Annotated in this window: 102 protein-coding genes, 2 tRNA genes and 1 riboswitch (2 of these 105 running past the window's edge); of the genes, 41 read left to right on the plus strand and 63 right to left on the minus strand. The window is 72.4% G+C overall.

Annotated features, from left to right (window positions below):
- Window positions 1–765 carry the 5' portion of an FAD-dependent oxidoreductase gene (locus LIV37_RS17955; RefSeq protein ID WP_121825395.1) on the minus strand. 738 nt of this gene lie to the left of the window's left edge, so the window shows 765 of its 1,503 coding nt (coding positions 1–765); it begins with the start codon at window positions 763–765; the stop codon falls past the left edge of the window.
- A 164-nt stretch (window positions 766–929) separates the two neighbouring features.
- Here LIV37_RS17955 and LIV37_RS17960 point away from each other — a divergent pair, with 164 nt between their 5' ends.
- Window positions 930–1,442 (plus strand): DUF6333 family protein, encoded by a 513-nt coding sequence (locus tag LIV37_RS17960; protein WP_148717835.1) that lies wholly within the window; start codon window positions 930–932, stop codon window positions 1,440–1,442.
- Window positions 1,443–2,867: 1,425 nt separating this feature from the next.
- Here the strand turns inward: LIV37_RS17960 and LIV37_RS17965 are convergent.
- Complete coding sequence (locus tag LIV37_RS17965) at window positions 2,868–3,560, minus strand: nitroreductase (protein WP_020868538.1); 693 nt, start codon at window positions 3,558–3,560, stop codon at window positions 2,868–2,870.
- A gap of 134 nt (window positions 3,561–3,694) precedes the next feature.
- Window positions 3,695–4,633, minus strand: coding sequence for an IPT/TIG domain-containing protein (locus tag LIV37_RS17980; protein ID WP_020868539.1), 939 nt, complete (start codon window positions 4,631–4,633; stop codon window positions 3,695–3,697).
- A gap of 521 nt (window positions 4,634–5,154) precedes the next feature.
- On the opposite strand from LIV37_RS17980, the gene LIV37_RS17985 reads away from it, so the two are divergent.
- The 5 genes from LIV37_RS17985 to LIV37_RS18005 all read left to right on the plus strand — a co-directional run bounded on the left by LIV37_RS17985 (window position 5,155) and on the right by LIV37_RS18005 (window position 10,091).
- Window positions 5,155–5,442, plus strand: a complete 288-nt coding sequence (locus LIV37_RS17985) for a hypothetical protein (RefSeq protein ID WP_020868540.1) — start codon at window positions 5,155–5,157, stop codon at window positions 5,440–5,442.
- A 42-nt stretch (window positions 5,443–5,484) separates the two neighbouring features.
- Entirely contained in the window at window positions 5,485–5,655 is a 171-nt protein-coding gene (locus LIV37_RS17990; RefSeq protein ID WP_020868541.1) for a DUF7196 family protein, read from the plus strand.
- A gap of 75 nt (window positions 5,656–5,730) precedes the next feature.
- Complete coding sequence (locus LIV37_RS17995; RefSeq protein WP_020868542.1) at window positions 5,731–6,237, plus strand: GNAT family N-acetyltransferase; 507 nt, start codon at window positions 5,731–5,733, stop codon at window positions 6,235–6,237.
- A 120-nt stretch (window positions 6,238–6,357) separates the two neighbouring features.
- Window positions 6,358–6,484: riboswitch (cobalamin riboswitch) on the plus strand.
- Window positions 6,485–6,618: 134 nt separating this feature from the next.
- A complete protein-coding gene (locus LIV37_RS18000) occupies window positions 6,619–9,042 on the plus strand; it encodes a ribonucleoside-diphosphate reductase subunit alpha (RefSeq protein ID WP_020868543.1) in 2,424 nt (807 codons plus the stop codon).
- A gap of 17 nt (window positions 9,043–9,059) precedes the next feature.
- On the plus strand, window positions 9,060–10,091 hold the full coding sequence (locus tag LIV37_RS18005) for a ribonucleotide-diphosphate reductase subunit beta (RefSeq protein WP_243146214.1): 1,032 nt from the start codon (window positions 9,060–9,062) through the stop codon (window positions 10,089–10,091).
- 50 nt (window positions 10,092–10,141) lie between these two features.
- On the opposite strand, the gene def is transcribed toward LIV37_RS18005, so the two are convergent.
- The 8 genes from def to LIV37_RS18045 form a co-directional block, all read right to left on the minus strand.
- Complete coding sequence (def, locus tag LIV37_RS18010; protein WP_121824808.1) at window positions 10,142–10,771, minus strand: peptide deformylase; 630 nt, start codon at window positions 10,769–10,771, stop codon at window positions 10,142–10,144.
- 802 nt (window positions 10,772–11,573) lie between these two features.
- On the minus strand, window positions 11,574–12,560 hold the full coding sequence (locus tag LIV37_RS18015; RefSeq protein ID WP_020868546.1) for a tetratricopeptide repeat protein: 987 nt from the start codon (window positions 12,558–12,560) through the stop codon (window positions 11,574–11,576).
- 240 nt (window positions 12,561–12,800) lie between these two features.
- Window positions 12,801–14,066: an HD-GYP domain-containing protein gene (locus LIV37_RS18020; RefSeq protein WP_020868547.1), complete on the minus strand. Its 1,266-nt coding sequence runs from the start codon at window positions 14,064–14,066 to the stop codon at window positions 12,801–12,803.
- A gap of 473 nt (window positions 14,067–14,539) precedes the next feature.
- Window positions 14,540–15,988 carry an HD-GYP domain-containing protein gene (locus LIV37_RS18025; protein ID WP_121825393.1) on the minus strand — a complete coding sequence of 483 codons (1,449 nt, stop codon included), beginning with the start codon at window positions 15,986–15,988 and terminating at the stop codon, window positions 14,540–14,542.
- A 216-nt stretch (window positions 15,989–16,204) separates the two neighbouring features.
- Window positions 16,205–16,534 (minus strand): mycothiol system anti-sigma-R factor, encoded by a 330-nt coding sequence (gene rsrA, locus LIV37_RS18030; protein WP_020868549.1) that lies wholly within the window; start codon window positions 16,532–16,534, stop codon window positions 16,205–16,207.
- Window positions 16,531–17,220, minus strand: coding sequence for a sigma-70 family RNA polymerase sigma factor (locus LIV37_RS18035; RefSeq protein ID WP_020868550.1), 690 nt, complete (start codon window positions 17,218–17,220; stop codon window positions 16,531–16,533). The genes rsrA and LIV37_RS18035 overlap by 4 nt, the downstream gene beginning before the upstream one ends.
- Window positions 17,221–17,541: 321 nt before the next feature.
- Window positions 17,542–18,231 (minus strand): alpha/beta hydrolase family protein, encoded by a 690-nt coding sequence (locus LIV37_RS18040; protein ID WP_020868551.1) that lies wholly within the window; start codon window positions 18,229–18,231, stop codon window positions 17,542–17,544.
- Complete coding sequence (locus LIV37_RS18045) at window positions 18,231–19,049, minus strand: SOS response-associated peptidase (protein WP_121824806.1); 819 nt, start codon at window positions 19,047–19,049, stop codon at window positions 18,231–18,233. The genes LIV37_RS18040 and LIV37_RS18045 overlap by 1 nt, the downstream gene beginning before the upstream one ends.
- A 48-nt stretch (window positions 19,050–19,097) precedes the next feature.
- On the opposite strand from LIV37_RS18045, the gene LIV37_RS18050 reads away from it, so the two are divergent.
- The 4 genes from LIV37_RS18050 (at window position 19,098) to LIV37_RS18065 (ending at window position 23,153) form a co-directional block, all read left to right on the plus strand.
- Window positions 19,098–19,811, plus strand: coding sequence for a M50 family metallopeptidase (locus LIV37_RS18050; RefSeq protein WP_020868553.1), 714 nt, complete (start codon window positions 19,098–19,100; stop codon window positions 19,809–19,811).
- A gap of 160 nt (window positions 19,812–19,971) precedes the next feature.
- Window positions 19,972–21,348: a 3-phosphoshikimate 1-carboxyvinyltransferase gene (gene aroA, locus LIV37_RS18055; RefSeq protein ID WP_020868554.1), complete on the plus strand. Its 1,377-nt coding sequence runs from the start codon at window positions 19,972–19,974 to the stop codon at window positions 21,346–21,348.
- Window positions 21,349–21,360: 12 nt separating this feature from the next.
- The gene (rsgA, locus tag LIV37_RS18060) at window positions 21,361–22,368 is read left to right on the plus strand and encodes a ribosome small subunit-dependent GTPase A (RefSeq protein ID WP_020868555.1); all 1,008 of its coding nucleotides are present in this window, start codon (window positions 21,361–21,363) and stop codon (window positions 22,366–22,368) included.
- Window positions 22,369–22,829: 461 nt separating this feature from the next.
- Window positions 22,830–23,153 carry a DMT family transporter gene (locus LIV37_RS18065; protein WP_020868556.1) on the plus strand — a complete coding sequence of 108 codons (324 nt, stop codon included), beginning with the start codon at window positions 22,830–22,832 and terminating at the stop codon, window positions 23,151–23,153.
- 20 nt (window positions 23,154–23,173) lie between these two features.
- On the opposite strand, the gene LIV37_RS18070 is transcribed toward LIV37_RS18065, so the two are convergent.
- Window positions 23,174–23,743 (minus strand): TetR/AcrR family transcriptional regulator, encoded by a 570-nt coding sequence (locus LIV37_RS18070; RefSeq protein ID WP_020868557.1) that lies wholly within the window; start codon window positions 23,741–23,743, stop codon window positions 23,174–23,176.
- A gap of 173 nt (window positions 23,744–23,916) precedes the next feature.
- On the opposite strand from LIV37_RS18070, the gene hisN reads away from it, so the two are divergent.
- Together hisN and LIV37_RS18080 are read left to right on the plus strand one after the other, a co-directional pair.
- Window positions 23,917–24,711, plus strand: a complete 795-nt coding sequence (gene hisN / locus LIV37_RS18075) for a histidinol-phosphatase (RefSeq protein ID WP_020868558.1) — start codon at window positions 23,917–23,919, stop codon at window positions 24,709–24,711.
- 188 nt (window positions 24,712–24,899) lie between these two features.
- Window positions 24,900–25,292: a CBS domain-containing protein gene (locus LIV37_RS18080; protein WP_020868559.1), complete on the plus strand. Its 393-nt coding sequence runs from the start codon at window positions 24,900–24,902 to the stop codon at window positions 25,290–25,292.
- Window positions 25,293–25,387: 95 nt separating this feature from the next.
- On the opposite strand, the gene LIV37_RS18085 is transcribed toward LIV37_RS18080, so the two are convergent.
- Window positions 25,388–26,920, minus strand: a complete 1,533-nt coding sequence (locus tag LIV37_RS18085) for a catalase (protein WP_252505476.1) — start codon at window positions 26,918–26,920, stop codon at window positions 25,388–25,390.
- Between the two features lie 95 nt (window positions 26,921–27,015).
- Between LIV37_RS18085 and LIV37_RS18090 the strand changes: the two genes are divergently transcribed.
- Window positions 27,016–27,429 (plus strand): Fur family transcriptional regulator, encoded by a 414-nt coding sequence (locus LIV37_RS18090; protein WP_020868561.1) that lies wholly within the window; start codon window positions 27,016–27,018, stop codon window positions 27,427–27,429.
- Window positions 27,430–27,581: 152 nt separating this feature from the next.
- Here the strand turns inward: LIV37_RS18090 and LIV37_RS18095 are convergent.
- From LIV37_RS18095 to LIV37_RS18110, 4 genes are all read right to left on the minus strand, one after another.
- Window positions 27,582–27,658: transfer RNA gene (locus LIV37_RS18095), tRNA-Met, on the minus strand.
- 81 nt (window positions 27,659–27,739) lie between these two features.
- Window positions 27,740–29,590, minus strand: a complete 1,851-nt coding sequence (locus LIV37_RS18100) for a tetratricopeptide repeat protein (RefSeq protein WP_121824805.1) — start codon at window positions 29,588–29,590, stop codon at window positions 27,740–27,742.
- A gap of 181 nt (window positions 29,591–29,771) precedes the next feature.
- Window positions 29,772–29,845, minus strand: a tRNA-Met gene (locus LIV37_RS18105).
- 69 nt (window positions 29,846–29,914) lie between these two features.
- Complete coding sequence (locus LIV37_RS18110; protein ID WP_121825392.1) at window positions 29,915–32,863, minus strand: UPF0182 family membrane protein; 2,949 nt, start codon at window positions 32,861–32,863, stop codon at window positions 29,915–29,917.
- A gap of 134 nt (window positions 32,864–32,997) precedes the next feature.
- Here LIV37_RS18110 and LIV37_RS18115 point away from each other — a divergent pair, with 134 nt between their 5' ends.
- Entirely contained in the window at window positions 32,998–33,561 is a 564-nt protein-coding gene (locus tag LIV37_RS18115; RefSeq protein ID WP_020868564.1) for a PPA1309 family protein, read from the plus strand.
- Window positions 33,562–33,611: 50 nt separating this feature from the next.
- On the opposite strand, the gene LIV37_RS18120 is transcribed toward LIV37_RS18115, so the two are convergent.
- From LIV37_RS18120 to LIV37_RS18135, 4 genes are all read right to left on the minus strand, one after another.
- Window positions 33,612–34,706: a YlbL family protein gene (locus tag LIV37_RS18120; protein WP_121824804.1), complete on the minus strand. Its 1,095-nt coding sequence runs from the start codon at window positions 34,704–34,706 to the stop codon at window positions 33,612–33,614.
- Window positions 34,707–34,786: 80 nt separating this feature from the next.
- A complete protein-coding gene (locus LIV37_RS18125) occupies window positions 34,787–34,969 on the minus strand; it encodes a hypothetical protein (protein ID WP_020868566.1) in 183 nt (60 codons plus the stop codon).
- A 214-nt stretch (window positions 34,970–35,183) separates the two neighbouring features.
- Window positions 35,184–35,651, minus strand: a complete 468-nt coding sequence (locus LIV37_RS18130) for a molybdenum cofactor biosynthesis protein MoaE (RefSeq protein ID WP_020868567.1) — start codon at window positions 35,649–35,651, stop codon at window positions 35,184–35,186.
- 84 nt (window positions 35,652–35,735) lie between these two features.
- A complete protein-coding gene (locus LIV37_RS18135; RefSeq protein ID WP_121824803.1) occupies window positions 35,736–36,845 on the minus strand; it encodes an NAD-dependent epimerase/dehydratase family protein in 1,110 nt (369 codons plus the stop codon).
- Window positions 36,846–37,036: 191 nt separating this feature from the next.
- On the opposite strand from LIV37_RS18135, the gene LIV37_RS18140 reads away from it, so the two are divergent.
- A complete protein-coding gene (locus LIV37_RS18140; RefSeq protein ID WP_020868569.1) occupies window positions 37,037–38,506 on the plus strand; it encodes a zinc-dependent metalloprotease in 1,470 nt (489 codons plus the stop codon).
- Entirely contained in the window at window positions 38,503–39,030 is a 528-nt protein-coding gene (locus LIV37_RS18145) for an NUDIX hydrolase (RefSeq protein WP_020868570.1), read from the plus strand. The genes LIV37_RS18140 and LIV37_RS18145 overlap by 4 nt, the downstream gene beginning before the upstream one ends.
- A gap of 77 nt (window positions 39,031–39,107) precedes the next feature.
- On the opposite strand, the gene LIV37_RS18150 is transcribed toward LIV37_RS18145, so the two are convergent.
- The 4 genes from LIV37_RS18150 to LIV37_RS18165 form a co-directional block, all read right to left on the minus strand.
- Complete coding sequence (locus LIV37_RS18150) at window positions 39,108–39,866, minus strand: AIM24 family protein (RefSeq protein ID WP_020868571.1); 759 nt, start codon at window positions 39,864–39,866, stop codon at window positions 39,108–39,110.
- Window positions 39,867–39,882: 16 nt separating this feature from the next.
- Window positions 39,883–40,566, minus strand: coding sequence for an AIM24 family protein (locus tag LIV37_RS18155; RefSeq protein WP_014054765.1), 684 nt, complete (start codon window positions 40,564–40,566; stop codon window positions 39,883–39,885).
- Window positions 40,567–40,577: 11 nt separating this feature from the next.
- On the minus strand, window positions 40,578–42,323 hold the full coding sequence (locus LIV37_RS18160) for a TerD family protein (protein WP_121824802.1): 1,746 nt from the start codon (window positions 42,321–42,323) through the stop codon (window positions 40,578–40,580).
- A 157-nt stretch (window positions 42,324–42,480) separates the two neighbouring features.
- The gene (locus LIV37_RS18165; protein WP_020868572.1) at window positions 42,481–43,110 is read right to left on the minus strand and encodes a M48 metallopeptidase family protein; all 630 of its coding nucleotides are present in this window, start codon (window positions 43,108–43,110) and stop codon (window positions 42,481–42,483) included.
- 219 nt (window positions 43,111–43,329) lie between these two features.
- Here LIV37_RS18165 and LIV37_RS18170 point away from each other — a divergent pair, with 219 nt between their 5' ends.
- Window positions 43,330–44,541 (plus strand): ThiF family adenylyltransferase, encoded by a 1,212-nt coding sequence (locus LIV37_RS18170; protein ID WP_020868573.1) that lies wholly within the window; start codon window positions 43,330–43,332, stop codon window positions 44,539–44,541.
- Between the two features lie 74 nt (window positions 44,542–44,615).
- Window positions 44,616–46,100 carry an ABC1 kinase family protein gene (locus LIV37_RS18175; protein ID WP_020868574.1) on the plus strand — a complete coding sequence of 495 codons (1,485 nt, stop codon included), beginning with the start codon at window positions 44,616–44,618 and terminating at the stop codon, window positions 46,098–46,100.
- Window positions 46,101–46,235: 135 nt separating this feature from the next.
- Here the strand turns inward: LIV37_RS18175 and LIV37_RS18180 are convergent, their stop codons facing one another.
- The 4 genes from LIV37_RS18180 to LIV37_RS18195 form a co-directional block, all read right to left on the minus strand.
- A complete protein-coding gene (locus tag LIV37_RS18180; RefSeq protein ID WP_121824801.1) occupies window positions 46,236–46,547 on the minus strand; it encodes a hypothetical protein in 312 nt (103 codons plus the stop codon).
- The gene (locus LIV37_RS18185) at window positions 46,544–46,906 is read right to left on the minus strand and encodes a WhiB family transcriptional regulator (RefSeq protein WP_020868576.1); all 363 of its coding nucleotides are present in this window, start codon (window positions 46,904–46,906) and stop codon (window positions 46,544–46,546) included. The genes LIV37_RS18180 and LIV37_RS18185 overlap by 4 nt, the downstream gene beginning before the upstream one ends.
- Window positions 46,907–47,021: 115 nt before the next feature.
- Window positions 47,022–47,288 carry a hypothetical protein gene (locus LIV37_RS18190; RefSeq protein ID WP_121824800.1) on the minus strand — a complete coding sequence of 89 codons (267 nt, stop codon included), beginning with the start codon at window positions 47,286–47,288 and terminating at the stop codon, window positions 47,022–47,024.
- A gap of 142 nt (window positions 47,289–47,430) precedes the next feature.
- Window positions 47,431–49,725 carry an ATP-dependent DNA helicase UvrD2 gene (locus LIV37_RS18195; protein WP_243146213.1) on the minus strand — a complete coding sequence of 765 codons (2,295 nt, stop codon included), beginning with the start codon at window positions 49,723–49,725 and terminating at the stop codon, window positions 47,431–47,433.
- A gap of 147 nt (window positions 49,726–49,872) precedes the next feature.
- On the opposite strand from LIV37_RS18195, the gene LIV37_RS18200 reads away from it, so the two are divergent.
- A complete protein-coding gene (locus LIV37_RS18200) occupies window positions 49,873–50,115 on the plus strand; it encodes a mycoredoxin (RefSeq protein WP_020868579.1) in 243 nt (80 codons plus the stop codon).
- Between the two features lie 36 nt (window positions 50,116–50,151).
- Here LIV37_RS18200 and nudC read toward each other — a convergent pair whose 3' ends face one another.
- The 5 genes from nudC to LIV37_RS18225 form a co-directional block, all read right to left on the minus strand.
- A complete protein-coding gene (gene nudC, locus LIV37_RS18205; protein ID WP_020868580.1) occupies window positions 50,152–51,087 on the minus strand; it encodes an NAD(+) diphosphatase in 936 nt (311 codons plus the stop codon).
- A gap of 51 nt (window positions 51,088–51,138) precedes the next feature.
- Window positions 51,139–52,542: a M20/M25/M40 family metallo-hydrolase gene (locus tag LIV37_RS18210; protein WP_020868581.1), complete on the minus strand. Its 1,404-nt coding sequence runs from the start codon at window positions 52,540–52,542 to the stop codon at window positions 51,139–51,141.
- Window positions 52,543–52,596: 54 nt separating this feature from the next.
- On the minus strand, window positions 52,597–56,268 hold the full coding sequence (locus LIV37_RS18215; protein ID WP_020868582.1) for an ATP-dependent DNA helicase: 3,672 nt from the start codon (window positions 56,266–56,268) through the stop codon (window positions 52,597–52,599).
- Between the two features lie 128 nt (window positions 56,269–56,396).
- Window positions 56,397–59,615, minus strand: coding sequence for an ATP-dependent helicase (locus LIV37_RS18220; protein WP_214663585.1), 3,219 nt, complete (start codon window positions 59,613–59,615; stop codon window positions 56,397–56,399).
- Between the two features lie 417 nt (window positions 59,616–60,032).
- A complete protein-coding gene (locus LIV37_RS18225; RefSeq protein WP_020868583.1) occupies window positions 60,033–60,413 on the minus strand; it encodes an MGMT family protein in 381 nt (126 codons plus the stop codon).
- Window positions 60,414–60,706: 293 nt separating this feature from the next.
- Here LIV37_RS18225 and LIV37_RS18230 point away from each other — a divergent pair, with 293 nt between their 5' ends.
- From LIV37_RS18230 to LIV37_RS18240, 3 genes are all read left to right on the plus strand, one after another.
- On the plus strand, window positions 60,707–63,466 hold the full coding sequence (locus tag LIV37_RS18230) for a lysylphosphatidylglycerol synthase transmembrane domain-containing protein (protein ID WP_121824796.1): 2,760 nt from the start codon (window positions 60,707–60,709) through the stop codon (window positions 63,464–63,466).
- Between the two features lie 208 nt (window positions 63,467–63,674).
- The gene (locus tag LIV37_RS18235) at window positions 63,675–65,183 is read left to right on the plus strand and encodes an alpha/beta hydrolase (protein ID WP_020868586.1); all 1,509 of its coding nucleotides are present in this window, start codon (window positions 63,675–63,677) and stop codon (window positions 65,181–65,183) included.
- Window positions 65,184–65,287: 104 nt separating this feature from the next.
- The gene (locus LIV37_RS18240; protein WP_020868587.1) at window positions 65,288–66,892 is read left to right on the plus strand and encodes an alpha/beta hydrolase; all 1,605 of its coding nucleotides are present in this window, start codon (window positions 65,288–65,290) and stop codon (window positions 66,890–66,892) included.
- A gap of 102 nt (window positions 66,893–66,994) precedes the next feature.
- Here LIV37_RS18240 and moeZ read toward each other — a convergent pair whose 3' ends face one another.
- The 7 genes from moeZ to LIV37_RS18275 all read right to left on the minus strand — a co-directional run bounded on the left by moeZ (window position 66,995) and on the right by LIV37_RS18275 (window position 76,456).
- The gene (moeZ, locus tag LIV37_RS18245; RefSeq protein ID WP_020868589.1) at window positions 66,995–68,173 is read right to left on the minus strand and encodes an adenylyltransferase/sulfurtransferase MoeZ; all 1,179 of its coding nucleotides are present in this window, start codon (window positions 68,171–68,173) and stop codon (window positions 66,995–66,997) included.
- A gap of 85 nt (window positions 68,174–68,258) precedes the next feature.
- Window positions 68,259–69,026 (minus strand): spherulation-specific family 4 protein, encoded by a 768-nt coding sequence (locus tag LIV37_RS18250; protein WP_020868590.1) that lies wholly within the window; start codon window positions 69,024–69,026, stop codon window positions 68,259–68,261.
- Window positions 69,014–70,078 carry an SDR family oxidoreductase gene (locus LIV37_RS18255; RefSeq protein WP_121824795.1) on the minus strand — a complete coding sequence of 355 codons (1,065 nt, stop codon included), beginning with the start codon at window positions 70,076–70,078 and terminating at the stop codon, window positions 69,014–69,016. Before LIV37_RS18255 ends, LIV37_RS18250 begins: the two co-directional genes overlap by 13 nt.
- A 173-nt stretch (window positions 70,079–70,251) precedes the next feature.
- Window positions 70,252–71,709, minus strand: coding sequence for a hypothetical protein (locus LIV37_RS18260; protein ID WP_185057974.1), 1,458 nt, complete (start codon window positions 71,707–71,709; stop codon window positions 70,252–70,254).
- Complete coding sequence (locus tag LIV37_RS18265) at window positions 71,706–73,598, minus strand: DUF3492 domain-containing protein (RefSeq protein WP_020868592.1); 1,893 nt, start codon at window positions 73,596–73,598, stop codon at window positions 71,706–71,708. The genes LIV37_RS18260 and LIV37_RS18265 overlap by 4 nt, the downstream gene beginning before the upstream one ends.
- 202 nt (window positions 73,599–73,800) lie before the next feature.
- Window positions 73,801–75,498: a DUF3152 domain-containing protein gene (locus LIV37_RS18270; protein ID WP_121824794.1), complete on the minus strand. Its 1,698-nt coding sequence runs from the start codon at window positions 75,496–75,498 to the stop codon at window positions 73,801–73,803.
- A complete protein-coding gene (locus LIV37_RS18275; protein WP_121824793.1) occupies window positions 75,422–76,456 on the minus strand; it encodes an alpha/beta fold hydrolase in 1,035 nt (344 codons plus the stop codon). The genes LIV37_RS18270 and LIV37_RS18275 overlap by 77 nt, the downstream gene beginning before the upstream one ends.
- 250 nt (window positions 76,457–76,706) lie before the next feature.
- On the opposite strand from LIV37_RS18275, the gene LIV37_RS18280 reads away from it, so the two are divergent.
- The 4 genes from LIV37_RS18280 (at window position 76,707) to LIV37_RS18295 (ending at window position 78,646) form a co-directional block, all read left to right on the plus strand.
- On the plus strand, window positions 76,707–76,937 hold the full coding sequence (locus tag LIV37_RS18280) for a hypothetical protein (RefSeq protein WP_020868596.1): 231 nt from the start codon (window positions 76,707–76,709) through the stop codon (window positions 76,935–76,937).
- 137 nt (window positions 76,938–77,074) lie between these two features.
- A complete protein-coding gene (locus LIV37_RS18285) occupies window positions 77,075–77,716 on the plus strand; it encodes a TetR/AcrR family transcriptional regulator (protein ID WP_044570254.1) in 642 nt (213 codons plus the stop codon).
- 225 nt (window positions 77,717–77,941) lie between these two features.
- Window positions 77,942–78,169 carry a DUF3107 domain-containing protein gene (locus LIV37_RS18290; RefSeq protein WP_020868598.1) on the plus strand — a complete coding sequence of 76 codons (228 nt, stop codon included), beginning with the start codon at window positions 77,942–77,944 and terminating at the stop codon, window positions 78,167–78,169.
- Window positions 78,170–78,373: 204 nt separating this feature from the next.
- Entirely contained in the window at window positions 78,374–78,646 is a 273-nt protein-coding gene (locus tag LIV37_RS18295; RefSeq protein ID WP_020868599.1) for a hypothetical protein, read from the plus strand.
- Window positions 78,647–78,830: 184 nt separating this feature from the next.
- Here the strand turns inward: LIV37_RS18295 and LIV37_RS18300 are convergent, their stop codons facing one another.
- Window positions 78,831–79,631 carry a ferritin-like fold-containing protein gene (locus tag LIV37_RS18300; protein ID WP_020868600.1) on the minus strand — a complete coding sequence of 267 codons (801 nt, stop codon included), beginning with the start codon at window positions 79,629–79,631 and terminating at the stop codon, window positions 78,831–78,833.
- Window positions 79,632–80,093: 462 nt separating this feature from the next.
- Here LIV37_RS18300 and LIV37_RS18305 point away from each other — a divergent pair, with 462 nt between their 5' ends.
- Both LIV37_RS18305 and LIV37_RS18310 read left to right on the plus strand, forming a co-directional pair.
- On the plus strand, window positions 80,094–82,583 hold the full coding sequence (locus LIV37_RS18305; protein ID WP_121825389.1) for a DEAD/DEAH box helicase: 2,490 nt from the start codon (window positions 80,094–80,096) through the stop codon (window positions 82,581–82,583).
- A 124-nt stretch (window positions 82,584–82,707) separates the two neighbouring features.
- Window positions 82,708–83,574 (plus strand): alpha/beta fold hydrolase, encoded by an 867-nt coding sequence (locus tag LIV37_RS18310; RefSeq protein WP_020868602.1) that lies wholly within the window; start codon window positions 82,708–82,710, stop codon window positions 83,572–83,574.
- A gap of 102 nt (window positions 83,575–83,676) precedes the next feature.
- On the opposite strand, the gene LIV37_RS18315 is transcribed toward LIV37_RS18310, so the two are convergent.
- Entirely contained in the window at window positions 83,677–84,606 is a 930-nt protein-coding gene (locus LIV37_RS18315; RefSeq protein WP_020868603.1) for an NYN domain-containing protein, read from the minus strand.
- Window positions 84,607–84,820: 214 nt separating this feature from the next.
- Between LIV37_RS18315 and LIV37_RS18320 the strand changes: the two genes are divergently transcribed.
- Window positions 84,821–84,973 (plus strand): hypothetical protein, encoded by a 153-nt coding sequence (locus LIV37_RS18320; RefSeq protein WP_020868604.1) that lies wholly within the window; start codon window positions 84,821–84,823, stop codon window positions 84,971–84,973.
- 73 nt (window positions 84,974–85,046) lie between these two features.
- On the opposite strand, the gene LIV37_RS18325 is transcribed toward LIV37_RS18320, so the two are convergent.
- The 4 genes from LIV37_RS18325 to LIV37_RS18340 all read right to left on the minus strand — a co-directional run bounded on the left by LIV37_RS18325 (window position 85,047) and on the right by LIV37_RS18340 (window position 88,212).
- Window positions 85,047–85,652, minus strand: coding sequence for a MarC family protein (locus tag LIV37_RS18325; RefSeq protein ID WP_020868605.1), 606 nt, complete (start codon window positions 85,650–85,652; stop codon window positions 85,047–85,049).
- 85 nt (window positions 85,653–85,737) lie between these two features.
- Window positions 85,738–86,592: a PHP domain-containing protein gene (locus LIV37_RS18330; protein ID WP_020868606.1), complete on the minus strand. Its 855-nt coding sequence runs from the start codon at window positions 86,590–86,592 to the stop codon at window positions 85,738–85,740.
- Window positions 86,593–86,722: 130 nt separating this feature from the next.
- On the minus strand, window positions 86,723–87,364 hold the full coding sequence (locus tag LIV37_RS18335; protein ID WP_121824791.1) for a DUF6758 family protein: 642 nt from the start codon (window positions 87,362–87,364) through the stop codon (window positions 86,723–86,725).
- A 242-nt stretch (window positions 87,365–87,606) separates the two neighbouring features.
- Complete coding sequence (locus tag LIV37_RS18340) at window positions 87,607–88,212, minus strand: suppressor of fused domain protein (protein ID WP_020868608.1); 606 nt, start codon at window positions 88,210–88,212, stop codon at window positions 87,607–87,609.
- A gap of 449 nt (window positions 88,213–88,661) precedes the next feature.
- Here LIV37_RS18340 and LIV37_RS18345 point away from each other — a divergent pair, with 449 nt between their 5' ends.
- Complete coding sequence (locus LIV37_RS18345; protein WP_020868609.1) at window positions 88,662–89,762, plus strand: magnesium and cobalt transport protein CorA; 1,101 nt, start codon at window positions 88,662–88,664, stop codon at window positions 89,760–89,762.
- A 72-nt stretch (window positions 89,763–89,834) separates the two neighbouring features.
- On the opposite strand, the gene LIV37_RS18350 is transcribed toward LIV37_RS18345, so the two are convergent.
- On the minus strand, window positions 89,835–90,794 hold the full coding sequence (locus LIV37_RS18350; RefSeq protein WP_121824790.1) for a DMT family transporter: 960 nt from the start codon (window positions 90,792–90,794) through the stop codon (window positions 89,835–89,837).
- 250 nt (window positions 90,795–91,044) lie between these two features.
- On the opposite strand from LIV37_RS18350, the gene LIV37_RS18355 reads away from it, so the two are divergent.
- Window positions 91,045–91,590 (plus strand): hypothetical protein, encoded by a 546-nt coding sequence (locus LIV37_RS18355; RefSeq protein WP_121824789.1) that lies wholly within the window; start codon window positions 91,045–91,047, stop codon window positions 91,588–91,590.
- An 87-nt stretch (window positions 91,591–91,677) separates the two neighbouring features.
- On the opposite strand, the gene LIV37_RS18360 is transcribed toward LIV37_RS18355, so the two are convergent.
- Window positions 91,678–92,421: a hypothetical protein gene (locus LIV37_RS18360; protein ID WP_121824788.1), complete on the minus strand. Its 744-nt coding sequence runs from the start codon at window positions 92,419–92,421 to the stop codon at window positions 91,678–91,680.
- A gap of 200 nt (window positions 92,422–92,621) precedes the next feature.
- On the opposite strand from LIV37_RS18360, the gene LIV37_RS18365 reads away from it, so the two are divergent.
- Genes LIV37_RS18365 through LIV37_RS18375 form a run of 3 tightly spaced genes read left to right on the plus strand, consistent with a single transcriptional unit; the run spans window position 92,622 to window position 95,622 of the window.
- Entirely contained in the window at window positions 92,622–93,905 is a 1,284-nt protein-coding gene (locus LIV37_RS18365; RefSeq protein WP_020868613.1) for a magnesium transporter MgtE N-terminal domain-containing protein, read from the plus strand.
- Window positions 93,895–94,410 (plus strand): DUF1003 domain-containing protein, encoded by a 516-nt coding sequence (locus LIV37_RS18370; protein ID WP_020868614.1) that lies wholly within the window; start codon window positions 93,895–93,897, stop codon window positions 94,408–94,410. Before LIV37_RS18365 ends, LIV37_RS18370 begins: the two co-directional genes overlap by 11 nt.
- 57 nt (window positions 94,411–94,467) lie before the next feature.
- On the plus strand, window positions 94,468–95,622 hold the full coding sequence (locus LIV37_RS18375) for an Mrp/NBP35 family ATP-binding protein (RefSeq protein ID WP_020868615.1): 1,155 nt from the start codon (window positions 94,468–94,470) through the stop codon (window positions 95,620–95,622).
- Between the two features lie 89 nt (window positions 95,623–95,711).
- Here the strand turns inward: LIV37_RS18375 and LIV37_RS18380 are convergent, their stop codons facing one another.
- From LIV37_RS18380 to sigE, 5 genes are all read right to left on the minus strand, one after another.
- Complete coding sequence (locus LIV37_RS18380) at window positions 95,712–96,371, minus strand: hypothetical protein (RefSeq protein ID WP_121824787.1); 660 nt, start codon at window positions 96,369–96,371, stop codon at window positions 95,712–95,714.
- 119 nt (window positions 96,372–96,490) lie between these two features.
- Complete coding sequence (locus tag LIV37_RS18385) at window positions 96,491–96,961, minus strand: sec-independent translocase (protein ID WP_121824786.1); 471 nt, start codon at window positions 96,959–96,961, stop codon at window positions 96,491–96,493.
- 99 nt (window positions 96,962–97,060) lie between these two features.
- The gene (locus LIV37_RS18390) at window positions 97,061–98,794 is read right to left on the minus strand and encodes a S1C family serine protease (protein WP_020868618.1); all 1,734 of its coding nucleotides are present in this window, start codon (window positions 98,792–98,794) and stop codon (window positions 97,061–97,063) included.
- 225 nt (window positions 98,795–99,019) lie between these two features.
- Window positions 99,020–99,961: an anti-sigma factor family protein gene (locus LIV37_RS18395; RefSeq protein ID WP_121824785.1), complete on the minus strand. Its 942-nt coding sequence runs from the start codon at window positions 99,959–99,961 to the stop codon at window positions 99,020–99,022.
- Complete coding sequence (gene sigE, locus LIV37_RS18400; protein ID WP_121824784.1) at window positions 99,958–100,773, minus strand: RNA polymerase sigma factor SigE; 816 nt, start codon at window positions 100,771–100,773, stop codon at window positions 99,958–99,960. Before sigE ends, LIV37_RS18395 begins: the two co-directional genes overlap by 4 nt.
- 130 nt (window positions 100,774–100,903) lie before the next feature.
- Between sigE and LIV37_RS18405 the strand changes: the two genes are divergently transcribed.
- Window positions 100,904–101,569, plus strand: coding sequence for an O-methyltransferase (locus tag LIV37_RS18405; protein ID WP_020868622.1), 666 nt, complete (start codon window positions 100,904–100,906; stop codon window positions 101,567–101,569).
- A gap of 234 nt (window positions 101,570–101,803) precedes the next feature.
- On the opposite strand, the gene LIV37_RS18410 is transcribed toward LIV37_RS18405, so the two are convergent.
- Complete coding sequence (locus LIV37_RS18410) at window positions 101,804–101,971, minus strand: DUF3117 domain-containing protein (RefSeq protein WP_003966491.1); 168 nt, start codon at window positions 101,969–101,971, stop codon at window positions 101,804–101,806.
- A 355-nt stretch (window positions 101,972–102,326) separates the two neighbouring features.
- Between LIV37_RS18410 and chcB the strand changes: the two genes are divergently transcribed.
- Window positions 102,327–103,133 (plus strand): 2-cyclohexenylcarbonyl CoA isomerase, encoded by an 807-nt coding sequence (gene chcB, locus LIV37_RS18415; RefSeq protein WP_020868623.1) that lies wholly within the window; start codon window positions 102,327–102,329, stop codon window positions 103,131–103,133.
- A gap of 35 nt (window positions 103,134–103,168) precedes the next feature.
- On the opposite strand, the gene LIV37_RS18420 is transcribed toward chcB, so the two are convergent.
- Window positions 103,169–103,765 carry a DNA-3-methyladenine glycosylase I gene (locus LIV37_RS18420; protein WP_020868624.1) on the minus strand — a complete coding sequence of 199 codons (597 nt, stop codon included), beginning with the start codon at window positions 103,763–103,765 and terminating at the stop codon, window positions 103,169–103,171.
- Window positions 103,762–104,283: a DivIVA domain-containing protein gene (locus LIV37_RS18425; protein WP_020868625.1), complete on the minus strand. Its 522-nt coding sequence runs from the start codon at window positions 104,281–104,283 to the stop codon at window positions 103,762–103,764. The genes LIV37_RS18420 and LIV37_RS18425 overlap by 4 nt, the downstream gene beginning before the upstream one ends.
- A 138-nt stretch (window positions 104,284–104,421) precedes the next feature.
- Between LIV37_RS18425 and folP the strand changes: the two genes are divergently transcribed.
- Complete coding sequence (gene folP / locus LIV37_RS18430; RefSeq protein WP_020868626.1) at window positions 104,422–105,282, plus strand: dihydropteroate synthase; 861 nt, start codon at window positions 104,422–104,424, stop codon at window positions 105,280–105,282.
- A 23-nt stretch (window positions 105,283–105,305) separates the two neighbouring features.
- Here the strand turns inward: folP and LIV37_RS18435 are convergent, their stop codons facing one another.
- Together LIV37_RS18435 and dapE are read right to left on the minus strand one after the other, a co-directional pair.
- Window positions 105,306–106,055 carry an LOG family protein gene (locus tag LIV37_RS18435; RefSeq protein ID WP_020868627.1) on the minus strand — a complete coding sequence of 250 codons (750 nt, stop codon included), beginning with the start codon at window positions 106,053–106,055 and terminating at the stop codon, window positions 105,306–105,308.
- A 530-nt stretch (window positions 106,056–106,585) separates the two neighbouring features.
- Window positions 106,586–107,656, minus strand: coding sequence for a succinyl-diaminopimelate desuccinylase (gene dapE / locus LIV37_RS18440; RefSeq protein ID WP_020868628.1), 1,071 nt, complete (start codon window positions 107,654–107,656; stop codon window positions 106,586–106,588).
- A gap of 125 nt (window positions 107,657–107,781) precedes the next feature.
- Here dapE and LIV37_RS18445 point away from each other — a divergent pair, with 125 nt between their 5' ends.
- Together LIV37_RS18445 and LIV37_RS52590 are read left to right on the plus strand one after the other, a co-directional pair.
- Complete coding sequence (locus LIV37_RS18445; protein ID WP_121824782.1) at window positions 107,782–108,702, plus strand: VldE C-terminal domain-containing protein; 921 nt, start codon at window positions 107,782–107,784, stop codon at window positions 108,700–108,702.
- 214 nt (window positions 108,703–108,916) lie between these two features.
- Window positions 108,917–109,543, plus strand: a complete 627-nt coding sequence (locus LIV37_RS52590) for a hypothetical protein (protein ID WP_020868630.1) — start codon at window positions 108,917–108,919, stop codon at window positions 109,541–109,543.
- A 412-nt stretch (window positions 109,544–109,955) separates the two neighbouring features.
- On the opposite strand, the gene dapC is transcribed toward LIV37_RS52590, so the two are convergent.
- Both dapC and fdxA read right to left on the minus strand, forming a co-directional pair.
- Complete coding sequence (gene dapC, locus LIV37_RS18455; RefSeq protein ID WP_020868631.1) at window positions 109,956–111,077, minus strand: succinyldiaminopimelate transaminase; 1,122 nt, start codon at window positions 111,075–111,077, stop codon at window positions 109,956–109,958.
- Between the two features lie 153 nt (window positions 111,078–111,230).
- Window positions 111,231–111,557, minus strand: coding sequence for a ferredoxin (gene fdxA, locus LIV37_RS18460; RefSeq protein ID WP_014054705.1), 327 nt, complete (start codon window positions 111,555–111,557; stop codon window positions 111,231–111,233).
- Between the two features lie 114 nt (window positions 111,558–111,671).
- Between fdxA and LIV37_RS18465 the strand changes: the two genes are divergently transcribed.
- Window positions 111,672–112,688 (plus strand): GNAT family N-acetyltransferase, encoded by a 1,017-nt coding sequence (locus tag LIV37_RS18465; protein WP_020868632.1) that lies wholly within the window; start codon window positions 111,672–111,674, stop codon window positions 112,686–112,688.
- Window positions 112,689–112,706: 18 nt separating this feature from the next.
- Entirely contained in the window at window positions 112,707–113,543 is an 837-nt protein-coding gene (locus LIV37_RS18470) for a transglutaminase-like domain-containing protein (RefSeq protein ID WP_020868633.1), read from the plus strand.
- 46 nt (window positions 113,544–113,589) lie between these two features.
- Here the strand turns inward: LIV37_RS18470 and LIV37_RS18475 are convergent, their stop codons facing one another.
- Both LIV37_RS18475 and LIV37_RS18480 read right to left on the minus strand, forming a co-directional pair.
- A complete protein-coding gene (locus LIV37_RS18475; RefSeq protein WP_373920776.1) occupies window positions 113,590–114,162 on the minus strand; it encodes a response regulator transcription factor in 573 nt (190 codons plus the stop codon).
- A gap of 90 nt (window positions 114,163–114,252) precedes the next feature.
- Window positions 114,253–114,280: the 3' end of a sensor histidine kinase gene (locus LIV37_RS18480; protein ID WP_020868635.1), read on the minus strand. It continues 1,244 nt past the right edge of the window; 28 of the gene's 1,272 nt are visible here — the last part of the coding sequence; its start codon lies off the right edge, out of view; it ends in the stop codon at window positions 114,253–114,255.

Below are 114,280 nucleotides of genomic sequence, written 5' to 3' on the forward strand. Positions count from 1 at the left end.
GTCGGTGCGGCCCGTGCGTTCGTGGAAGAGGGCGGTCAGGCCCGCCGCCGAGACGTCGATGTCCGCGTCGAAGGGGACCGGCCCCACATACTGGAACATGTCCGTGCCGTACAGCGGGCACAGTGACACCTGCGTGTCGGTGCCCTCCCCCCAGCGGTGCCAGGCGTCCGTCGAGACGCCGTCGGCGCGTACGTCGGCGACGACGGCCCGCACGCCGAGCGTCCTGCCCGGGAAGCCGATGTCCAGGGACTTGCGGACGAAGCTCGATCCGCCGTCGGCGCCCACGAGATAGGCGGCGCGCACGGTCCGCTCCCCGGACGGGGTGGCGATCCGCGCGGACACTCCGTCGTCGTCCTGGTCGATTCCGGTGAGCTCGTGGCCGTACAGCGGGGCGTGCCCCAGCTCGGCCAGGCGCTCGCGCAGACAGCGCTCGGTGAGGAACTGCGGGACCAGCAGCGGGATGTGGTACGGCTCCGCCGGGGTCGGGCCGGACATCTCGAAGGACCGGTCGACCGGCCCCTCGTCGGTGTAGAAGCGCATCACGGGGTACTCCCCGCCGGAGGCCACGATCCGGTCGATGACACCGAGGTCCTCGAACACCTCCTGACTGCGGGGCTGTATCCCCTTGCCGCGGGATCCCATGAAGGGCCCGGCCGCCTTGTCGATCAGCAGGAAGTCCACATTTCTGCGGGCGAGGTCGATGGCGAGTGTCAGTCCGGCGGCACCGGCGCCGCAGATGAGCACTTCGGGTTCCGAGACACGCATGGCTTCGCCTTCCATGGGTAAGTTCATCGCGTGCAGAATGCACGCGATGAAGGGGCTCAGTCAAGCGGGAGTAGCGCTCTGGGCGATTTTCATCTGTGCTTAAAGCACATATCTCGACTGCGGTGGCACCACCCCGGCCCCACCCCGCGGCTACGGTGTTTTCCATGTCTGACGAGACCCTGTGGGACTTCCCCTCCGATGAACCGGTGGAGCGCCACGGCGAGTTCACCCTGACCGTCGTGCGCCCGCCGTTCCCCGGCCCGGACGGCGCGCTCCCGGCCCATGACGAGGCGCGGGCGCGGGCGTTCGCCGAGGCGTTCGGCACCGTCGACCGGGTCCTGGACCACCGGGAGACGATTGCCGTCACCGAACTCATCGAGGTGGACACCCGCGCCGACCTGGAGGTGATCCGGGTCGGCTGCTGGGCCGGCGTCACCGAGATCAACGACCCCGCCCTGATCAGCCTGTCCGAGCGGTTCCTCCCAGCTCAACAAGGAAATCCAGCAGCACCGCAACACCACCCGCACGGTGGCCGGGATCAACGAGCGCCGCTCGAACGCGATCGAGCGCACCCAGAAGCCGAACAACTACACGCGCTACGACCCGCGGTTCAACCCCGACCCGCGCAAGAACGGCATGCGCGGTCCGCTCATCGACCAGGCACTCCGGTCCGGTAAGTCCCTGGAAGAGGCCCAGAAGCTCCAGCGGATCTACAACAACAACAATTCCCGCGGCTACTTCATGCGCGGCCCCGGCGGCATCGACTTCTCCAGCCTTGAGCTCAGCTATGTGGGCGACCCGGTGAAGGGCAAGGGCTTCAACTACTCGATGAAGGCCGACTACGCCAAGAACCCCGACACCAATCCGGGGTACGGCGGGGACGCCAAGCTGACGATGTCCTCGGACGCCATGTTCACCTGGCTCGCGCTCACACCGGACAAGTTCTGGGTCAACCTCAACCCGGACCAGCCCGAGACGATCATGGACAAGAAGTTCGCGTCCACCGACGCGGGCCGGGTGCTGCTGGAGGCCGACCTCCGGCTCAAGCACGACTTCTTCAAGGCCATGGACCCCAAGACCACCACCGGCAAGGCCACGTGGGACGGCCTGGTGAAGCGCAACGGCTGGCCCTGCCTGAACTCCGGCCGCAACTGGATCGAGCCCAAGACGGCCAAGGTCCGTGAGCAGGACGGCGGCGTCTACATCCTCGACGCCCCGCTGAAGCTCAAGTCCGAGTACATGGACATCGACACCCCCGGCCCCGGCGGCGGCAACTCCTGCGCCAAGGACCTCACCAAGGCCGAGATCGAGCACAACGAACGCGTCCTCGACAACACCGTGGTCCCGCTCGTCGAGAAGTGGATCAACACCGAGCCCCAGTACGCCGACCTGCGCCGGGTCTACAACGCCCGCGTGGCCGCCGAGTACATCCGCCGGAAGGACGCGGCGTCGCCGACGGACTTCCACAACATCATCGACAGCAACGACGTCAAGCGGTGGCCGCTGCGCGCTCCGAACCAGGACTGGGACAAGCAGCAGGTCTTCGACAAGTACCGGAAGATCTTCACCGAAGGTGAGTTCAAGTACGAGCTCACCAAGGGCCAAGAGGTCTGGGTGATCACCGTCGGCGGTGTGGACTTCTCCAAGGCGCCCAGGCGGAACATCAACCGCACCCAGTTCAACCTCGAACACCGCGGCCTGGACAAGACCACCAAGACCTCCACCGGCGCCGAGACGACCTACCAGGACACCGAGACCGCGTACCTCGGCGGGACCTCCGGCAAGCTCCCCGGCGGCGACGAACCCAACCCGACGCGGTTGCGCGCGCCCAGCCCGACCCCGACGCCGAGTCCGACCGACAAGCCCACGGACAAACCCACGGACAAACCGACCGACCAGCCGACCACTCCGGCACCCGACCCGTCCACCCCGGGCGGCGGGGACGCCGGTCAGCCGCCCGCGACCAAGGACCCGGACGGAGACCTCGCCGACACCGGTTCCAACGTCCCCGTGGGCCTGATCGCGGGCATCGCCGCGGCCCTCGCGGCAGCCGGCGGAACGCTGGTGTGGTGGATGCGGCGACGCAGGACCACCGAGGACAGCTAGCCGGATAGAGAAGGCCCAGGGCCCCGGTCGCCGAGGAAGGTAACCGTCTCGGCGAGCGGGGCCCGCTCCGAGCGGGCGTACGGCACGCCGACGTCCTCGTAACCGATCGACATGCCGCAGAAGAGGACCAGCCCCGCCGGGGGCGACACGACCTCCGCGACGGTCCGGCGGTAGACCGACCACGCCATCTGGGCGCAGCTGTGCAGCCCCTCGGCGCGGAGCAGCACCATCACGGTCTGCAGATACATCCCGGCGTCGGCCCACTGGGCCGGTCCCATACGGCGGTCGAGGTAGCAGAACAGAGCGGCGGGCGCGCCGAAGCAGTCCCAGTTCGCGGCGACGGCCCCGTGGCGGGCCCGCTGATCGTCCCGTGGGATGCCGAGCGCGGCGTACCGCCGCTCGGCGGCCTCGGCGCGGCGCTCGCGGTACGGACTGCTCAGCCCGGGCGGGTACATCGGGTACTCCCGCTCGTCCCCGCCATCCTCCGCGGCCACCCGCTCGGCGGTGCGCTTCTTGAGCTCGGCCAGCGGGTCGCCGGTCACCACATACGCCCGCCACGGCTGGAGGTTCCCGCCGGAGGGTGAGCGGGCCGCGGCGGACAGCACCCGCTCCAGCACCTCCCTCGGAACTGGCGCGTCCGTGAACCCGCGCACCGCCCGTCGGCTCATGATCGCTTCGTAGACATCCATGCCGTCCTTGACGGCCGGGAACGGGCAAAGGTGACCATGTGCGTCCTCAGCAGCTCGAACGCACGTCGTCGCCGGTCACCGGGGCCTGCCGGAAGGGGCCCGGTGACCGGCGCGGTTTCGGCCGGATGTGCGTGTCAGACGTAGAGGAAGCCGCCGGGGACGTTCACGGTGCCGAAGGCCGTCACCAGGGTGACGGTCGCGTTGCCGACCGCCCCGGGCGGGGTGATACCGGCCACCGTCGTGGGGGTGGCGGTCACACCGGTGGCGGGAACCCCGTTGAACAGCACGCCCAGCACACCGCCGAGGTTGGTGCCGGTGATGGTGAACGCGGTGCCGCCGGCGGCGGGTCCGGTGGCGGGCGTGATGGCGACGGGCACCGGTGCGGGCGGCGCGACGAAGTAGGTGAAGCCGCCGGGCACGTTGGTGCTGCCGCCGGGGCCGGTGAGGGTCACGGTGACATTGCCGCCCGCGGGCGGACCCGCCGGGGTGATGCCGATCAGGCTGGTCCCGGCGGGGTTGATGGCCAGGATGGTCGAGGGGCTTCCGCCGAAGGTGACGCTGGTGACCCCGGTCAGATTGGTGCCCGTGATCACGTACACGGTGCCGCCGGTGGTCGGGCCCACGGTCGGGGTGATGGCGACGGCGGCGGGCGGGGCCGGTGCCACGTAGGTGTAAGGCAGGCCGTTGCTGGTCCCGGCGGCGGTGGTGACGGTGACCTGGACGGTCCCGGGCGCGTGCGGCGGGGCTATCACCACGATGCCGTCGTAGCCGGGGTTGCCGCCGCCTCCGGGCCAGCCACCTCCGCCACCGCCACCCCAGCCTCCTCCGCCGCCACCCCAGCCACCACCGCCGCCACCGCCGGGGTTGTCCTGGTAGACGATGGTGGCGGGCGTGCCGCCGAAGGACACGCCGGTGACCCCGCGCAGGTTCTGGCCGAACAGCCGGACGTAGTTGCCACCGGCGGCGGGGCCCGAGTCGGGCACCACGGCGAGCAGCGTCGGCGGGCCCGCCGGTGGCCAGTAGCCCGCGGTGGCGGCGTTGGTGGCGGCGGTCGCGAGAGCGGTCGAAGTCATGGTCGGTCCTCCCGGGGAAGGGTTCGGGTGATGTGCGCCGGCGGCATACCGACGGACGTGGGCACACCGCTGGACGTGGGCACACCGCCGGTCAACGCCTCGTCGTCACCGCGCGGTCGGGACAGGCCGCACCGGAGCAACGGATGAGCCACGGGCGGCCGGTCGGGGCGCGGGAGCGGTGCGCGGATGAGGGCGGAGCCACGGGGCGGAAGCCCGGCTCCTGGGTGGCCGACGAGGTATGGGGCAGCCTCGGCGGCCACGTTCCCAGTTATCCACGATCCTCGGCGTCGCTCAAGGCCTCACGGCGGCCATCACTCGTTTGGCGCATGAGGGCGCGCGTGGCGCTGAGCTTGTATGACAAGCGCTCCGCTATTCGGGCGAATGCGTGCCAAGGGGTATGGCCTGCCGTCGCCCGTCAAGCCTCTAATGAGTGATATCGGCAGTGCCGACCCAGCAGTGACATCGGCCGTGACATCGGCCGTGCCGACCCCCGTACGACCACCCGGGGAGGAAACGATCCGATGGGCCTCGCCGCGTTCCTTCTCGCCCTCGGCACCACCTGCCGGATCACCCGCTTCATCACCAAGGACACCCTGGCGGCGGGGTTCAGGACCTGGGTCGCCGACCGCTTCGGCGACGACTCCCGCGCCTCCTACCTGGTCAACTGCGGCTGGTGCACCAGCACATGGGTGGCCACCGCCATCGCCGTCTACGCCTCCTTGCTGCACACCACCGCGTGGTTCCACCTCCCGGCCACCGCCCTGACGCTCTCCTACCTGGCCGGTGTCGCCTCGCGATGGCTGGACTGACCCACCGCCCCCACAACGACCCGAGGGAAAGGAAGGGCAACCATGGCCTGCAACTGCGGCGGAACGGCGGCTCAATGGCCGCCTCAACCCGTTGTCGTCTATGAGCTGACACTGCCGGACGGTACGGTCCGGCGCTACGTCACCCACCAGGAAGCCGACGCCGCCAACAGGCGCGCGGGCTCCACCGGAGTGATCACCGCCGTCACCCAGTGACGCCGAGGACCCACACCCCGCGCACGGCGACCCGGCTGTCACCCGGCTGTCAGTGGCCTGCGGCAGACTACGGGCATGGACATCACGATCAGGCGCGCGCGGGACGAGGAGCTGGACGGAATCGGAGAGCTCACCGCACAGGTGTATCTGGGGGACGGGCTCCTGGACTTCGGGGACAGTGATCCTTATCTCGCCACCCTGCGCGACGCCCGCCGCCGGGCCGCCGAGTCCGAAGTGCTGGTCGCGGCGGACACGACGAGCGACGAGGTGCTGGGCGCCGTGGCGTTCGCCGTGCATGGCGGGGCGTACGCGGAGCTGGCCCGACCCGGCGAGGGCGAGTTCCGGATGCTGGTCGTCCGCCCCGAGTCGCGCCGACGCGGCGCCGCCGAGGCGCTCGTGCGAGCCTGTCTGGACCGGGCCCGCGCACTGGGTCTGCGGCGAATAGTGATCAGCAGCCAGCACTCGATGACCGCCGCCCACCGCCTGTACGAGCGGCTGGGCTTCACCCGTGCCCCCGAGCGCGACTGGGCGCCCCTGCCGGGGACGGACTTCACCCTATGGGCCTTCACCGTGGAGCTTTGACACCCCGCGCCGCACGCCCCAGGTCGCGGGCCACCTTCGGAACGCATTAGCACATTCATGCGAAACTCCGCAGCTCCGACACAAGATATGGGGGTGCGTGCGTCGGCCAACACAAGATGTATGCTCGTCCTCGCTGTCGCCGCAGGGGAATCCGGTGGGAATCCGGAACTGTCCCGCAACGGTGTACGTGTGCGCTCAATTCGGCGTGCCCGTGAGTCCGAGCACCTGCCGACGGCCCTGTGAACACGTCCCCCGGCCTCGAGGGTTGGGCCGATGGACGCTGCGTGGTGTGCCTGACGTACGAGGAGTGCGGCAACGGCATGTCCGTACGCGCCCATCGCACCACCCTCGCGGCCCGGCCGAGCGAGGGAGAGCACCCCAGTGACCATCGCGCCCGCCGATCCGGTTTCAGCGCAGGCGGCTTCTCAGGCAGCGGACGACGCGCCCGGGACCGCCCTGCTACGGACTCTTACCGGACTCACCGCCGACCTTCCCGCCACCGACCCCGGCAAGGTCGCGGCCGCCGCCCTGCGCGGCCGTCATCCCGGCTCGGACGAGGCGGAGTTGCGTGCGCTCGCGACCGAGGCGGCGGCCGGGCTGATCGCCGAGGAGCCGGAGTACTCGCGGCTCGCGGCGCGGCTGCTGGCGCTGACCATCACGGAGGAGGCGGCCGGGCAGGGCGCGGTCTCCTTCTCGGCCTCCGTCCGGGTGGGCCACCGCGAGGGCCTGCTCGCCGACTCCACCGCGGAGTTCGCCGCCACCCACGCCGAGCGGCTGGACGCGCTGGTGGAGCGGGCGCTGGCCGACGGCGCCGACAACCGCTTCGGCTACTTCGGGCTGCGCACCCTCTACAGCCGCTATCTGCTCCGCCACCCCATCACCCGTCAGGTGATCGAAACCCCGCAGCACTTCCTGCTGCGCGTGGCCTGCGGGCTCGCCGAGGACCACTCGGAGCGGGCGCTGGACGACGTCGCCGAGCTCTACCGGCTGACCAGCACGCTGTCGTATCTGCCCAGCTCCCCCACGCTGTTCAACTCCGGCACCCGGCATCCGCAGATGTCGTCCTGCTATCTGCTGGACTCCCCGCTGGACGAGCTGGACTCGATCTACAACCGCTACCACCAGGTGGCGCGGCTGTCGAAGCACGCGGGCGGCATCGGCCTGTCCTACTCCCGCATCCGGGCGCGCGGTTCTCTTATCCGGGGCACCAACGGGCACTCCAACGGCATCGTGCCGTTCCTGCGCACGCTCGACGCCTCGGTGGCAGCCGTCAACCAGGGTGGCCGGCGCAAGGGCGCGGCCTGTGTCTACCTGGAGACCTGGCACGCGGACCTCGAGGAGTTCCTGGAGCTGCGGGACAACACCGGCGAGGACGCCCGCCGCACCCACAACCTCAACATCGCCCACTGGATCCCTGACGAGTTCATGCGCCGGGTCGAGGCGGACGCCGACTGGTCGCTGTTCTCCCCGGCCGACGCGCCCGATCTGGTGGACCTGTGGGGCGAGGAGTTCGACGCCGCGTACCGCCGGGCCGAGGCCGAGGGGAAGGCCGTCAAGCAGGTCCCGGCGCGCCAGCTGTACGCCCGGATGATGCGCACCCTCGCGCAGACCGGCAACGGCTGGATGACGTTCAAGGACGCCGCCAACCGCACCGCCAACCAGACCGCCCAGCCCGGCAGGGTCGTCCACTCCTCCAACCTCTGCACCGAGATCCTGGAGGTCACCGACGACGGCGAGACCGCCGTGTGCAACCTCGGATCGGTCAACCTCGCCGCGCACCTGGGCGAGGACGGGCAGCTGGACTGGGAGCGCCTGGACGCCACCGTCCACACCGCCGTGACCTTCCTCGACCGCGTGGTGGACATCAACTTCTACCCCACCGAGGAGGCCGGGGCCTCCAACTCCCGCTGGCGCCCGGTGGGTCTGGGCCTCATGGGGCTCCAGGACGTCTTCTTCCGGCTGCGGCTGCCGTTCGACTCGCCCGAGGCCACGGCGCTCTCCACGCGGATCTCCGAGCGCATCATGCTCGCCGCGTACGAGGCGTCCTGCGAGCTCGCCGAGCGCCACGGCCCGCATCCGGCCTGGGCCGAGACCCGCACCGCGCGCGGTGTGCTGCACCCGGACCACTACACCGACGCGGTGGCCACCTGGCCGGAGCGCTGGGAGGCGCTGCGCACCCGGATGGCGAAGTCCGGGATGCGGAACTCGCTGCTGCTGGCGATCGCGCCGACCGCGACCATCGCCTCCATCGCGGGCGTCTACGAGTGCATCGAGCCGCAGGTCTCCAACCTCTTCAAGCGCGAAACGCTCAGCGGGGAGTTCCTCCAGGTCAACTCGTACCTGGTGGACGACCTCAAGAAGCTGGGCGTCTGGGATGCCCAGACCCGTGCGGCGCTGCGCGAGTCCAACGGCTCGGTCCAGGACTTCTCCTGGGTGCCCGCGGACGTACGGGAGCTGTACCGCACCGCGTGGGAGGTCCCGCAGCGCGCCCTGATCGACATGGCGGCGGCCCGCACCCCGTACCTCGACCAGAGCCAGTCGTTGAACCTCTTCATGGCCTCGCCGACCATCGGCAAGCTCAGCTCGATGTACGCGTACGCCTGGAAGCGCGGCATCAAGACCACGTACTACCTGCGCTCGCGTCCGGCCACCCGGATCGCCCAGAGCGCCCGGGGCGGCGCCGCGGCGGCCGCCACCCCCGCTCCCACCGTCCCCGTCCCCGTCCCCGTGCAGCAGGCCCCGGCCGAGGCCGACGCGATCGCCTGCTCCCTGGAAAACCCCGAGTCCTGCGAGGCCTGCCAGTAATGCCCACCGCATCCGAGATGACCACCGTGAACACCGCGCCGGGCCACACCAAGAACCTGCTGGACCCCGGGTTCGAGCTGACCCTGCGGCCGATGCGGTACCCGCAGTTCTACGACCGCTACCGCGACGCGATCAAGAACACCTGGACCGTGGAGGAGGTCGACCTCCACTCCGACGTCGCCGACCTCGCCAAGCTCTCCCCCGGTGAGCAGCACCTCATCGGCCGCCTGGTCGCCTTCTTCGCCACCGGCGACTCGATCGTGTCCAACAACCTGGTGCTGACGCTCTACAAGCACATCAACTCCCCCGAGGCGCGGCTGTATCTGTCGCGGCAGCTCTTCGAGGAGGCGGTGCACGTCCAGTTCTATCTGACGCTGCTGGACACCTACCTCCCCGACCCGGACGACCGCGCCGCGGCCTTCGCCGCCGTCGAGAACATCCCCTCCATCCGCGAGAAGGCGGAGTTCTGCTTCCGCTGGATGGACTCGGTGGAGAAGATCGAGCGGCTGGAGACCAAGGAGGACCGCCGCCGCTTCCTGCTCAACCTGATCTGCTTCGCGGCCTGCATCGAGGGGCTGTTCTTCTACGGCGCCTTCGCGTACGTGTACTGGCTCCGCTCGCGCGGACTGCTGCACGGCCTGGCGACGGGCACCAACTGGGTCTTCCGCGACGAGTCGATGCACATGGAGTTCGCCTTCTCGGTCGTGGACACCGTCCGCGAGGAGGAGCCGGACCTCTTCGACGACGAGCTCCAGCGGCAGGTCACCGACATGCTGAAGGAGGCCGTCGAGGCGGAGCTCCAGTTCGCCCGCGATCTGTGCGGGGACGGGCTGCCGGGCATGAACACCGCATCGATGCAGGAGTATCTGCAATGCGTGGCCGACCAGCGCCTGCAGCGGCTCGGCTTCGCCCCGGTCTTCGGCTCGGAGAACCCGTTCTCCTTCATGGAACTGCAGAACGTCCAGGAGCTGACCAACTTCTTCGAGCGGCGCGCCTCGGCGTACCAGGTCGCGGTCGAGGGGTCGGTCGCCTTCGACGACGACTTCTGACGTCAACAGGGCCGGACCCAAGAGGCCCGGCCCTGTGAGGTAGGACACACTCAGTCGTTGGGCACCGTCTCATAGCGGGCGGTGCCCTCGGCCATCTGCTTCAGCACATCCTTACGGTCGCGCTTGGAGAGCCGGTCGATGTAGAGGTAGCCGTAGAGATGATCGGTCTCGTGCTGCAGGCAGCGCGCGAAGTAGCCGGTGCCGCGCACCGCGATCGGCTCACCGTCGAGATCCCGGCCGCGCACCACCGCGTAGTCGGGGCGGGCCAGCTCCGCGTAGGCCGTGGGGACCGACAGACAGCCCTCGTTGGAGTCGTCCAGCACCCGGCGGTCGGCGGGCAGCTCCTCCAGCACCGGGTTGCACACCACACCCACATGGCGAACGCCCTCGTCGTCCATGCAGTCGTAGACGAAGACCTTAAGGTCGACACCGATCTGGTTGGCGGCCAGGCCCACGCCCTCCGCCGCCCGCTGGCTGGCGAACATGTCGTCGACGAGCCGCGCCAGCTCCTCGTCGAACACGGTCACGTCCCGGCACTCCTTGTGCAGGACCGGGTTGCCGTACACGGTGATCGGGCGGGCGGTGCCACGCTCGCGGAAGGCCCGCTCGCGCTCCTCGCAGTCCTCCGTGTCCACGATGAACTCGTCGTCCACCCGCTGCTTCGTCCCTTGCTGCGACATCTTCCGCCGTACGCCTTCCCTCAACCGTGATGCGTCGCCCTACAGGGTACGGGCACGGCGCGGCGGGGTGCGGTGCGCTTACGCGGTGTGACCGGGCCTCCGGCGGATCTTTCCCCTCCCCGCCCCTTCCCACAACCATGGGCTCCGCCCCTGGACCCCGGGGCCGACTGGCCGACCCTCGCCGCAGCGAATGTCCAGGCAGAAGCCCACGCCCGTCCGGAGCTCCCGACTCGGAGCCTGGGCCGCAGCCCCACAGCCGGAGCCTGGGCCGCAGCCCCACAGCCAGAGCCTGGGGCGGAGCCCCACAGCCAGAGCCTGGGGCGGAGCCCCACAGCCAGAGCCTGGGACAGAGCCTCACAGCCGGGGCCTGGGGCAGAGCCCCACAGCCGGGGCCTGGGGCAGAGCCCCACAGCCGGGGCCTGGGGCAGAGCCCCACAGCCGGGGCCTGGGGCGCAACCCCACAGCCGGAGCCTGGGGCGCAACCCCACAGCCGGAGCCTGGGGCAGAGCCCCATAGCCGGGGTCTGGGGCGGAGCCCCATAGCCGGGGTCTGGGGCGGAGCCCCATAGCCGGGGTCTGGGGCGGAGCCCCAGTTTCGGGAAGGGGCGGGGAGGGGAGCAGCCCGCGGCAGCGGATGGCCGGGCGGAGGCCCACGCACGTCCAGGGCGGAGCCCCACCACGCGGCGGAGCCGCATATCGATACTGCGGGAAGGGGCGGGAGGGGACAGCCCGCCGCAGGCGCTACGAACCGCCAACCGCCCCTAGAACCCCAGAGCAGCCGGCAGCCGCCAGCCGCCAGGCGGTCAGCAGACCTCTTCCAGATCCCGCCACTCACGCGTGTCCGGACTGTCCGCGACCCACCCGTCCAGCAGCCCCCGCACCAGCCCCCCAGGCGCCGCGATCCCGCATTCGCGCTCCGGCACCCACAGCGAGCCCGAGCCCGCCATACGGTGGCCCAGCGGGCCGGGGTGGCCCGGTTCGCTGTGGTCGTGGGGGTCCAGATGTTCGCCCTCGCCCTCGTCGCTGGGCATCCGGCTCTCCGAGCAGGAGCGGCACAGCAGCCGCACCGACGACGACCAGTCCTCGGCCGCGAAGCCCGCGTCGGCCGCGAGCCGCTCCAGGGCGTCCCGGTCGGCCTCGGTGGCCGCCTCCAGCAGCACCACCCAGGTCGGCACCGGGGACGGCGCCCACAGCTCGATCTCGTCGAAGACCGGGTACGCGGGGCCCGCGGAGGTCACCCGCTCACCGTGCGGCACACCGTCGTGCAGCACCACCTCGCCCCAGCGCCGCCCGGACGACGGCAGCGGGATGGACAGCACCTCGATCCGGGCCGGGTCCAGCCGGCGGCCCCAGACGACCTCGGCCTCGCCTTCCGGGGACAGCCGCACCGCCGCGCTGCCCAGCTCCATGCCGAGCGGCTCACCGGACGCGGACGCCTCTCCGGGCACCTTCAGCCCGTACGCCTGCCAGGCTCGGCGGGCCAGCGGCCAGTCCTGGAGCGCGGTGGCCGCGATCCCCACGTTCCACCAGTCCGGCGCGCCCGTCTCGCGGTCCAGCAGCGCGACCGCCCGCAGCCCCGCGGCGCGCGCCTGCTCCCAGTCGTGCCGGAACTTGTGCAGCAGCGCCAGGTTGAACCAGGACTCCGACAGCCACGGCTCCAGGTCGGCGGCGCGGGTCAGCAGCGCGCCCGCGTCCTCGTACCGGCCGTCGCCGATGAGCGTGAACGCACGGTCCGTGGCCTGCCGCCATGAGGCGGACGGCCGGTGCCGTACCTTGCCGAAGATCTTCACGATTCCCGCCTGCCGGTATCGAAGTCGTCCCGTACCAGATGCCTTCGCGGACGGCGTCGCCCTCCCTCGAAGACAACCTGCCACACATTCGCGGACATCTCAGCCCGACCCCTCACGCTGCGGCCGGGATGCGACGCCCACCACACCTCCTTGCCACCGGCCATCTGGCCTGGCACCCCTCTCCTCGCATCCAACCATGCCCCTCGGGAGCCCCGCTCATTACCGGCGAGTTATCAGTTCTCACCGGGGGCGGCCGTAAACCCCGCGCGACAGCACCGTGGCGAGCGCCTCGACCACGACCGGGTCGAAGTCGCGCGCCGTGGCCAGCCGCAGCCGTTCCAGGGCGCGCAGCGCCGCCGCCCCGGCCGTTCCCTCGGCCGCGGGCCCGCTCACCAGTTCGGTGTACGCGTTCACCGCGCGCACGATACGCGCGGCGAGCGGCTGCTCGCGGTACGGGTCCGCCTGGCGCTCCACGACCAGCGCCACCTCGGCGGGTACCCCGGTCTGGCGCACCACAGCGCCGCCGAGCAGCGCGATTTTGCGCTGCTCGGCGGCGGGCAGCGGTTCGGTGGCCCCCGCGGGCACCGGGTCCACCAGTGACAGCTGGCCGATGTCGTGCATCAGCGCCGCGTACTCCAGCACGGTCAGCCGGGGCTCGGAGAGGCCCAGCTCACGCCCCACCGCCCGGCTGAGCCCGGCCACCTCGCGGGCGTGGCCCGTCGGGGTGTACCCGGCTATCTCGGTCGACCGGGCCAGGGAGGCGATGGTCTGGCGGTAGGTGGCCCGTATCCCGGCGTAGCGGCGGTAGGAGTACTGGATCAGCAGCAGCGGCACCGCCAGCACCGGCACCGGCCACAGCCCGGCGACGGCCACGGTGAGCGCCATCACGGCCGCGGTCGCGCACACCGCCGCCCCGACCCCGGGCAGCGACCGCAGCTCGTCGCGGAGCAGCGGCCCGTAAGGCCAGCCGGTACGGGCGCGGGCGAGGGCGGCGGCCAGGACGGCGTCGCACAGGGCGGTCACGGCCAGCAGGGCGAGCAAATAGCCGACGAGGGACGGGCCGTGGCCGAGCCAGTCGGCCAAACGGCCGGTCCGGTGCAGCGGTTGGAAGCAGACGGCGGCGAACGCGGCGGTCAGCACCCGGCGGGCGGTGTGACCGGGGTCGACCGGGCAGCCGAGCGCGAGCGGCGCCACCAGTCCGGCGAGCGACGCGGCCACGACGACGGTGACCGTCTGGAGGACGCCATGGGTGGCGGGCTCCCCGCCGAGCCGCCCGAGCAGGGCGTAGCCGAGCGCGCCGGCGGCGGCGAGGGGCGCGGGCTCACCGCGCGGATCGGACACTCCCCCGCCGCCGCCCGGCAGCGCCGGCGGCGCCTCGACGCACCGGATCGCCTCCCCCACGGCGATGAGCGCCCCGAAGGCCAGCGCCGCCTCCGCCTGCCGCACCCCGTGCCACTCGGTCCACACCAGCGCCACTACGGCGAGCGCCCCCGCCGCGCCATACACGGCGACGGCCGTAAGGCCGCCATAACGTCCCCGGGATATGCGCTCCCGCCCCTCCTCACGGGCGGCGGCGGCCGCGGCCCGTTGGCGGCGGGTGCGATGGAGGGCACGAGCGTGCCGCTCGGCGATCCGGGCGAGGGCGTTCGGGGTCCGGCGGCCGGCCGCTCTCGAAGCGGGCCGCCCCGCCCTGGCGGGCCACTGAGCCGCGCTTTCGTCCCGCTCAAGCGCCCCGTGGCACCCCTGAACGCCGCCCCCACCTCTGCCCGAGGCACCCGGGGCTCCCCCGGGCCCCTCGTCGGCTAGCCCGGGGGCGGGTCGGGGAGCCCGATCGGAACCGGAGCGGACCGGGACGCCGGACTCGCCCCTGCCCGAGGCGTCCGGGGCTTCCCCCGGTCCCGCATCGGCTGGCCCGGGGGCCGGGCCGGAGGCCCGGGCGGAATCGTTCGTGCTGGGCTTGGTGGGGTCCTCGGCGGGGCTCATGGGCCACCGCCGGGGCCGCCCGTGCCGGGGTGGGGCGCGCCGGGGTCGTCCGGGGCGCCTGGGGCCGCCGCGCGCACCAGGGGTGGCGGGGCGGGCTCGGGGAGGGCGTCTGCCGGGACGTTTCCGCGCTCCTCAGGCGCGTCCGCGGTGACCGCCGCGTGCCAGCCGTGGCGGTCCAGGGCGCGGGTGAGGGCCCCGACCATGCGGGGGTCGAACTGCGAGCCCGCGCACCGCTGCAGCTCCTCCACGGCCGTGGGCACCGGCCGGGCCCTGCGGTACGTACGCGTCGAGGTCATCGCGTCGAAGGCGTCCGCCACCGCGACCACCCGGGCGAACTCCGGGATCTGCGAACCGGCGAGCCCGTACGGATAGCCGCTGCCATCCAGCCGCTCATGGTGGTGGAGGATCGCGGCCCGCGCCTCGCCCAGGAACCCGATGCCGCGCACCATCTCGTCGCCGTACTCGGGGTGCAGCTCGATCACCCGGCGCTCATCGGGGGTCAGTGGACCGTTTTTGCGCAGCAGCCGGGTGGGCACGCCGAGCTTGCCGACGTCGTGGAGGATGCCCGCGATCCGCACCGCCTCCAGCCGGTCGCCGCTCATGCCAAGCTCGCGGGCGATCATCGCGGAGGCGCGGCCGACGCGCTCGCTGTGGCCGCGGGTGTAGCGGTCCTTGATGTCGACGGCCTGGACCAGGGCCCGGATGGTGGCCTGGTGGGCGGCGCTCTCGCGGCGGTAGAGCACGAAGCCGCAGGCGCAGACGTACATCGGCAGCAGCACCAGCAGGGCCGCCGCCGGTCCGTAAGGGCTGCGCCACAGCACCGCCATGGCCAGTCCGGCGGGCCCGTGCACCAGGTACGGGGCGAGGGCGCCGGGCAGCCGCCCCCACCAGGCGGCGCGCGGGGACTGCCGCTCGGCGGTGACCAGCACCCCGCCCTCCAGGGCGGTGGCGGTCAGGCCCAGGACGAGCGCGGCGGCCACGGCGGCCGCCAGGGCGTACGGAAAGCCGGGCGTACCGGACGACGCCTGCCCAGCGGGGGCCTGGGCGCCGTCGCCGAGGGCCCAGAGGGCGCTGAGGGTCCCGGGGCCGTCCAGGGCCGCGAAGGCGCACGAGGCGGTCCAGACGGCCAGCGCGAGCCGCGCGGCCCGCCAGGCGCGTCGCGCCCCGGCCGGGGGCCGCTCGACGCGGGCGAGCAGCGCACCGGGCACGGCAACGAGCGCCGCGGCGGCGGGCGGCAGCAGAAAAGCCCCGGCCAGAAGGACGGGGCTGCACCATTCGGGCCAGCGGGCGCGGACCCTGGAGCCGACCGCGTGGACCGCGGCGAGCAGGGCGGTCGTGGCCCAGGGGACGGCCGCTCCGGGCCGTACGGCCGGGGCGGCGCAGTACGCCCCGGCGAGCACGGCGCACAGGACATAGGCGCGCGCCCCGTGGGGAAGTGCCCGCACGGTGTCCTCCTCCCCATCCATGTCCATTGCGCCACCCCTCTCGGGCGGGGCGGCTCAGGTGGTTGGGGAGCTTAGGACGAGGCGGGGCGTATGGGACCGGAGGGACTGTCCGATTACACCCCTTCGAGTGATGATCTGATCACCGAGGGTGGGAATGAGAATGCGCCAACTCGAAAGGCGTTCGACCGGGGATCCACTGGGGCCTGAGCCCCGGGGTCACTCCTGGGCGCTGCTCGGCGCGCTGCTCGGAGCGTTCGTCTCCGTCGTGATCTCGCGCTCCGGCACCGCCTGCCCGGAGCGGATCAGTTCGATCCGCCCCATGACCTTCGACCGGAGGTCGGTGGGCACGTCGTCATGGCCGCAGCACCGCTTGACGAGCTTCTTCACGGCCTTCTCGAGGCCGTACTTCTCCAGGCACGGAGAGCATTCGTCGAAGTGCACCTCGAACTTGGCGCAGTCGCCGTCCGGCATCTCGTGGTCGAGGAACTCGTAGAGGTGGTCGAGAACCTCGGAGCAGTCCGTCTCATGCGGCTCTCCGCAGCTCATGAGTCCGCGCCTTTCCGATCGTGCGACTCGTCCCCCGGGCCGCCCGCGCCGGCCGGGACCAGCCCGCGCCCACGGGCGTAGTCCTCCAGCAGACCGCGCAGCTGGCGGCGACCACGGTGCAGCCGGGACATCACCGTACCGATGGGTGTACCCATGATGTCCGCGATCTCCTTGTAGGCAAAGCCCTCGACGTCCGCGAGATAGACCGCGATGCGGAACTCCTCGGGGATGGCCTGGAGGGCCTCCTTGACATCGGAGTCGGGCAGGTGGTCGAGAGCCTGCGACTCGGCGGAGCGCAGACCGGTCGACATATGCGACTCGGCGCGCGCGAGCTGCCAGTCCTCGATCTCCTCGGCCGCGCTGCGCTGGGGCTCCCGCTGCTTCTTGCGGTACGAGTTGATGAAGGTATTGGTCAGGATGCGGTACAGCCACGCCTTGAGGTTGGTGCCCTCCCGGAACTGGTGGAAGGAGCCGTACGCCTTGGCGTAGGTCTCCTGCACGAGATCCTCGGCGTCGGCCGGGTTACGCGTCATCCGCAGCGCGGCCGAGTACATCTGGTCCAAGAAGGCAAGGGCGTCCCGCTCGAAGCGCGCGTTGCGCTCCGAGGACGACTCCTGCGACCGCTCGACCGGCTCTCCCTCGGTCACGCCGTCGGTACCTGCGTCGGTCCCAGTGACCTGACCCACCTCCTCCAGCTTCGTGTCGGGTCCGGATGTGGACCCGCTCGAATCGGAGAATAGACGACGATCCGGTGCGCCCGCCGCTTCGATCTTCACGGCCTGCGCCGCCTGCAGCTGAGACCAGTCCAGGTCAGCGGCCTGTGGACGGGCCGGGCAAGCAAGCGAACCCATGCGGGGGACTCCCTTTCCTCGTATTCCGCGTATCAGTGCCTCTTACACGGTGAGTACCTACAGCCCGTCCAACACGGATCCCTCCCGCCGCATTCCCGCCCCGCCCCCGCCCCGGCGCCCAGCGCTCCTGGCCAGCGAGGGGGTGGCGGTCGGCGATCAGCCCAGGGCGCGCGGCAGCCAGTCGGTGACGGCCCCGGTGATCAGGGCGAGCGCCGCGGGCTCGTCGAGGTCCGCCGACTTCGGCAGGCCGAAGACATGATCGCCGTACGGCACCTCCACGAGCTCCATGGCCGCGGGCAGCTCCGGGAACTCCTCCGGCCGCCCGAACGGGTCCCGGCCGCCCTGGACGATCAGCGTCGGCACGCCCGTGGCCAGCAGTTCCTCGGCCCGGGACCGCTCCGGCTTGCCCGGTGTGTGCAGCGGGAACGACAGCGCCAGCACGGCCTTCGCGCCCAGCTCCGTCGCGGTCCGGCAGGCCACCCGCGCCCCGGCGCTGCGGCCGCCCGCCACGATCGGCAGCCCGGCCTTCTCCAGCGCGGGCCATACGGCACGCCATCCGGTGTCCAGGGTCGAGGGGGCGGGCGCGATCTTCTTGCCCGCCACCCGCCACGGCTGCTCGACCAGCGCGACGCTCACGCCGAGCCCGGGGAGCGCCCCGGCCAGCGCGCGCAGATCCCGCGCCTCGATGCCCCCGCCTGCGCCATGGCTCGCGGCCAGCAGCGCATGGGCGCCGGGGGCGTGGTGCCAGGTGATCCGGGCATCGCCGGCCGGGGTCGCCACCATCTCGGTGGTCACCTGAGGTTCGTCCGTGGTCCCCTGAGGTTCGTCCGTCTTCTTCGCGGCCATCAGAACAGCGTGCCCTCCTCCGGGGCCTCGAGCTCCTCGAGCAGCTCGGGGCCGTTGTTACGGACATCACTCACCCCGGTGGCCACGGGGTACGCCCGCAGCAGCCCGGAGGGCGGCGGCGCCAGCAGCGGCAGCAGGTCGCCGGGGTCGGTACGGCCCGGGTCCAGCCAGGAGGCCCAGCGGTCCTCGGTGAGGACCAGCGGCATCCGCGGGTGGATCTCGGCGAGCGAGCCCGGCCCCTCGTCCCGGGCCGCGCCCCCGAAGGGCTCCTTGTCCGCCTCGGTGGTGATCACCGTGCAGGTGACCCACCACGCCCGGGGGTGCTCGTCCGGCAGCGTCCGGTCCCGCCAGAACTCGTACAGCCCGGCCATGGCCATCACCGAGCCGTCCACCGGGGTCACGAAGTACGGCTGCTTGCGGGGCCGCTTGCGCTTGCCCTTCTCCTCCAGCTGCCGCTCCCCCGCCGCGGTGACCCACTCGTAGTAGCCGTCGGCGGGCAGGATGCAGCGCCGCGAGGCGAACGGGCGCCGGTAGGACGGCTTCTCGTGCACGGTCTCGGCCCGTGCGTTGATCATCTTGGCGCCGCCCTCGGGGGACTTCGCCCAGGACGGCACCAGCCCCCATTTCAGCGCCCTCAGCTGGCGAACCGGGCGCGGCTCGGCGGCGTCCTTAAGGGGGCGTTCGAGCACCGCGTACACGTCCTTGGTGGGCGCGACGTTCCAGTCCGGCGCCAGAGTCTCCTCCGGCTCCCACTTCTCCACTCCGAAGAGCCCGACGAGATCCTCCGGCCTCCGGCTCGCTGCGTATCGACCGCACATAGGTGCCACACTGCCACGACCCCTACCGACGCGAGGAGCCGCCCGCACATGGACGCAACGAACGCCGCCGATCTGTGGGACCGGGTGACCGGCGCTCAGCCCGACCCCACCACCTGGCTGGTCGTCTCCACCGGCGTGATCGCGTTCGCGGTCGTGGTCTTCCGTACCGCCTGGCGGATAGCCCGTAACGCCATCACCATCGCCCATGAGGGCGGCCACGCCGTGGTCGCGCTGCTCAGCGGGCGGCGGCTGGACGGCATACGGCTGCACTCGGACACCTCGGGGCTGACCGTCTCGCGCGGCAAGCCCACGGGCCTGGGCATGATCCTCACCGCGGCGTCCGGCTACACCGCCCCCTCCCTGCTGGGCCTCGGCGGCGCTTGGCTGCTGGCGGCGAACCACATCACCTTGCTGCTGTGGGGGACGACGGCGCTGCTGGTCGCGATGCTGGTGATGATCCGCAACGCCTATGGCGTCCTTACGGTCGTCATCAGCGGGGCCGCCTTCTTCCTCGTCTCCTGGCTGACCGGGCCGGACGTCCAGGCGGGGTTCGCGTACGCCGTGGTGTGGTTCCTCCTCCTGGGGGGCGTGCGTCCGGCCTTCGAGCTCCAGCGCAAGCGCCGTCACGGCGGCGCGTACGACTCCGACCCCGACCAGCTCGCCCGGCTGACGGGCATTCCGGCCGGCGCCTGGCTGCTGCTCTTCCACGTGGTCTCGCTGTGTTCGCTGCTCGCCGGAGGGCGCTGGTTGCTGGGGTTGTGACCCCGGCCGCCGGGACCCTGACCCCGTACGAGCGCCCGGCGCGCCACCGCCGGAACCTCATGGGCGCCTTGTAGCAGCGCCTACCAGCGCCGTGTTTCGACTGGGTTTCGCCACTTTCGATCAAGATTGGCACTCCGGGCGAACCACTAAAGTGAGACCCATGACCGGCATTGAGACCTCCCCGGGCGACCACACCGCCCTCTGGCCCGCTCCGACCGCCGATGGAGCGGTCGACGCGACCGTCACCGTGCCCGGATCCAAGTCGGTTACCAACCGCGGTCTGATCCTGGCCGCGCTCGCCGCCGAACCCGGCTGGCTGCGCCGCCCGCTCCGCTCCCGCGACACCCTCCTGATGGCCGCCGCCCTGCGCGCCATGGGCGTCGGCATCGAGGAGACGGTGTCCGACGGCGCCCTCGGCTCCAGCGGCCCCTCCGGCGGCGGAGAGGCCTGGCGGGTCATCCCGGCGGGGCTGCACGGCCCGGCCACCATCGACGTCGGCAACGCCGGCACCGTGATGCGCTTCCTGCCGCCGGTCGCCGCCCTGGCCGACGGCCCCGTCCACTTCGACGGCGACCCCCGCTCCCACGAGCGCCCGCTGCACGGCGTGATCGACGCGCTGCGCGCCCTGGGTGCCCGCATCGACGACGACGGCCGCGGCGCGCTGCCGATGACCGTGCACGGAGGCGGGGCGCTGGACGGCGGCCCGGTCCGCGTCGACGCCTCGTCGTCCTCCCAGTTCGTGAGCGCGCTGCTGCTGTCCGCACCCCGGTTCAACCAGGGCGTCGAGGTGCGTCACACCGGCGCCGCGCTGCCCTCCCTGCCGCACATCCGGATGACCGTGGACATGCTGCGGGCGGCGGGCGCGCGGGTGGACACCCCGGAGGCGGGCGGCGAGCGGGGCGTCTGGCGGGTGGCGCCGAGCGCGCTGCTCGGCCGCGACCTGGTCGTCGAGCCCGATCTGTCCAACGCGGCGCCGTTCCTGGCCGCCGCCCTGGTCACCGGCGGCCGGGTGACGATCCCGGACTGGCCGGAGCGCACCACCCAGCCCGGCGACGAACTGCGCCGGATCTTCACCGAGATGGGCGGTTCCTGCGAGCTCACCGACACCGGTCTGACCTTCACCGGAACGGGCCGGATCACCGGGATCGACGCCGATCTGCACGAGGTCGGCGAGCTCACCCCGGTGATCGCGTCGGTCGCGGCGCTGGCCGACTCCGAGTCGGTACTGCGCGGCATCGCGCATCTGCGGCTCCACGAGACCGACCGGCTCGCCGCCCTCGCCAAGGAGATCAACGAGCTGGGCGGGGACGTCACCGAGACCGAGGACGGCCTGCGGATCCGCCCGCGCCCGCTGCACGGCGGGATCTTCCACACCTACGAGGACCACCGGCTGGCCACCGCCGCCGCCGTCCTCGGCCTGGCCGTCGACGGCGTACTGGTCGAGAACGTGGCGACCACCGCCAAGACCCTCCCCGACTTCCCCGGTCTGTGGACCGGCATGCTCGACGCGACGACGACCTCGGCGCGGAGATCCTGAGAGCCTGGACGCATGCGCCGCTACGGCAAGCACACCGACGAGGACGACGTTCGGATCCGCCCCAACCGCAAGGGCAACCGGCCGCGCACCAACATCCGCCCCAAACACGAGGACGCCACCGAGGGATTCGTACTCACGGTCGACCGCGGTCGGCTCACGGTCCTGGTCGAGGACCGCACCATCACCGCCATGAAGGCCCGCGAGCTCGGCCGTAAGGGCGTCGTGGTCGGCGACCGGGTCGCGGTCGTCGGGGATCTCTCCGGCGACAAGGACACGCTCGCCCGGATCGTCCGGGTCGAGAAGCGCTCCTCCGTGCTGCGCCGGACCGCCGACGACGACGATCCGTACGAGCGGGTGGTGGTCGCCAACGCCGACCAGCTCGCGATCGTGACCGCCCTGGCCGATCCCGAGCCGCGCCCGCGGCTGATCGACCGGTGCCTGGTGGCCGCCTTCGACGCGGGCCTGGAGCCGCTGCTCGTCCTCACCAAGTCCGATCTGGCGCCCGCCGACGACATGCTGAAGACCTATGAGCCGCTCGGCGTCCCCTATGTCGTCACCAGCCGCGACGAGCTGGCCGACGGCGACGCCGCCGACCGGGTGCGGGAGCGGCTGACCGACCGGATCACCGTCTTCGTCGGCCACTCGGGCGTGGGCAAGACGACGCTGGTGAACGCGCTGGTCCCGGACCGCCAGCGGGCCACCGGCCGGGTGAACGCGGTCACCGGCCGCGGCCGCCACACCACCACCTCCGCGCTCGCGCTGCCCCTGCCGGACGCCAAGGGATGGGCGATCGACACCCCCGGCGTGCGGTCCTTCGGGCTGCACCACGTGGACCCGGTGCGGGTCATCCACGCCTTCCCGGACCTGGAGCCGGGCACCGAGGGCTGTCCGCGCGCCTGCAGCCACGACGAACCGGACTGCGCGCTGGACCAGTGGGTGGCCGACGGCCACGCCGAACCGGCCCGGCTCTACTCCCTGCGACGGCTGCTGGCCACCCGCGAACGGCGAGAGGGCGACTAGGTCTTCCCCCTCCCCGCCCCTTCCCGCCGCCAAGGGCTCCGCCCCTGGACCCCGGGACCCTGGGCGGAGCCGCCTAGCGAGGCTGCGGGAAGGGCCGGATCCCGGCTCCGGGGTCTGGGGCGGAGCCCTCGCTCCCGGGGTCTGAGGCGGAGCCCCCCGCTCCTGGGACCTGAGGCAGAGCCCCCACTCCCGGGTCTGAGGCAGAGCCCGGCTCCCGGGGCCTGAGGCGAAGCCCCAGTTTCGGGGTCTGGGGCGGAGCCCCAGTTTCGGGAAGGGGCGGGGAGGGGAGCAGCCCGCCGCAGGCGGCAAGATCCGCCGGACACCCGTAGGGAGCGTGTTTGCCGCTCCATCCGGGCGGTAAATGGATAATCGCATCAAGCAATCGAGGCGACTCAGGCAATCCAGGCGACCGGGGATGCCCCGGGCGACGGCAGCCCACGGCGGCACGGGAGGGCATCTCTATGGCGTGGCTGCTGGTCGTGGTCGCCGGGCTACTCGAAACCGGCTTCGCCGTCTGCCTCAAGCTCTCGCACGGCTTCACCCGACTCTGGCCGACGGTCGCCTTCTGCGCGTTCGCGCTCGGCAGCTTCGGGCTGCTGACGCTGTCCCTGAAGAAGCTCGACGTGGGGCCCGCGTACGCGGTGTGGACGGGGATCGGGGCCGCCGGGACCGCGATCTACGGGATGGTCTTCCTCGGTGACCTCGTCTCCACGCTCAAGATCATCTCCATCTCGCTGGTGATCGTCGGCGTGATAGGGCTCCAGCTCTCCGGCTCGGCCCACTGAGGCCCGCCCCTCGGTTCGGCTCAGGCCAGCACGGTGCGCACCATACGGGCCACATCCGCCGCCGGGGCGGGCGCCATCACGTACGACAGGGCCAGTCTGGCGACCGCCTCACAGGCCTGCGGCAGTTCGACCGCGCCGAGCGGCCAGTCGCCCGCCAGCAGCCGCACCGCGCGGTCCCGCGCCTCGCCGATCAGCTCGCCCGGCGCGGGCAGCGGCTCCGGCTCCCCCGGCCGTGTCGTCCCTACGGACGTCGGCAGCCGCTCGTTCCAGCGGCCCGTGAGCACCGCCCGCACCAGCGGGTTCTCGGTCGCCGAGCGAACCGTCCACACCGCCGCGGCGGCCAGCCGCTCCCTGGGGGCCGCCGCGCCGGACACCCCGGACAGCGCCCGCTCGACCCCGTACAGATACGCGTCGGCCTCGCGTCGCACCAGAGCGCGGGCGAGGCCGTCCTTGCTGCCGAACTCGTTGTAGAGGGTCTGCCGGGAGACCCCGGCCGCCGCCGCGACCTCGGACATCTTCACCCTCGGCCACGGACCGCGCTCGAGCGCGGCGAAGGCCGCGTCGAGTAAGGATTCACGCGCTGTGGGCATCGTCGCCTCCCAGAGCGGGCATCGTCGCCTCCCGGCCCGGCATGTGCCCGACAGAATTGACGGACCGCCAGATGAAGTCAAGAGCCCCGCACGGGCGGGCCGTCCAGCCGAAGTCCCCTGGTCGTTGTGGAGTCGTGTAGCTCCGCGTCTTTTCCTGTCGATACTGTTCGGCCATGCCCGACTACCACGATGACCTGCGTCTCGCCCACGTTCTCGCCGACGCCGCCGACGCGACCACCATGGAGCGGTTCAAGGCGCTCGACCTCAAGGTCGAGACAAAACCCGATATGACGCCGGTGAGCGAGGCCGACAAGGCGGCCGAGGAGCTGATCCGCACCTCGCTCCAGCGCGCCCGGCCGCGCGACGCGGTGCTCGGCGAGGAGTTCGGCAGCGAGGGCAGCGGTCCACGGCGCTGGGTGGTCGACCCGATCGACGGCACCAAGAACTACGTACGCGGGGTCCCGGTCTGGGCCACCCTGATCGCCCTCATGGAGCGCGGTGAGGGCGGCGACCGGCCGGTGGTGGGGGTGGTCTCCGCACCGGCGCTGGGACGGCGCTGGTGGGCCGCAGAGGCGCTCGGGGCGTACACCGGGCGCAGCCTGTCCTCCGCGAGCCGGCTCGCGGTCTCGAAGGTGGGCAACCTGGCCGACGCCTCGTTCGCGTACTCCTCGCTCAGCGGCTGGGAGGAGCGCGGCAGGCTGAACGGCTTCCTCGATCTGACCCGCGCCTGCTGGCGCACCCGTGGCTACGGCGACTTCTGGCCGTACATGATGGTGGCCGAGGGCTCGGTGGACATCTGCGCCGAACCGGAATTGTCGCTGTGGGACATGGCGGCCAACGCGGTGATCGTCCAGGAGGCGGGCGGCCGCTTCACCGGACTCGACGGCGTACCGGGCCCGAACAGCGGCGACGCGGCGGCGTCCAATGGGCTGCTGCACGGGGTGATGCTGGACTACCTGCGGCCCTGAGGGGCCTTCCGGGGCTGACCGGAGTGTGAACCGGAGCGCGGGGCGCGCTCCGCGGCAGATCGGCTTCCGCGCGCCCTTGTTGGACTCACCGAGGCATGTGAACATGAGAATTCCAGACCTTGTGAACTTGTGAATCCTTTCTCTAATGGGATCTGGGATTCACCAAGGAGGTGGCTCCATCCATGCCCATGCACGTCCGTGACGCCATGAGCTCGGTGGTCCTCACCATCGGCCCCGCGCACACACTCCGCCAGGCCGCCCGGCTGATGTCAGAACGCCGGGTGGGATCGGCCATCGTGCTCGATCCCGACACCAGCGGCCTGGGGATCCTCACCGAGCGCGACATCCTCAACTCCCTGGGGACGGGCCAGGACCCCGACCAGGAGACCGCACACGACCACACCACCGCCGATGTCGTCTTCGCCGCCCCCGGGTGGACGCTGGACGAGGCGGCCCGCGCGATGTCCCAGGGCGGCTTCCGCCATCTGGTCGTCCTCGACGGGGGCGACCCGGTCGGAGTGGTGTCCGTGCGCGACATCATCCGCTGCTGGGCCCCGGCGCCCCAGCCCGTACCGGCGTAAGGGCCCGGGGCACCGCGCCCGGCACGCGAACCGGCACACGAAGAGGCCGGAGCCCAACGGCGTCCGGCCTCTTCGTTTGATACGGCAAGCGTCCGTCAGCCGCGTAGGGCCTGGACCGCGGCCTCCAGCCGCTTGCCGTAGTCGGCGTCCGCCTTGCGGAAGTTCTCGATCGCCCGCTGTGCGATGTCATCGCGGGAGACCTTGGCGATGAACTGCGCCAGATTCTCGATCAGGCGCTCCCTCTCGTCGTCCGACATCAGCCGGTAGAGGTTGCCCGCCTGGACGAAGTCGTCGTCCTCGGCGTGCGAGGGGGCCTCGTGGTCCCCGGTCCGGCCGGACACCGGGGACGGCTGCCACAGCGCCCGGCCGGTCTCGGCCGGGCCGCCGAAGCTGTTGGGCTCGTAGTTCTTGGCGCCCGCGTGACGGCCGTCGTACATGAGGCCGTCCCGGCCGTACGTACGCGCCTCGGCCGCGTGCGGACGGTTCACCGGCAGGTGGTCGGCGTTGATGCCGACGCGGTAGCGGTGGGCGTCGCCGTACGCGAACAGGCGGCCCTGCAGCATCTTGTCCGGGGACGGGCCGATGCCCGGCACGAAGTGGGCGGGCGAGAAGATCGACTGCTCGACCTCGGCGAAGATGTTCCGCGGGTTGCGGTTGAGCTCCAGCTTGCCGATCTCGATCGGCGGGTAGTCCTCGTGCGGCCAGACCTTGGTCAGGTCGAACGGGTTGAAGCGGTAGTCCGCCGCGTCGGCCGCCGGCATGATCTGCACCTGCACGGTCCAGGTCGGGAAGTCACCCCGCTCGATGGCCTCGCGCAGATCGCGCTGGTGGCTGTCCGGGTCCAGACCGGAGGTCTCGGCCGCCTCGGCGGTGGTGAGGTTCTTGATCCCCTGGTCGGTCTTGAAGTGGTACTTCACCCAGAAGACCTCGCCCGCGGCGTTGTTCCACTGGTAGGTGTGCGAACCGTAGCCGTTCATGTGGCGGTACGAGGCGGGGATGCCGCGGTCGCCGAACAGCCAGGTCACCTGGTGGGTGGCCTCGGGCGAGAGCCCCCAGAAGTCCCAGACGTTGTCCGCCTCCTGCGAGCCGGTGTACGGGTCGCGCTTCTGGGTGTGGATGAAGTCGGGGAACTTGATGGCGTCCTTGATGAAGAACACCGGGGTGTTGTTCCCGACCAGGTCGTAGTTGCCGTCCTCGGTGTAGAACTTCAGCGCGAAACCGCGCGGGTCGCGCACCGCGTCCGCCGAGCCGAGGTTGCCGGCGACCGTCGAGAAGCGCAGGAACGTCTCGGTCTGCTTGCCGACCTCGGAGAGGAACGCGGCGCGGGTGTACTTCGTCACATCCGCGGTCACGGTGAAGGTGCCGTACGCACCGGCGCCCCGCGCGTGCACGATCCGCTCCGGGATCCGCTCGCGGTTGAAGTGGGCGAGCTTCTCGATCAGGTGCTGGTCCTGGATGAGGACCGGACCGCCGGCGCCCGCCGTCTCGCTGTTCTGGTTGTCCGCCACCGGAGCCCCGGACTCCGTGGTCAGCGGACCAGTGATGTTGTCCTGGACCGTCACGTGCGCCTCCTGCGTACTCGCATTCTGTCCCTGGTCTGGGGCTGGGATCGATCCTACATTGGACATTGTCTAAGTCAAGAAGGCTTAGAGACTCGTACCCGATCTGGTCAAGGACTCGTCCGCTGCTACCCTTGTCCTTATCTGACTGATAGGTGAATGGCATGAGTGACCTGCTGGAACGGCTCAGGGGACGCGGCTGGAGGCTGACGGCGCAGCGGCGTGTCGTCGCCGAGGTCCTCGACGGGGACCACGTGCACTACACCGCCGACGAAGTTCACGCGCTGGCGGCCGAGCGACTGCCCGAGATCTCCCGCGCGACCGTCTACAACACCCTCGGCGAGCTCGTCACGCTCGGCGAGGTGATCGAGGTCAGCACGGACGGCAGGGCCAAGCGCTACGACCCGAACGCGCACCACGCGCATCAGCACCTGGTGTGCGCGCGCTGCGGCACGATCCGCGATGTCCACCCCTCCGGCGACCTGCTCGCCGACCTGCCCACCCAGGAGCGCTACGGTTTCGCGATCTCCGCGGTCGAGGTGACGTACCGGGGGCTGTGCCCCAACTGCGCGGCCTGAGGCCCGAGCGGCGCAGCGCGAGCGGCGCGGATCATGACCGTAAGGCCGCCACAGCCACCGAAGGCCCGCGACGGCGAGTAGGGCCGTGACAGCGACCGTAAGGCCGTGACAGGCGAAGGGCCCGGATCCTGGAGGATCCGGGCCCTTCGCCTTGGTAGCGGGGACAGGATTTGAACCTGCGACCTCTGGGTTATGAGCCCAGCGAGCTACCGAGCTGCTCCACCCCGCGTCGTTGTGTAGCAACCTTAACCCGGGGTGGACAGCAGGAGCAAACCGGTTACCGAGGGGGCGCCCCGGAGGGGCGCGGGGCTCAGGCCGTGAGCTCCTGCTGGAGCGCTTCCCGCAGCCGGGCCGCGCGCTCTGCGACCTCCGCGGGCCCCAGCTCGACCGCCCGCGCACACCACCGCTGCCCCTCGGCGAGCGCCCCGCGACGGGCCGCCAGCAGCGCGAGCCGCAGCGCGGCCCGGCCGTGCCCCGACTCGGCGGCGCGCGTCCACCACAGGGCGGCCTCCGGCTCGCTGCCCTCCCGGGCCAGCAGCAGCCCCAGGTTGAACGCGCCGTTGCTGCTGCCCGCCTCGGCGGCCATGCGATACCAGCGCGCGGCCTCGACCACATCGCCGCGCGCGGCCGCGAACATGCCCACCCGCACCTGGGCCCGCCGGTGGCCCTGCCGCGCGGCGCGCTCGTACCACTCCTCGTACTCGGGGACGTGCGGCCCGGAGCCGTCGTCCGGCGGCGGGGTCGGGAAGCGCGTCCCGGACGAGTTGCCGAAGCCGGTGCCGGTCGCCGGGTCGCCGCCGACCGAGGAGCGGTCCAGCAGCGCGGCCAGCCGGAAGGCGCCATCTGCGCTGCCGCCGCCCGCGGCGCAGCGCAGATGGCGCTCGGCGCCCTGGAGGTCGCCCTCCCGCTGAAGGGCGAGGCCGACCTGCAGCGCGGCCTCGGTGTGCCCGGCGGCCGCGGCCCGCTCGTACCACTGCCGGGCCGCCCGGTCCTCGCCCCGGCCCGCGTGCAGGATCCCCAGGTTGAACGCGGCGTCGACGCTGCCCGCCTCGGCCGCCTTGGAGAACCACGGCTCGGCGCCCGCCGCGTCGCCGCGCTGGAGCAGCATCACGGCGACCGCGTTGGCGGCCTCGCGGTGGCCCGCGTAGGCCGCGCGGCGGTACCACTGCTCGGCCTGGGCGGTGCGGCCCTGCTCGGCGCAGAGCAGCCCGAGGTTGTAGGCGCCGTTGATGTCCCCGGCGTCGAGCGCGGCGCGGTACCAGCGCTCGGCGGTCTGCGTCTCGCCGCGGTCGGCGTGGAGCGCGCCCAGCGCGTTGGCGGCGTTGCCGTCGCCGTCCTGGGCCGCCCGGTGCCACCAGACGGCGGCGCTGTCGGTGTCGCCCGCGTCACGCAGCAGGAAGCCCAGCGCGCAGGCGGCCCGGGCCTCGCCGTCCTTGGCGGACATCAGGTACCAGCGCCCGGCCTCCTTGGTCTCACCGCGCTTCTCCAGCAGCGTGCCGAGGTGGAGGGCGGCGCGCCGGTGACCGCGCGCGGCGGCCTGCCGGTACCACTGCCCGGCCTCCTCCCGGCCGCCCCCGTCGGCGCCACGGCGGCGCTCTGCCGCCGGCTCGTCCCCCTCGTCGCCACCACGGTCGTCGAGGATGCGGGCGAGGCGGTACGCGGCCTCGCGGTGGCCGCGCTCGGCGGCCGTACGGAACCAGCGCTCGGCCCCGATGTCGCTGCGGTGCTCCAGCAGATCGCCCAGGGCGTACGCGCCCAGCGTGTGGCCGGACTCGGCGGACTGGCGCAGCCAGTACTCGGCGGCGGGCTCGTCGCCCCGCTCGCGGTGATGGCGGCCCAGGGCGTGGGCCGCGGCGGGGGATCCGGCGACGGCGGCTATGCGCCACCAGCCGGCCGCCTCGTCGGCATAGCCGCGCTGGTGCAGCAGAACGCCGAGGTTGTTGGCGGCGGCGCGATCGCCCGCCGCGGTGGCTCCCCGCAGATGCGGTTCGGCGCCGTCGAGGTCGCCACGGCGCAGCAGCAGCGCGCCGAGCGCGCTCATCGCGGCGGTGTCACCGGCCTCGGCGGCACGACGGTGCCGGGTCTCCTCCTCGGCATCGTCGTGCGCGTGCGCAAAACGCCCTGTCTCCAACAGACTGACCCTGTCCCCCATAAATCCCATCGTGGCATCACCCGCGTCCGGCGTACACCTGGTATACCGCAGCCGAGGAGGTCACTTCAGCGTTTTGTCGACATGCCCACAGAGAGACAACCCAAACGCTTGTATCCGCATTCCCCGAGTGGACGCTCATACAACACACAACGAGGCCCGGATCCTTGCGGATCCGGGCCTCGTGTGTCAGTAGCGGGGACAGGATTTGAACCTGCGACCTCTGGGTTATGAGCCCAGCGAGCTACCGAGCTGCTCCACCCCGCGCCGTGGTGCAACCACCGTACCACGGCGCGAGGGGCCGGCCGCCCGGCCGTTCTCGCAGGTCGTCAAGGGTCAGCCGCCCTTCTTGTCGGAACCGCCGCCGGCGCTCTGACTCCGTGGCTGGTTCTGCTGCTGCCCCTTGTCGCCGGCCGCCTTGTTCTCCGCCTTGGCGGCGCGGTCCAGCGCGTCCTTCAGATCCTCCTGGGCCCTGCCGTACGCCTCCCAGTCCTGCGGCTGCTTCTGGAGGGCGTCCTGGGCGTCCTTATAGGCGTCCGAGGCGTCCTTGAGGGCCTCCTTCACCGTCGGGTTGCTGTTCGCCGGTGGCTCCTCCTGCCCGCCGTCTCCCGGTGGCCGCTGTTCGGACGACTCGCCGAAGACGGCGTCCAGGGCCTCGCCCAGGGTGTCCTTGAAGACCGTCTCCTTGCCGTAGGAGACGCCGACCTTCTTCAACAGCGGGTAGTTGGCGCTGCCACCGCGGGCGTAGACGGGCTCGATATATAGGAAGCCGTTGTCCAGTGGCACGGTGAGCAGATTGCCGTACTCGATGTCGGAGTCGGTGCCTCTCAGGTTCCGGACGAACTCGGCGACCTCCGGATCACCGTTGAGCTCGCTCTGCACCTGTTGTGGGCCGGGCACGTTGGAGGTGACCTTCAGCAGTCTTATCGTGCCGTAGTCCTTACTGTTGGCATCCGCGTCGATCGACATGAACGCCCCCAGGTTGGGACGCCCGTTGGGGGTGAAGGTCGTCGTCAGCGAGAACGTCTGCCCCTGCTGATCGGGCATCCTCATGCTCAGGTAGTACGGCGGAACCGCGTTCCCCTCCTTGTGGGTCGGGTCCTCGGGCACCTGCCAGGCGTCACTGCCGCTGTAGAACTGCGTGGGGTCGGTGACGTGGTAGCGGGTCAGCAGCTCGCGCTGGACCTTGAACAGGTCCTGCGGATACCGCAGATGCTCCATCAGCTCGCCGCTGATCTTCTCCTTGGGCTCGACCGTCCCCGGGAACGCCTTCTCCCAGGTCTTCAGGACCGGGTCCTTGGAGTCCCACTCGTAGAGCTTGACGGTGCCGTCATAGGCGTCCACGGTCGCCTTGACCGAGTTGCGGATGTAGTTGACCTTGTTCTGCTGCGCGACCACCGAGCGGTCCCCGTCGCTCAGCGAGTCGGCCGTGCTGTCGCCCAGGGTCGTCCGCGAGGCGTACGGATAGCCGTTGGTCGTGGTGTAGGCGTCCACGATCCACTTGATCCGGCCATGGACCACGGCCGGATAGGCGTCACCGTCGATGGTCAGCCAGGGGGCGACCTTCTCGACGCGCTCCTTGGGGGTGCGGTTGTACAGGATCCGCGAACCGTCCCCGATCGCGCCCGAGTAGAGGATCTGGGGCTCGCCGAACGCCACCGCGTAGGCGGCGCGGTTGACCGGGTTGGAGAGGCTGACCCCGCTCTTGCCCTTGTAGCTGGTGGTCCGCTCGCCGTTCTTCTCGTAGTCGAGCTCCTTCTGGGGGCCACCGACTATCGAGTACTGGTCGGTCTTCTCGCCGTAGTAGACCTGTTGCTTGTAGGTGCCGACACCGCCGCCGCTGGAGCCCTTGGTGGGCAGCCCGGATTCGGTGAAGTCCGGCGAGCCCGCCGGGTCCGCGTTGGGATCGGGCGTGGTGCCCTTCGCCGCCACCATGCCGTAGCCATGGGTGTAGGTGAAGTGGTCGTTGATCCAGTTCCGCTTGGGGATGCCGTTCAGATTCAGCTCGCGCACACCGACGACGGTGTCCTGTTCCTTGCCGTCGGCACCCTTGTAGCGGTCCACGTCGAGCGTCGAGGGGAACTGGTAGTACTTGCGCTCCTGCTGGAGCTGCTGGAAGGTCGGCGAGATGACGCTGGGGTCCATCAGCCGGTAACTGGCCGTCGTATTGGCGTCCTTACGGAGCTTCTCGCCGCCGCCGTCGCTGTCGTTCTTGCCGGAGTAGTCCGCCACCTTGGAGTCATCGATGCCGTACGCCTTGCGCGTGGCCTCGATGTTCTTCTGGATGTACGGCGCCTCCTTGGCCTGCTCGTTCGGCTGGACCTGGAACTTCTGCACGATCGCCGGGTAGAGCCCGCCGATCAGGATCGCCGACAGCACCATGAGCCCGAAGCCGATGACCGGCAGCTGCCAGGTGCGCCGCCACAGCGTGGCGAAGAACAGCACCGCGCAGATCGCCGCGATGCAGAACAGGATCGTCTTCGCGGGCAGATAGGCGTTGGCGTCCACATAGCGCAGACCCGTCCAGTTGCCCGTCGCCTTGAAGTCGCTGGACTTCACCGCGAGGCCGTAGCGGTCCAGCCAGTACGCCACCGCCTTGAGCGCCACGAAGACGCCCAGCAGCACCGACAGATGGCCGGTGGCCGCGGCGGTCGCACGGGCGCCGGGGCTGGTGACCCGCAGGCCCCCGTAGAGGTAGTGCACCAGGGCCGCGGCGATCAGCGAGAGCACCGTGGCCGCGAAGCCGAAGCTCAGCAGGAAGCGGTACCAGGGCAGGTCGAAGGCGTAGAAGGCCACGTCCTTGTGGAACTGCGGGTCCTTCTGGCCGAACGGCACCCCGTTGACCCACAGCAGCCAGATGCGCCACTGACCGGCCGCCGAGGCGCCCGCGATCAGCCCGACCAGGGCGGTGACCGCGAGCAGCACCCACTTCTTGAACGGGGCGATGCCCATCCGGTAACGGTCCAGGCTCTGCTGCTCCATGGACATCGCGCTGAGCGGCGGCCGCAGCCGATGGGCCAGCCAGATGTTGATCCCGACGGCCGTGGCCATCAGCACGCCGAAGACGAAGAACAGCCCGATCTTCGTCTTCAGGGTGGTACTGAAGACGGAAGAGTAATGAAGCGAGCGATACCAGAGCCAATCCGTCCAAAATCCGGCAAACATGACAAAGAGCATGGCCAACACGGCCAGCACGCCCAGGGTCATGAGCAGGGTCCTGGCACGCCGGGACGGACGGCCGACTCTCACCCGCGGCCCCGTCGGGCCTCCGCCGCGGTCCGGCATCTGGAAAGCCAAGGTGCGCACCTCGAAGTTCGCTGTCGATTGAGGGACCCTGAACTCCAGGGCCCACCTGTTGCAACTTACTCAGGCTTTACTCAGTTCCCGTTTCCGGGTCCGAACAGGGCACGATATGAACCATGTCCAACGCAACCCCCGGCACCGACCCGCTGGCCTCGAATCCACTGACCCGAGCCGTACTCGAAATCGACGACTACGCCTCGGGGCTCGGCTGGGACCAGCCCGCCCGGCTCTTCGCCCTTGTCGACACCGCCCGGCTGCGCACCGAGGAGCCCGGCCTCGCCGCTCAGCTCGGCCTTGACGAGGGCGGCGAGGAGATCGCCTCCCTGACCCCCATCGAGCAGGACGAGCTGCCCTCCGGCGCCCCGCTGGACGAGTTCCTCGCCACCATCGCCTGGCCGGACGCGGTGACCGGCTGCGCCCTGACCGTGGAGCGGCAGATGCTGCCGCCGTCCGCCGAGAGCTCCGTGCCCGAGGGCCTGGACGAGGCGGCACTGGCCAAGTGGGTCGCCGACCACCCGGACCGCCAGGAGGTCCGGATGACCGTGGCCGTGCTGCGGGACGGCGCGCGCGAGTCGGCCCTGCGGCTGCGGGAGAAGGACTCCCCGACCGAGGTGCTCACCGGGGCCGGTCTGGTGCCGGGCCTGGCGGAAGCGCTCGCCGCCACCTTCGCCACCGACTGACCGCCGCGATCCGACCCCCGTAACGGGGGTCCCCGCAACGGGGGCGCCGCTCAGCCCGTCGTGCACTTCGGCAGACCGGCGGTGTCCCCCTTACGGATCTTCCCGAGCGCCGTAAGGGCGTCGTCGATCGTATGCACCTTGACCAGCCGCAGCCCGCTCGGCACGTCCTTTGCGGCGGCCGCGCAGTTCTCCTTGGGCGTGAGGAAGTAGCGGGCGCCCGCCTCGCGCGCGCCGATCGTCTTCATCTCGATGCCGCCGATCGGGCCGACCGTGCCCTTGTCGTCGATCGTGCCGGTGCCCGCGATGAACTTCCCGCCGGTGAGATCGCCGGGCGAGAGCCGGTCCACGATCCCCAGCGCGAACATCAGACCGGCACTGGGCCCGCCCACGTCCGCCAGCTTGATGTCGATCCGGAACGGGAAGGTGTAGTCGACCCCGGCCTGGATGCCCACGATGGCGCGGGCCGGGCCCTTGTCCGCCTTCGTGGTGGTAATCGTGACGCGCTCCTCGCCGGTGGGCTGCTTGCCGCTCTTCTCCGCCGCCGCCACGTTCTTGGCCGGGACGACGGAGAAGACCACCTTCTGGCCCGGCTTGTGCTTGGTGACGAGCTTGGCCACGTCGTCGGGCTCGCGCACCGCCGTGCCGTCCACCGACTTGATCACGTCGCCCGCGTGCAGTTTGCCCTGGGCCGGGGCGCCCTTCTGGACGGCGCCGACGATGACATGCGCGGTGACCGGCTTCTTCAGCGCCCGCAACGCCGCGACCTTGGCGGTCTCCTGGGACTGGGTGAACTCCTCGGCGTTCTGCTGGTCCACCTGGTCCGGGGTCTTGTCGTCCGGGTAGAGGGTGCTGTGCGGCACGACCACGTCATCGTGCGCCAGCCAGCCGTAGACGGCCTCCACGAGGTTCATCCGGTACTCGGAACCGGTGACCCGGACCGTGGTCATGTTCAGGTGCCCACCGGTGGTCTCACAGCTCTTCCGGCCGGAAATCTGGAGCACGCACTCCCCGTTGTGCTCACCCAGGGTGTTGTACGTCGGCCCCGGGGACATCTCCGCGTACGGCACCGGGATCAGCACTCCGGCGCACAGCAGCGCGATCAGCATCAGAAGGGAGGCGAGCATCGTCGCAGTGCGGCGTGGCATGGAACGACAGTACGGGACGCGTCCGTCAGTCCACCGTCGGGGCCGTCCGTACGAGGGGCGGCGCGGACGGGGCGGCGGCCTCAGGCCGCGGCGTCCGAATCGGAGGGCCGGCGCTCCATCGCTTCGCGGAAGCGGGCGTATCCGGCCAGCTCAGCTACATCCCCCCCGGACTTCCGTTTACCGGCTCGGGCGGCTATGCCGGCGTATATCGCCGCGCCTATCGCCGCGAACAACGGAATCAGCAACCAGAGAAGCGCAGCCACAGCAGCCTCCCGACCCCTTGAAAAATCGCGGTTCAGGACCGCGACTGACAGATGAGCAGATTAATCCTCTGCCAGGTCAACGCTTACGGCAGGGTGGGGGTTACGCAAGCGGAGTACACCCTTCCGTGCCCCCATGCGCATGCGCATTCCCCCTGCGCCCCGACCCACTCCTCCTACGCCCCGACCCGCCCTCCCGTCGCCCCCCAACGAGGCGCTACGCGCCCACCCATTCCTCGGTGCCGTCCGCGAACGTCTGGTGCTTCCAGATCGGGACCTCGCTCTTCAGGTCGTCGATCAGCCTGCGGCAGGCCGCGAAGGCCTCCGCGCGGTGCGGGCAGGACACGGCCACCACCACGGCCAGATCGCCGATCACCAGATCGCCCACCCGGTGCACCGCGGCCAGCGCGCGCACCGGGAAGTCGGCCACGACCTTCTCGGCCACCCGGCGCAGCTCGGCCTCGGCGGTCGGGTGCGCGGAGTAGCCGAGGGCGCCGACCTCCGCGCCTCCGTCGTGGTTGCGCACGGTGCCCACGAACAGCGCCGTGCCGCCCGCCGCGGCATCGCCCACCGCCCCGAACACCTCGTCCACGGACAGGGGAGTGTCACGGACGGCGAGCAGCCGGATGGGGTGGGCGGCCGCGAGCTCGCCGGGGTGTTCGTACGAATGTGCCATGTCGTCCATCGTGCCGTACCGTCCCGCCCTCGGGGAATCAATGGAGCCACTGGACTACCGGATCCCGGAAATCACCTTCCGGATCCAGCCGTCTCAAGCCCGGCGGCGCGCCTTACGGGCGCGGCGCACGATCGCCGCGGTGCCCACCAGGGCCACGGTCGCGCCCGCGGCGCCGAGCGTCGTGGCGTCCTTACGGCCGAGACGCCGCCCGGCGACCGTATGGCGGCCGGCAACCTCCTCCAGCAGCTCCGCCAGGACCTCCTCGTTGGTCCAGCGCGGCCGCCAGCCCGCCGCGTGCAGCCTGCTGCCGCTGACCGCCCAGGGGTGCATCGTGTACGCGAGATCGCCCGCCGGGGACGGCGTCAGACCGAGCCGGTGCAGCCGGGAGGCGGCGCCCAGGGCGACCGCCGAGGGCAGCTCCATGCGCCGGATTCCGGACAGCTCCTCGACCTCCTCCTGCTCCAGCCAGCCCTCGCACCCGACCGCCAGCTCGCCTTCGACCTTCTCCAGGGCGGCGTACTCCAGCGCGCCGACCAGGTCGTCCATATGGCAGAACTGCCAGGTGGGGCGGGATCCGGCGACGACCAGCAGCCTCGGTGACTCGAAGTAGCGGGTGAGCGCGGTGTCCGTGCCGCCGACCAGGAGCGCCGGGCGCACCACGGTCACATTCAGCCCCGGATGCGCCCGGGGCGCGCGCTCCCCCAGCCGCTCGATCTCCAGCAGGTCGCCCACGCCGGTGGCCTCGGCGGTCGCCCGCAGCTCCGCGTCCTCGGCCAGCGGCACGGCGTTGTCGGGGAGCGCTCCGTAGACCATCGCGGACGTGCACAGCACCACCCGGCGCACCCCGGCCGCGGCGGCGGCCGTCAGGACCGTCTGGGTGCCGCGCACGTTGTAGGCGGTGCGGGCGGCGGGGTCCGTGCCCAGATCCAGGTCGACGGCGAGGTGGACCACCACGTCGGCGCCGCGCAGCTTCTCGGCGATGGCCGGATCGCGGACGTCCAGCACATGCCACTGCGCCTCGGTCACCTCACCGCGGCGCTCGTCGATGGCCAGGACCTGCTTGACCTCTTCGGACTCCGCGAGCCGCTGCGTGAGCAGGGCACCTGGGCCCGAGGCGGCACCGGTCACCACCACGACGGGTCGTCGTGCGGTACGAGCCGTATCGTTTCGCGCAGCGCGAACTTCTCGGTCTGGGGAACTCACCGGGCGTCTCCAGCGGTTGTCTTCAGTACGCAGCGCATGCACGCATACGTACCAGGTGACGTCCATCCTGCCGCAGGGCGGCGATCAGCGAAGCACCGAGCCCGGAAACCGGCGAGGTGTCTAGGCTGGGTGGTGATGTCGGGCATCCGCCACCGGCCCGGGGCCGGTGGCCCAACGAGCCGAGGAAACCCGTGAGTGACTCCCCATTCGGATTCGGCCTTCCGCCGGAGGAGCCGGAGGACGGCGACGACGGCAAGAAGAAGGGCGGCCAGGGCGGCGAGCAGGGCCCCGCGAATCCCTTCGGGTTCGGCGGCGGACCCGGCGGAGCGGGCGGCGCGGAGAATCCGTTCGCCGCGATGTTCGGTTCGCTGAACCCGGGCGACCTGGGCGCGGCCTTCCAGCAGCTCGGGCAGATGCTCTCGTACGAGGGCGGCCCGGTGAACTGGGACATGGCCAAGGACATCGCCCGCCAGACCGTCGCGCGCGGCACCGCCGACGGCAGCAAGGACGAGAGCGTCGGCCCCGCCGACCGCGCCGCGGTCCAGGAGGCGGTGCGGCTCGCGGACCTGTGGCTGGACGGCGTCACCTCGCTGCCCTCGGGCTCGGGGACCGCGGTCGCCTGGAGCCGCGCCGAATGGGTCGAGGCGACCCTGCCGGTGTGGAAGGACTTGGTGGACCCGGTCGCCGAGCGCGTCGGCGCCGCCATGGGCGATGTGCTGCCCGAGGAGATGCAGGCCATGGCCGGCCCGCTGCTCGGGATGATGCGCTCGATGGGCGGCGCCATGTTCGGCACCCAGATCGGGCAGGCGCTGGGCGTGCTGGCCGGCGAGGTGGTCGGCTCGACCGACATCGGGCTGCCGCTGGGCCCGGCCGGCAAGGCCGCCCTGCTGCCGGTCAACATCGCGGCGCTCGGCTCCGGCCTCGGCGTGCCCAAGGAGGAGGTCCGGCTGTACCTGGCGCTGCGCGAGGCCGCCCACCAGCGGCTGTTCGCCCATGTGCCGTGGCTGCGCTCGCACCTCTTCGGCGCGGTCGAGGGGTACGCCCGCGGCATCAAGGTCGACACCGCCAAGCTGGAGGACGCGGTCGGCCAGCTCGACCCGACCCACCCCGAGCAGCTGCAGGAAGCGCTCCAGCAGGGCATGTTCCAGCCCGAGGACACCCCCGAGCAGAAGGCCGCGCTGGCGCGTCTGGAGACCGCTCTGGCGCTGGTGGAGGGCTGGGTGGACGCGGTGGTGCACGCCGCCGCCAAGCCGCATCTGCCGTCCGCCGACGCGCTGCGCGAGACGCTGCGGCGGCGCCGGGCGAGCGGCGGCCCCGCCGAGCAGACCTTCGCCACGCTGATCGGCCTGGAGCTGCGGCCGCGCCGGCTGCGGGACGCCTCCCGGCTGTGGGCCTCCCTCACCGACGCCCGCGGCCTGGAGGGGCGCGACGGTCTTTGGGCGCACCCGGACATGCTGCCGACGGCACAGGACCTCGACGACCCGGACGGCTTCGTCCACGGCGAGCAGCTGGACTTCTCCGAGCTGGACAAGATGCTCGGCGAGGCGGCGAGCGGCGATGACGACCGTAAGGGCGGCTCCGACGGTCCCGACCTCCGTAAGGGCCGCGAGAGCGGCGAGGACGACCGCGAGGGCGGCGACCGGGGCGACGGCGAGAAGTGAGTCTGCACCAGGACGCGGCGCGGGTGCTCACCGAGTGGCCCGCGCCCGATGCCGCCCAGGAGCGGCTGCGGCGGCTGTACGGCGACCATCTGGCCGCGTATCCGGACGGCATGTGGAAGGCGTGCGGGGACGGGCACATCACGGCGAGCGCGCTGGTGATCGACCCGGACCGGGACCAGGTGCTGCTCACCCTGCACCGGAAGCTGCGGATGTGGCTCCAGATGGGCGGCCACTGTGAGCCGGACGACACCACGCTCGCGGGCGCGGCGCTGCGCGAGGCCACCGAGGAGTCCGGGATCGCGGGGCTGACGCTGCTGCCGGGCGGCCCGGTGCGGCTCGACCGGCACCAGACCCCCTGCGCCTGGCACCTGGACGTCCAGTACGCGGCGGTGGCGCCCCGGGGCGCGGTGGCGGCGATCAGCGACGAGTCGCTGGATCTGCGCTGGTTCGGCTACGACGAGGTGGCGGACGTGGCCGACGAGTCGGTGCGCCACCTGGTGACGCGCACCCGCGTACTGCTCTGAGGAGGAATGCGAGCATGCGGAGCGGCCGCGGACCCGAGGGGTCCGCGGCCGCCGTGCTCCATCAGCGGTGACCTCGGTCAGTTGCTGAAGATGTTGCCCTGGTTCTGACCGCGGGCGCCCTGCTGGCCCATGCCGAACTGCGCGGCCATACCGCCCCCGACCACCGCGTTCTGCGGCGGGAGCAGCTCGCTGGGCTGCACCAGGGCGTAGCCCTGGCCGAGGAAGCTGAGTTCCCAGCCCTCGCCGGTGTTGCCGCGCCGCCGCCAGACGCCCGAGGAGTGCGTCTGCGCCTGCATCTGGACCCGCAGCGAGCTGGACCAGGCGACGATGGCGTCCGCGTCGGCGTTGACGTACTTGTCCGGGGTGACCTGGAGCAGCAGCGGCTGCCCCGAGGTCATCAGCGCCACCTTGCCCTGGCCGGAGATGTTGAGGTTGTACTTGCCGGACCCGGAGATCCCGAACTGGCTGTCCACCGCGATCGACTCCCAGTGCAGCGTGGAGTCGATCGCGAGCACATAGGAGCTGTCGACGGTCAGCCCGTCGTGGTCCACGTCCATCACATGGATGTGCTGGGCGAGGTTGGCGAGGTAGACCGTGCCCTGCCCGGAGCAGCGCATCAGGTCCAGGCCCTCACCGGTGCGGGCCCGGGCCCTGTGCTGCCCGGGCGTCCGGTACTCGCCGTCGAACTCGATGAGCCCCTGATAGGCGACCATGCTGCCCTTACGGGCGAGCACATCCTCATGGCCGGTCAGGGCGACCCGCAGCAGATGCGGGTTCTGGAGCGCGTAGCGGTCCTGTGTCTGGGCCTCGGTGAAGGCGAAAAGCGGGCTCTGCATCTGGTGTCCCTCCCCCTCAGCCCCGGGCCCGGAGCCGGTCGGTGCTGTCCTCACTGGGCTGTACGACGACGAAGCCCTGCCCGGAGAAGCCGAGCTGATACGCCTCGCCGCTGCCCCGGCCGATCAGGGACGACGCCTTGAAGCTGCGCTTGCCCTTCACCTTGAGCCCCGAGGACCAGGCCACGAGCGCGTCCGGGTCCACATAGGTCTCGTCCTCGCCGCGGCCGCAGTCGACCACGATGGGGGTCCCGCGGGAGGTCAAGGCGACCCAGCCGGTGCCGGAGACGCCCACGTTGAACAGGCCCTGCCCGGCGAACTTGGCGATGCCCTTGACCCGTTCGACGCCCCACTGGAGGTGAGCGTCGAAGGCGAGGAGGTTGGTGCCGTTGACCGAGAGCGCGTCGCCGTTGAGGTTGATGCAGACGACGTTGGCCCCGTAGTCGGCGAGGTAGAGCAGCCCGTCGCCGCTGCACCGCATCAGCGGGGCGCCCTCGCCGGTCAGCCACTGGGAGGCCATCTGCCGTACCGCGGGCGGGTTGGGCTCGTACTGGACGAAGCCCTCGTACGCCACCATCGAGCCGGTGCGGGCGAAGAGGTCCTGGCCACTCTGCATGGCGACCTTGAGCATGCTGGCGCCGTGGTTCTCCATCCGGGCGGCGACCGGGGCGGGTGCGAAGCCCGAGATCATTTGCTGGTCCATATCGGGCTCCCTCAGACCTCGTAGGGCTGGACGACGATGAAGTTGCCGGGCGCACCGCGGAACTGGAGGTTCACGGTCTCCCCGCTGTGGCCTGGGTAGGCGCTGCGGCGGAGCCGCACCTGGCTGGAGATGATCACCTGGGCTCCGGCGGACCACGCCACGATGGCGTTGCTGTCGGCGAAGGTGGTCGGGGTGACGGGGAGGACGACCGGCGTGCCCTCGGTCTTCACCACGACGGTCCCGGTGCCCTGGAACTGCATGGTGAACAGCGCGCCGCCGGGGATGCCGTGGCCCTCGATCCGGCGCACCTCGTGGTGCAGCGACTCGTCGAAGGCGAGCACGTTCTCGGCGGAGACACAGATGGCGTCGCCCTGGAGCTCGATCGGGTGGAGCTCGGCGGCGTTCTCGGCGAGGAAGACCTGGCCCTGGCCGGTGCAGCGCATCAGCTGCATCTCCTGGCCGGTCGCGTTGCCGACGATCCGGCCGCGGAAGCCGGCGCCCTTGTAGCTGAAGTCGACCTTGCCCTGGTAGAGCACCATCGTGCCCTGGCGGGCGAGCACGGGCTGGCCGCCGACGCCGAGGTCGACCCGCATCAGCCGGGGGTTCTGCGGTGTCCAGCGCTGGCCGGTGGGCGCCTCGCGGTACTTGGCGAGCGCGGCCTGGAGCCCGGGGGCGCCACCGCCCTGAGGGACGCCGCCCTGAGGGACGCCGCCCATGGGCTGCGGCTGACCGTAAGGAGCGGACTGGCCCGGCTGACCGGGCTGACCCGGGTAGGGCTGGGCGGGCGGCTGGCCGTACGGCGCGGGGGCGGGCGGGGCCTGGCCCGGCTGCTGGCCGAACGGGGGCTGCTGACCCGGGTACTGGCCCGGCGGTGGTGGCGGTGCCTGACCCGGGGGCGGCACCTGGCCGGGCGGCGGCACCTGGCCGGGCGGCGCGATGGGTGCGGCGATGGTGGGGGCGGCGTGCATCTGCGGGGTGCCGGGGGCGGGCGGCTGAACGCCCTGCGGAGCAGTGCCCTGGGGCGTTCCCTGTGGCTGCGTGCCTTGAGGCGGCGTGCCCTGGGGAGCGCCGAAGGCGGGGGCGGGCTGCGGTGCGGGCGGGGCGGGGGCCGGAGGGGCCGACGGGGCAGGGGCCCCGGCCGGGGGTGCGAAGCCCGGTGCGGGGGCGGCCTGGCCGGGCGGCGCGAAGCCGGGCGTGGCGCCCTGGGCGGGCGCGGGGGCGGGCTCCTCCTCGGCCACCTCACCGCCGAAGTTCTTGAGCAGCGCGTCCAGTCCCCCGTCGAAGCCCTGCCCGACGGCGGCGAACCGCCAGACGTCCTTGAGGTAGAAGTCGCCCAGCATCACCGCGCGTTCGGTGCTGAACTCCGAACCGGTGAAGGAGTACCGGGCCACCTCCTCGCCGCCCGCGACGATCCGCAGGTAGCCGGGGCCGACCTGCGACATCTGCCCGGCGCCGTCGATGGTCGCGGTGAAGGAGAGCTTCTGGATGGCGGGCGGCACGCTGTCGAGCGTGACGCGGAACGAATCCGTGTCCCCGGCCTGCGGCCCGAGCTGCTGTATCGCTTCTTCAGGGGACTTCGGCTGGTTGAAGAAGATGAAGTAGCGGTCGTCCGACAGCCGCTCGTTCGCGTCGAGACCGAAGCAGCTGATGTCGAAGGTCAGACCGGGTCCGGCGATCTGCACCCCGACGTACAGATCCCTCCCGGCCGTCAGATCACTGATCCTGGCCTTGTGGCCGCGCTGGAATTCCCTGGCCATACGTTAGGACCGTCCCCCATCGCCGTACCGGTGTGTGCGTTGCGCGCCAGGCTAGCCGCTGCCGCCGACTATGAGCGACGCCGGGAACGAGGATGTGGTTCCCGCACGGCCCGGGGGCTCCCGGGGGCCGATCCCTCACCGCCCGGGCGCGGTCGCCTTACGGCTGGTCGTCCGGGGGCCCGGAGAGGTGCGGCAACCGCGCGGCGGCGACCACCCCTTCGAGATAGCCCCGCGCCCGCTCGGTCCGCGGATATGCCTCCAGGAGCTGCCAGAAGCGGCGGCCGTGCCCCGGCACCAGCAGATGGGCCAGCTCGTGGAGGAGCACATAGTCCACGACGTACTCCGGCATGCCCTGGAGCCGGTGCGAGAGCCGGATGCTGCCCTCGGCCGGGGTACAAGACCCCCAGCGGGTGTTCTGGTTGGTGACCCAGCGGACGGAGTCGGGCCGGGCCCGCCCGCCCAGGTACTGGCCGGAGAGCCACTCGGCGCGGGCGGCCAGCTCCGCGTCGCCCAGCATCCGCTTGCTCTCCTGGGCCGCCAGCTTCTCCAGCATGACGCCCACCCAGCGCCGCTCCTCCGCCTCGGACATCCGGGCGGGGATGAGGACGACGGTGCGGTCGCCCTCGCGATAGGCCGAGACCGTCCTGCGCCGCCGGGTGCTCCGGCGGACCTCGACCGCGCTCGTGTCGGAGCTTCGGCTCTGCGGGCTCGGGACGGTGCTCGGTGCGCTCGCGGCGCTGCGGGAGACGTTCTGTCCCGCGGTGCGAGGGGGCGGGTCGGCGGACACGCCCCGACGTTACCCGCTGGCAGCCGGGGAAGTCCCGCCCCGCCGATGGTTGCGGACCGAACCACTCCACGGTGTGCACGGCTTGTACGACCGGCGTTCGTACGACTTATTCCACTGCCTGTGGACAACGCGCTGCGGGGTCCGGGCGCCGCCCCGCATGCTGAGGGCGGTTCAAGGGACAGCACATCAAACAGCACATCAAACGGGGGAGGAACGGCGATGCATCCGATGCTCAAGCCCGCGCTGCGGCGCGGCTGGCGGAGCCGGGACACGGTGCAGTTCGGGGTGGCCCGGGCGCATGCGGTGGTGATGGGGCCGGTGGACACCGCCACGGGCAGCTTTCTGGAGCTGCTGGACGGCACCCGCGGTCTGCCGCTGCTGCGGCAGGAAGCCCGCGCCATCGGGCTGCCGGAGGGGCGGGCCGACGCACTGGTGGACCGGCTGGCGGCGGCCGGTCTGCTGGACGAGCCGAGGGACGGCGGCGAACCCGCGGCGGCCCTGGACCGGCTGCGGCCCGACGCGGGGGCGCTGTCGGTGCTGCATCCCGAGCCCGGAGCGGCGGCGCGGCTGCTCGCCGCTCGGCGGGCGATGCGGGTTCAGGTGCGGGGCGCGGGCCGGGTCGGGGCGGCGGTCGCGGCCGCGCTGTCGGGCGCGGGGATCGGCCGGGTCGATGTGGTGGACGGGGGCTGTGTCGAGCCCTGGGATGTGGCTCCGGGCGGGCTCTCGGCCGAGCAGATCGGGGAGCGCCGGGATCTGGCGGCGCGCCGCGTGGTGCGCCAGGCCGCGCCCGCCCCGCTCCCCCGCCGGTCGGCGCGGCTGCGGACCTCCGCGGCAGAGCGGGTCCCCGCACGGGAGAAGGTCCCTGCAAGAGAGCGGAGCGCCTCGAGGGAGCGGACCCTCTCGGGAGAGCGGACCGCCTCGGCCGAGCCCGGGCTGGCGCTGGTGGTGATCGCCCCGCGTGACGGCCTCGCGGCGTACGCACCGGATCCGGAGCAGGCCCGGCCGCTGCTCGCCTCCGGCACCCCCCATCTCTACGCGGGAGTCATCGAGGCCACGGGGGTGGTGGGCCCTCTGGTGGCACCGGGGATCACGCCCTGCGCGGGGTGCGCCGCGGCGGGCCGTGCCGAGCGGGAGCCCGTCTGGCCAAGGATGCTCGCGCAGTGGCGGTCCGGGCGCCGGCGCACCGCCCCGGCCTGTGACACGGCGCTGGCGATGGTGGTGGCGGGACTCGCCGCGGTGCAGGCGCTGGCCTTCCTCGACGGCCGCCCCTCCGGGGGCGCGGGGGTCCGGTGGGAGCTGGCGCTTCCCTCGCTCGTCTGGGAGGCACGCCCGATCGAGGCACATCCCGGATGCGGTTGTGGAGCGGCCGGGGAGGAGGATGCCGTATATGCCTCGGCCGCAGAGGCACCGCACGCGACAATGTCCGGGTGACCCACGTCCGCGGAGTGGGCACGGGGGCCCGGGGGCCACCTTCCGGGATGGCACGGCTGTAGTTGGAGGGGCGCATGACCGATCTGCCGCGCAAGGCGATCACCCGTACCGCCAAACTGGCGGCGCTGCCCTTGGGATTCGCGGGGCGCGCCACATGGGGGCTCGGGAAGCGGATAGGGGGACGGCCGGCGGAGATCGTCGCACGCGAGGTGCAGCAGCGCACCGCGGAGCAGATGTTCAAGGTCCTCGGCGAGCTCAAGGGCGGGGCCATGAAGCTCGGACAGGCCATGTCGGTCTTCGAGTCGGCGCTGCCCGAGGAGATAGCCAGGCCCTACCGGGCGGCCCTGACCAAGCTCCAGGAAGCGGCCCCTCCCATGCCCAGCCGCACGGTCCACGCGGCGCTGGAGGAGCGGCTGGGCCCCGACTGGCCGGAGCTGTTCCAGGAGTTCGAGGACAAGCCCGCGGCGGCCGCCTCGATCGGGCAGGTGCACCGGGCGGTCTGGCACGACGGGCGCACGGTGGCGGTCAAGGTTCAGTATCCCGGGGCGGGCGAGGCGCTGCTGTCCGACCTCAACCAACTGAGCCGGTTCGCCCGGGTGCTGGGGCCACTGGTGCCGGGGCTGGACGTCAAGCCGCTGATCGCGGAGTTGCGCGAGCGGGTCGCCGAGGAGCTGGACTACGAACTGGAGGCGGCGTCCCAGCGGATCCATGCGGAGGAGTACGCGGAGGACACGGAGATCGTGGTGCCCGAGGTGGTGCACCAGAGCGATCAGATATTGATCACCGAGTGGCTGGAGGGGGTGCCGCTCTCCGAGGTGATAGCCGACGGCACACAGGAGGAGCGGGACCGCGCCGGGCAGCTGCTGGCCCGCTTTCTGTTCTCGGGGGCGTCCCGCACCGGACTGCTGCACGCCGATCCCCATCCGGGTAACTTCCGGCTGCTGCCCGGGGACGCCCCGGACGGCCCGCCGGAGCAGTGGAAGCTGGGCGTCCTGGACTTCGGTTCGGTGAACCGGCTCCCGGGAGGGCTTCCGGAGCCCATCGGCATCGCGCTGCGCATGGCGCTCGAGAACGACGCCGCGGGGGTCTATGACCTGATGCGCGGGGAGGGGTTCGTCAAGCCGACGATCGAGCTCGACCCGGATGATCTGCTGGACTTCCTGCTGCCGATGCTCGAACCGGCCCAGGTCGACGCGTTCGTCTTCGACCGGCAGTGGCTGCGCAGCCAGGCGGCGCGGATGGCCGACCGCCACTCCCCCGTCTATGAGCTGGGCAATCAGCTGAATCTGCCGCCCGCCTATCTGCTGATTCACCGGGTGACCCTGAGCACCATCGGGGTGCTGTGCCAACTGGGTGCCACGGTGCGGATGCGGGATGAGCTCGAGGCATGGGTCCCCGGCTTCGCCGCGGACCCAGAACCCGAAGCCCCAGAACCCGAAGACCCGGAGTCCGAGGAGCGCGCCGAAGGGGACGCCGAGGAAGGGCCCGCGGCAGACGCCGGGGAAGGGGCCTCGGACGGCGCCGAGGACGAGCCCGAGGCCGCGGAGACCTCGTCCTGAGCTCGGGCGCCTCGGGGTAGCCGAAGGGCCGGTCCGATCGGACCGGCCCTTCGTGGTCACGCGATGGGTCGGCGTGGGACCCGTCGGTGTGTGTGGTGTGTCAGCCCCGCCTCTGGCCGGTGCCGCACATGGTGGTTACTGCATGACCGCCATGGCCAGGGCGCGGCGGGCGCGGAGCGAGGCACGCTCCGCACGCCGCTGCATCCGGCGGGCGGCCGCGAGCCGAACGGCCTGCCGTTCGGACTCGGCCTCCTGCAGTCGGTCGTGCATATGCGCACGTGCCAGGGCTTCTTGCATGAGTTGCATCTCTCGGTTCCTGTTCTGGCGCGCCTCGGGCGCACGTGAGGTATCTGGTGCGGGGGTTTCGGAGACCGGTTGGGTCATCTTCGGGACCTGCTTCATGGGGTCGTGCGTCGCTGGGCGATCGATGGTGCCGAGGGTGCTCATGCCGCGACCGGGTTCTTACGCGGGCGACCACGCGGCCGCTTGCGGGCCACCACCACGCCCTGGACGAAGAGCTCGCCGCCCCAGACGCCCCAGGGCTCCCGGCGGTCTTTGGCGCCGGCGAGGCATGCCTCCCTCAGCGGGCAGGTCTGACAGAGCGACTTCGCGTACTCGACGTCGGCCGGGGACTCGGCGAAGAAGACCTCCGGGTCGTACGAGCGGCACGGAACGGCTACACCCAGGTTCTCGATGGCCTCATCGAGTTCGGTGAGGGCGGTGAGCGGGGTCAAGGAGTCCTCCGAGGAGTCAGGCGGGCGGTTCAGGTCGGTCGATGCGGACGGGGCGTGTGCGTTGAGTTGCACGGTGTGTGTTCCTCGTCTCTTCGGTCCGGCTGGTGGCCGGGCTCTGGCAAATCAAAAGGGCCGCGGATCCCGGTGTGGGTTCCGCGGCCCTGGAAGGTGCCGACCTGATCCTGGATCAGGCTGGATAACTCCAGGGTTCGAGCCTGCGGAAGGCCCACGTCTTGTGGTGCTGCTGCGTCGTCCGGGATTCGGCACCATTGGCCGCAAAGGCATAGGCCATTGCCTCTGCCGCTGCTCCTACCGCAGGTGCCTGGATCGGTCGCTCGCTGAGACGCGCCTCATTCGCGCCGGGCATACCGGTGCCAGGGAGCGCGGAGCCGAGCAGGCATGTGGCGACGACCGGCCGATCGGCCTTTTTGATGGTGTTGATGAAGCTGATCACTGGTCTTCGCCTCCTCTCGGCGTCTCAGGGACCGGTCCGAAACCAGTCCGGGTGTTCAGTACAACACGGAATCCTCGGCTCCTGGAAGGGCCGTTGTCTTCCGTGCTCGGAAGGCTATGGGTAGCGCCTCCGCGCGCGCAAACTATTTTTCCGTCGAGTTTTGCCAAGGGTCACCCGAATGGCTTCCCCCGGCATCGCCGTCGCCCTCACCGTCGAGTGCGGAGGGCAGTTCCCGGCCCGCGCACAGCGCGAGAACATCGGCCCCGAACCGGTCCAGCTTGCGCCTTCCGACACCGGAGATGCGGACGAGCTCCGGTTCGGTTCCCGGAACGGCCTCGGCGATCGCGAGCAGTGTCTTGTCGGTGAACACGCAGTACGCCGGCTGCCCCAGCAGGCCCGCCTGCTCCGCCCGCCAGTCGCGCAGCCGCTCATAGAGCGCCTCGTCCAGCTCGGACGGGCAGCCCTCGCAGCGCATCAGCTTCATCTCGCCCGCGTCGGTCAGCGCCCGGCCGCACACCCGGCAGTGGACCGGGCCGCGCCGCTTGCGCACCCCGCCGCCTCCGCCCGAAGCCGCCGCCCCGCGCTCGATCCCGCCGCCCCCGCCCGGGGTGCGGGCGGGGACGGCCTGGGAGCCGGGCCGCAGCCCGTTGAGAAAGCGGGTGGGCCGACGGGAGGCCCGGCCGCCCGGAGCCCGCGAGAGCGCCCAGGAAAGCGTCAGATGGCGGCGGGCGCGGGTGACCCCCACATAGAGCAGCCGGCGCTCCTCCTCGATCTGCTGCTCCGTCTTGGCGTAGGTGATCGGCATCATTCCCTCGGTGAGGCCGACCAGGAAGACGGCGTCCCATTCGAGGCCCTTGGCCGCGTGGAGTGAGGCGAGGGTCACACCCTCGACGGTCGGGGCGTGCTGCGCCGCCGCCCGCTCATCGAGCTCCGCCACCAGATCGGAGAGCGTGGCCGCGGGGCGGCTCGCCGCGAAGTCCTCGGCGAGCCGCACCAGGGCGGCCAGGGACTCCCAGCGGTCGCGCACCGCACCCGAGCCCGAGGGGGGCTCGGGTGTCCAGCCACGGGTGCCCAGCACGGCCCGCACCTGGGACGGGATGTCGGCGTCCGCCAGCTCCGGGTCGGCGCTTCCGCCACGGGCCGCGCCGCGCAGCAGCAGCCCCGCCTCGCGCACCTCGGGCCGCTCGAAGAACCGCTCGGCACCGCGCAGCTGATAGGGCACCTGGGCATCGGCCAGCGCCTGTTCGTAGAGCTCCGACTGGGCGTTGACCCGGTACAGGACCGCGATCTGGCTCGCCGGGACACCGGCGCCACCCCGCTCGACCGGGGTGATCAGCTCCCGGATCCGGCGGGCGGTGCCCTCGGCCTCGGCCGGCTCGTCCGCATAGGCGGCGTAGGCCGGGTCGGGGCCCGTCTCCCGCTGGGAGACCAGCTCCAGCCGGTGCTCGGCGGCCCGGCCGCGGGCCTGGGACAGCAGCCCGTTGGCCAGGTGGACCACCTGGGGGGTCGAGCGGTAGTCCCTGATCAGCTTGACCACGGTGGCCCGCGGGTGGCGGGTGCGGAAGTTCAGCAGATGGTCGGGGGTGGCGCCGGTGAAGGAGTAGATGGTCTGGCTGGCGTCGCCGACCACGCAGAGGCTGTCCCGCTCGCCCAGCCACAGATCCAGCAGCCGCTGCTGCAGCGGGCTGACGTCCTGGTACTCGTCGACCACGAAGTGCTGGTACTGACGGCGCACCTGATCGGCGATGTCCGGCCGCTCCTGGAGCACACCGACCGTGAGCAGCAGCACATCCTCGAAGTCGATGACGCCGCGGTCGCGCTTCAACTGCTCATAGGTGGCGTAGATCCGGCCGATCTCGGCGGCGTCCCGGGGGGCTTCCCGGCCGGACTTGGCGGCCACGGCCGGATAGTCCTCGGGCACGGTCTGGGTGACCTTCGACCATTCGATCTCGCCGGTCACGTCCCGCAGCTCATTGCGGTCCAGCCGGACCCGGCACCGGGCGGCGGCCTCGGCCACGAGCTGCACCTTGCGCTCGACCAGCCGCGGCACCTCACCGCCGACCGCCTTGGGCCAGAAGTACTGCAGCTGGCGAAGGGCCGCCGAGTGGAAGGTGCGCGCCTGCACCCCGCCCGCGCCGAGCTGCCGCAGCCGGCCGCGCATCTCCCCCGCCGCGCGGTTGGTGAAGGTGACGGCCAGCACACTGGCCGGCTGGAGCATCCCCGCGCGCACCCCATAGGCGATCCGGTGGGTGATGGCGCGGGTCTTGCCGGTGCCGGCGCCGGCCAGCACGCACACCGGGCCGTGCAGGGACGTCGCCACCTCGCGCTGCTCGGGGTCGAGCCCGTCGAGCACCGCGTCGGCGTCACGCGGCGTGGCCGCGTAGGCACCTGGCGTGGAGCCGTGCGGGAACAGAGTGGAGGACGTTGCTGCAGTCACCCCGCCATGCTGCCAGGTCTCCTGAGACGCCCGGTGCCGGTTGTCCACAGCCATGGCCTTCCGGTCATATGAATCCGGGAATGACCGGCGGAAGGTGAGCGTTCACCTTCTGCCCACCCACCACGACCCCGAGGAGAGCGAAGACCGATGTCCGGCACTGTGACGATGTACAGCACCACCTGGTGCGGCTACTGCCGACGCCTGAAGGGGCAGATGGACCGCGAGGGCATTGCCTACACCGAGATCAACATCGAGCAGGACCCGGAGTCCGCGGCCTTCGTCGAGAAGGCGAACGGTGGCAACCAGACCGTGCCGACCGTCCTCTTCCCCGATGGGTCCACCCTGACCAACCCGTCCCTGGCGCAGGTAAAGGCCAAGGTCGGGGTCTGAGCGGGCGGTCCCCGAGCCGCCCCCGCGGGCTCTGACTCAGCCGCGCGGCAGCGGCTCGCCGTACCAGAGCTCGATCAGCCGGGCCGCGATAGAGATCCCGGAGGGAGGCAGGACCTCCCCGGACTCGATCGCGGCCCGCAGGTCGTCCCGGGAGAACCAGCGCGCCTCGTGGATCTCCTCCCCGTCCACCTGGATGCGGGAGGACGTGGCCCGGGCCATGAAGCCGAGCATCAGGCTGGACGGGAACGGCCACGGCTGGCTGGCCACGTAATCGACCTCGCCCACCGTGACCCCGGCCTCCTCCGCCACCTCACGGACCACGGCCTGCTCGATCGACTCGCCCGGCTCCACGAAGCCCGCCAGCGTCGAGAAGCGCCCCTCCGGCCAGTGCACCTGGCGTCCCAGCAGCGCCCGGTCCTGATCGTCCTTCACCAGCATGATCACGGCGGGGTCGGTGCGCGGGTAGTGCTCGGCCCCGCACGCCGGGCAGCGGCGGATATGGCCCGCCGCCGCGATCACCGTGCGCTGACCGCAGCGTGAGCAGAAGCGGTGCAGCCGCTGCCAGTTCTCCAGCGCGACCGCGTGCACCAGCAGCCCCGCGTCGCGCTCGGACAGCAGCACGCCCGCCTCGCGCAGCCCGGCCGGGCGCGCCGACTGGTCCATCCGCCCCGGCAGGGAGTCCTTCTGGAGCGCGAAGTAGCGCACGCCCTCCTGGTCGGTGCCCAGGAAGTAGCGGTGGTTCTCGGTGGGCGGGGCCTCGAAGGACGGGGTCATGACGAGTTCGGTACGGCCGTCCGGGGTGTCGTCGACCAGTGCCTGGCCGCCGGAGACCACGAAGACGCGCGTCGTCGGGTGGCTCCACGCGGCGGCCAGCCACGCCTCGTCCAAGCGGTGGTGCGCGGAGCGGTCGATGCCGCTCGGGGCGCTGAGCGTGATCGGCCGGTCGGCGGCGTGGTCGGTCGAGGTGGTCACAGCTGCTTCCAACTCCCGCGGTGCAATGGGTGGTTCACGTAACAGGGCAAGCTATTCCCGTCCATTCTCGGCGAGATCGGCCCAGAGGTGGGCGGCCGTCTCGGCGCCCTTCATGAGCAGGCCGAGCTCGACCTTCTCGTTGGGCGCGTGCCAGCCGTCGGACGGCACCGAGATGCCCAGGAAGAGCACCGGAGCGCCGAGGATGTCCTGGAGATCGGCGGCGGGGCCCGATCCGCCCTCGCGGGTGAAGCGGACCTTCCGGCCGAAGGCGCACCCCATGGCGCGGACGACCGACTGGAGCGCGGGGTGGTCCAGCGGGGTCAGACAGGGACGGGTGGCGCCCCAATAGGTGATCTCATGGCGGATTCCGGCCGGGAGCAGGGCGGCTGCCCAGTCCCGCACGGCCGACTGGATCTTCTCCACGTCCTGGCCCGCCACCAGCCGGAAGGACAGCTTCAGCTGGGCGGCCGAGGGCACGATGGTCTTTCCGCCCGGCCCCTGGTAGCCCCCGCCGATGCCGTTGACCTCGGCGGTCGGACGGGCCCAGATCCGCTCCAGGGTGGAGTACCCGGCCTCGCCGAGCGTGGCCCGTGAATGCGCGGTCCGCAGCCAGCCCGCCTCGTCGAACGGCAGCTCGGCGAAGAGCTCGCGGTCACGGTCGGTCAGCTCCACGACGCCGTCGTAGAAGCCGGGGATCGCCACCTTACGGTCGTCGTCGTGCAGCGCGGCGACCAGTCGGGCGGCCTCGGTGGCCGGGTTGGGGACCGCACCGCCGAAGGAGCCGGAGTGGATGTCCTGGCCCGGGCCGTGGAGATCGATCTGGCACTCCACGAGGCCCCGCATACCGGTACAGACGGTCGGGGTGTCCTCGGACCACATCCCGGTGTCGGAGACGATCACGGTGTCGCAGGCCAGCCGGTCGGCGTGCGCGCGGACCAGCTCGGGGAAGTGCGGGGACCCGGACTCCTCCTCGCCCTCGATCAGCAGCTTGAGGTTCACCGCGGGCGCGACTCGGCCCGTCACGGCCAGGTGCGCCCGTATCCCCAGGGTGTGGAAGAGGACCTGCCCCTTGTCGTCGGCGGCGCCGCGGGCGTAGAGCCTGCCGTCCTCGATGACGGGCTCGAAGGGGTCGGTGCGCCAGCCGTCCGCGCGGTCGGCGGGCTGGACGTCGTGGTGGCCGTAAACGAGCACCGTAAGGGCGTCGGGATCACCGGACGGCCATTCGGCGAACACGGCCGGGGCGCCCGGTGTGTCCCATATCTCGGTCACCGGGAAGCCCGTGGCGGCCAGGTGGTCCCTGAGCCACTGGGCGCCGCGCCGGACGTCGTCGGCGCGGGCGGGGTCGGCGGATACGGACGGGATGCGCAGCCACTCGGAGAGCTCGGCGAGGAAGGCGGCGCTGTGGACGTCCACAAAGGCGCGGACGGCGTTGTCCGTGTCCGGGGTGTTGCTCATGCATGTGAGCCTATCCGGCCCGAGGACGGGCGAGGGCGGGGGCCTCCGGGCCGCTCAGGTGTGCTCGCTCTCTGTGACGGTTCCGGCATCGATACGGTCATTTCCGGTCGCGTCCGCGTCTCCGTCCCCACCGATGTCGGCGTCTCGGTCCCCGCCGTCCCCGTCTCCGTCCCCGCCGGCGTCCGCCTTCCCACCGGCTTCCACGTTCCCGCCGACGTCCACGTTCCCGCCGACCTCCGCGTCCCCTGGCTCCCCGAGCAGGACGCGCTCGAGCCCGGCCCGGCCGGGCAGCCCGGCGGGGCGGACCACCTCACCGCTGCGTACGTACACGAAGGCCGCCGTGACCGCCGACAGGGGCAGCCCGTGCTGTTCGGCCCAGGCGACGCGGTAGATGGCCAGCTGGAGCGGGTCGGCGTCCTGGGAGCGGCCGGTCTTCCAGTCGACGATCTCGTAGCGCGGGCCGTCGTCAGAGCCCGTACCGGACTCGCGGTACACCGCGTCGATCCGGCCGCGGATGGTGCGGCCCGCCAGGGTCAGCTGGACCGGCACCTCCACGCGGTAAGGGGTGCGACGGGCGTACGGCGTGCGGGCGAACGCCTCCTTGAGCGCGGTCAGATCACGCTCGTCGGCGATCTCCGCCTCGTCGTCCTCGCCGCCCGGCAGCTCGTCCGGGCCGAGGAAGGGCAGCGGCAGCGCCTCGAAGCGCGACTCGACCCAGGCGTGGAAGCGGGTGCCGCGCCGCGCGGCGGGGCGCGGCGGCCGGGGCATGGGGCGGGCCAGCTCCCGTGCGAAGCCGTCCGGGTCGGCGGCGAGGCGCAGCAGCTGGGACGCGGTGAGCGTGCCCGGCAGGGGCACCTCGTGCACGGTCTCCCGGGCCCGGCGCAGCTCTCCGGCGAGCGCGTCCAGATCGCGGTCCCAGGAACCGATCAGCCGGGCCTCCTCGGGCGTCGGCTCGTCCTCGGCCGCTTCTGACGTGATTTCGGGCACATCGGGCTCCGGTGCGCCAGGTTCCGGCGCGCCGTAAGGGCCGGGGTGCGGCGCGTCGTCGTAGGGCTCGTCCTCGTACGAACCGTAAGGATCCTCCGGAGGTTCGGGCCACTCCGGGTCCTCCGGGGGCTCGAGCTCCTCCGGGGGCTCCGGAAAGAGGTCAGCGTCCGCCGGGGAGTGCTCCTCGTCCCGCGCGGTCGGCTCCTCCCCCTCCGTCTCGATGCGCGCCAGATGGGCGAGCACCACATCGGCGGCGCGGCGGCGGTGGCGCAGCGCGGCCGGGTCCAGCGGAAGCGGCCAGGCCCGGTCGGCCGCCGACTCCCGCAGGGCCGGGTTCTCCGCGCCCTCCTCCGGCGGTTCGGCCCATGCCTCGATCTCGCCGTACCCGGCCTCGCAGTGCTCGCGCAGCGCGTCCAGGAAGCCCGACGGGCCGCGCGGACGCTTCTGGGTGGGGCCCCACCAGTGCCCGGAGCCGAGCAGCAGCGAGCGCGGCCGGGTGAAGGTCACATAGCCCAGCCGCAGCTCCTCGGTCCGCTGATGCCCCTTCATGGCGTCCTTGAAGGCGGCGATCCCCTTGCTGTCCCAGGCGGTGACGTCCGGGAGGGTACGGGCGTCCCCGCGCAGTTCGTGCGGCAACACCTTGGCGTTCGCCGTCCAGGACTCGCGGGACTGTTCGCTCGGGAACTGCTTGGCGACCAGCCCCGGCACCGCCACCACGTCCCACTCCAGCCCCTTGGCCTTGTGGGCGGTGAGCACCTTGACCGTGTTCTCGCCGCCGGGCAGGGCGTTGTCGAGCCCCTTCTCGTACTGCGCGGCGGTGCGCAGGAAGCCGAGGAAGCCCTGAAGGGTGGCCTCGCCGTCCACGGCCGCGCCGCCTTCCCGGCCCGCGAAGGCGGCCGCGACGTCCAGGAAGTTGCCGAGCGTCTCGCGGCGGCGCGCGGCCAGGGCGTGCGGTGAGGCGGACAGCTCGACCTCGAGGCCCGTGGTGGCCAGGACCCGGTGGAGGACGTCCATCAGCGGATCGGCCAGCGAGCGGCGCAGCTCGCGGAGTTCGGCGGCCAGCCGGGCGAACCGGACCCGTGCGTCGGCCGAGAAGGGCAGCCCGTCGTCCGGGCCGCCGCCCGCCTCCAGGAAGGTGTCGAGGGCGTCGGCGAGGGAGATCACCTCGGCGGGGTCGGTGCCCTCGACGGCCTCGGCGAGCCGTCGGTCCGGATCGTCCTCCGCCCCGTCCTGGCCACCGTAAGAGACCACCGCGCGGGCACGGCGGCCGAGCAGCGCGAGGTCGCGGGGGCCGATCCGCCAGCGCGGCCCGGTGAGCAGACGGACCAGCGCGGCGTTGGCCCCCGGGTCCTGGAGGACCTCGCAGACTGCCACCAGATCGGCGACCTCCGGCAGATGCAGCAGCCCCGACAGGCCCACCACCTCCACCGGAACGTCCCGCTCCACCAACGCGCCCTGGATCTGCGCGAAGTCACCCGCCGTACGGCACAGCACCGCGATCTCAGCGGGCGGGGTGCCGGTGCGCACCAGATGGGCGATGGAGTCCGCGAGCCAGACCAGCTCCTCGGCGTGAGTGGGCAGCAGCGCGCAGCGCACCGCTCCGTCCCGCTCGGCGCCGGGCGCGGGGCGCAGCGCCTCGACGCCCTCGTGCATCGCGCGCAGCGGGGCGGCCAGCCCGTTGGCGAGGTCCAGGAGGCGGCCGCCGCTGCGCCGGTTCTCGCTGAGCGCGAAGCGCTCAGCCGGGCGGCCATCGGCGTGCGGGAAGTGCTCGGGGAAGTCGTCCAGGTTGGCCACGGAGGCGCCGCGCCAGCCGTAGATGGCCTGACAGGGGTCGCCGACGGCGGTGACGGGATGTCCGGTGCCGCCGCCGAAGAGGCCGGACAGCAGCAGCCGCTGGGCGACGGAGGTGTCCTGGTACTCGTCGAGCAGCACGACCGCGAACTGCTCGCGCAGGATCCGGCCGACCTCCGGGTGGTCCAGGGCCAGAGTGGCCGAATGGGCGATCTGGTCGCCGAAGTCGAGCAGATCGCGGCGGCGCTTCTCCTCGCGGTACGCCTCGACCAGGCCCAGCAGCTCCTGGCGGGCGCGAGCGGCCTCGGGCACCTTGCGCAGCGCCTCGTTGGTGAGCCGCGTGCCCTCCAGCGTCCGCAGCAACTCGGTGTCGTACGCGCGCAGCCGCCCGGTGGGGACGAGGTGCTCGGCGAGCTCGGCGTCGAGCGCGAGCAGATCGGTGACCAGGTCGGCGAAGGGGCGGGTGAGCGCCGGATACGGGCCGGGGGCGGAGCGCAGGACGCGCGCGGCCAGCTGGAAGCGGGTGGCGTCGGCGAGCAGCCGGGCGCTCGGTTCGAGGCCGACGCGCAACCCGTGGTCCTTGAGCAACTGCCCGGCGAAGGCATGGTACGTGGAGATGACGGGGTCGCCCGGGGCCTCCTCGGTGGCGCCCGGATCCGGGTCCGGGTCCACGATGCCCGCCGTGACGAGGGCCTTACGGACGCGCTCCGCCAGCTCTCCGGCGGCCTTGTTGGTGAAGGTGAGGCCGAGCACCCGGTCGGGCGCGACCTGGCCGGTGCCGACCAGCCAGACGACGCGGGCGGCCATCACCGTGGTCTTTCCGGAACCCGCCCCGGCGACGATCACCTGCGGGGCGGGCGGTGCGGTGATGCACGCCACCTGCTCCGGGGTGAACGGGATCCCGAGGAGTTCCTTGAGCTCCTCGGGATCGGTGATGCGGGCTGACACTCCAGTGAGGCTATCGGTGCCCACCGACACGCCCCGCCGCGCCGGTCGACGGCCGCCCCGTGGCCACGGCTCGACGGGCGACGGCGTCAGCCCGGTGCCGCACCGCCCCGGCCCCGTACGCGACAGCGTCACTCGACCACATGACGCCCCTCCGCCCGCGCACTGCAGGCGCCCCGGAAGGCGCAGCGCTCGCAGTGGTCGCCCGTGCTGGGGGTGAACCGCTCGTCCAGGACGCGCCCGGCCGCGGTGGCCAGCAGCTGCCCCACCCACTCCCCGTCCAGCGGCTCCTGGGCCTGGACCTTGGGGACGTCGTCGCCGCCGTCCTTCTTGGCGGCGCCCTGCCGCAGCTGGACGAGCTCCGCGCCGCCCGGCTCGGGACGCCCGCCGTCGAAGACGTCGTCCACGGCGCCCTCGCGCACCGCCAGCTGATAGACCGCCAGCTGGGGGTGGTGCTCGACGTCGCCACGGGTCACGGCGTGCTTACCGGTCTTGAAGTCGACCACATAGGCGCGCCCCTGGGCGTCCGTCTCGACGCGGTCCATGCTGCCGCGGATGCGCACCTCATAGACGTCGGCTTCGAGCGTGACGTCGAAGGAGTGCTCGGTGGCGACCGGGGTGCGGCCGCCGCGCTCCATCACATGCCACCGCAGAAAGCGCTCCAGGGCCGCCCGCGCCTGCTCCTTCTCCTGCCGTGACTTCCAGGGGGCGTCGAAGGCGAGCGCGTCCCATACGGAGTCCAGGCGCTCCATGAGGACCGCGAGATCGGCCGGAGTGCGGCCGGAGGCGACCTCGTCGGCCAGGACGTGCACGACGTTGCCGAAGCCCTGGGCTGCCGTCGAGGGGGCGTCCGCCTTCACCTCGCGCCCCAGGAACCACTGGAGCGAGCAAGTGTTGACGAGTTGGTCGAGCGCGCTGCCGGACAGCGCCACGGGCCGGTCCCGGTCGCGCAGCGGGACCTCGCCGCGCGTCGGCTCGTACAGCCCCCACCAGCGGTAGGGGTGGGCGGCCGGGACCAGCGGGCGGCCCTCCTCGTCGCGCAGCGCCGCCAGCCGCGCCAGGCGGCGCGCGGCGGCGTCCCGCAGCGCCTCCGAGGCGTCCGGGTCGACGGTGGTGGCGCGCAGCTCGGCGACGAGCGCGGCGACGGACAGCGGACGGCGCGGCCGTTGGGTGACATCGGTGGGCGGGACGCCCAGTTCGGCGAGGAAGCGGGAGGGCTGGTCCCCGTCCTCGGAGGCGGCCTTGACGGCGGTGACCACGAGCCGCTCCTTGGCGCGCGTCGCCGCCACGTAGAACAGCCGCCGCTCCTCGGCCAGCAGCGCGCCCGGCGGCAGCGGCTCGGCCAGCCCGTCCCGGCCGATCCGGTCGGCCTCCAGGAGCGAGCCGCGCCGCCGCAGATCGGGCCACAGCCCCTCCTGCACCCCCGCGACGACCACCAGGGCCCATTCGAGCCCCTTGGAGCGGTGGGCCGTCATCAGCCGTACGGCGTCGGGGCGGACCATCCGGCGGGAGAGGGTGTCGGCGGCTATGTCCTGGGCGTCGATCTCCTCCAGGAAGTTGAGGGCGCCGCGGCCGCCGGTGCGCTCCTCGGCGCGCGCGGCGGTCTCGAACAGCGCGCACACCGCGTCCAGGTCGCGGTCCGCGTTCCGCCCGGCGGTGCCGCCGCGCTGCGCCGCCCGCTCCAGGCGGCCGGGCCAGGGAGTGCCGTCCCACAGCCCCCACAGCGCCTGTTCGGCGGTGCCGCCCCGGGCCAGCGCCTCCCGGGCCGTGCGCAGCAGCCGCCCGAGGTTCTGGGCACCGCGCGCGTACGCCGGGTCGTGGACGGCGAGGCGCTCCGGCTCGGCGAGCGCCTCGGCGAGCAGGACGTCGGAGGGGCGCGGCACGGCCCGCCCGGCGGACCGCTCCTCCTCGCGCAGCGCGCGGCCCAGGCGGCGCAGATCGGCTGCGTCCATACCGCCGAGGGGCGAGGCGAGCAGGGTCAGGGCGGTCTCGACGCCGAGGACCGCGGACAGCCCGCCGCTGTCCGGCAGCGCGGCCGTGGCGGCGGCCCGCAGCGCCGTCAGCAAGGGGGCCACGGCGGGCTCATGGCGCAGCGGGATGTCATCGCCGTCCACCTCGACGGGGACTCCGGCCGAGGTGAGCGCCCGGCGCACACCCGGGATCGAGCGCCCCCCGGCGCGCACCAGGACGGCCATCTCGCGCCAGGGCACCCCGTCCTCCAGATGGGCGCGGCGCAGGATGTCGGCCACATTGTCGAGCTCGGCACCCGCCGTCGGATACGTGTACGCCTCGACGCGGCCGCCGTCACGGGTGGCCGCGAGCTCCCGGTGCGCCCTTACGGCTCGCGCGGGCAGCCGGGTGAGCGGCATCCGGCCGGCGATCTGCCGGGTGGCAGCGAGCAGCGCGGCCCCCGAGCGGCGGGAGACGGTGAGGACCTCCATGTCGGCGGGCCGGCCGTCCGCCCTCGGGAAGTCCTCGCGGAACCGGAGGATGCCGCCCACGTCGGCGCCGCGGAAGGCGTAGATCGACTGATCGGGGTCGCCGAAGGCGAGCAGGGGCCTGCCGCCGCCCGCGAGCGCCCGCAGCAGCCGCCCCTGGGCCACGTCGGTGTCCTGGTACTCGTCGACGAACACCGCGTCGTACCGCCCCGCCAGCTCGGCCGCGGCCTCCGGCCGACCGGCCAGCAGCACCGCGCGGTGCACCAGCTCCGCGTAGTCCAGCACCCCCTGGGCGTCCAGGACGTCGAGGTACTCGGCGAGGAAGCCGGCCGCGGCGGACCAGTCGGGGCGCCCGGTGCGCTCGGCGAACTCCCCCAGCGACCGTGGGCCGAGGCCCAGCTCCCGGCTGCGGGCCAGCACCGCGCGCACCTCGTCGGCGAAGCCCCGCGTGGTCAGGCAGGCGCGCAGGTCGTCCGGCCAGCGGACGAAGGCCCGGCCCTCGCTCGCCAGTTCGGCCTGACCGGCGAGCAACTCCCTGACGACGACGTCCTGCTCCGGTCCGGAGAGCAGCCGCAGCGGATCCACGAAGAGATCGACGTCCTGGTGGGCACGGACCAGTGCGTAGCAATAGGAATGGAAGGTCGTGGCCCGCGGGGCGCTCGCGCCGCCCAGGCGCGCGGACATGCGGTCGCGCAGTTCGACGGCGGCCTTACGGCTGAAGGTGAGCACCAGGAGCCGCTCGGGATCCGCGCCCTCGCGCACCCGGCGGGCCACCGCCTCCACGAGCGTCGTCGTCTTGCCCGTACCGGGCCCGGCGAGCACCAGCAAAGGGCCGCCCCGGTGCTCAACCACAGCGCGCTGCCGTGCGTCCAGGACAGGAAGGGCGCCAGGCTCCGGCCGATGACGGAGCAGGCGGTAGACGCCCTGGGCCGACTGCCGTGAGGACGGCTGCCGTGCCTGCCGCTGCCGCGGAAGGGACGAGGGGGAGGAGCTCACGTTGGATCGCCGGTCCTGGTGGGTTCGCTGGGTGCGGGACAGCCTCTCATGCGCCGCGGGGCCTCACCCGGATGGCTGTGGATACCGCCGGTACGACCACGAGCCCACCGCACGAGCCTCCGGCCTCGGGCTCATCGGACGCCGGTATGCCCGCGAGCCCGCCCCGCGCCGGTACGGCCCCGCGCTCACGGCGCCCCGGTACGGGCTCACGCCCATCGGACGCCCGTACGGCCGCGAGCCCACGGCGCACGCGTCCGGCCCCGCGCTCACCGCGCCCCGGTACGGCCGCGCGTCGGCCGCCCCGGTCGCGCCGCGCTTCCGAAAGCCGCCCCGCTACCGGCCGTGGTCCTGCCCGCCCCCGTCCCACCGCGCCCTGGCCATGTCGATCCGCGGCACATGGCCCTCGGCCGAGCGCGCCGCCTCACGCAGCGGGGTGCCCTCCTCGCGGTAGTGGCCAAGGGCCCGCAGCTCGTGGCCGGGCAGCAGCACACCGTCCGCGCGCACCACGCGCCACCACGGCACGGCGCCCCCGTAGAGCGCCATCACCCGCCCCACCTGGCGCGGGCCGCCCTCCTCCAGCCATTCGGCGACGTCCCCGTAGGTCATCACGCGGCCGGAGGGGATCAGCTCGGCCACCTCCAGCACCCGCTCGGCGTACTCGGGCAGCTCCTCGGCGCTGTCCCCGTCCTCCGGCTCCCTGCTCTCCCGGCTCATCCGCCCCATCCTGCCGCACCCCTCCGACAGCCCCGACGGCAGCCGCGCCGCACGCCCCTCCGCACCCCCCGCGGAACGCACCACCGCACGCCCCTCCGCACCCCCCGCGGAACGCACCACCGCGCCCCCCGCGCGGGGTGGTGGCGGGCCCGTTCCGGGCCGGGTCGCGGTTCGATCACGCATTGTGCGGGAATCCTCAGCAGGGCGTACCATTCGGGGTCCACGTCCCCGAAATGCACCCTGATGCCCCCCTCCGCAGCCCGGGCATGCCACCATCTTCCGGGCGGTGACTGGTGATACGAGATCAAGAAGAGACGGCGAAGCACCAGGGTGCGCAGCCTCCGGAGGAGGAGGCCCGCACCCCGGAGGCGTTGCCGCACTCCACGACACCGTCCGGTCGGCCGGAGACAGAGGCCCCGGGCTCGGGGGATGACTGCGGCCCGGACGGACCCGAGGGCCATGTGGACCGGGTCTCCGGCGACGAGCCGCTGCTGCCGGCCCGCGTGCACCGCCCCTCCGATCTGCTGCGGACGCTGCTCGGGATCCTCGGCATGGCCCTCGTGCTCGCCATCGCGGCCTTCGCCCACGGCACCACCGCGGGTCTGGAGAAGGACATCGGGCACGGCGCCAACCAGGCGCCCCCGCTACTGATCGACTTCGCGGGGCTCACGGCCGGAGTGGCCGTCCTCGTCCTGCCGGTGGCCTTCGCCTTCGAGCGGCTGATCAAGCGGGACGGACTGCGGATCGCCGACGGCGTGCTTGCCGCGGTGCTGGCCCACGGGGTGTCTCTCGCCATGGACCTCTGGGTCGCCAGGGGCGCCCCCGGCTCGCTCCGCGAGGCGCTCACCCAGCCCGCCCCCGGCGGCACCTTCAGCGACCCCGTGCACGGCTATCTCGCCCCTGTCATCGCCTATATGACGGCCGTCGGCATGGCCAGGCGCCCGCGCTGGCGGGTGGCCATGTGGTGCGTGCTGCTGCTCGACGCCTTCGCGGTGCTCGTGGGCGGCTACACCACACCGTTCTCGATCATCCTTACGGTGCTCATCGGCTGGGCGGTGGCCTACGGCACGCTCTACGCGGTCGGCTCCCCCAATGTGCGCCCCACCGGCCAGCACCTGCTCGCCGGGCTGCGCCGGGTCGGCTTCAACCCGGTCAGCGCCATGCGCGCCGAGGAGCCCGAGGACGAGCACGGCCATGGCGACCGGGGCCGCCGTTATCTGGTCACCCTGGAGGACGGCCCGCCCCTGGACGTCACGGTCGTCGACCGGGAGCAGCAGGCCCAGGGCTTCTTCTACGGCGTCTGGCAGCGGCTGACGCTGCGGACGATCACCCCGCCGCGCAGCCTCCAGTCGCTGCGCCAGGCCCTGGAGCAGGAGGCGCTGCTCGCCTACGCGGCCATCGCGGCCGGGGCCAACGCGCCCAAGCTGATCGCCACCTCCGAGCTGGGCCCGGACGCCGTGATGCTCGTCTACGAGCACGTCGGCGGCCGCCCGCTGCACGCCCTGCCGGACGAGGCGATCACCGACGAACTGCTGGCCGGGGCCTGGCACCAGGTCCAGGCGCTCCAGTCGCGGCGGATCGCCCACCGGCGGCTGGACAGCGACGCCCTGCTGGTCGACCGCAACGGCACGGTCTTCCTGACCGAGCTGCGCAGCGGTGAGATCGCGGCCGGAGACGTGGTGCTGCGGATGGATATCGCACAGCTGCTGACCACCCTGGGCCTGCGGGTGGGCGCCGAGCGCTCCGTGGCCGCCGCGGTGGAGGTCCTCGGCCCGGACGCGGTCGCCGGAAGCCTTCCGCTGCTCCAGCCCCTGGCGCTCGGCCGGGGCACCCGGGCGACCCTGCGCCAGCTCGCGCGCGAGCGCGCCCAGCGCCAGCGGGAGGCCGTCCTGGAGGCGTCCCACGCCGCCAAGGAGGCCCGGGACGCCGAGGCTCGGGAGGCCCTGGAGGCCGCCGGGGGCCCGGAGGCGGCCACCGGCGACCGTAAGACGGCCAAGGCCGAGAAACAGGCGGAGAAGCGCGCCATCGAGGAGGCCCTGGAGGACGCCCGCGAGGAGGATCTGCTCTCCCAGATCCGGCAGCAGGTGCTGCTGGTGAGGCCCCAGGCGCCGATACAGCCCGAACGGCTGGAGCGCATCAAGCCGCGCACCCTGGTCAGCTTCTGCGCGGGGGCCTTCGCCGCGTACTTCCTGCTGTCCCAGTTCACCCATCTCAAGCTGGGCGCCCTGGTCGGCGAGGCCAACTGGATCTGGGTCATCTTCGCGCTCGTCTTCTCCGCGCTCACCTATCTGGCCGCGGCGCTGAGCCTGCTCGGCTTCGTCCCGGAGAAGGTGCCCCTCGGGCGGACGGTGCTGGCGCAGGTGGCCGCCTCGTTCGTGAAGCTGGTGGCGCCCGCGGCGGTCGGCGGAGTCGCCCTCAACACCCGCTTCCTGCAGCGCGCGGGGGTGCGGCCGGGGCTCGCGGTGGCCAGTGTGGGCGCCTCCCAGCTGTTCGGGCTCGCCAGCCATATCGTGCTGCTGCTGACCTTCGGCTACATCACCGGCACCGAGCGCACTCCGGCGCTCTCGCCATCCCGGACGGTGATCGCCGGGCTGCTGACGGCCGCCGTCCTGGTGCTGGTGGTGACCGCGATTCCCGTGCTGCGGAAGTTCGTGTCCACCCGGGTGCGGTCGCTGTTCGCGGGCGTCGTGCCGCGCATGCTGGACGTGCTCCAGCGGCCCAAGAAGCTGCTCGCGGGCATCGGCGGCACCCTGCTGCTGACCGCCGCGAACGTGATGTGCCTCGACTCCGCGATCCGGGCGTTCGGCGGTGAGCTGAGCTACGCGAGCATCGCCGTCGTCTTCCTCGCGGGCAACGCCCTGGGGTCGGCGGCGCCCACCCCCGGCGGTGTGGGCGCGGTCGAGGCCGCCCTGATCGCGGGTCTGACCTTCGCCGGGCTGCCGTACGAGACGGCGGCTCCCGCGGTGCTGCTCTTCCGGCTGATGGTCTTCTGGCTGCCGGTGCTGCCCGGCTGGGTGGCCTTCACCCACCTCACCCGCAAAGAAGCGCTGTAGCGCCGGTGTCCGCCCGCGAAAGGGCGCTGTAGGGCTTTCGCCCGCTCCGCCCGCGAAGAGGCGCCGTAGCGCCCGTAGGGGCCCCGCTGGAGCCCTGCCGCGGTCGCCGGGCGACCCGGCCTCCCCTCACCCGTACGCCCCCGCTGTGCGCGCGTGCGGCGGCCACGGACCTCACGATGGCGGTACCCCCACCCACGGGAGAGCCGCCGTGTCCCGACCTCTGCGCCTCGGTGCGCTGTCCGCCGCCCTGCTGGTGACCGCCCTGGCCGCCGGATGCGGTGGCGACGGCGGACGGCCGGACACCTCGGCCCACCAGAAACCGGACTGGTCCGGCTGCCCCGCCCCCTCCTCGAGCCAGGACGCGGCCGCCACCAAGGCCCCGGGCGGGGAGTGGGAGTGCGCGACGCTCCATGTGCCGCTGGACTACCGCAAGCCGCGCGGCAAGACCATCGGCATCGCCATGATCCGCGCCAAGGCCACCGACCGGCGCCACCGGATCGGCTCGCTGATCTTCAACTTCGGCGGCCCCGGCGGTTCGGGCGTGGCCACCCTCCCGGCGCTCGCGGGCAGCTACAAGCAACTGCGCACCCGCTACGACCTGGTCAGCTTCGATCCGCGCGGGGTCGGCCGCAGCAGCGGGGTACGTTGTCTCCCGGACCGGCAGCTCGACGCCTACTACGCCGCCGACTCCACCCCGAACGACAACGCCGAGGTGAAGAGCCTGGTCCGCCGGGTGAAGACCTACGCCGCCGGATGCGAGAAGAACTCCGGCACGGTCCTGCCGTACGTCGGCACCGCCAACGCCGCCCGTGACATGGATCTCATGCGGCGCGTCCTCGGCGACAAGAAGATGCACTACTTCGGCGTCTCCTACGGCACCGAACTCGGCGGCGTCTACGCCCATCTGTACCCGAAGCAGGTGGGGCGCGCCCTCTTCGACGGGGTCGTGGACCCCATGCAGACGCCCGAACAGGGCGCGCTCGGCCAGGCCAAGGGGTTCCAGCGCGCCCTCGACGACTATCTGAAGGCGTGCACCAGGACCAGCGCCAACAGCTGCCCCACCCAGAACCGGATCCGCACGCTGCTGAAGCGGCTCGACGGCCGTCCGGTGCGCGGCTACGGCGGCCGGAAGCTGACCGAGTCCCTCGCCGACGGCGGTATCGCGCAGTCCCTGTACTCGCGGGAGTACTGGCAGTACCTCACCCAGGGGATCGCCGCCGCCCAGCAGGGCGACGGCAGGATCCTGCTGGCCCTGGGGGACGCCATGAACGGACGCGGCCCGGACGGCCGCTACAGCACCCTCCAGTCCGCCCTTACCGCCATCACCTGCGCCGACTTCAAGCAGCGCTATACGGTCCCGGACATCGAGCGGAAGCTGCCCACCTTCCGTAAGGTCTCCCCGGTCTTCGGCGACATGATGGCGTGGGGCCTGACCCAGTGCACCGACTGGCCGGTCCACGGCGCCTGGACCACGCCCGACGTGAGCGCCAAGGGGGCCGCGCCGATCCTGGTCGTCGGCAACACCGGCGACCCGGCGACCCCGTACGAGGGTGCCGCGCGGATGGCGAAGGAGCTGGGCCCCGGGGTCGGCGTCCAGCTCACCTACAAGGGCGAGGGCCATGGGGCGTACGACAGCGGCAACGCCTGTGTCCGAAGGACGGTCAACGACTATCTGCTCAAGGGCACGGTGCCTCCGAAGGGCAAGGTCTGCACCTAGGGGGTCCGCGGCCGGGCCCGCCGTACGGACGCCGCGCGAACCGTGACGGCTTTGAGAAGAGTTGCGGACGATTCCGCCCCCGCCTCCTCATAGGATCTCCGGATATGCCGAGTTCCCCACGCACCATACGGACCAGGGCGCTGGTCTCCATGACCGCCATGGTCACCCTCCTCACCGTCGCGGGCTGCGATGACGACGGGGGAAACGAGCAGGGCAAGGCGTCGTCCGAGCCCTCGGCGTCGGCCCCGGCCGCGCCTTCGGATTCCGGGCTGCCGGGCTCGCTCACCGGTCAGAAGCTCAACTGGTCGTCCTGCCAGGCCCCGACCGCGATGCAGGGCACCGGTGAGAAGCCGGGAAGCGAGTGGGAATGCGCCACTCTGAAGGTGCCGCTGGACTACGCGAAGCCCAGAGGCGAAACGATCGATCTGGCCATGATCCGCGCCAAGGCCACCGGATCGGACAAGCGCATCGGCTCCCTGGTGTTCAACTTCGGCGGACCCGGCGGCTCCGGTGTCTCCTCGCTCCCCGGTTTCGCCGCCGCCTACGACACTCTGCGCTCACGCTATGACCTGGTGAGCTTCGATCCGCGCGGGGTCGGCGAGAGCGCCGGGGTGCGGTGCCAGAGCGACCAGGAGATCGACGCCTCGGACGCCGTGGACAGCACGCCGGACGACGACGCCGAGATCAAGACCGCGATGGCGGACGCCAAGGCGTTCATCGAGGGCTGCGAGAAGCGTTCCGGCAAGGTGCTCGGCCATGTGGACACCGTGAGCGCCGCCCGTGACATGGACCTCATGCGGCAGGTGCTGGGCGACGACAAGCTGTCGTACTTCGGCATCTCCTACGGCACCGAACTCGGCGGCGTCTACGCTCATCTGTACCCGAAGCGGGTGGGACGCGCGGTTCTGGACGCCGTGGTCGACCCCACCGAGGACCCCGAGCAGGGCTCTCTCGGCCAGGCGAAGGGGTTCCAGCTCGCGCTCGACAACTACCTCGAGGACTGCGCCAAGAAGGGCACGGCCTGCCCGACCGGCGGCGACCCGGCGGCGGGCGCCGACCGGATCGTGGCCTTCCTGAAGAAGCTCGACAAGAAGCCGCTGTCCACCGAGAGCGGCCGCAAGCTCACCCAGGACGGGGCGCTGAGCGGTATCGCCGCCGCGCTCTACGACAAGGAGAGCTGGAAGTACCTGACCCTCGGGCTGCAGGAGGCGATGCAGCTCGAGGAGGGCAACATGCTGCTCGCGATGGCCGATTCGATGTCCGGCCGCGACGAGAACGGCCACTACAGCAACATCAACACCGCCAACGCGGCCATCAACTGCGTGGACGACAGGCAGCGTTACACGGTGACCGATGTGAAGGCGCAGCTGCCGCGCTTCCGCAAGGCGTCACCGGTCTTCGGCGAGTACCTGGCCTGGGGCATGCTCGGCTGTACCGGCTGGCCCGTGGACGGCACCACGGACACCCCTGATGTCAGCGCCCAGGGCTCGGCGCCGGTCCTCGTGGTCGGCAACACCGGCGACCCGGCCACCCCGTACGAGGGGGCCCGGAAGATGGTCCAGGAGCTGGGCAAGGGCGTGGGCGTCGAGGTCACCTACAAGGGGCAGGGCCATGGCGCGTACAACAGCGGCAACGCCTGTATGACGAAGACCGTGAACGCCTATCTGCTGGACGGGAAGGTGCCCGCGGGCGGCAAGACGTGCCGCTGACGCTCTCGCGGCAGCCGTAAGGGGGCCGACGACAGCCGTAAGGGGGCCGGATCGCCGTCGGCGCGGCGGTCCGGCCCCCTTACGGACGGTGCGTACCGGGGATCAGTAGACCGGCTTGTCGGGCTCGATCTGGTTGACCCAGCCGATCACGCCGCCGCCCACGTGGACGGCGTCGGAGAAGCCCGCGGACTTCAGGACGGCCAGGACTTCCGCGGACCGGACACCCGTCTTGCAGTGCAAGACGATCTTCTTGTCCTGCGGAAGGTCCTGGAGGGCGCCGCCCATCAGGAACCCGTCCTTCGGGATCAGCCGGGCGCCGGGGATCGAGACGATCTCGTACTCGTTGGGCTCCCGGACGTCGATGATGTCGATGTTCTCGCCGTCGTCGATCCACTCCTTGAGCTGCTTGGGAGTGATCGTCGAACCGGCCGCCGCCTCCTGGGCCTCGTCCGACACCACACCGCAGAACGCCTCGTAGTCGATCAGCTCGGTGACGGTCGGGTTCGGGCCGCAGACCGCGCAGTCCGGGTCCTTGCGGACCTTGACCTGGCGGTAGGTCATCTCCAGGGCGTCGTAGATCATCAGACGGCCGACCAGCGGGTCCCCGGTGCCGGTGAGCACCTTGATGGCCTCGGTGACCTGGATGGAGCCGATGGAGGCGCACAGCACGCCCAGCACGCCGCCCTCGGCGCAGGACGGGACCATGCCGGGCGGCGGGGGCTCCGGGTACAGGCAGCGGTAGCAGGGGCCGTGCTCGGACCAGAAGACCGACGCCTGGCCGTCGAAGCGGTAGATCGAACCCCACACGTACGGCTTGTTCAGCAGCACGCACGCGTCGTTGACCAGATAGCGGGTGGCGAAGTTGTCGGTGCCGTCCACGATCAGGTCGTACTCGGAGAAGATCTCCATGACGTTGTCCGCCTCGAGGCGGCCCTCGTGCAGCACGACGTTCACGTACGGGTTGATGCCGAGGACCGTGTCACGGGCGGACTCCGCCTTGGACCGGCCGATGTCTGCCTGGCTGTGGATGACCTGGCGCTGCAGGTTGGACTCGTCGACCTCGTCGAACTCCACGATGCCGAGGGTGCCCACGCCGGCCGCGGCGAGGTACATCAGGGCCGGGGAGCCGAGGCCGCCCGCGCCCACACAGAGCACCTTGGCGTTCTTCAGCCGCTTCTGCCCGTCCATCCCGACATCGGGGATGATCAGATGGCGCGAGTACCTGCGGACCTCGTCGACGGTGAGCTCGGGAGCCGGCTCGACCAGGGGTGGCAGCGACACGGGGACTCCGTAAGGGGAGGGAGCAGACGGTTCACCCCCGCGTGAGCGGGGTGGTTTTCTTCTCGTAACACTGCCACGCCCCATCTCATTCCATGACACGTGGTCCGAGTCGCGAGACGATTTCGTCCCAGTAGCCGGGCAGGGCCGTCCACGGGGAATCGGTGCAGGTCCGCCCCTCGGGGTGGGCCGTACGGTCGGTGAAGTAGATCGTGCCCGCACCCTGCCAGCGGGCGATCCTCAGCGCTTCCTCGAGATGCCGGCGGGGGACGCCGTGCACCTGGTGGCAGAACCGTTCGGGCGGATACTCCGCGGTCCACTCGGCCACCTGGGACCAACGGTAGTCGGGCCACGAGCCCCGGAAGGTCACCAGCTGGTCGGCGAGCTCCATATAGCCCTCATGCGGATGGATGCCCTGGCCGAGCACCAGATAGGCCCCGCCCAGCAGCGCGCGCAGCGTGGCCGCCGTACGGCGGACCTCCGGCAGTCCGGGGCGGTCCACCGGGCAGCGCTCCAGACAGAAGCCGTCGACCTGGTACCAGTCCAGGAAGTGGTTCGCGTCACTGATCACCTCGCCGAAGGGGCGGGTGCCGCACCGCAGGTCGAGATGGCCCAGCACCCGTACGCCCGTGGCGCGCAGCCGGGCCGCCGCCGTGAGGCAGTGCGGATCCCGGCGCGCGCCGGGGCCGCGGGCGACATTGAGGACCGCCCAGTGCAGGGGCGCGCCGGGGCGGGTGAGCTCGGCCCACTCGGTGGGCGCCACCAGGGGGTGGGCGTAGCCGGGCACTCCGAAGCCCAGCCTGGCGGCGGTGACCGGGACCTCGTGCCCGGGGTCCGCGGGGATCAGATGCGACATGCCGCCTCCATCCAGATGTCGGCGAGCGACTCCTCCAGCGGGATCCTGGAGCGCCAGCCGAGCCGGTCGCGGGCGGTGCGCACATCGGCCTGCTGCCAGCTGCCGCAGCCGTCCGGGTAGGGGTAGGTGGCGCCGCCGACACCCGCCGGGCCGCCGCCGTGCTCGCCCGCCACCTGGGGGTGGGAGGGCGCGTGACCGTGGGCGGTGGCGTGGCCGTGGGCCGCGCCATGGGGGTGGGCGGGCGCCGGGACGTGGGCCGCGGCGGCCGGGACGTGATGCGGTCCCCCGCGCCCCGGCGGGCTGTCGATCTCGTGCAGGGCGCCGCCGAAGCCCGCCACCCTGGCGAGCACGGAGGCCGCCTCGCGCATCCTCACGGCGCGCCCGCTGCCGATGTTGACCACGCCCTGCGCGGCCGACAGCGAGGCCGCGTGGACCGCCCGTGCCACGTCCCGTACGTCCACGAAGTCGCGCTGCACGCCCAGGCCGCTCAGTTTGAGCTCGCTCTCCCCGGACTGCATCGCGCGCCGCATCGCCTCCGCGAGCCGCCCCAGCGGCGACCCGGCCGGGGTGCCGGGGCCCACGGGCGAGAAGACCCGCAGCACCACCGCGTCCAGCCCGGAGCCCAGCACCAGCTCGGTCGCGGCGAGCTTGCTCACGCCGTACGGGCCGCCGGGGCGCGGCACGGCGTCCTCGGCGGTCGACGATCCGGGCTGCGAGGGCCCGTACTCGGAGGAGCAGCCGATCTGGACGAGGCGGGCGCCGCAGCCGCTGCGGCGCAGCGACTCGCCGACGGTGGCCACGGCGACGGTGTTGTGCCGGGTGAGCTCGCGCGCCCCGCCACGGGTCGCCCCGGCGCAGTTGATCACCACGCCGGGGTGGACCGCGTTGAGGAAGCGGGTGAGTGCGCCCGGGCTGCCGTTGGACAGGTCGAACCGCACATCGGCGTCGTCGCCGCGGCCGAGCGCGGTGAGCTGGACGGCGGGGTCGGCGAGCAGGTGTTCGGCCACATAGCGGCCGAGGAATCCGCCGGACCCGAGCAACAGGACTCTCATCGGTCGCGCCTCCCCGTACCGGCGCGCTGATCGGTCATGTCGCAGCTCATGTGGTTGCTCCTCGGACTCATTGAGGGGGGGAAGGACGGGGGGGGGCGGGTTCGGTGGGCGCCTTACGGGCGCGGTGGGCCCCTTACGGGCGCGGTGGACGCCTTATGGGCGCGGTGGACGCCTTATGGGGCGCGGTCCGGGGCGGTGCCGGTCGTACGGGTGTCACAGGCGCCCCGGGCGGTACGCGCGCCGGGGTCGCCGTGGGCGGAAGCCCGGCACAGGACGCCGAACGCGCGGATCAGCAGGGCGAGCGCGGCGGCGCCGCAGGCGGCCGCGGGGACGGCGGCCGCGTCCTGGACGGCGGTCAGCCGTGCCACGGGCTCCCCGAACGGCGCGGCACCCGGCAGCCGGGCGGCCGCCGCCGTCGCCAGGGCCGCGGCCTGGACCGCACAGGCCACGGCGACGCCGCTGAGCGCGGCCCTCCGGAAGCCGTGGACGGCGAGCAGCCGGGCGAGGAACAGCAGCCCGCAGAGCGCCACGACGGCGGCCTCGGCCGTCGAGAGGGGCGCGGCGGCGGGAGGCGATCCGGGCACCGTGAGCCGGGCCGCGAGCACCAGGGCCGCCAGAGCGCAGAGGAAGGCCGTCACCACGCCCGCGAACAGCGGGCGCACCCCGGCCGCGAACTCCCCCAGACCACGGCTGACCGCCAGCCTGCGGCGCGCCCTGACGGCGAACCAGCGGGCGCACCACGCGGCGGGCGCGGCGGCCAGGGCGAAGAGGACGGCGGCCTCGGCCGCCGGCGCCGCGTCGTAAGGGCGGCGGCCGTCGAGGAGCCCGGTGAGCAGCCAGTCCCCGGCGGCGGCGTACCCGAGCAGCCACCCGGTGCCGAAGGCGTGCGCCATACGGCCCCCGCGCCCGCTCCCACGGACGCGCAGGGGACCACGGCGCAGACACAGCCACAGGGCGATGAGCGTCAGGACGGCGCCGCCCACACCCAGGGCGAGGCCGACGGTGGTGTCCTTACGGATGGCATCACGGATGGCATCGACGCGGAAGGCGGCGGAGGCGGTCGCCGCGCACAGGGCGCCCGGCAGCAGCCACCGCGCCGCGAGCGTGATCCGCGCGGCCGGCGCGCGCCCCGGCGCGGGGGCGTCCGGGGGCGCGGGCTCCTCGGCGCGCGGCACCCGGGCGTACAGCTCCTCGGCGAGCGAGAAGACATCGCGGTGCCGGAAGCGCGCGGCGGTGCGATCCGTCACACCGTGGGCCTCCAGCCCGGCGGCGATCTCCAGCGGATCGACGGCGCGGGCGCACAGGTCGTGGTGGCGGTGCATCAGCGCCCGCACCGGATCGGCGGGCCCGCGCCGCCCCTTCCCCTGCCCCTTCCCGGCGCCGGTGCGCGCGGACGCCTCGTCCGGCCGCCGGGAGACCGGCACCCGGGAGACCGGCACCCGGGCGGGCCCGGACAGCGCGGCGAGGCCGCGATCGGAGGTGGGGGCGCGATCGGAAGCGAGGCCGCGATCGGGGGCAGGGCCGCGGTCCGGGGCAGGGCCGCGATCGGGGGCAAGACCGCGATCAGAGGCGAAGCCTCGGTCCGAGGAGGCCGGATCGAACGGGCCGTTCCGCCGGGAGGGCGTGGTCATGCGCCCTCCTCGGACGGGCGCGGGCCCACGCCCAGCGGCTCGCGTGGCGGTGCACCGGCCCAGGTGGGGGTGTGCTCCGGGGCGGGGCGGGAGGCGGCCGGGCCGGGCGGCCGGTGCCCGGAGCCGTCACCGTCGCGGCCCGCGGTCCAGCGCCCCGGCACATGGGCCTCGGCGGGGCGGGCGAACGGCAGCGGCCCGCCGCTCTCGCCGACCTCCTCGCGCGGCACCGGGCAGTGCGACATCAGCTCCAGATAGATCCCCCGGAACGCCGCGACGTTCTGCTCGACGGTGAACAGCTCCAGCGCACGGGCACGCGCGGCGGCGCCCAGGCGCGCACAGCGCTCGGCGTCGCTCAGCAGCGCCAGGCACGCGTCCGCGAGCGCCCGGGGATTGCGCGGGGGGACCACAAGGCCGGTCCCGCCGATGACCTCGCACACCGCGCCCACGTCCGTGGACACCGTGGCCCGTCCGCAGAACATCGCCTCGACCAGCCCGACCGGAAAGCCCTCGACCACGCTGGACAGCACCACGACGCCGCCCGCCCCATAGGCATCGGCCAGGGTCGGCACCTCGGGGTCGCCGAGCCGCTCGAAGGAGACGGGGTTGTCACCGGCGGAGTGGGCGTCCGCCGCCTCGTCGGGGAAGAGGTGGTCGGCCAGCGCCCGGCAGTGGGCCGGATAGCCGTCCGGCCCCGGGTCCTCGCCGCGCCGGGTCTCGATGATCCTCAGCCGGGCGTCCGGCTGCCACCGGCGCACCTCCGCGAAGGCGTGCAGCAGGGCGATGACGTCCTTGGGGGGCTCGATCCGGCCCACCCACACCAGCGTCCGGTCGTCGCCTTCTGAGGGGGCCGCGTCCTGCTCGCCGACCTCCGCGAACCGGGCGGCGTCCATGCCCGGGTAGACGGTGCGCAGCCGCTCCCGGTCGGCGCCGCACCGTTCCTGCCAGCGGCGGGTGTGGGTATTTCCGGGGGTGATCAGATCCGCCCGCGCGTACGCCTCGGCGGCCAGCCGGCCGTGGAACGCGGTCAGCAGGGACCGTACGGGCCCGGAGAGCGGCCGTCCGCTCTCGGCACCGCCCCCAACGTCCCCACCCGCCGCACCCGCCAGATAGCACTCGCGCAGCCGTACGCCGTACTCGGTGAGCAGCAGCGGGGTGCCGAAGCGGCGCTTGGCCAGCAACCCGGGGAGCACGGCCGCGCCGCCGGTCGCGGCGTGGCACAGATCCACCCCGGCCAGCCCCGGATCGCCACCGGGCCCGTCGCCGTACCAGTCGAGCGAGAGCGGGCGCAGTGCGCGCTCCAGGGCCTCGGTGACGGTCAGCAGATCGGCGACCCGCGCCCGCTGCGCGCCGTGCGGCGCCCCGAGGGTTCGGCAGGCCCGCTCCAGCGTCCTTACGGCGTCCTCGGAGCGGAGCGCGGCGGACAGTCCGCCGTACTCCCCCGCCAGGTCCGCGAGGCCGTGGAGACCATTGGCGAAACGGTCCGCCTGGTCCGTGGAGCACCCGGGCGCACCGGAGCCATGGGGCACACACGAACCATGGGACGCATCAGGACCATGGGGCACACCGGAGCCGTAGGGCGCGCCGGAGCCGTAAGGCGCGCTGATCGCCGCGGCCAGTTCCCCGAAGTGCTCGGCGAACCGCCGCCGCTGCCGGCGGCCGCCCCACCCGCCCCGCCGGGGCTCGGGCTCTCCCCACAGCGGCGCCGTGCACACCCGGCCGACATGCCGCGGCAGCTCACCCCAGCCCGCACCCTCCTGGCCGGGGTCGCGGCTGAGCGCGTACACCTCGAACTCATGCTGGGCGAGCCCGCGCACCAGCCGGTCGCACCACACCCGCGCATCACCGATCGCATACGGATAGCCACCCTCCGTAAGCAGTCCCACGCGCATGAGCGCACCCCCGATCTCCCAAACGGGCCGTTCGTCTGCCGTCGTCACCGGCGGCGGCCGCCGTCAGGCAGCGGGAGCACGTTATGCGCGCAGGGCCATGGCGCGATGGACGGTTGTCCGTCGCACCACCGGAAGGGGTGAACGCACGTGACCTATCGGGAATTCAGGCGTTGCGAGGCGCTATATGGGCCGTACGGGCCCGTCAGCCCTTGGGGAACGGCCAGGCGTTGGGGCGGCAGGTGGCGCCGTCCGTCGACAGGAACTTGGTCTGCTGCATCATCACCGGTGCGAGCGCGCCCTGCTTGGAGCAGATCTCGTGGTTGTGGCCGAGACGGTGGCCCACCTCGTGGTTGATGAGCATCTGGCGGTAGGAGTGCACCTTGTCGTCGCCGAAGGTCTTGGCGCCCTGCGCCCACCGATAGGCGTTGATCATGACGCGCTCGGTGGACGCCGAGTCGCAGGAGACGTTGTCCTCGGTGGTGTCCAGGCCGGACTTGGCGCACCACGCCGCCGTGGTCCCGGGGCTCGCGAGGGTGATCACGAAGTCCGCATGCCCGGACGAGACCCGCTCGAAGGTGCGAACGCCGCCATGCCCCCAACTGCGGTCGTCGTTCAGCGTCTTGTGCACGGCCTCGGCGAACAGCTCGCCGTCGAGCGGCAGTCCCTTCTCCACATCGACGCGGTAGCGCAGCACCTGGCCGCGGCCGGGCCCCTTGTCACGCCCGCCGACGGTCCGGAAGGCGCCGGAGCCGCGCAGCTTGGCGTCAAGCGGAAAGAGGGCCGCCATCTTCTCGTCATAGGTGACGGGGGCGGGCGAGTTCGCCGAGCGGGCCGCACCGCGGCCGTCGTCGGCGTGGGAGCCGCGGCCGCCGCGGGAGGCGGTGTCGTCGCCGCTCTCCGAACCGCCCCGGGCCTGCGTCTTACCGCCGCCGCCCTGCGGTCCGCTCGCGACCTGTCCGGCCACCACGACGGCCAGCACGGTGGTCACGGCCGCGGCGGCGACACCGGTGAACGTGCGCCCCTTACCGCCCTTGGTGACGCCGCGCGCCCCCTTGCCCGGGAGCTCCTGCCCGTCGTCGTCCGGCCCGTTCCCGCCGTCGCCGCCCGAGCCGCCGCCGAACCCCCCGGAGGGGGTGGCCGCCCGCTGCGTACGGCGCTGCGGGGGCACGCCGCCCGGCGCACCGGCGGCGAAGACGTCGTCGCCGTCGCAGTCCAGGGCGTCGGGGGTGTCGAACGCCTCGATGTACTCCTTGCGCGGGCCGGGCATCAGACCGGCCGCGCCCCCCGTGCCGCCTGTGGTCGGGCGCTGCGGCGGGTTCATGGTGCGCATGCCGTAAGGGGGCCGCTGACCGCCGGGACCGCCGCGGAACCCGGGACCACCGGGTCCACCGGGTCCACCGGGACCGCCACGACCACCAGGGCCACCGGGTCCACCGGGTCCGCCAGGACCACCGCGACCACCAGGGCCGCCGGGCCCACCAGGGCCTCTGACCCCGCCCGGACCGCCGCCGCGGCCGCCGACCGCGCCCCAGCCGCCGCCCGCCTCGCGCTGCTCGGGATGTCCGCCCCTGGTGCGCGCCGCGGGCCCGTCGGCTCCGTAAGGCAGTCTCGGCACACCCTGCGGCGGGGTGACCCCGGGATCCGGGGCGCCGGGCCCCGGGGCGGCCCGGCGGCGCCCGGTCCCCGGTCTGCCGCCGTCGGCCGCGGAGGCCTCACCGGACGCGCTGTACTCGACGAACTCGGGGCCCGAGCCCTGCCCCTGGCCGGAGCCCGCCGCGGCGGACCGGCGTTCCCGGCCCTCCTGGCTGCCACGTGCGCTGTGTTTACCCACGCGCCGCACCGCTCCCGTCCGCGCCGGACACCGGTACGGCCCCCCGCGCCTCCCGGCTCTCCCGGTCATCTCGTTGATCAACGTCGTCGAGCAGCTCGCGCATCCCGCGCGCCACCGCCTCGGGATACTCCATCATCGCGACATGCCCGGCGTCCAACAGCGTCAACAGACGCGAGTCGCGGAAGGTGGCGTTGGCCCGATCCGCCATCCTTACGGACACCAACTGGTCCCGGCCGCCGTAGACGAGCAGTGTCGGGGCGAGCACCCGCTCGGCCTGACGCCACAGGGAGTGCTGACCGCCCAGGGTGTACGAATCGACGACACCGCGTGCGGAGCGGGTGAGCGCGTCCCAGAAGTACGGGAGGGTGAGCCGGCGTTCGAACTCCTCCACCGCGTGGCCGAAAGCCTCCCGGGTGACCAGGGACGGATCGCCGAAGGTGAGCAGCATCACCTCGCGGGTGCGCCGCTCCGCGTCCCAGTCCCTGGTCAAGCGGGTGAACAGCCGGGTCACCCCGGGCACCGCGAGCAGGCCGGTCGGCACCGCGGTGCGCTGCGGGCGCAGTTCGGGCAGCGCGGGCGAGACGAGCGTGAGGGTGCGCACCAGATCGGGCCGCACCGCCGCGACGCGGGTGGCGATCGCGCCGCCCATCGAATTGCCGACCAGATGGACCGGTCCGCGGGCCTGCGCGTCGAGGTAGCGGATCATGGCGCGGGCATGGCCGGTTATCGAGTAGTTGCCGTCGTCCGGCGGCGGGGAGTCGCCGAAGCCGGGGAGGTCGAGCGCCTCGCCCTCCACCCGGTCGGCGAGCAGCTCCATGAGCGCGGACCAGTTCTGCGAGGAGCCGCCGAGGCCGTGGACGAAGAGCGCGGGCGGCAGCCCGGAGGCGGCCGGCGGACGGCAGCGCACGGTCATCGTGAGCCCCGGGAGGGCGGCGGTCCGCAGCTTCTCCCCCGCTCCGACCCGCACGGGCCTCGCGGGCGGCACCGCCGCGACGATGCGGGCTTCCGGCGGCTCTGTCGAAGACATGCGGCAATGTTACGAGACGATCACGCGCGTGACCGTGTGTTCACGCTCACAGACCACGTAGCGTCCGAAAGTGACCTCTCCTAGGCTCGTAAGTCACAGGGGCGATCACCTTGCCACTGGCTCACCACCGGTTGGCCGCCACCGGGCAGCCGTCGGTGGAAAGCCGCCGTAAGTGGGAACCCATCACTGGCGCCCTCCACTGGCGAACCACCGGTGCGAAGCCGCCACAGGGAACAGGGAAGGGGAGTACATGTCCATCGACCCAACCGACCCCGACACCTTCGAGGACTCCGTGGAGAACGCCGACGAGACCGCCGTGCGCGACGTCGAGGCTCCCGAGGCGGACGCCGTCGAACAGCACCGCGAGGTGATCTCCCGCCGCGACGAACGGCCCAGGGCCGACGAGTCCATGGAAGCCAACGAGGCCGACCGGGCGGAACAGGCACGGATCGTCGAGGAGAACGAGGAGGACTACCGGTGACCAGCGTCATTTATGGGCTTTTCATAGAGTCCGGTACATGAAATTCTCCGCACGAACAGCGCGCCGCACTGTTACCCAAAAGTACGATGGCGGGCGCGATGGACATCGTGCACAGGGATCATTCATTGGGAGGCGGCGTGACAGCCATCGAGCAGACCGAGGCGCGCCCACGGGGTACGCGCCTGCCGCGCCGAGCCCGACGTAATCAGCTGCTGGGGGCGGCTCAGGAGGTCTTTGTCGCGCAGGGCTACCACGCGGCCGCGATGGACGACATCGCCGAGCGCGCCGGGGTCAGCAAGCCGGTGCTGTACCAGCACTTCCCGGGCAAGCTGGAGCTGTATCTGGCCCTGCTCGACCAGCACTGCGACGCCCTGCTCCAGGCGGTGCGCACCGCGCTCGCCTCGACCACCGAGAACAAGCAGCGCGTCGCGGCGACCATGGAGGCGTACTTCGCCTACGTCGAGGAGGAAGGCGGCGCCTTCCGGCTCGTCTTCGAGTCCGATCTGACCAACGAGCCCGCGGTGCGCGAGCGCGTGGACCGCGTCTCGCTGCAGTGCGCCGAGGCGATCTGCGAGGTCATCGCCGAGGACACCGGGCTGTCCCGGGACGAGTCGATGCTGCTGGCCGTGGGCCTCGGCGGGGTGTCCCAGGTGGTCGCGCGCTACTGGCTCTCCAGCGAGAGCGCCGTGCCGCGGGACACCGCTGTGCAGCTGCTCACCTCGCTGGCCTGGCGGGGTATCGCGGGCTTCCCGCTGCACGGGTCCGAGGGCGGCCACTGAGCGGGACCGCCGGGCGGACCCGCTGAGCGCGGCGGGGCGGATGGGCGCGGCCGCTCAGCGGCCGGGGACCGTTCCCGGCCGCGAAGCGGCGTGTTCGCGGCGGCGGGCGTGTTCGCTGCCGGCGTGCGCCCGCGGCCCCCGGCGGGTGTTCCGGCCCGGCTAGTGTGTGCTGGGTACGGCGCGGATGGCCGCGCCACCCCAGTTGACCGTCGGAGGGACAAGGCCGTGGAGGTCAAGATCGGCGTGCAGCACGCGCCCCGCGAGATCACCTTGGAGAGCGGGCAGTCTGCCGAGGAGGTCGAGCGCCTGGTGGCCGAGGCGCTCGGCGGCAAGGCTCAGGTGCTGACCCTGGAGGACGCCCACGGCCGCAAGGTCCTGGTTCCGTCCGACCGGCTCGCCTACGTCGAGCTCGGCGAGCCGTCCGCCCGCAAGGTCGGTTTCGGCGCGGCCTGAGGATTCACCCACAGCGGCGGGGTCGGGTGGAACGAGACCACCGGACCCCGCCGGTGTTTGCGCTCGCACGCACGCCCCCGGCCCAACATGCGCCACAGACCGCCCCCATGGACAGGGTTGCCTCCGGTCGGGCACGGGTAGGACGGGCGTGACCGACTCGTGATCACGTATCGGTCCCGGTCCGCTCACGGGAAGGACGCGCCAATGCTGTTCTGGGAAGCGCTCGCCTCGGTACTGATCGGTCTCGGCGTCGCGTACGGGGCGCTCCACCGGCTCCCCCGAAGGCTGCCCGCACGGCCCCTCGTCCTGTCCACCGGCCCCGCCGCCGCGCTTCTGGGTGCTCTGCTGACCCATACGGTGCTGGGCTCGGGGCACACGGCGGCCGTGCTGATCGTCGCGCTCGGCTTCGCGGCGGCGCTGCTGTCGCTGCTCATCCGACCGGCCAGGACGCGCCGTAGGCGTTCGGTCCCGGCGTAAGGCCGTGGGGCCTTCGGTCCGTAAGGCCGTGGGGCCTTCGGTCCCGGCGTAAGGCCACAGGCCCGTGGACGCGGGGCCGTGAGCTCAAGCCCTCAGACCCTTTCCGGCCGGGCTCCGTAGCGGCATCAGCCGCCGGAGCCCCCCGTTCCGTAGCCGTTCCCCGGTCGTTCCCAGTCGTTCGAACCTAGGCGGAGAGCCCCAGGGCGGCCATCCGCTTGGTGTGGGCCTCGGTGATCCGGGAGAACATCCGGCCCACCTCCGCCAGGTCGAAGCCGTCGGCCAGCCCGCCGACCAGCATCGTGGAGAGCGCGTCGCGGTCCGCGACCACCCGCTGGGCCTGCGACAGCGCCTCGCCCATCAGCCGCCGCGCCCACAGCGCCAGCCGCCCGCCGACCCGCGGATCGGCCTCGATCGCGGCCCGTACCTTCTCGATCGCGAACGAGGCGTGGCCGGTGTCGTCGAGCACCTGGAGCACCAGATCGCGGGTGTCGGAGTCCAGCCGGGCCGCGACCTCGCGATAGAAGTCACTGGCGATCGAGTCGCCCACATACGCCTTGACCAGGCCCTCCAGCCAGTCGGACGGCGCGGTCTGACGGTGGAACCCGTCCAGCGCCGCCGCGAACGGCTCCATCGCCTCCGTCGGCTCCTCGCCGATCGCCGAGAGCCGCCCCCGAAGCCGCTCGAAGTGGTGGAACTCGGCGGACGCCATCTTCGCCAGCTCCGCCTTTTCCTCGAGGGTGGGCGCCAGCTTCGCGTCCTCCGCCAGCCGCTCGAAGGCGGCCAGCTCGCCGTACGCGAGGGCGCCGAGCAGATCCACCACGGCGGCCCGGTACTGCGGCTCGGCGGCCGCCGTGTCCCAGTCCTGGGCGGCGATCCCGGTGGGCTCCGGGGCCTTCTCCCCGCCGCCCTCCCCCGGAGCTGCGTCGTCCCCGGCGCGGTCCCCGGTGGTCGCGGCGGGCGTCTCAGGCGTGTCAGGCGTCTCCATGGAGCGCACAATAGCCCTCTCCGTGCCCCGGGGAAGGCCCTGGTCAGCCATGCCCACGGAGGCCCCGCATCGGACAGCCCGGTCACAGATGCGCGCTTACGGGGTACAGTGATAAATGCGCCCGTCGAGTATCGGCGGGTTGTTCCACGAATGCGGATGCCCGGTCGGTGGCCCGATCGGCTCCAAACCCGACCGCCCTCCGCGCGGCGCACATCACCTGTGCGCATGGCAGGAGGGACCCGCTCGCGGCGTGTGCGCTCGAGCGAAGGCCGTGGTCCCGCGCCGAATCGGCCATCCCCAAGGCCGGTGCACCCGGGCGCCGTGCGACCCCCTTCGCCGCCTCCCGCCGCGCTCACAGAAGAGGCAAGCATCCTGACCACCTTCCGAGAGCTCGGGATCCTCCCCGAGACTGCCGAGGCCCTGGAAGCCGTCGGCATCACGTCCCCGTTCCCCATCCAGGAGATGACGCTTCCGGTCGCCCTCTCCGGCACCGACGTCATCGGCCAGGCCAAGACCGGCACCGGCAAGACGCTGGGCTTCGGCCTCCCCCTGCTGGAGCGCGTCATCGTCCCCGCGGACGTCGAGGCGGGCCGGGCCAAGCCCGAGCAGCTGACCGAGGCTCCGCAGGCGCTCGTGGTCGTCCCCACCCGCGAGCTGTGCCAGCAGGTGACCAACGACCTGCTGACCGCCGGTAAGGTCCGCGACGTCCGCGTGCTGTCGATCTACGGCGGCCGCGCCTACGAACCGCAGGTCGAGGCCCTCAAGAAGGGCGTCGACGTGGTCGTCGGCACCCCGGGCCGGCTGCTGGACCTGGCGGGCCAGAAGAAGCTGCGGCTCTCCGCCGTCAAGGCGCTCGTCCTGGACGAGGCCGACGAAATGCTCGACCTGGGCTTCCTGCCCGACGTTGAGAAGATCATCCAGCTGCTGCCCGCCAAACGCCAGACGATGCTCTTCTCGGCCACCATGCCGGGCCAGGTCATCTCGCTGGCCCGGCGCTACATGTCGCAGCCCACGCACATCCGTGCCACCGCGCCGGACGACGAGGGCCAGACCGTCGCCAACACCACCCAGCACGTCTTCCGCGCCCACTCCATGGACAAGCCGGAGGTCGTGGCGCGCGTGCTCCAGGCCGACGGCCGCGGCCTCGCGATGATCTTCTGCCGTACGAAGCGCACCGCCGCCGACATCGCCGATCAGCTCTCGCGCCGTGGCTTCGCCTCCGGCGCGGTCCACGGCGACCTCGGCCAGGGGGCGCGCGAGCAGGCGCTGCGCGCCTTCCGCAACGGCAAGGTCGACGTGCTGGTGTGCACCGACGTCGCCGCGCGCGGCATCGACGTCGAGGGCGTCACGCATGTGATCAACTACCAGTCGCCCGAGGACGAGAAGACCTATCTGCACCGCATCGGCCGTACGGGTCGCGCGGGCGCCTCGGGCATCGCGATCACGCTCGTCGACTGGGACGACATCCCGCGCTGGCAGCTGATCAACAAGGCGCTGGACCTGCCGTTCAACGACCCGGAGGAGACGTACTCCACCTCCGACCACCTCTACGAGCTGCTGAGCATCCCCCAGGGCATCACCGGTGTTCTCCCGCGTGCCGAGCGCACCCGGGCCGGGCTCGCCGCCGAGGAGGTCGAGGACCTGGGCGAGACCGGAGGCCGTGGCGGTCGAGGCCGCCGGGCCGCCGCCCCGCCCGCGGAGGAGCGCCCCGCGCGCAACCGCCGGAACCGGCGCCGCACCCGTGGCGGTGTGAGCCTGGACGGCGCGGGCGCGCCGGGGAGCGCGGAGGCGGCCGAGTCCGCCGCCGACATCGCCGAGTCCGCCACCGAGCCCCGTCGGCCCCGCCGACGTCGCCGTACGCGCGGCGGCACGGCGACGGCCGGTTCCGAGGCGGCCACGGCCGCCGTCGAGACGGCGGAGGCGGCCCAGCCGGAGGCGGAGCCCGCCGAGGCCGCCGCAAAGCCGCGCCGCCGCCGCACGCGGGGCGCGAGGACCACCGAGGCGGCCACAGCGGCTGTCGAGACGGCCGAGGGCACCGAGGGCGCCACGGAGGAGTCCGGGCACGCCGCCGAGGCTCCGGAGGCCGCAGTGACGGCGGAGGCTCCGGAGGCCGCAGCGACGGCTGTGACGACGGCGGAGGTTCCGGAGGCCGTGGAGGCCCCCGCGAAGCCGCGCCGCCGGACCCGCGCCAAGGCCGCCGAGGCCATCGAGACGGCCGAGGGCACCACCGAGGCAGACGGCGCGAAGCCGCGGCGCCGTACGCGCGCCAAGGCCACCGAGGCCGCCCAGACCGCCGCGGAAGCGGCCGAGGGCACGACGGAATCGGTGGACACCGCCGAGTCCGCCGAGTCTCCCGCCAAGCCGCGCCGTCGCACCCGTAAGGCCACCGAAGCGGCGGAGGCCGCCGTGGAGACGGCAGAGGGCACGGCGGAGGAGGCCAAGCCCCGGCGCCGCACCCGTAAGGCCACCGAGACGGCCCAGGCCGCCGTGGAGACGGCCGAAGGTGCGACGGACCCGGGGAACGCCGCCGAGACCGCCGACGCCCCGGCCAAGCCGCGCCGTCGCACCCGTAAGGCCACCGAAGCGGCGGAGGCCGCCGTGGAGACGGCCGAAGGGACGACGGAGGAGGCCAAGCCCCGGCGCCGCACCCGCGCCGCCGCCAAGGCCGAAACCGTCGACGCGCAGCCGGAGGCGGAAGCCGCCGAGGCTCCCGCCAAGCCGCGGCGCACCCGCGCCAAGGCGACGAAGGCCGCGGAAGCCGCTGTCGCGAGCGCCGAGGGCACCACCGAGGCCGCCGACGGCGATGAGGCCGCCAAGCCGCGGCGCCGCACGCGCGCCAAGGCCACCACGGCGGCACCGGCGGCGGACGAGGCCGAGGCCGCGCCCGCCAAGCCCCGGCGCCGTACGCGTGCCAAGGCGGCCGAGACCGTCGAGGCCACGGTCGAGGGCTGACCCGGCACAACGGCACCATGGCGCCACGCCACAGCAACACGCCCAGGGGCCCGTACCGCGACACCGCGGCACGGGCCCCTGGGCGTGCATATGCCGTTTCCCGCAGGCTGTATAGCCTCGTTCCATGAGCAGGCCGCCCTTTCTCACACTGCCCGCGAGCGCCCGCGCGTACCGCCTCCGGACCGCGCGCGGCGAGTTCGCCGCCCATGACGCGCGGCCCGCTTCGGCGGCGCGCGGGACCGTCCTGCTGGTCCCGGGGTTCACCGGGAGCAAGGAGGACTTCATCGCGCTGCTGGAGCCGCTCGCCGCGGCCGGTTTCCGGGCCGTCGCCGTCGACGGCCGGGGGCAGCACGAGAGCCCTGGCCCCCGTAAGGAGGCCGCGTACGCCCTGGACGAGCTGGCGCAGGATCTGCTCGCGCAGGTCACCGCCCTGAGCGCGGCGACCGAGGACCCCGTCCATGTGCTCGGGCATTCGCTCGGCGGGCTGATCGCGCGGGCCGCCGCACTGCGCGACCCGGGGGCGTTCGCCTCGCTGACGATCATGAGTTCCGGCCCGGCGGCCATCTCCGCCCCGCAGCGCGCCCGGATCAAGCTGCTGATCGACGCGCTGACCGTGATGGACATGGAGTCCGTATGGCGGGCGATGCGCGAGCTTGATCCGCCCGAGGCCGCCGATGAGTCGACACCGCCCGGGGTGGCGGAGTTCCTGCACCGGCGCTGGCTGGGGACCGTCCCGGAGCAGCTGATCGTCACCGGGCGGCAGCTGTCCGACGAGCCGGACCGGGTCGATGAGCTGGCGGCGCTGCGGCTGCGCGTCCATGTGCTGTCGGGCGAGGCGGACTACGCCTGGCCGGTGCCGCTGATGGACGAGATGGCCGGACGGCTGGCCGCCCGCCGGACCGTGATCGAGGGGGCCGGGCACTCCCCCAACGCCGAGCGGGCCCACCCCACCGCCGACGCCCTGATCTCCTTCTGGCGCGATGTGGGCTGAGCACTAAGACATGGGCTGGCTGAGACGTCGGCTGGCACTGAGATGTCAGCTGCGCGCTGAGACGTCGGCTGCGCCCGAAGCCCACCCAGAACCCCGACCGGCTCAGTACTGCGCCTGCAGATGCTCCCAGAAGCCGTCCCGCAGGGCCCGCCGCAGATCGGCGTGGGCACGCAGCGAGAGCCGCAGCAGCCCCTCCGCGTCGATCAGCAGCTCCTGGTCCACGGAGCCGGGCAGATACGGATGGCCCGGCAGCAGCTCGGCGAGGGTCTCACGGCCGCGTGAGGACAGCCACTGGGCGGCGATCTGCGCCCCGATGAAGCGCACCTCGTCCCGGGTCGGGGCGGGCCCGCACAGGGGCGCGTCGCCGTTCGGCTCGTAGCCGGTGGCGCGCCGGGTGACGTACGGCTTGCAGAAGTCGAGGTCGAAGGTGCGCTGGCTGTCGACCTCCCACAGCAGCGGCTCGGCCTGGTTGCGCCCGTCGAGGGCCTCGATGCCCCAGAGGTGGACGCGTGCGCCGTAGCCCTGGGCCGCCTCGACGGCCGAGACCAGGTCCTCGTCGCCGCCGATCAGCACGGCGTCGCCGATGGCGCGGTGGCGGGCGAGGGACTCCAGGTCGGAGCGGATGAGCGAGTCGACGCCCTTCTGCTGGTTGTTGGCGTTGAGGTTGCCGAGCCGGACCTTGACGTCGGGCAGCTCGGCGATGCCCTGCTGCTCCGGGGTGTGGATCCGGCGCCGGGCGCCGTCGAACCAGTAGACGCGCAGCAGCCTGCTGTCCGGGAAGATCGTGCGCGCCTTGTCGATGAACGCCTCGATGAGCCCCTCGGCGTCCAGCTCGAACGCCCGGCGGTCCTCCGTGCCCGCGACCAGCCGCCCGGCGGCCGCATAGACATACCCCGCGTCCACGAAGATCGCGTGAGTCGAGGGCGTGGTCGCGACCTCGGCGAGTACGCGCTGCAGCAGCTCGTTCGTGCGCTCGATGCCCGCGACGATCGAGGCGAGGTCTTGTTGGCCCGGAGGCATGGTCTCACTCATACGCGGTTCATTCTCCGGGCGGCTCTGTGGGGGGCACAACCGGACCCCGCCCCGGCTACCAGCGGATACTTAGGCTGCGAAAAAATTTTATTAGCGTAGGGAATGTTTTCGGGGGACCCTCTGGTTGAACACGTACAGGAGGGCGCGGCAGCGACGCTGCGCGACTCCGTACACATCAGTTCTCCTTCAGGAGGATCAGACGAAGGGAGAAGCCTTGCGCTTCGAGATCATGCGCCTTGACGACATCGATGGCAGCGCCATTGAGAGCACCGTCGTAGACGCCGCCTCCGTCAACCGGATCGTGCAGCAGGCCGCCGCAATCGGCCAGCGCATCTACATCCGTCCAGCCGACACCGCCGCCCGGTAGTGCCGTAAGGCCCTCCCAGCAGCACAGAGCGCCGAGCGCCCCCGTACAGACGGTACGGGGGCGCTCGCGCGTGTCAGGCGGTGTGGGCCACCTGGATGACGCCGTTGATGATCTGCTGGACCGCGATGGCGGAGAGCATCATGCCGGACAGCCGGGTGACCAGCACCACTCCCCCCTCCTTGATCACGCGGATGATCAGCAGCGAGTAGCGCATGGTGACCCACAGCACGACATGCATGGCCGCGATCGCGGTCCACACCGCCACCTGATCGCCGACCCCACTCGCGTGCTGGACGGCGAGGATCACCGAGACGATCGCGCCCGGCCCGGCCAGCAGCGGCATGCCGAGCGGGACGAGCGCGACGTTGACGTCCTTGGTCTGGGTCGGCTCGTCGTTCTTGCCGGTGAGCAGATCGAGCGCGATCAGCAGGAGCAGCAGCCCGCCCGCGATCATCAGCGCGGGGACCGAGACATGCAGATAGTCGAGGATCTGCTGACCCCCGATGCCGAAGACGGCGATGACGCCGAAGGCGACGGCCGCCGCCTGGCCCGCCATCCTGCGCTGCACCTTGGCGGGGCGGCCCGAGGTCAGTGCCAAGAAGATGGGCGTGATGCCCGGCGGGTCCATGATCACGAACAGGGTGAGGAAGAGGGAGCCGAAGACGGCGAAGTCGAACACGGTGAATGGCCTTGCGGGGACGGGCAGCGGTGCTGAGCGGGTACGGGAAACGGAGGGAAGACGGAGCAGCGGGAGGAGCGGGGGCTCAGCCGCCCGCGCCCGGCACCGGGAAGGCCCCGGTCGCCCGGCGCACGATCTCCCCGTAGATCTCGGGGTCGGTCGTGTACTCGCCGAGCCGACAGGTCTTACGGCTGCCGTGATAGTCGCTGGAGCCGGTGGTGAGCACGCCGAGCTCGGCGGCGAGACCGCGCAGCCGGGCGCGGGTGTCCTCGGTGTGGTCCATATGGTCGACCTCGATACCGTCGAGGCCCGCCGCGGCCAGCTCGCCGATCGCGCTCTCCGGGACGCACTGGCCGCGCTTGACGGCCAGCGGATGCGCGAAGACCGCGACCCCGCCGGCGCCCTTGACCAGCCGGATCGCCTCGAACGGGTCCAGCTCGTGCTTCTCCACATGCGCCCGGCCGCCGTCGGCCAGCCAGTCCTGGGTGAAGGCGTCCGAGACGCTCTCCACGACGCCCAGCTCGACCAGCGCGGTGGCGATGTGCGGCCGTCCGACGGCCCCGTCCCCGGCGATCTCCGCCACCCGCTCCCAGGTGATCGGCACGTCCAGCTCGCGCAGCTTCGCGACCATCGCCTGGGCCCGGGGCACCCGGTCGTCGCGCACCAGCTCGCGCTCGCGCGCCAGCTCGGGCTCGGCCGGGTCGAAGAGGTAGGCCAGCATGTGCAGGCTGACCCCGTTGAGACGGCAGGACAGCTCGGCGCCGGTGACCAGCGTCAGCCCGGAGGGCAGCGCCTTCGTCGCCTCCTCATAGCCGCCGACGGTGTCGTGATCGGTGAGCGCGACGACGTCCAGGCCCTGGGCGGCGGCGTTCCGTACCAGCTCGGCGGGGGTGTCCGTACCGTCCGACGCAGTGGAGTGGGTGTGCAGATCGATGCGCACGGCACGGGCTCCAAGCTGCGTTCGGGATGGACCGAGGGAACGCCCCAGCATAACCACGCCCGCGGCTGCCCGCGTCGGCGGCCCTGACCTGTGCATGACGCCGCAGCAGCCCAGGCAGCGGCGAAAGGGCTCAGGGCGAGAGCAGCCTCGGGGAGAGCGCCCCGCAGGGCACCAGGTCGACCTCGGCCCCCGCGTCCCGCAGATCGGTGAGCACCATCTCGTCGTACATCAGCAGCCCCGTCTGCTCGGGCCAGACGACCGCCCACAGCCACAGCCCGCACGCCTCGCCCGCGAAGACCGCGCGGTCGTCCGGGGTGCCCTCGACATGCCACAGCGGGGTGGGCCGCCCGGCGGCCAGCACCTTGACGTGCGGCGGCTTGTCCACCCGCATCCCCGGCCCCGGATCGGGCCCCGGGAGGCCCGCGAAACGCGCGCCCAGGCCGACGCCCAGCTCCTCGGCGATCAGCAGCAGCTCACCCGGGCCGCCCAGCGGTCCGGGTCCTGAGCAGGCCACGGCGGTGGCACGGCCACCGCTGCGGTCGTCCCCGGCGCAGGCCACACCGGTGAACAGCCAGCCCACGGGCAGCGGCCACGGCATCCATACGGGCACCCGGGCGCGGTTGGTGACGACCACGAGTGCTTCGACGCTCGGCGGGACGACCGGCTGGAGGGGGTGCACCGTGCCGTGCACACCGCACTGCCAGGAGTCGGCGAAGAGACCGGGCGCTCGCACCCGGCCACCGCACTTCGGGCAACTGGGTTCGCCCCTCATAGGGCCCCACGGTCCTCCCCGGTCGTCGCCGCGTCAAGGACGATCACCCGTCCGGAGGTCACTTCCCGCACCAGTTCCCGCCCGCCCCCGCCACGGTCCCCGTCCGGCACCGCCGCGGCCCTCGTCCAGCCCCGCCACGATCCTCGTCCGGCACCGCCACGATCCTCGTCCGGCACCGCCGCGGCCCCCGTCCGGCACCGCTCCCGGGGCATCGCGGGGCTTCCGTACGGGTCGTACGGGTCTCAGCCCGACAGCGGCACCCCGGTCCGCACCGGGTCGCGCAGATCCGTGCCGTGCCGCAGCCAGCGGTCCTGGAGGGCGCCGGCGCCGTGCACCCGCTTCCACGCCGCCTCGTTCGTGGTCATCGGCAGCATCGGCAGGAAGCGCACCGGCTCCAGGGGCTCCAGCAGCTCCAAGTCCTCGACCAGGCCGCCCGGTTCGGCGACGAGGACGGAGCTGAAGGGCGCCCCGGGCCACAGCGGCCCGCCGAGGTCCAGCGACGCGCCGGGGGTCACCACGACCCCCTCGACCTGGGGCGAGGCGGCCAGCACGGCGAGCGGGCGGAGCACCTCGTCGAGGACGGGGAGGTCGGGACCGGAACCGCCCGTCCTTACGGTCAGCACCAGTTCGGCGCGCGGCCCGCGCAGCGGGTCGGCGACGGCGGCGGTCGGGCTGGTCATCGGATGGTCCGACATGCCGAGCGTGGCGTAGCGGATCACATCGCTCTCATCGCGGAATCGCAGCACCTCGATGCGGTCCGTACCGACGAAGGTGACGGCGGCGCGGGCGTCCGGCTCGCCCAGCGCGGTGATCAACCGGGCCTCGACCAGCTGAAGAACGTCTGACATGCGGTGAGCATAGATCGCGTATCGAACAGGCAAAGCGGCGACGTAACGGTTCAGCCGACTGATAGCCTTAATCCCTGCCCAGGGAGTTACAGATCGTCCCTCATGGGGGACCGGCCGGAGGAGGTGGGGCTGCGGTGGATCCTAGTCGACCGTGCAGTACCGACAGTTCTCCCGTCGTTTCCCCTCGGTATGCGACTTCATGATCTGAGCCTTCCGTACCCCGCCGCTCGGCGGTGAAACACGCGAAGCCCACTCGCATCCAGGGCATCTGACGGTAGAGCGCCTTCGTACCGCTTTGTTCAGTTCCGAAGAACCTTCCGTCAGCGCCATCGCACGGAGCGCCGCCCGCTTTGCGGACGTACGGGCACCGGATGTCGTACGTCCACCTTCCGGGCGCTGCGCTGCGCCGCGCGCCCACCGCTGACGGCCGGCCTGTGAAGGAGCCCGTCATGTCGATGATCCGTGACCTGCGCGCAGCCGTTCGGCCCGCCCTGCGCCGTTCCCGTACCGCCAGCGACTACGACGCGACGCGTGACCCGTCGGTCACCAGCGCCGTGGTCGACTGCGGGGTCTACCGCGACGGCAAGCGGGTCAGCGAACACGTGAGCCCGGCGAAGGCCATGGAGCGGGTCCGCGAGGAGGGCGGGTTCGCCTGGATCGGGCTGCACGAGCCGACCGAGCGCGAGTTCGCGGGGATCGCCCAGGAGTTCGGGCTGCACCCGCTGGCGGTCGAGGACGCGGTGCAGGCGCACCAGCGGCCCAAGCTGGAGCGGTACGACGACACCCTCTTCACCGTCTTCAAGACCATCCACTACGTGGAGCACGCCGAACTCACCTCGACCAGCGAGGTCGTGGAGACCGGTGAGGTGATGTGCTTCACCGGCCGGAACTTCATCGTGACCGTCCGGCACGGCGGCCAGGGCTCATTGCGCGCCCTGCGCCACCGGCTCCAGCAGGACCCGGAGCTGCTCGCCAAGGGCCCCTCGGCGGTGCTGCACGCCATCGCCGACCAGGTGGTCGACGGCTATCTCGCGGTCGCCGACGCGGTCCAGGACGACATCGACGAGGTCGAGATCGACGTCTTCTCCGCCGCGACCTCCCGGCGGGGCGGCGACGCGGGCCGGATCTACCAGCTCAAGCGCGAGGTCCTGGAGTTCAAGCGGGCCGTCTCGCCGCTGCTGCGGCCGATGCAGCTGCTGAGCGAGCGTCCGATGCGGCTGGTGGACCCGGACATCCAGAAGTACTTCCGGGATGTCGCGGACCATCTGGCGCGGGTCAACGAGCAGGTACTGGCCTTCGACGACCTGCTGAACTCGATCCTCCAGGCCAATCTGGCGCAGGCCACGGTCGCGCAGAACGAGGACATGCGGAAGATCACGTCCTGGGCCGCGATCTTCGCCGTGCCGACGATGATCGCGGGGATCTACGGCATGAACTTCGACTACATGCCGGAGCTGCGCTGGAAGTTCGGCTACCCGACGGTGCTCGTGGTCACGGTGGGCATCTGCTTCGCGATCCACCGCGGCTTCAAGCGCAACGGCTGGCTGTAGGGCCGGACGGCGGGCGGGCCCTCATCAAGGGGGTCGGGCCCTGGCTCATCGGCCGGGTCGGGCCCTGGCTCATCAGCCGGGTTCGTTCGCCGCGCGCTTCCCGTCCGCCATGATGACCAGGGCGAGCCCACCGAGGATCACCGCGAGCGCCGGGTAGGCGGCCACGGGCGGCATCTGGCCCAGCCACAGGGCCGCGATCAGCGCCGCGCCCGGCGTCTCCAGCAGGATCGCGGTCGAGGTGACGGACGGGCCGAGGCCCTTGACCACCCGGTTGATGAGGGTGTGCCCCAGCAGCTGCGCGGTGACCGTCAGCGCGGCCAGCCGCAGCCAGGTGGTGCCGCTGTAGCCGCCCAGCTCCGCGCCCGCCACCAGGCAGGTCAGCAGCAGGAGCACGCTGGTGGTGGTGTAGCAGACGTAGGCGTACGCGGTGGTGCTCACCGAGCGGCGCACCTCCGCGCCGAGCAGCACGTACCCGGCCGCCGCGATCCCGCCCAGCAACGCGAGCCCGTCGCCCAGCAGGGCTCGTGGGGAGGCGGACAGGTCGACCCCGGTGAGGATCACCACACCGAGGATCGCCAGGCCCATGCCCAGCCAGGCGAGCGTGGGCGGGCGGTGGCCGCGCAGCCGCAGCAGCAGCGCCGTCCAGATGGGGGTCGTGGTCACCAGCGCGGTCGAGGACGCAACGGAGGTCATGTGCAGGCTCGGCAGCCAGGCCCCGAAGTGCACCGCGAGCAGCGCCCCCGCCCCGACCGACAACAGCGCCGTCCGGCGGCCCATCCCGCGCAGCTCGCCCCGGTGGCGCCACAGGGCGAACGGAGTGAGCGCGCCCACCGCCATGGCGTTGCGCCAGAAGGCGATGGCGAGCGCGGGCGCCACCGTCGCGGCGGCCAGCGGCGCGGAGAGCGAGACCCCGGCGATGGCGACCGTAAGGAGCACGACGTCCACAGGACCGCTGTGGAAGCGGCCACCGTCACCGGGCGCGGTGGGCGTGGCGGCGGGGGCTGAGACGCGGGCGGCACGGGCGGTGGACACGCGGCCAGGGTAAGGCGCGTGGCCGTACGACGGAACTGACATTTCACGGGCCGGGACGGGTGCGTGGCTGGCTAGGCCCTGTCCGGTGGACCTTCGCGGATCAGCCCGCGGCGTCTGGTGCGGTGCATCGCAAGGCGGAGGGTCGTCCTCGTACCGGGTTGTACTCGGACGATCCCGACAACGCAGCGAGGTGCCGTGCCAGGCGTCGCGGGCCCGCGAAGGTCCGCCGGACAGGGCCTAGGCTGTCGGCATGACGCAGACGCCGATGGACCGTGCCCTTGTCGAGGAGGCGGCCAAGAAGTCCGCCCTCATCTGGGTCCAGGGCACCGAGGGTGCCCCGCGCGCCCTGTGGCACATCTGGCACGAGGGCGCGGTCTGTCTCGTCGGGGACGGGCCCGGCGAACAGCCCCTTGAGGACCTCGGGCTGGCCGACGGCGGCAGCGCGACCGTGACCGTGCGCAGCAAGGACAAGGGCGGCCGCCTGGTGAGCTGGTCCGCGCGGGTGGTCGAGCTGACCCCGGGCGGCGAGGCGTGGACCGCGGCGGTCGACGAACTCAAGGGCAAGCGGCTGAACGCGGCGGACGCCGACCACATCGCGGAGCGCTGGGCCCGTGAATGCCGGGTGCTGCGGCTGGAGCCCGCGTCCGGGGCGCTCGCCGAGCACCCCACCGGCTCCCTGGCGGCGGCCCCGCTGCCGTCCCCCGCGATCACCCGCCGTCCGATCCCGGCGGCGCTCCCCAAGCTCCTGGCCCGCCGCAAGAAGCGGGCCCGTGACGCCCGTAAGGACGCGTCCTAGCCGTCCGACGGCCATCCGACGGCCATCCGGCGACCGGGCTGACGACCGTAAGGACGCGCCCTTGGAGCCTTACCGGCGCACCCGCGCCTATGGCGTCTCCGGGATCTGCTGCCCGTAGTCGAGCACATGGCCCTTCTCCGGGGCGGTGAGCTTGAAGCCCTTGTTCCAGTCCGCGAGCCGGATCACCCCCGCGCCGCCCGCCCGCCGCAACCGCAGCGGATACGGCCTTCCCTCCAGGGAGACGTCGAGCGAGCCGCCCTCACCGGCCTTACCGGCGCTGATGGTGATAGTCCGCACGCCGTCCACCCGGCCGTGGTCGCCCGTGGCGATCTTGCCGTGCAGTCCGAGCAACCCGTCGAGCAGCAGCTTCATATCGGTGAAACCGCTGAGCCGCTGGTAGGAGGGGTCGCCGGAGGGGACCTTCACATACTTGTTGTCCAGCTTGCCGGCCGCGTTGCCCGCGCCGCCGCCGTCACTCTTGCCGTCGTGCGACCAGAAGCCCGCGTCGGCCTTGAGGTAGAGCTCCTTGCCGACGCGCAGCAGCTCGAAGCTGGAGCCCTTGGTGGAGACCTGGCCCGTGCCGCCGTCGGCGTTGAGCCGCATGTTCAGCTTGTAGGTGGCTCCACTGGTGACGAGGCTGCCGGAGAGCCGCACCGATTTCGCGCCGCCGGCCGCCTGACGGGCCTTGCTCTCGATCTTCGTGGCGGGGAGCTTTCCCACGCCGTTCGTCCCCGCGTCGGGGTCCTTCTCCCCGCCGCCGCCACACGCGGCGAGCGTGGCGGCCAACCCCGCGCACATCGCCGTAACGACAGCCCTGTTCCGGGTGCGCACGTCCGCTCTGCCTCCTGATGCCGGTGCAGTAGGGCAGCGTACCGGTGCCGTCCCGCGGTGTCCGCAGGGTGCCGCGGTGCCCTCGCCCGGCGGCAGGGCAGGTGCGGGCACGTTAGCCTGAACCCGGTGAAGAGCGGATCATTGCCTTGAATGACCACGAAACCTGACAAGGAAGCCCCAGATACAAGGGGAGGCAGGGCATGCCGACAGGCACCCCCCGGGTCTTCGTCTCGCATCTCGCGGGCGTCGCCGTGTTCGACCCGAACGGCGACCAGGTGGGGCGGGTGCGCGATGTCGTGGCGATGCTGCGGCTGGCCGGCCGCCCGCCGCGGGTGCTCGGCCTGGTGGTCGAGGTGATCGGCCGCCGCCGGATCTTCCTGCCCATGACCCGGGTGACCGGTGTGGAGTCCGGCCAGGTCATCACCACCGGTGTGCTCAACATGCGCCGTTTCGAACAGCGCCCCACCGAGACCCTGGTCCTCGGCGAACTGCTCGACCGCACCGTGCGGCTGGTCGAGACCGGTGACCCGGTGACGGTCCTGGACGTGGCGATGAGCCAGCTGCCCGCGCGCCGGGACTGGGAGGTCGACAAGGTCTTCGTCCGCCGCGGCAGGACCCGCGCGCTGCGCCGCCGCGGCGAGGCGCTGACCGTGGACTGGTCGGCGGTCACCGGCTTCTCGCTGGAGGAGCAGGGGCAGGGCGCGGAGAACCTGCTGGCCACCTTCGAGCAGCTGCGCCCCGCCGATCTGGCCAATGTGCTGCACCATCTGTCCGCCAAGCGCCGGGGCGAGGTGGCGGCCGCCCTGGACGACGAGCGGCTCGCGGACGTCCTGGAGGAGCTGCCCGACGACGACCAGGTGGAGATCCTCGGCAAGCTCAAGGAGGAGCGCGCGGCCGACGTCCTGGAGGCCATGGACCCCGATGACGCGGCCGATCTGCTCTCCGAGCTCCCCGAGCCCGACAAGGAGCGGCTGCTGGACCTGATGCGCCCCCGGGACGCGGCGGACATGCGGCGGCTGATGTCGTACGAGGAGGGGTCGGCGGGCGGTCTGATGACCACCGAGCCGATCGTGCTGCGCCCGGACGCCACCGTCGCGGACGCGCTCGCCCGGGTGCGCGACCAGGACCTGACCCCCGCGCTCGCCGCCCAGGTCTATGTCTGCCGCCCGCCCGACCAGACGCCGACCGGGCGCTATCTGGGCATCATCCACTTCCAACGGCTGCTGCGCGACCCGCCGTTCACCCTCGTCGGCGCGGCCGTCGACGTCGATCTGCCGACGCTGCCGCCGGACACCCCGCTGCCCGTCGTCGCCGGCCATCTGGCCACGTACAACCTGCTCGCGGCGCCCGTCGTGGACGAGACCGGCTCGCTGCTCGGCGCGGTGACGGTCGACGACGTCCTGGACCATCTGCTGCCGTCCGACTGGCGGGAGCGCGAGCTGCACGCCGGGATGGCCCTGCCGGAGGCCGCCGATGGACGGTGACGGCGGCCGTCTGGACCGGCCCAAGGCGCGGCGCCGCAGCCCGCTGCCGCGCTGGGACCCCGAGGCGTTCGGCAAGGCGTCGGAGCGGATCGCGCGCTTCCTGGGCACCGGGCGGTTCATCGCCTGGATGACGGCCTTCGTGGCCTTATGGCTGCTCTGGAACATCCTGGCGCCGGCACGGCTGCGGTTCGACCCGTTCCCGTTCATCTTCCTGACGCTGATGCTCTCGCTCCAGGCGTCGTACTCCGCCCCGCTGATCCTGCTGGCCCAGTACCGGCAGGCCGACCGCGACCGGGTCAATCTCGAGCAGGACCGCAAGCAGAACGAACGGTCCATCGCCGACACCGAATTCCTCACCCGGGAGATCGCGGCGCTGCGGACAGGGCTGGGCGAGGTGGCCACCCGCGACTGGCTCCGCGACCAGCTGGCGGACCTGCGCCAGGGACCGGACGGCGGCCGGAGCGCCCCGCGGCCGGGCGGCCACGGCGAACCCCCGGCCGAGTGAGGAACACGACCGCTGACGGCCGTCCGCGCCCCGCCCACGGCGCCGTACCATCTCCATATGGCTACCGACACCCTCCCAGCACCGAGCGAAGACGCGGTACGCGCCGCGCTCGCGACGGTCAACGACCCGGAGATCCACAAGCCGATCACCGAACTCGGCATGGTCAAATCCGTCGAGATCGCGGCGGATGGCTCGGTCGCCGTGGTGGTCTACCTCACGGTCTCCGGCTGTCCGATGCGGGACACGATCACCAGCAATGTGCGGACGGCGGTCACCGGGGTCGAGGGTGTGACCGGAGTCACGGTCGACCTCGAGGTGATGAGCGACGAGCAGCGGCGTGAGCTGGCCACCTCGCTGCGCGGCGGCCAGGCCGAGCGCGAGGTGCCCTTCGCCAAGCCCGGCTCGCTGACCCGGGTGTACGCGGTGGCCTCCGGCAAGGGCGGGGTCGGCAAGTCCTCGGTGACGGTCAACCTGGCCGCCGCGCTGGCCGCGGACGGGCTCAAGGTCGGCGTGGTGGACGCCGACATCTACGGCCACTCGGTGCCCCGCATGCTGGGCGCCGACGGACGGCCCACCCAGGTCGAGAACATGATCATGCCGCCGTCGGCGAACGGCGTGAAGGTGATCTCTATCGGGATGTTCACCCCCGGGAACGCCCCGGTGGTCTGGCGCGGGCCGATGCTGCACCGCGCGCTCCAGCAGTTCCTGGCCGATGTCTACTGGGGCGACCTCGATGTGCTGCTGCTCGACCTCCCCCCGGGCACCGGCGACATCGCGATCTCCGTCGCCCAGCTGGTGCCCAATGCCGAGATCCTGGTGGTGACCACGCCGCAGCAGGCCGCGGCCGAGGTCGCCGAGCGGGCCGGCGCCATCGCCGTCCAGACCCATCAGAAGATCGTCGGCGTGGTGGAGAACATGTCCGGGCTGCCCTGCCCGCACTGCGACGAGATGGTCGACGTCTTCGGTACCGGCGGTGGCCAGGTGGTCGCCGATGGGCTCAGCCGGACCACCGGTACGACGGTGCCGGTGCTGGGCGCCATCCCGATCGACGTACGGCTGCGCGAGGGCGGCGACGAGGGCAAGCCGGTCGTGCTGACCGACCCCGACTCCCCGGCGGGCAGCGCGCTCAAGGCGATCGCAGGCAAGATCGGCGGCCGCCAGCGCGGCCTCGCGGGCATGTCGCTGGGCGTCACCCCGCGCAACAAGTTCTGAGCGGGAACGGTCGGCCACGGCTAATGGCTCAGGGGCGGTTTCCCCGGGGAAACCGCCCCTGAGCCATACGCGCGGCACGCCGTACGCCCCTACTCGTCGTAGCGGGCGATGTCCTTCACGACGGCGAAGCCCAGGCCGTAAGCGCTCATCCCGCGCCCGTACGCCCCGATGTGCACGTCCTCGTTCGCCGTACCGGCCAGCACCCAGCCGTACTCCGACTCGCGGTAGTGGAAGTCGGTCGGCACCCCGTCCACCGGGAGCGACAGCTGCGACCAGCTCTCGCCCTCCAGATCGTCCGCCAGCTCCCAGGCGATCGCGGTCTGCTGGTCCAGCCAGTCCTGGCGCAGCGCCCGCTCCATGCGGGTCGGCCAGGTGCACGACAACAGACCGGAGCCGGCCAGCCAGGCGGCCGAGGAGACCGAGGTGGCCTCCAGCTTGCCGGTGCCGTCGGCGCTGTCCCGCCCCGGGCGGCTGGCGACGGTGACGACCACCGTGAAGCGCTGCTGGTCCATATCGGTCTCGACCCGCAGGGACGGCTCCTCGCCATGGCCGGTCGAGCCGTACTCGACGATGCCGTCCGCGGCCGCACCCACCTGCATCAGCCAGCGGGGGCCGGTGAACGCCTCGTCAAGCCCGTACCAGGGGAAGGCGGCCATCAGATAGCCGTCGACGCTCCGCCGGGCATCGGCGGGCATCCCCTGCGCGGCCGCTGCCACCCCTCGTTCCCCTAGCCGACCCTTGGTCTCCATGTGCGCGCGGCCTCCTCGTTTGCCCTGCGTCGTGGGCGGCCCGCCCCCCTCGGGCGACCCTCACCCCGGACAAAGGGAGGATAGCCATACGGGTCAACCAGGCCGGGCATACGGGGGGATCAAGTGGCGTCGGAGTCGAAAGGCGGACGCTCCTCGCGTCCCGGCTCCTCACGCTTGCGCAGCAGGTCAGGCGTGCTGGAGTCGTCCTTGGAGAGGGACAGCGGGGTGGAGCCGGAAGCCCCTGAAGAGCCCTGTGGCGGATCACTCTCCCGGCCGTGCACCGCGTCGGCGACCTCCGCCATCTCCTTGCGGAGGTCGAAGCCGTTACGGATCTCCTTCAGGCCCAGCTCATCGGAGTCCAGCACGTGCTTGCGCACGAACGTCTTGGGGTTGAGGTCCTCGAACTCGAAGTCCTTGAACTCCGGCCCCAGCTCGGAGCGGATGTCCTCCTTGGCGCTGTCGGAGAACTCCCGGATCTTCCGGATGAACTGCGTCACGTCCCGAATCACCTTCGGGAGCTTGTCCGGGCCGAAGACGAGCACCGCAAGGACAACGAGCGCGACAAGCTCGAGAGGTCCTATGTCCAACACCTTGCAGCTCCTCAAGACGTCTGGGCCCCGGCCTGGGCCACTCAATACCGTACCTGGCGGTGGGGTCGGCGCGGGAGACGGCCGGGCCAACAACGGGCGTCAGCCGCTGCTCGCCGACCCCAGGGTCAGCTCCGCGGCGCGCTCCTTGCCGTCGCGCCTGACGGTGAGCCCGAGCCGGTCCCCGGGGCGGTGGCTGCGGATCTTCACGATCAGCTCCTGGCCGCTGTGCACCCGGACGCCGTCCACCTCCGTGATCACGTCACCGGGCTCGATCCCCGCCTTGTCGCCGGGGCCGCCCGCGGTGACCGGCGCGCCGCCGCCGGCGCCCTTGGTGTTCACCCGTGCGCCGTCGCCCGTATAGCCCATGTCGAGGGTCACGCCGATGACCGGATGGGTGGCCTTCCCGGTGTTGATCAGCTCCTCGGCGACCCGCTTGCCCTGGTTGATCGGGATGGCGAAGCCCAGGCCGATGCTGCCGCCCTGGCCGCCGCCGAGGCCCGAGCCGTCGTCGGCCGCCCGGATCGCGCTGTTGATCCCGATGACCCGCGCCTTGCGGTCGACCAGGGGGCCGCCGGAGTTCCCCGGGTTGATCGGGGCGTCGGTCTGCAGCGCGTCGACATAGCTGACGTCGCTGCCGTCCTCTTTCTCGCCGCCCGCGGTGATGGGGCGCTCCTTGGCGCTGATGATCCCGGAGGTGACCGTGCCCGCCAGGTCGAAGGGGGCGCCGATGGCCACGACGGGGTCGCCGACGCGCACCGAGTCGGAGTTGCCCAGCGGCAGCGGGGTGAGCCCGGAGACCCGGTCGACCTTGATCACCGCCAGGTCGTACCCGGTGTCCCGGCCGATCACCTCGGCCTTGGCGTCCTGGCCGCTGTTGAAGGTCACCGATATGTCGCCGTCCGTGCCGGCGGACTGCACGACATGGTTGTTGGTGAGGATGTGGCCCCGCTTGTCGAGGACGAAGCCGGTGCCGGTGCCCTCCTCCGCGCTGCCGCGCACATGGATGGTCACCACGCCGGGCAGCGACCTGGCGGCGATCCCGGCGACGCTGCCCGGGGACCTGGCCTCCTTCTCCACCGGGGCCTGCGGCAGCTTCACATCGACACCCCCGGAGGCGCGGTCCCGCTCCGCGTAGGCGCCGATACCGCCGCCGAGGCACCCCGCGACCAGGGCGATCAGCAGCACGGCGATCCAGGCGCCACGGCGGGAGACGGTCTTACGCTCGCGCTCGGCGGGCGGCGGAACCACGGTCCAGGGGTCGTAGCCGCCCCACTGGACGCCCTGGGCGGGCTGCGCCATGGGGGCGCCCTGGTGGCCCTGGTGGCTCTGGTGGGGCTCTCCGGGGCCCGGAGGCAGCTGGGTGCCGTGCGGCGGGGTCATCCCGGGGTGCCGCGGCAGGGGCGGGGGCGCGCCCTGGCCCGGTACGGGCCCCGTGGCGGGCGGCACGGTGGTGCCGTGCGGCGGGGTCATCCCGGGCGCCTGGGGCGGCGTCTGGGGCGGTGCCTGGGCCATCCCTGGCGGGACATGCGTGCCCTGCGCGGGGGTGGCCACCGGGTGCTGTACGGGCGGGGCCGGGGCCCAGGGCCCCGGGTCGCCGTAGGGCGGGGTGCTGTACGGGTCGGGCTCATGCAACGGCCGGGGCGCCCGCTCCTCGGGCGCCGGGCCCTCCACGGGGGCGTCCACCGGCTCCGGCGCCGCCTGCGCGGCGGCCGCCTCCGTACGCTCCTCGGCGCCCTCCGCCGCGTCGTTCGGCCGGTCGCCGGGTCGCGCGGCGGCCGGGCGGCTCCACCACTTCGGCTTCGACTTGGGCCCAGGGGCCCTCGGCTCGTCCATGATCTCCCCAAGTTCCCGCAGACAGGCAGGGACCGCACCCATCCGGGGCATAACATCGCCGCCTCCGGGTCGCGCTGCCCGGAGGCGATTCAATCAGGTCCGTCGGCGCTCGCGCAGGGCGGACGAAAAGACCTTGTCATGATCGGCAAAGACACGGACGGCCCGAGACCGGGCGCCCTGATCGCCGTCGTATTGCTTCCGCGCTACTTCCGTACCGCTTCCGCGCTACTTCGGGGGCGCGCTGACCCCGAGGTACGGCGAGCCGCCCGGCGCGGGCCCGGACGGGACCTCCAGCTGGGTCGGCCGGGGGGCCGGGGGCGTGGAGTTCGACGTCCGCAGCAGCTCCGTGACCGACAGAATCGGCTGTATCAACGGATTCAGCGCCGCCGCGGGCTGGCGCAGGGACGGTGGGTACGAGGTGGCCGTCGGGGACGGGGCGACCGTGCTGGTGTCCGTGGTGGTGCCCGTGGTGGCCAGCAGGCCCACCTCCTGGCGGGTGCGCTCCCGCACGCCCGCGTTCACGGCGGTGTCGGCGACCGGGGAGACCGCGGTGTCGGCGCCGTCGGCCGAATTGCCAGGGGGGTCGACCGCCGCGTCCAGCGGCAGGGCCGCGCCGAGCGCGAAGGCCGCCAGGGAGACCGCTCCGGCCGCCGCGAAGGCGAACCTGCGGCGCGGGGCGGGGCGCTCGACCTCATGGATCCGGAAGCCGCGCTGACGCGAGGCACGGGCCGACGCCGCCGGTGCGATCGCGGTGCCCGGGGGCATCGCGGGCACGAAGGCGAACGCCCGCTCCCGTCTCTCCTCCGGCTCCCGCACATCGCGCAGCTCGCGCACGTCCCGCGAGCCGCCCCGCAGATCGCGCGGGCCGAAGACGCCCGAGCCCCCGAAGGGGGAGCCGCCCATGCCGTCCATACCGTCATCGCCGCCCGTGGCCGGCAGGCCCTGGAGACGGGCCAGAAAGCCCTCCGACGGTGCCGGGGGCGCCGTCTGGGCGAACACGTTTTTCAGCCGACGCTGAGCATCGGCCTCCGCCTTGCACTTGCAGCAGGTGGCGAGGTGGGCGAGGACGCGCTCGCGCGCGTCATGCCCCAGCTCACCGTCGACCAGAGCCGCAAGGCGGTCGCCGAGATGCTGCTCGGCGGGGGACGGACCGCCTGATCGGGTCACGCGATTCCGACCTCCCCGCTCAGCCGGGGGGCCGTGACACCCGGCGCCACCGCGGCGACCTCATGCTGCTGCCCGGTCCGCGCCGCGGGGGCGCGGTGCTGCAGCGCCTTGCGCAGATGCGAGCGGCCGCGGTGGATGCGGCTGCGCACGGTGCCCAGCTTGACGCCCAGGGTGGCCGCGATCTCCTCGTACGACAGCCCTTCGATGTCACAGAGCACCACGGCGGCACGGAACTCCGGGGCGAGGGTGTCCAGCGCCTGCTGCACATCCGCGTCGAAGTGGGTGTCGTTGAAGTGCTGCTGGGGAGAGGGCTCGCGGCTGGGGAGCCGCTCCGCCGCGTCCTCGCCGAGCGCGTCGAAGCGGATGCGCTGCCGACGGCGGACCATGTCGAGGAAGAGATTGGTGGTGATGCGGTGCAGCCAGCCCTCGAAGGTGCCCGGGGTGTACGTCGACAGCGAGCGGAAGACGCGGACGAACACTTCCTGGGTGAGATCCTCGGCATCGTGCTGGTTACCGGTGAGCCGGTAGGCGAGGCGGTAGACCCGTGCGCTATGAGTGCTGACGATCTCCTCCCAGGTAGGAGGCGTCCACGCCGCGTCCGCATCCGTGGCGAAGGTCGCGGTGGTGGCGGACTCGGCGTGGGGCGCACCTCCCGTGCCCTTCGGGCTACGGGGGTGAGAACGGTCAGCGGTGTTGGTCACGGATTTCGGCTCGCCCACTGACCTGCGAAAGCGCTTCAGCACTCTCCGGTCACCGGCCGCAGCCGCACCTCCCCTGTCGGCTCTGGTGGTGTCCAGTAGAGCCCCTACCATATCCACCTCGCCCGTTAGCTCCGGATAAGCATTTTTGACCTGCATTTGGTCGTGATCCATACGGTCCCCCCGGCTTCTACAACGCCTGGTCCCATCTGCGGGTTCCCGTGCGCAGCGGATACAGTCACCGTTGCGCCAACTACGGGGACAGGAGAGGGTCATTACCGGCAACCGGCAGACGAGCTGGGCGTTCGCCGACGCGTTCGTCGCCGAGGACGAAGCCCTTCACTGGGCCCGTGACCGGGCCCGGGAAGCAGGGCTGCGCTCGGTGTCGGCGGGCACCGGCGCCGCGCTGCGGCTGCTCGCTGCCACCGCCGATGCCAAGGTCGTCGCCGAGATCGGCACCGGGACCGGCGTCTCCGGGATCCACTTGCTGCGCGGAATGCGCCCGGACGGCGTGCTGACCACCGTGGACACCGAACCGGAGATGCAGCAGTTCGCCCGGCAGGCGTTCCGCACCGCCGGATTCACCGGGAACCGGGCGCGCTTCATCCCCGGCCGCGCCCTCGACGTACTGCCCCGGCTGGCCGACGGCGGATACGACCTGGTCTTCTGCGACGGCGACCGGCTGGAGTGCCTGGACTACCTAGCCGAATCGTTGCGGCTGCTGCGGCCCGGCGGGCTGGTCTGCTTCGAGGGGGTCTTCACCAACGGGCGGACCGTGGACTCCGCGGCACAGCCCACGGAGGTGCTGCGGGTGCGCGAGCTGCTGCGGACCGTACGGGAGTCCACCGTGCTCCAGTCGTCCCTGCTGCCGGTCGGCGACGGCCTGCTCTGCGCGGTCAAGCGGGGCTGAACCCCACGGCCGGACGGGGCTGAACCCTCACGGCCGGAACGGCCGGGAAGAACCGGAACAACCGGAACAGCCCGAACGGCCAGGAACGGCCCGAACGCCCGGGAACAGCCCCAATGGTCGGCAGCGGCCGTCCGCCGCCTCCGGCCGGACCCCCGTACGAGCGCTGCCCCGGCGGCCGGTACTTGAGGTACCGGCCGCCGGGGCAGCGCGCGGGTGATGGTGGGCCGCAAGCCGTCAGCCGACAACCTTCTTCAGGGCATCGCCGAGGGCGTCGGCCTCGTCCGGTGTCAGCTCGACGACGAGCCGACCGCCGCCTTCGAGCGGAACGCGCATGACGATGCCCCGCCCCTCCTTGGTCACCTCGAGCGGGCCGTCGCCCGTCCGCGGCTTCATGGCCGCCATGCTCGTTCCCCTTCCTGAAACCAGCTCATCGCAGCCGACAACCCAGGTGTCACCGGCATCGAACACGTTGCTTCCCCCTCATTATCCCGCATGGCACGACCCGATGACCAACATCGGTCGGCAACGCCTGTGCGAGGCGTTCCCCCAAAACCACTCAATTCGGGGAGGGGATCGCGGTAGCGTACGCCCGCCGTCACCGAACGAAGGGTCGGTTCTTTGACGCAGGTCACATGTCGGTCGGTCATGATCTCCGGCATGCTGTGCGCTGACCGCCGCGGCGGGCTCCCTTCCGGGCCCGCCGACGCGGCCGCAGCCCGAGCCGCCCACCCGCCTCGCCCACCGCCGGAGGACCGCCATGGCCGACGCCGTGCTCTACGACCTCACCGAGGGTCTCGCGACGATCACGCTGAATCGTGCCGACGCGATGAACGCCCTGAACATCGACACCAAGGAGGCGCTGCGCGACGCGCTGTTGCAGGCCGCGGAGAGCCCGGCGGTACGGGCCGTGCTGCTCACCGGCTCCGGGCCGCGCGCCTTCTGCGTCGGCCAGGACCTCAAGGAGCACATCGGACTGCTGGCCGCCGACCGCGACGGCGGCGGCGAGGGCTCGACCATGAGCACGGTGGCGCTGCACTACAACCCGATCGTCACCGCGATCGCCGGGATGCCGAAGCCCGTGGTCGCCGCGGTCAACGGCGTCGCGGCGGGCGCCGGGGCGGGCTTCGCCTTCGCCGCCGACTACCGGATCGTCGCCGACACCGCCTCCTTCAACACCTCCTTCGCCGGGGTCGCGCTGACCGCCGACTCGGGGGTTTCCTGGACCCTTCAGCGGCTGATCGGCTACGGCCGGGCGGCTGATCTCCTGCTCTTCCCGCGCACCATCGACGCCCAGGAGGCGCTCGGCCTGGGCATCGCCCACCGGGTGGTCCCGGCGGCCGAGCTGGCCTCCGAGGCGGCGGCGGTCGCCCGGCGGCTGGCCGAGGGACCCACCGCGGCCTATGCGGCGATCAAGGAGTCCCTGGCCTTCGCCGCGGGCCACACCCTCACCGAGGCCCTGGCCATGGAGGACGAGTTGCAGCGCCGCGCGGGGGCCTCGGACGACCACGCCATCGCGGTGAACGCGTTCGTGAACAAGGAGAAGCCGAGGTTCACCGGCCGCTGACGGGAGCCGGCCCCGGCCGCCGACGGCCGGGGCGCTCAGACCGCGTCGCGGATGTGGCAGTCGGCCAGATGGTCGTTGACCAGGCCGCATGCCTGCATCAGCGCGTACGCCGTGGTGGGGCCGACGAAGCGGAAGCCGTGCTTCTTGAGGTCGCGGCTGAGGGCCGTGGACTCCGGGGTGATCGCGGGGACATCGGCGAAGGTCCGCGGCACCGGGCGGCCGTCGGAGGCCGGGGCGTGGGACCAGATCAGCTCGCTCAGCTCACCGGGGGCCAGGGCCGCCGCGGCCCGGGCGTTGGCGATCGTGGCGGCGATCTTGGCGCGGTTGCGGATGATGCCGGGGTCGGCGAGCAGCCGCTCCTGGTCGGCCTCGGTGAACTCCGCGACCTTCTTGATCGAGAAGTCGGCGAAGGCGGCCCGGAACCCCTCCCGGCGGCGCAGGATCGTCAGCCAGGACAGCCCCGACTGGAACGCCTCCAGGGAGACCCGCTCGTAGAGCGCGTCATCGCCGTGGACCGGGCGGCCCCACTCCGTGTCGTGGTAGACGCGGTAGTCGGCCATGGACTCGCTCTCCAGGCCCCAGGGACAGCGCGGCAGACCGTCCGGACCCTCGACCACACCCTGCTCGCTCATGCGCCATGCCCTTCGTAACCGCGGCCCTCGAAGCCGTTCCCGTCGATACCGCGCCGCCCGAAGGCGTCGAAGCCCCTGCCCTCGAAATCGCCGTCCTCGAAGCCGCCGTCCTCGAAACCGCGCCGCTCCGGGCCCGCGCCCTCGAGGCCGCCCGGCCCGAAACCATGGTCGCTCTCCGGGGCCGACAGCGGATCGGGGCCGGGCCCGGAGGGCGACAAGGGCTTCGGACGCGGACCGGCGAGCGCCGTCTCCAGCTCGGCGATCCGGGCGTCGCGCTCGGCGAGCTCGGCGCCGAGGCGCCCCAGCACATCGTCCACGTCCGCCATCCGGTAGCCCCGCAGCGTCATGGGGAGCCGCAGCGACTCCACATCGGCGCGCGCCAGCGGCCGGTCGGCGGGCAGCGGATCGTCCAGCCGGTCCGGGGGCGCGTCGGTGAGCGGACCGTCACCGCCGCCGACGACGGCGAGCGTGACCCCGCCGACCACAACGACAAGCGCGATCAGCAAGAACAAGAACACGGTGATCGTCTCCCCGTCAGATGCATGGTTGAGTCTGTGTCCGTCGGCCTCGATAACTGTCTGCCCCGATCGTGCCATGCCCCTCGGACAGTTATCGTCGCTGCCCGCAACCTGGAAAGAAGACGTGAGGGAAGTTCGATGCTGCGGCTGGGACGACGTGAGTTCGGCGAGAACGACCGGGTGATCATGGCGATCGTGAACCGGACACCGGATTCCTTCTACGACCAGGGTGCGACCTTCCGCGACGAGCCCGCCCTGACCCGGGTGGAGCAGGCGGTCGCGGACGGCGCCGCGATCATCGACGTCGGCGGCGTCAAGGCCGGCCCGGGCGACGAGGTGAGCGCCGAGGAGGAGGCGCGCCGCACGGTGGGCTTCGTGGCCGAGGTGCGCAGGCGCCATCCGGACGTGGTGATCAGCGTGGACACCTGGCGCCATGAGGTCGGCGAGGCGGTCTGCGCCGCGGGCGCGGATGTGCTCAACGACGCCTGGGGCGGGGTCGACCCCAAGCTGGCCGAGGTCGCCGCCCGCTACGGCGCCGGGCTGGTGTGCACCCACGCGGGCGGGGCCCGGCCGCGCACCCGCCCGCACCGGATCGGCTACGACGATGTGGTGGAGGACATCCTGCGGGTCACCCTGGAGCTCGCGGAGCGCGCCGTCGAGCTGGGGGTGCGGCGCGACGGGATCATGATCGACCCGGGCCATGACTTCGGTAAGAACACCCGCCACTCACTGGAGGCGACGCGCCGGCTGGGCGAGCTGACGGAGACCGGCTGGCCCGTCCTGGTCTCGCTGTCCAACAAGGACTTCGTCGGCGAGAGCCTGGACCGCCCGGTCAAGGAGCGGCTGATCGGCACGCTCGCGACGACCGCCGTATCGGCCTGGCTGGGGGCCCGGATCTACCGGGTGCACGAGGTGGCGGAGACCCGTCAGGTGCTGGACATGGTGTCGTCCATCGCGGGCCACCGGCCCCCGGCGGTCGCCCGCCGGGGACTGGCCTGAGCGGCCCGCTGACGGAGACACCGTCAGGGGCCGGACTCCTTGGTCACCAGGTCGATCACCTCGTCGATGTCATCGGTGAGGTGGAACAGGTCCAGATCGTGCGGGGACGCCTTGCCCTCGGCGATGAGGGTGTTGGTGAGCCAGTCGACCAGGCCCTTCCAGTAGGCGCTGCCGAAGAGGACGATCGGGAAGCGGGTGACCTTCTTGGTCTGGACGAGGGTGAGCGCCTCGAAGCACTCGTCGAGCGTGCCGAGCCCGCCGGGCAGCACCACGAACCCCTGGGCGTACTTCACGAACATCGTTTTTCGCACGAAGAAGTAGCGGAAGTTGACCCCGATGTCGACGTACGGGTTCAGGCCCTGCTCGTACGGCAGCTCGATGCCCAGCCCGACCGAGACACCGCCCGCCTCGGTCGCACCGCGGTTGGCCGCCTCCATCGCGCCGGGGCCGCCGCCGGTGATCACCCCGAAGCCCGCCTCCGCGAGCGCCCGGCCGATCCGCACCCCCGCCTCGTACTCCGGGGACCCCTCGGGCGTACGGGCGGAACCGAACACGCTGATCGCCCGGCCCAGCTCCGCCAGGGTGCCGAAGCCCTCGACGAACTCCGACTGGATGCGCATCACCCGGAACGGGTCCTCGTGCACCCAGTGGGTGGCCCCCTGGGTGTCCAGGAGCCGCTGGTCGGTCGTCTCGGGTCGCATCTGATGGCGGCGGCGCACGACCGGGCCCAGACGCTGCTCCCGCAGCGCTCGCTCTTCTTCGGCGTTGCCCACTGAGTGCTCCCTTCGCCAAGACCAAGATCTGGTCAAAGATCTGTGCTTCAGGGTAGGCCCCTCGGACGGCATACAGCCGAAATCCGGGCCACGCTCACCCACCGAACCGCTGATCACACAGGTGCGCGAACCGCCGGTGCCGCTAGGCCCTGTCCGGCGGATCTTCGCGGGCCCGCGACGCCTGGCACGGCACCTCGCCGCGTTGTCGGGATCGTCCGAGTACGACCCGGTACGAGGACGACCCTCCGCCTTGCGATTCTCCCCCAGCTACCGCTGGGAGGTGCCCCCTGCACCAGACGCCGCGGGCTGATCCGCGAAGATCCACCGGACAGGGCCTAAGGGTGACGCCTGCGGCGGGCTTTCCCCTCCCCGCCCCTTCCCACAACTGGGGCTCCGCCCCAGACCCCGCTCCTCAAACGCCGGAGAGGCTGATTTCAGCCCGTCAGGGGTCTGGGGCGGAGCCCCATGGTTCGGGAAGGGGCGGGCAGGGGAACAGCCCGCCGCAGGCGGCACGGCCGGCCGGACACCCCCTAGCTGGTCAGCCAGGCCCGCAGGCGCTCCTCGGCCTCCAGGACGGCGGCGACCGGGACGTGCTCCTCGCGGGTGTGGGCCAGCTTCGGATCGCCGGGTCCGTAGTTCACGGCGGGCACGCCGAGCGCCGAGAAGCGGGCCACGTCGGTCCAGGCGTCCTTGGGCGCCACCTCCACCCCGAGCGTCGCCACGAGGGCGGCGGCCGACGGATGGGCGAGACCGGGCAGGGCGCCGGGCGCGCTGTCGGTGAGCTCGACCTCGAAGCCGGTGAAGACCTCGCGGACGTGCGCGAGCGCCTCGTCCTCGGAGCGGTCGGGGGCGAAGCGGAAGTTCACCGTCACCGTGCAGAAGTCGGGGATGACGTTGGTCGCGTGGCCACCCTCGATCGTCACGGCGTTGAGGCCCTCGCGGTAGGTGAGCCCGTCGATCTCCGCCCGCCGGGGCACATAGCAGGCCAGCCGGTCCAGGATCGGCGCGGCCTTGTGGATGGCGTTCTCGCCGAGCCAGCTGCGCGCGGAGTGGGCGCGCCGCCCCTGGGTGCTCACCCGTACCCGCAGCGTGCCCTGGCAGCCGCCCTCGACCTTGCCGTCGGTGGGCTCCAGCAGCACGGCGAAGTCCCCGGCCAGCCACTCGGGGTGGTTCCTGGCCAGCCGCCCCAGCCCGTTGAGCTCGGCGGCGACCTCCTCGTGGTCGTAGAAGACGAAGGTGAGGTCGCGGTTGGGTGCGGGCACGGTGGCGGCCATGCGCAGCTGTACGGCGACGCCGGACTTCATGTCGGAGGTGCCGCAGCCCCACAGCACGCCGTCGTCGTCGAGGCGCGAGGGCACGTTGTCGGCGATCGGCACGGTGTCCAGGTGGCCCGCCAGCACGACCCGCTCGTCCCGGCCCAGGTTCGTGCGGGCCACGACGGCGTCCCCGTCCCGGTCGACGGTCAGCTGGGGCAGGGCCCGCAGGGCCTGCTCCACGGCGTCGGCGAGCGCCTTCTCCTCACCGCTGACCGAGGGGAAGTCGACGAGCCGGGCGGTGAGCCGGGCCGCGTCCAGGGACAGGTCGAGTGCTGGGTGTGCCATACCCGCGACCCTAGCCGGTCGGCCCGCGCGCCCGGCGGCCCCGGCCCCCGGCCGCCGGGCGCGAACGTGGCGTTCCCCACCCCGCGCCCGGGAACCGGAAACAGGCCGCGTGAGGCTCCAGTACCGTGTGGCCCGTGCCCCTGTCCGTCTTCTCCCACCGCGCCCGTCTGCTGCGGGCCGCGGTCGCCTGTGCCGTACTGCTGGGCCTGGCCGGATATCTGGCGGCGCAGCTGGTGACGGGCGGTGTGGGACCGCCGCGCTGTGTCGTACGGGCGGGCGGTGTCCAGGTGCGGCTCTCCCCCGAACAGACCGTGAACGCCGCGACGATCGAGGCCGTGGCCGCCTCCCGCGGGCTGCCCGAGCGGGCCGTCACCATCGCGCTGGCCACCGCCCTCCAGGAGTCGGGGCTGCGCAACATCCGCCACGGCGACCGGGATTCACAGGGACTGTTCCAGCAACGCCCCTCCCAGGGCTGGGGAAGCGTGCGGCAGATCCGCGATCCGGTCTACGCCGCCGGGCAGTTCTACGACGACCTGGTGCGGATGCCCGGCTATTCGCGGCTGCCGCTGACGGTGGCGGCGCAGCGGGTGCAGCGCAGCGGCTTCCCGCAGGCGTACGCGAAGCACGAGACCGAAGCGGTGGTGCTGACCGGCGCGCTCACCGGGCGCTCCGGGGCGGCCCTCAGCTGTCCGGGGCCGCCGGACGACGGCGAGGCGGGCGATCCGGTGCGCGTACGGGCCGCGCTGAAGCGGGAGTTCGGCCCGGAGACGGAGGCGCGGCCGGCCCTGGCCGGGCACGGCGGCGGTCAGCAGGCCGCCCCCTCGCCGCACACGGTGCTGGTTCCGGTGCCCAAGGCGGCGGCCCCGGGACGCGCCGGGCAGCGCGGCTGGGAGATCGCGCACTGGGCGGTGGCCCACTCGGACGAGTTGCGCATCGAACGTGTCTCTTACGGCGAGCGCGAATGGAACGCGCGGAATTCCGGAGCGGGTTGGCGTCCGGCCAAGGGGATTTCCGGGGCGGAAGTACACATCGACACCATGCGATAGCGCATGGAATCACCGCAGTTCAGAGGGGCTGACGGTGGATTGCGTGGCACGTACGGCGGAATGGCCCGGACATATTACGCGCAGAAACGAATAATGCGACGCATTGCCAACTCTTTACCTGGGGGCACCGCAACCTTCGCGAGGTTCACGCGGTATTCACAGCGTCCGAATCGCCGGACACAGACGCCGATTGTCCCCTCGTCAAAGGAGCACCATGTCCCTCCCTCTCACCCGTCGGATCGCCCGCGCGGCGCTACTGGTCGCGGCGAGCGCGGCTCCCGTCGTCGGCGCCGCCGGCGCCGCGAGTGCGGCGGAGCCGGCCCAGCCGCAGGCCTCCAACCTGGGGCTGTCCTCGCTGGACGCCGCCTCGGTCGGTGAGGTCGCCGACGTCGCCTCGCAGCAGGTCGGGAGCACGGCGGGTGAAGTCAGCGGCAAGGCCGGCGGGACCGTCAAGGGGATCCTGCCCGGCAGGGCCCCGGCGAACGTGACCCCGGCCAAGCCCGCGAAGCCCGCCAAGCCCGCCGATTCCGCGAAGCCCGCGAAGCCCGCGAAGCCCGCGAAGCCCATCAAGGGCGTGAAGGCCGCCAAGTCCCACAAGGCCGCCAAGAGCACCCCGGTCAGGGCCGCCCATGCCAAGGCCGCCGGTAAGGGCGAGAGCCGGGCCCTCGGGCACGGGAAGGGCAAGGGCGGCGCCCACGCCAAGGGCAAGGCGGTGCGGCCCGCACAGCCCGCACCGGCCGCCCCGGCCGCCGCCCCGCAGGCCCCCGCGCCCAGCGCCCCGCAGGGCCCGGACCTCCCGGTCAAGGGCCTGCCGATCAAGGGCCTGCCGCTGCTCGGCTGATCGTCGGCCCGGACGTACGAAGGGGCCCGGGGAGTTCTCGAACTCCCCGGGCCCCTTCGGGTCCATCAGCCGCTACGAGAAGGTCCGGCGGATGCGGAGCTTTCCCCTACCCGCCCCTTCCCGAAACTGGGGCTCCGCCCCAGACCCCGGTCCGCAATCGCCGGACGGGCTGGAAAATCCAGCCCGTCCGGCGATTGAGGACACGCCCGAAGGGCGCCCGGGGCGGAGCCCCCTTCCAGCCCCTCCAGGGGGCGCCTCCCAGCGGTAGCTGGGGGAGTTTGAGGAGCGGGCTCCGGGGCGGAGCCCCGGCGGGGTCGGGGGCGCAGCCCCCGGTTCGGGAAGGGGCGGGTAGGGGAACAGCCCGCCGCAGGCGTCAAGGCCCATCGGGCACCCCCCAGTCGGCTTCAGCCCCTCAGCCCGCCAGTCGGCGGACCGCCGCTTCCACGCGCTCGTCGGTCGCCGTGAACGCGACCCGGACGTGCCGCTCCCCCGCCGCGCCGTAGAACTCGCCCGGGGCCACCAGGATGCCCAGTTCGGCGAGGGCGCCCACGGTGTCCCAGCAGGGCTCGTCCCGCGTCGCCCACAGGTACAGCGACGCCTCGCTGTGCTCGACGCGGAGGCCGTGGCCCGCCAGCGCCGACCGCAGCGCGGCCCGGCGCCGCTCGTAGCGCTCGCGCTGCTCCGTCACATGCTTGTCGTCGCCGAGCGCCGCGACCGTGGCGGCCTGCACCGGGGCGGGGACCATCATCCCGCCGTGCTTGCGGATCTTCAGCAGCTCGCCCAGCACCGCCTCGTCACCGGCGAGGAAGGCCGCCCGGTAGCCCGCCAGGTTGGACCGCTTGGAGAGCGAGTGGACCGCCACCAGCCCCTCGAAGGAGCCGCCGGAGATCTCCGGGTGGAGCACCGAGACCGGGTCCGCTTCCCAGCCCAGCTCCAGATAGCACTCGTCGCTGACCACCAGCACCCCGTGGGCGCGGGCCCAGGCGACCGCGGTGCGCAGTTCGTCCTGGGACAGCACCCGGCCGGTGGGGTTGGACGGGGAGTTGAGCCAGAGCAGCTTCAGCCCGGCCGGGTCGAGCTCCGTGCCCGTGGCGCCGGCCGCGAATGTCCGCTCGTCGTACGGCACCGGCTCGGCGCCCGCCAGCCGCGCGCCCACCTCGTACGTCGGGTAGGCGAGCCGCGGGAAGGCGACCCGGTCGCCGGGGCCCAGGCCCAGCTGCGCCGGCAGCGAGGCCACCAGCTCCTTGGAGCCGACCACCGGCAGCACCTGGGTGTGGGTCGCCCCGGCCGCGCCCAGCCGCCGCTCCACCCAGCCGGTGAGTGCGTCACGCAGCGCGGCCGTGCCCCAGACGGTCGGATAGCCGGGGCTGTCCGAGGCGTCGGCGAGCGCCGCGCGGATCAGCTCGGGGACCGGGTCGACGGGGGTGCCCACCGAGAGGTCGACAATGCCGTCGGGGTGGGCCGCGGCGGTCGCCTTGTACGGTTCGAGCCGGTCCCAGGGGAAGACCGGGAGACGGGCGGAGACGGGTGGCACGGGGTGGCTCGCTTTCTTCGGAACTGCCCGGGCCGGGGGAGCCCGGGAAAGCCGCGGAGCGCCGACACGGCCCGGGAAACAGCCCGGTCCCGCAGGCCACAAGGCCATACGGGACCGCCGACTGCTTCCGGGCGATGGCGCCGGGGCAGGGGTTTACTCGTCGTGCTCCTGCGGCGGAAGCGCGGCGATGAAGGGGTGGTCCCGCTCGATCAGGCCGAGCTTGCTCGCGCCACCGGGCGAACCGAGCTCGTCGAAGAACTCGACGTTCGCCTTGTAGTAGTCCTTCCACTCCTCCGGAGTGTCGTCCTCGTAGAAGATCGCCTCGACCGGGCAGACCGGCTCACAGGCCCCGCAGTCGACGCATTCGTCCGGGTGGATGTACAAGGACCGCTGGCCCTCGTAGATACAGTCGACGGGGCACTCCTCGATGCACGCCTTGTCCTTCAGGTCGACACAAGGCTGCGCGATGACGTAGGTCACGCTGTCGTTCCTCCTCGTTAGGGCTGCTATCGCGCGGGAGCGCGGCGTCGTCGATGCCCACACCTAGTATCTCCGTTCTTGGGCACCGAGCGCACATGAGGGGCTGACAGAGCTGTGGATTTCACCACTGGCGGACGTCTCGAAGTCCGGATCACCCCGGATGACGTGGGAAAACGCGTCTCGGTCAGGCTTCTGACCGAAGATCGTGAGCCCGGTGCCACCTTCACCGACGTGGTCGGGGTTCTCACATCGTGGACCGAGGGCGCGCTCTCCATCACCCGGCGTACCGGTGAGCCGGTGCGGATCGCCGAGTCGTCCCTGGTGGCGGGAAAGGTGGTGCCCGCCGCACCGGCCCGCCGCCGCGGCCCCGCGGCGAGCGCGCCCGAGCTGGACCGGGTCGCCGCCCGGGCCTGGCCGCCGGTGACCAGCGAACCACTGGGCGAATGGACGCTGCGCGCCTCCGGCGGATTCACCCGGCGCGCCAATTCGGTACTGCCCCTCGGCGACCCCGGGATGGGTCTCGACGCGGCGCTGCGCCGGGTGACCGAATGGTACGCGGCCCGGGGGCTGCCCGCGTACATCCAGGTCAGCACGGGCGCCGAGGGCACCCAGGAACTGCTCGCGGCGGAGCTGGAGAGCCGCGGCTGGCTACGGGAGGTCTCCTCGCGGATGGAGATCGCGGCGCTCGCCCCCATCGGGGACCTGGACGCCGACACCTCGGCGGTGACGCTCTCCGGCCGACTCGACGACGCCTGGCTGACCCGCTACCAGCGGTCGTCCGGCGAGCCCTCGCCCGAGGCGCGGACGGTGCTGTCCGGCGGCCCGTCGGTGTGGTTCGCGACCATAGCGGCGGAAGGGGGCGGCGCCCCGGCCGCGATCGGGCGCTGTGTGGTGGACGGCCGCTGGGCCGGGTTCACCGCCGTGGAGGTCGCCCCGGAGCGGCGGCGCCAGGGGCTGGCCAAGGCCGTGATGACGGCGCTGGCCCGCAAGGCGCTCGACGAGGGCGCCTCGGCCGCGTATCTCCAGGTGGAGACGGACAACGGCGGGGCGCACGCCCTCTACGAGGGCATGGGCTTCACCGTCCACCACGGCTATCATCACTGGCGCGCGTCCGGGGAGGATCCGCGCTGAGCAGGGTACGAGGCGGCTATGCCACGGATGAACGACGTCTCCCGCCGCCGCTGGTTCGCCGACGCGGCCCGCGAAGAGCGCCCCGATCTGGCGCTGCTGTGCCTGCTGGTGGGCATGGAGGCCGACCCCGGCCTGGACGAGACCGGAATCGACGAAGCGCAGATCGAGCTGGACCGGCTGGCCGGTCAGCTCCCCTTCTCCCCCGGCGGCCCCGAGGACTGGGCCGCCGCGCTGGCCCGCCTCCTCGGTGAGCGCCATGGCTTCCGGGGCGGCCCGGCCGACTACCGGCGGCTGCAGTCCTCGCTCCTCCACCAGGTGCTGCGGCGCCGCCGCGGGCTGCCGATCCTGCTGTCCGTGGTGTGGATGGAGGTGGCGCGACGGGCGGGCGCGCCGGTGTACGGGGTGGGGCTGCCGGGCCACTTCGTGGTCGGCTTCGGGGATCCTTACGGCGGCCATGTGCTGGCCAATCCGTTCGACGGCGGGCGGCCGCTGTCCGCCGAGGACGCGGCGACGCTGGTGTCGGGGGCCACGGGCGCCCCGCTGTCGCCGTCGATGCTGACCCCGGCCGGGCCGCTGGACATCGTGCTGCGGATCCTCAACAACATCCGCGCCTGGGCGTCCGCCCGCCCCGAGCGCACCGATGTCCGGCTCTGGGCACTGGAGCTGTCCCTGCTGCTGCCCAGCCATCCGGCCGAGTTGCGCTACGAGCGGGCGAAACTCCTCGTGGAGCGGGGCGAGTTCCTGACCGGCGCCAGGGAGCTGGAGGACTACGCGGAGATCGTGGCGGCGGTGGAGCCCGACGCCGCCGAGACGATACGCAGGCAGGCCCGCGCCGCCCGCGCGATGCTGAACTGAGCGCCCCGCCCGGCGCGGCCCCGCGCCCCCGTCCAGGGCTCGGTCGCTACAGCCACCCCTTGTCGCGGGCGATGCGGACGGCGTCGGCGCGGTTGCGGGCGGCGGTCTTCTGGATGGCCGTGGAGAGGTAGTTGCGGACCGTGCCCGCCGACAGGTTCAGGGCGCGGGCCAGCTCCGCGTTGGTCGAACCGTCCGCCGAGGCGCGCAGCACCTCGCGCTCCCGCGCGGTCAGCGGGCTGGCCCCGTCCACGAGCGCGGCGGCGGCCAGCGTGGGGTCGATCACCCGCTCCCCGCGCAGCACCCGCCGTATCGCGTCCGCGAGCTGCGCCGCCGGGGCGTCCTTGACCAGGAAGGCGTCGGCGCCGGACTCCATGGCGCGGCGCAGATAGCCGGGGCGGCCGAAGGTGGTCAGGATCACGATCCGGATCCCGGGCTCGGCCCGGTGCAGCGCGGCGGCGGCCTCGATCCCGCTCATACCGGGCATCTCGATGTCCAGCAGCGCCACATCGGGGCGATGGGTCCGGGTGGCGTCCACGACCTCGTCGCCGCGCGCCACCTGCGCGACGACCTCGATCTCGTCGTCGAGCCCGAGGAGCGCGGCCAGCGCCTCCCGCACCATGGACTGGTCCTCGGCCAGCAGTACCCGGATCACGCCCCGCAGCGTAGCCGCTCCCGTGGTGGCCAGGGCCCACCGGACCGCCCGCCCTCGCTACGGCGCGGCCTTCGAGGGCAACTCC

The sequence above is a fragment of the Streptomyces rapamycinicus NRRL 5491 genome (genome assembly GCF_024298965.1).
Taxonomy (GTDB): Bacteria; Actinomycetota; Actinomycetes; order Streptomycetales; family Streptomycetaceae; genus Streptomyces; species Streptomyces rapamycinicus.

Coding starts and splice junctions, on each gene's coding strand:
- LIV37_RS17960 (WP_148717835.1), top strand. CDS start 930: ATGTCTGACGAGACCCTGTGGGACTTCCCCTCCGATGAACCGGTGGAG.
- LIV37_RS17965 (WP_020868538.1), bottom strand. CDS start 3,560: ATGGATGTCTACGAAGCGATCATGAGCCGACGGGCGGTGCGCGGGTTC.
- LIV37_RS17980 (WP_020868539.1), bottom strand. CDS start 4,633: ATGACTTCGACCGCTCTCGCGACCGCCGCCACCAACGCCGCCACCGCG.
- LIV37_RS17985 (WP_020868540.1), top strand. CDS start 5,155: ATGGGCCTCGCCGCGTTCCTTCTCGCCCTCGGCACCACCTGCCGGATC.
- LIV37_RS17990 (WP_020868541.1), top strand. CDS start 5,485: ATGGCCTGCAACTGCGGCGGAACGGCGGCTCAATGGCCGCCTCAACCC.
- LIV37_RS17995 (WP_020868542.1), top strand. CDS start 5,731: ATGGACATCACGATCAGGCGCGCGCGGGACGAGGAGCTGGACGGAATC.
- LIV37_RS18005 (WP_243146214.1), top strand. CDS start 9,060: ATGACCACCGTGAACACCGCGCCGGGCCACACCAAGAACCTGCTGGAC.
- def (WP_121824808.1), bottom strand. CDS start 10,771: ATGTCGCAGCAAGGGACGAAGCAGCGGGTGGACGACGAGTTCATCGTG.
- rsrA (WP_020868549.1), bottom strand. CDS start 16,534: ATGAGCTGCGGAGAGCCGCATGAGACGGACTGCTCCGAGGTTCTCGAC.
- LIV37_RS18040 (WP_020868551.1), bottom strand. CDS start 18,231: ATGGCCGCGAAGAAGACGGACGAACCTCAGGGGACCACGGACGAACCT.
- LIV37_RS18045 (WP_121824806.1), bottom strand. CDS start 19,049: ATGTGCGGTCGATACGCAGCGAGCCGGAGGCCGGAGGATCTCGTCGGG.
- LIV37_RS18050 (WP_020868553.1), top strand. CDS start 19,098: ATGGACGCAACGAACGCCGCCGATCTGTGGGACCGGGTGACCGGCGCT.
- aroA (WP_020868554.1), top strand. CDS start 19,972: ATGACCGGCATTGAGACCTCCCCGGGCGACCACACCGCCCTCTGGCCC.
- rsgA (WP_020868555.1), top strand. CDS start 21,361: ATGCGCCGCTACGGCAAGCACACCGACGAGGACGACGTTCGGATCCGC.
- LIV37_RS18065 (WP_020868556.1), top strand. CDS start 22,830: ATGGCGTGGCTGCTGGTCGTGGTCGCCGGGCTACTCGAAACCGGCTTC.
- LIV37_RS18070 (WP_020868557.1), bottom strand. CDS start 23,743: ATGCCCACAGCGCGTGAATCCTTACTCGACGCGGCCTTCGCCGCGCTC.
- hisN (WP_020868558.1), top strand. CDS start 23,917: ATGCCCGACTACCACGATGACCTGCGTCTCGCCCACGTTCTCGCCGAC.
- LIV37_RS18080 (WP_020868559.1), top strand. CDS start 24,900: ATGCACGTCCGTGACGCCATGAGCTCGGTGGTCCTCACCATCGGCCCC.
- LIV37_RS18085 (WP_252505476.1), bottom strand. CDS start 26,920: ATGTCCAATGTAGGATCGATCCCAGCCCCAGACCAGGGACAGAATGCG.
- LIV37_RS18090 (WP_020868561.1), top strand. CDS start 27,016: ATGAGTGACCTGCTGGAACGGCTCAGGGGACGCGGCTGGAGGCTGACG.
- LIV37_RS18100 (WP_121824805.1), bottom strand. CDS start 29,590: ATGGGATTTATGGGGGACAGGGTCAGTCTGTTGGAGACAGGGCGTTTT.
- LIV37_RS18110 (WP_121825392.1), bottom strand. CDS start 32,863: ATGCCGGACCGCGGCGGAGGCCCGACGGGGCCGCGGGTGAGAGTCGGC.
- LIV37_RS18115 (WP_020868564.1), top strand. CDS start 32,998: ATGTCCAACGCAACCCCCGGCACCGACCCGCTGGCCTCGAATCCACTG.
- LIV37_RS18120 (WP_121824804.1), bottom strand. CDS start 34,706: ATGCCACGCCGCACTGCGACGATGCTCGCCTCCCTTCTGATGCTGATC.
- LIV37_RS18130 (WP_020868567.1), bottom strand. CDS start 35,651: ATGGACGACATGGCACATTCGTACGAACACCCCGGCGAGCTCGCGGCC.
- LIV37_RS18150 (WP_020868571.1), bottom strand. CDS start 39,866: ATGCAGAGCCCGCTTTTCGCCTTCACCGAGGCCCAGACACAGGACCGC.
- LIV37_RS18155 (WP_014054765.1), bottom strand. CDS start 40,566: ATGGACCAGCAAATGATCTCGGGCTTCGCACCCGCCCCGGTCGCCGCC.
- LIV37_RS18160 (WP_121824802.1), bottom strand. CDS start 42,323: ATGGCCAGGGAATTCCAGCGCGGCCACAAGGCCAGGATCAGTGATCTG.
- LIV37_RS18170 (WP_020868573.1), top strand. CDS start 43,330: ATGCATCCGATGCTCAAGCCCGCGCTGCGGCGCGGCTGGCGGAGCCGG.
- LIV37_RS18175 (WP_020868574.1), top strand. CDS start 44,616: ATGACCGATCTGCCGCGCAAGGCGATCACCCGTACCGCCAAACTGGCG.
- LIV37_RS18180 (WP_121824801.1), bottom strand. CDS start 46,547: ATGAGCACCCTCGGCACCATCGATCGCCCAGCGACGCACGACCCCATG.
- LIV37_RS18200 (WP_020868579.1), top strand. CDS start 49,873: ATGTCCGGCACTGTGACGATGTACAGCACCACCTGGTGCGGCTACTGC.
- LIV37_RS18210 (WP_020868581.1), bottom strand. CDS start 52,542: ATGAGCAACACCCCGGACACGGACAACGCCGTCCGCGCCTTTGTGGAC.
- LIV37_RS18225 (WP_020868583.1), bottom strand. CDS start 60,413: ATGAGCCGGGAGAGCAGGGAGCCGGAGGACGGGGACAGCGCCGAGGAG.
- LIV37_RS18240 (WP_020868587.1), top strand. CDS start 65,288: ATGCCGAGTTCCCCACGCACCATACGGACCAGGGCGCTGGTCTCCATG.
- LIV37_RS18250 (WP_020868590.1), bottom strand. CDS start 69,026: ATGTCGCATCTGATCCCCGCGGACCCCGGGCACGAGGTCCCGGTCACC.
- LIV37_RS18255 (WP_121824795.1), bottom strand. CDS start 70,078: ATGAGAGTCCTGTTGCTCGGGTCCGGCGGATTCCTCGGCCGCTATGTG.
- LIV37_RS18260 (WP_185057974.1), bottom strand. CDS start 71,709: ATGACCACGCCCTCCCGGCGGAACGGCCCGTTCGATCCGGCCTCCTCG.
- LIV37_RS18265 (WP_020868592.1), bottom strand. CDS start 73,598: ATGCGCGTGGGACTGCTTACGGAGGGTGGCTATCCGTATGCGATCGGT.
- LIV37_RS18270 (WP_121824794.1), bottom strand. CDS start 75,498: ATGACCGGGAGAGCCGGGAGGCGCGGGGGGCCGTACCGGTGTCCGGCG.
- LIV37_RS18275 (WP_121824793.1), bottom strand. CDS start 76,456: ATGTCTTCGACAGAGCCGCCGGAAGCCCGCATCGTCGCGGCGGTGCCG.
- LIV37_RS18280 (WP_020868596.1), top strand. CDS start 76,707: ATGTCCATCGACCCAACCGACCCCGACACCTTCGAGGACTCCGTGGAG.
- LIV37_RS18295 (WP_020868599.1), top strand. CDS start 78,374: ATGCTGTTCTGGGAAGCGCTCGCCTCGGTACTGATCGGTCTCGGCGTC.
- LIV37_RS18300 (WP_020868600.1), bottom strand. CDS start 79,631: ATGGAGACGCCTGACACGCCTGAGACGCCCGCCGCGACCACCGGGGAC.
- LIV37_RS18305 (WP_121825389.1), top strand. CDS start 80,094: ATGACGCTTCCGGTCGCCCTCTCCGGCACCGACGTCATCGGCCAGGCC.
- LIV37_RS18310 (WP_020868602.1), top strand. CDS start 82,708: ATGAGCAGGCCGCCCTTTCTCACACTGCCCGCGAGCGCCCGCGCGTAC.
- LIV37_RS18315 (WP_020868603.1), bottom strand. CDS start 84,606: ATGAGTGAGACCATGCCTCCGGGCCAACAAGACCTCGCCTCGATCGTC.
- LIV37_RS18335 (WP_121824791.1), bottom strand. CDS start 87,364: ATGAGGGGCGAACCCAGTTGCCCGAAGTGCGGTGGCCGGGTGCGAGCG.
- LIV37_RS18340 (WP_020868608.1), bottom strand. CDS start 88,212: ATGTCAGACGTTCTTCAGCTGGTCGAGGCCCGGTTGATCACCGCGCTG.
- LIV37_RS18345 (WP_020868609.1), top strand. CDS start 88,662: ATGTCGATGATCCGTGACCTGCGCGCAGCCGTTCGGCCCGCCCTGCGC.
- LIV37_RS18355 (WP_121824789.1), top strand. CDS start 91,045: ATGACGCAGACGCCGATGGACCGTGCCCTTGTCGAGGAGGCGGCCAAG.
- LIV37_RS18365 (WP_020868613.1), top strand. CDS start 92,622: ATGCCGACAGGCACCCCCCGGGTCTTCGTCTCGCATCTCGCGGGCGTC.
- LIV37_RS18370 (WP_020868614.1), top strand. CDS start 93,895: ATGGACGGTGACGGCGGCCGTCTGGACCGGCCCAAGGCGCGGCGCCGC.
- LIV37_RS18375 (WP_020868615.1), top strand. CDS start 94,468: ATGGCTACCGACACCCTCCCAGCACCGAGCGAAGACGCGGTACGCGCC.
- LIV37_RS18380 (WP_121824787.1), bottom strand. CDS start 96,371: ATGGAGACCAAGGGTCGGCTAGGGGAACGAGGGGTGGCAGCGGCCGCG.
- LIV37_RS18390 (WP_020868618.1), bottom strand. CDS start 98,794: ATGGACGAGCCGAGGGCCCCTGGGCCCAAGTCGAAGCCGAAGTGGTGG.
- sigE (WP_121824784.1), bottom strand. CDS start 100,773: ATGGTAGGGGCTCTACTGGACACCACCAGAGCCGACAGGGGAGGTGCG.
- LIV37_RS18410 (WP_003966491.1), bottom strand. CDS start 101,971: ATGGCGGCCATGAAGCCGCGGACGGGCGACGGCCCGCTCGAGGTGACC.
- chcB (WP_020868623.1), top strand. CDS start 102,327: ATGGCCGACGCCGTGCTCTACGACCTCACCGAGGGTCTCGCGACGATC.
- LIV37_RS18420 (WP_020868624.1), bottom strand. CDS start 103,765: ATGAGCGAGCAGGGTGTGGTCGAGGGTCCGGACGGTCTGCCGCGCTGT.
- folP (WP_020868626.1), top strand. CDS start 104,422: ATGCTGCGGCTGGGACGACGTGAGTTCGGCGAGAACGACCGGGTGATC.
- dapE (WP_020868628.1), bottom strand. CDS start 107,656: ATGGCACACCCAGCACTCGACCTGTCCCTGGACGCGGCCCGGCTCACC.
- LIV37_RS52590 (WP_020868630.1), top strand. CDS start 108,917: ATGTCCCTCCCTCTCACCCGTCGGATCGCCCGCGCGGCGCTACTGGTC.
- LIV37_RS18470 (WP_020868633.1), top strand. CDS start 112,707: ATGCCACGGATGAACGACGTCTCCCGCCGCCGCTGGTTCGCCGACGCG.
- LIV37_RS18475 (WP_373920776.1), bottom strand. CDS start 114,162: ATGGTGCGGGAGGCGCTGGCCGCGCTCCTCGGGCTCGACGACGAGATC.